The sequence below is a fragment of the Flavobacterium sp. genome (genome assembly GCF_965657075.1).
Lineage (GTDB): Bacteria > Bacteroidota > Bacteroidia > Flavobacteriales > Flavobacteriaceae > Flavobacterium.
The window spans coordinates 1-115,343 of the sequence record NZ_CBFHMV010000006.1 but is presented as its reverse complement, the minus strand read 5'-3'; the positions used below and the strand labels follow the sequence as shown (position 1 = coordinate 115,343).

Below are 115,343 nucleotides of genomic sequence, written 5' to 3'. Positions count from 1 at the left end.
GAAGAAATGAAGTTGAAAAAGGATTAAGTATAATAAAAAATCATTTTCCAAATGTACAAACGTTTAGAAATTGCAATGCTGAAATGATTCATACTTTAGAAAGTGAATTAGGAGAAATAATCTACAAAAGATGTCTATTTGTAGTAAATGAAATCAATCGCGTAAAAGAAGCTGTGAAAGCCATCGAAAACGAAAAATTCACTAAATTAGGAAAATTAATGGCCGAAACACATCACGGATTATCCAAAAACTATGAAGTAAGTTGCGAAGAAATTGACTTTTTGGTAGAAACTGCATTAGAAAACAAAGCCGTTTTAGGGGCAAGAATGATGGGTGGTGGTTTTGGAGGTTGCTCCATCAATTTAATTGAAAAAGGAAAAGAAGACGAAGTTATAGCAACAGTTTCTAAAGCTTATAAAGAACAATTTGGTATTGACTTAAAACCTTACAAAATAAAAATTTCAAAAGGAACTTCTGAATATAAAAAGACTTATGCAAACCTTTAACACCAACGAACATCCGCATAGAAGATATAATCCTTTGTTAGACGAATGGATTTTAGTTTCACCTCATAGAGCTAAAAGACCTTGGCAAGGACAAAAGGAAACCATTGCAGAAGATAACAGACCTGAACATGATGAAAATTGCTATTTGTGTGCTGGAAATATGCGTTCCAATGGTGTCAAAAACGATAATTACACGGATTGTTTTGTTTTTGAGAATGATTTTTCAGCTTTATTGCAAGAAGAAGTTTCTTTTCAAAAAAACGATAATACTTTATTTCAATTAAAACCCGAAAGAGGCATCAATAAAGTAGTTTGTTTTTCTCCAAAACACAATCTAACATTAGCTGAAATGGAACAAGAGGCTATTGAAAAAGTAATTCAAGTTTGGAAAGAACAATATATTGAATTAGGTTCCAAAGATTTCATCAATTATGTCCAAATATTTGAAAACAAAGGAAGTGTTATGGGTTGCAGCAATCCGCATCCTCATGGGCAAATTTGGGCACAATCCTCTTTGCCAACACAAGTAGAAAAAACACAAAAAAATCTAGAAAATTATTATAAAAAAAACAATACTAGCTTACTCAAAGAGTATTTGGATTACGAATTAAAAGCACAAGAGAGAATTGTTTTTGAGAACGAATATTTTGCAGTAGTTGTTCCTTTTTGGGCGACTTGGCCTTATGAAACTATGATTATCAGTAAGAGGCATTTTGGAAATATTATTGCCATGACTAATGATGAAACGAAAGCTTTCGCTGAAACCTTGAAAATCATTACGACAAAATACGATAATCTTTTTGAAACTTCATTTCCATATTCATCGGGAATTCATCAAGCACCTACTGATAGGGTTGCTCATCCTGAATGGCATTTTCACATGCATTTTTATCCACCATTGTTACGTTCTGCAACTGTAAAAAAATTCATGGTAGGTTATGAAATGTTGGGTGAAGCCCAAAGAGACATAGCACCAGAACAAAGTGCCTCAACTTTGAGAAATTTATCTATATTGCATTATAAAACTAACCAAAAATAACCCAAAATATGAATACAGGATTTGTAACCCTTGACTATGTAGTTTTCTTTGCCTATGCTTTGTTGATTTTAGGTGTTGGACTTTGGATGTCTAGAGACAAAAAAGGACATCAAAAAAATGCTGAAGATTATTTCTTGGCCAGTAAATCATTGCCTTGGTGGGCTATTGGAACTTCATTAATTGCAGCAAATATTTCTGCTGAACAATTTATTGGAATGTCTGGTTCTGGATATGCAGTCGGTTTAGCCATTGCTTCTTACGAATGGATGGCAGCCATAACTTTAATTATTGTTGGAAAATACTTTCTTCCTATTTTTATTGAAAAAGGACTTTACACCATTCCAGAATTTGTGGAAAAACGATTTTCTACGAATTTAAAAACAATTTTAGCTGTCTTTTGGGTAGCTTTATATGTTTTTGTAAACATTACTTCAGTTCTTTATTTAGGTGCTTTAGCGATGAATACTATCATGGGAGTTGATATGTTTTATGCTATTTTAGGTTTGTCACTATTTGCTGCTGCATATTCACTTTATGGTGGTTTAGCGTCTATTGCTTGGACCGATTCTATTCAAGTTGTGTTTTTAATTATTGGTGGTTTAGCTACAACTTATTTGGCATTAGACACCGTTTCTGGTGGACAAGGAATGCTGGAAGGTTTTGGAATTATATACAACAAAGCACCTCAAAAATTTTCAATGATTTTAGACAAATCCAATCCTGAGTATATTAATTTACCTGGAATTGGAGTTTTAATTGGTGGACTTTGGGTTGCTAATTTATATTATTGGGGATTCAATCAATATATTATTCAACGTGCTTTGGCTGCAAAATCTTTAAAAGAAGCTCAAAAAGGAATTGTACTAGCTGCTTTTTTGAAATTAATCATTCCATTTATAGTTGTAATTCCTGGTATTGCTGCTTTTGTAATTGTAAATGACCCAGAAATGTTAGCTCTATTAGGAGTAGAAGGTTTAATGAATATTCCAAGTGATGGTGCTGCAGATAAAGCTTATCCGTGGTTGATTCAGTTTTTACCAGCTGGTTTAAAAGGATTGGCTTTTGTGGCTTTAACTGCTGCTATTGTTTCTTCTTTAGCTTCGATGTTGAATTCTACTTCAACTATATTTACGATGGATATTTACAAACAATACATTAACAAGAATTCTGATGATAAAAATACCGTTAAGATTGGTAGAATTACATCTGCGGTTGCTTTAACTATTGGAGCAATTGTAGCACCCCTTTTAGGTGGAATTAACCAAGCTTTTCAATTTATTCAAGAGTATACTGGAGTAGTTAGTCCTGGAATTTTAGCTATTTTTATCTTAGGTTTGTTTTGGAAAAAAACGACCAATCAAGCTGCTATTTGGGGGGCTTTAGTTTCAATTCCAGTAGCGATGTTTTTTAAAGTTGGACCAAAAGGTTGGGCTGAAGGAACAGCAATAGAAGGTATATTTCCGAATATTCCATTCTTAGATCAAATGGGATATACTACATTAATCACAATGGCAATTATTATGGTAATCAGTTGGCTACAAAACAAAGGAACAGATAGTCCAAAAGGATTTACGCTTAGCAAAGAAACGTTTAAAACAAGTGCTTCATTTAACATTAGTGCCTTTGCAATTCTATTAATTTTAGTGTTTTTATACGCAAAGTTTTGGTAGTAATATTTAACTATATATACTAACAATATTAGTAAAGTATGAAAACCCTATTAACATTTCTATTCCTGTTCACCATAAACGCAAACATTTTTTATGCTGATGTTTATATTTGTGATTCAAAAGGTGCTAAAAAATATCATCTTACTAAAGATTGCAGAGGTTTGTCAAATTGCAAAAATGAAATTATTAAAAAAAGTAAAGCTGATGCTCAAAAACTTGGACTCACACTTTGCGGTTGGGAAGATTGACAGTATTTTAGCATTATGAAACAACTATTAATTCTATACCTATTTCTTGTTTATAACCTTGCCTTTGCACAACTAAAAGTCGTATCGTGGAATATAGAAAATTTAGGGAAATCAAAATCAGATTCCACAATAACCTACATTGCTAATACTTTAAAAGACTATGATGTTGTGGCTTTACAAGAAGTTGTGGCAGGTTATGGAGGCACACAAGCCGTTGCCAAATTAGCAGAAGAACTCAATATAAAAGGCTCTAAATGGGATTATGCAGTAAGTGAACCCACTACAGGAAGCAGTTACAAAACCGAACGATACGCTTTTTTATGGAAAACTTCTAAAGTCAAAAAAATAGGTAAAGCTTGGCTAGAAAAAAAATACAGCTTAGAAATTGACAGAGAACCTTTTTATTGCACCTTTAACTATAATGAAAAGGCAGTAACCTTAGTGAACTTTCATGCCATTACCAAAAGTAAACAACCCGAAACTGAGATCAAATACTTTAAGTTTTTACCTTTAGAATATCCTTTACTAAATCTACTATTTATAGGTGATTTTAATTGTCCACAATCGCATACTGTATTTAATCCTTTAAAAAAAATGGGATTTGCTTCCGCTTTTAAAAACCAAAAAACAACATTAAAAAAAGAATGTAAAAAAAAGGAATGTTTGGCATCAGAATTTGATAACATTTGGTATAATACGAATAAAATAAAAATCTCAAAAAAGGAGGCAATTCATTTTTATGAAGATTTTAAATCTCAAGAAAAAGCTCGAGAAGTTTCCGATCATATTCCTATTTGGGTGGAAATTAGTTTGAATTAAATAAGAATACTAATCAAATTGAGAGCATTCTTATTTAATTCAGGATGTATTCTATTTCTCTAATAATGTCAAAATTATAATTCCAACTCTAGCTATTAAGAAAGTAAACATCCCAAAAACAAGTGGTAAAAAAGATATTTTTAATCCCCCAGCAAGAACTTCCGAACTAATATTTCCTATTGATTCAATAGCATCAAAAGCTCCAATTAAACCTATGGCTTGGCCTAAAAAACCCCACACCAAAACAAACAAACTAATTGATGAAATTAATTTTACTGTTTTTGAATTCGTTTCTTTCTTAACAACTCCTTTAATAAACAAAAGAATTACAAGAAGCAATATCACTAATATTGGCACCATAAAAAAAGGCCCACCTTCATAAATTCTGTCTAAAATCATATCTTATATTTTTAAATTAATAATAGTCCGAAAGTAGTTTTTAAACTAATATCAATTTTTTAATTGCGATGAATAGATGAATATGCTCAGCTTATAACCAATTTGGTACTAGAAAAAGTAAAATTTAATCCATTAGAAACCAAAACCCTTCTTAAAAAGGTTATCCATCGAAAATTCATTTTTCTTTTTATAATTTTATTTATCTTGCTTAAATGTTTAACAATATAGCAAATTTGGCAAAACATTTAATACTTCACTTAACTTTTTGGATTGGAGTTTGGTTTTTCTTTGTTTATTTTTTTAGCTATAATTCAAATGACACGTATTACATTACATGGTTTTCAAGTTTATTGTTACCCATTGCTATAAGCACAACTTACATTACTATTTATTTTTTAATTCCAAAGTATTTGTTGTCCAAACGATATTTTAAATTAGCACTTTATAGCTTCTATACTTTAGTCTTATCTGTTTATTTAACTATACTTGCTATTTATGGAAGTTTTATTTTTATTACAAAATTAGACATAACTAAAGTTCCTCCAATGGGAAAAAACTTTGTCTTTATTTTGATTCTGATTTATTTGATTGTAGGAGTAGTGAGTTTTATCTATTTATTGAAACACAACTTCAATGCTCAATCAAAATACAAAGCTCTAGAAAATAAAATTTTAGAAGCAAACCTTCAAATTAAAGAACAGGAGTTATATTATTTAAAAAAACAGATTCATCCTCATTTTTTATTTAATACATTAAACACAATTTATGGTTTTGCTCTAAAAAAATCAGAACATACTGCAGATATTATTTTAAAACTTTCAAATTTATTGGATTATATTTTATATCAAGTTCAGAAATCAAGAGTGCAATTAAAAGATGAAATAGAACATATAAATGAATATATCGATTTAGAAAAAATAAGATTTGAAGACCGCTTAAAAGTTAATTTCAATTATTCAAAAAACATTGAAAATATTGAAATTGCTCCTATGTTATTAATCCCTTTTATTGAAAATGCGTTTAAACATGGAAGTATAATAAATGGTTTTTTGGCTATTGAAATAAATCTGAATTTAACAGAAAACAACAAGCTAATATTCACTATTAAAAACAGTTTTTTAAACAACAACGAGTCTGAAACAACTGGAATTGGCTTAGATAATATTAGAAAAAGATTAATATTATTGTTCCCAAATAAATATAATTTGAATACTGAAATAAAAGAAAATCAATTCATAGTTTCTTTAATCATAAATGAAATTAAATCTAATGGAGAAAACATATAATTGCATACTAGTTGATGACGAAATAACGGCAAGAGAAATTTTAGAATCTCATTTGCAAAAAGTAAGCACCATAAACGTTTTAGCCAGTTGCAAAAATGCCATTGAAGCATTTGCGGTTATAAATACTAAAAAAGTAGACTTAATCTTTTTAGATATCAATATGCCTGAAATTAATGGTTTATCTTTTGCAAAATCAATCAACAAAGACATCAAAGTAATTTTCACCACAGCCTACAGAGAATATGCTGCAGATGGTTTTGATTTACAAGCCGTTGATTATTTGTTAAAACCTATTTCATTTAAACGATTTTCGCAAGCTATCACCAAATTTACAGGAGAAAAAATTATTGAAAACAAAGAAACTTCTTATGAGATTCAATTATCAAAAAATGATTTTATATTCGTTAGATCAGATAGAAAAATGATAAAAATAGATTTTCAAGATATTTTCTATATTGAAAGTTTAAGTGATTATATAAAAATTCATACTACAGAAAAGACCATAGTAACTAGGGAAACTATTTCAAATATCGAAGCCAAGTTACCTAATAAAGATTTTATACGTGTGCATCGTTCTTATTTGATTGCATTGACTAAAATTGAGTCATTTACCAATGAATATATTGAAATTAATAAAATTTCAATTCCGATAAGTAGAAGTTATAAAAAAGGAGTTTTGGAAATTTTGGAAGGATATTAAAAAATCCAACCAAACATTACATTTGATTGGATTTGCTTTTAGTGAGCGGTATTGAATTATCTTCAAACCAAATATTAGAATTTCTTGAAAATTTTAATAAAGAAAAAGAATAAAAAACCTCTAAATCTCTCTAGAGGTTTTTGGTTCTATTTTGTGACCTCGGCAGGATTCGAACCTGCAACCCTCAGAGCCGAAATCTGATATTCTATCCAGTTGAACTACGAGGCCAAAAAAAGTACGAAATTAAAAGTAAGAAGTTTGAAGTTGAATTCTTTGTACTTTTAATTTCGCACTATAAATTACATTAATAATTTCTTAACAACCGTCGAAATCGTTTTCCCGTCTGAGTTTCCTCCTAATTGTTTTGAGGCAATTCCCATTACTTGTCCCATGGATGCCATTCCTGAGAAACCACCTTCAGCAATTATTTTTGCTACTGCTGCTTCTACTTCAGCTTCTGTCATTTGTGCTGGTAAGAATTTTTCAATTACAGCAACTTGAGCTAATTCAGGTTCTGCTAAATCGTTTCTTCCTTGTTCTGCAAAAATATTGGCACTATCTTTTCGTTGTTTTACTAATTTTTGTAAAATTTTGATTTCGTCTTCTTCCGAAAGTCCTTCCGCTGCACCAGAAGTTTGTGCTAATAATATTTCTGATTTTACTGCTCTTAATGCTTCTAAAGCTACTGTGTCTTTTGCTTTCATGGCTTCTTTTAAACTGTCCATGATTTTTGCTGATAAACTCATTTTTATATGTTTATTGTTACTAGTTGATTATTGTTTTTTTGTATCTGAAAATATACATTAACATGAAACAACTTCTAAAAAACCTTAGCAAAGGTAATTAAAAAACCCGTAAGGTTAAAAATAACTATACGGGTTTATTTGAGGTTAAGTTTATGGTTTTAGTCTACATTATCATGAAGAAAAGAGTTGTTAGAACGAAGTTGAGGATCATCGTTGCTATCTGTTCCTAATGACATGCGAGACTTATTATTGTTTAATTCTGGACTATCTAAATCGATACCCATTCTTTTGTAAGCAGGTTGTCTTTCTATTTCGTCTATTTTTGAAGAGTGAATGTTGAATTTATAATTGAATTCTTTCATTTTGCGTTTGCGTTCTTCAGCTCTTAATTTTAAAGTTTCTTCGATAGTTAAATCGGTCGCTTCTCTATTTTGAAGATCAGAAAATGCCACATCTTCCTCTGAAGTTACTTTAACTTTAATATCCATTTCTGGATTAATTGTTTCCTTAGCAACTACAGGTTTTGCAGCAATCAATTCGTTTTCTTTATCTAAGTATTCCTCTAAAGAATATTTAACAACACCCGATTCATTTAATTCTGTTACTGGAATAAATTCAACAGGTTCTACTACTTCAATATCTTTAACTTCTTCTGAAAGATTAAAAACGATTGGAGTTTCTTCTTTTTTATTTTCGAATGCGTCTAATGAAAACAACAAATCGTTTTCTTTAGCAACTACAAATTCAGGTTCTTTGACTTCAATTTCTCTTAAAGGCGATGTGATTTCAAAAACAGGCTCTTGTTTTGCACTTTGAGCAGCAATGATTTCGAAAGTTACATTAATGTTTTTAATTGCATCTGTAGTAGCAATCAATTCATTTTCATTGGCAACTATTGCGTTGAATTCTTCTGTAGCTTCTTCTAAAGAAAAAATTACTTTTTCAGCAGGTTCAGCGACTTCAAAAACTGGTGTTGCTTCTTTAACTGGAATTGATTTAACTTCCGTAGCTTCTACATCTAAATTTAAAACCACTTTGTCCATTAAATTTTGGACAATTTTTTGCTCATCTTCCAAAGAATGGATGATTTTATTTGGCTCAGTGTTAATGATGTCTTGTTGTTGTTCTACATTAAATCCTGTTGCAATAATTGTAACAGAAATAGCATCTTCTAAAGATTCATCTTCACCGACACCCATTATAATGTTAGCGTTATAACCAGCTTCTAACTGAATATAATCGTTAATTTCTCCTATTTCATCAATAGTAATTTCATTAGTACCAGAAACGATAAGCAACAATACGTTTTTAGCACCTGTAATTTTATTATCATTCAACAAAGGAGAATCTAATGCATTGACAATAGCATCTTTTGCTCGATCTAATCCAGACGCCACAGCAGAACCCATAATAGCTGTTCCACTATTTGAAAGTACTGTTTTAGCATCTTTAAGGTCAATATTTTGCGTATAGTGATGTGTAATAACTTCAGCAATACCTCTTGAGGCAGTAGCTAAAACTTCATCTGCTTTAGAAAATCCTGCTTTGAATCCTAAGTTACCGTAAACCTCTCTTAGTTTATTGTTGTTGATTACAATTAGAGAATCTACTTGCTTGCGTAATCTTTCTACACCCAAGATAGCTTGTTCTTGACGCACTTTTCCTTCAAACTGAAAAGGGATGGTTACAATACCAACCGTAAGAATATCTCTTTCTTTAGCTAATTGAGCAATTACTGGAGCAGCACCTGTTCCGGTTCCACCACCCATTCCTGCGGTAATAAAGACCATTTTAGTGTTGCTGTCTAGCATTTTTTCAATTTCGGAAACACTTTCAATAGCCGATTGTTGTCCGACTTCTGGATTAGCACCAGCACCAAGACCTTCGGTTAAGTTGATTCCTAGTTGTATTTTGTTTGCTACAGGGCTATTTTCTAGTGCTTGCGAGTCTGTATTACAAACCACAAAATCTACACCGTTAATACCTTGTCTAAACATGTGATTGATAGCGTTGCTTCCACCGCCACCAACACCAATTACTTTGATTACGTTTGATTGATTTTTAGGTAAATCAAATGAAATGCTTCCAAATTCTGAGTTGCTTGTCATATTTTGGTTTTTTTAATTATTCTGCGTTGTCTAAAAATTCTTTTATTTTCTCGATATATTTATCAAAAAAAGATCTTTTAACATTGTCTTGTGTATTTTTTGATTTTGTTTCCATTGGATTTGTCATCTCATGGTCTACAATTTCATTCTCTATTTTTTCTTCTAATTCATGACTAACCTGTTTTACAACTTTAGGCTCTTCAATTTTCATTTCCACGAAAGGAGTTGCACTTTTGGTATTGTTTCTAATGCCATTCATCACTAATCCGACAGCTGTTGCGTATAAAGGTGAAGAAATTTCTTCATCAGAATCACCCGCTAAATGTTCGTTGGGATATCCAATTCGAGTATCCATACCCGTAATGTATTCTACCAACTGTTTGATGTGCTTTAATTGTGATCCACCACCAGTTAAAACAATCCCTGCAATTAATTTTTTCTTTGGTTCTTCGTGACCGTATTCTTTAATCTCTGTGTAAACTTGTTCAATTATTTCAACAACTCTAGCGTGAATAATTTTTGATAAGTTTTTCAAAGAAATTTCTTTTGGCTCTCTACCTCTTAATCCGGGAATAGAAACAATTTCGTTATCTTTATTTTCACCTGGCCAAGCAGAACCAAATTTAACTTTTAACAATTCAGCTTGTTTTTCGATAATAGAACAACCTTCTTTAATATCTTCAGTAATTACATTTCCACCGAAAGGAATGACAGCAGTATGACGAATAATTCCGTCTTTAAAAATGGCTAAATCAGTTGTTCCGCCACCTATATCTATAAGAGCAACACCTGCTTCTTTTTCTTCAAAACTTAAAACTGCATCTGCAGAAGCTAATGGTTCTAAAGTGATGCCAGACAAATCAATTCCGGCACTTTTAACACATCTTCCTACATTTCTGATAGAAGCTGCTTGACCTACTACCACATGAAAAGAAGATTCGAGTCTTCCACCATACATTCCGATTGGTTCTGTAATTTCAGATTGGCCATCGATTCTGTATTCTTGTGGTAATACGTGAATTATTTCTTCACCAGGCAACATAGAAAGTTTATGCACTTGTCCGATTAACTCATCAATATCAGCATCATTTATCACTTCTTCAGCGTTTGGTCTGCTAATGTAATCACTGTGTTGGATGCTGCGAATGTGTTGACCAGCAATACCTACAACAACATCATTTATCTTATAATCTGAGTTTGACTCTGCTTCTTGAACTGCTTGCTGGATGGATTGAATAGTTTGGGTAATATTATTAACCACACCACGGTGAACTCCAAGACTTTTAGATTTTCCAATTCCTAAAATCTCGAGTTTCCCGTATTCATTTTTGCGACCAATCATTACAACAATTTTAGTTGTTCCGATGTCTAATCCTACTGCTATATTTTGTGTTCCCATAAGCAATTATTTTGAGCAAACTACTTGCTGTGTAAAAATCAAATTCACTATTTTATACTTCTCTAACAAAGTATCTTTTGTTGCGTATTGCAGAAAAGCTTTGTAATTCTTCAACTTTTTTTCTACATCTGTTAAATTCCCTAACAATACTTTATAATCATAATCTCTAACAGAAAAAACGAAGTTTCCTCTTTTGGTTTTAGAGATGTCGATAATGTTTTGTTTTAACATTTCATCTTCCGCTATCATTGAAAAAAGAGCCACTAATTTCTTCTTATCTTTTTCTTGCACTGCTCCATAAAAAAAAGGAACCCTTGGTGTGAAGTTTTCAGACAAAGGAATCGCATTACCATTATCATCTAAATAATAGGTTTCATTTTCATTTGCAACTCTAATTACTGGTTTTTTTTGAATAACATTTGCTGCTAAGACACCATCAATTGAGCAAAAAACTTCCGCTTTTTCAACGTATTTATTGGCATTCAACAAAAATTCCAACTTCTTCAAATCTACCCTTTCTTTTGCTATATCTGAAGTACCAACTAAATTTTGTATTAACAAGTTATTAACCATTGTTTCGTTTAAAAAGGCTTCATCTTCAGGTAAAATCTCAATTTTATTTTTTTGTACTATTCGTTGTTTATTTTTAATTCCAGAAAAAGAATACAAGAAAATCATCACAGCAATTATGACAACTAAACGAATGTTATTCCAATTCAATTTTTTCATTTTTAATATTGTTTTCCTGTTTGTTTGGGATTATTTAAATCAATCCAAAAGACATGAATTTCTTCATTTTTATCAATCATTCCGTTGTTATTTGCATCTAATTTTGCATAAACTAGCATAAAATCATTGGCCGAGTCATAATCTGAACCTGTAACCGAATAATTATCTGGAATCAATAGCCGATTTTCATTCAATTCTATATCAAAATAATAGAATCGTCTCAAGTCTTTCATGTTGATTTTTCCATCCTTATTAGAATCTTCATCGTAACATGAAATCATAAAATAATTCCTTTTTACTGGCTTAAAGTTCAGAGTATCTGTTAAAAAAGAAGGATAATAAAGTGTTTTTACCAATACCGGTTTATTAAAAAACTTTTTTTGTGTTTGAGAACTATAATTGAAATGAGAAACATTCACCATATTGTAACCGCAAAGAGCCGAAAACCCCGGTACTATATTAGAATTCCAATTGTTGCCGTATTTTTTTATATCATCTTCCACTTGATAATGTGTTCTAAATTCATTTGAACCCACAAATGAGACCTCTCTTTTTTTATTGTAATTGACTTTAAATTCGGTGATTAATCGAACCTCTTTAGTTCCCGTTAAGACAACTTTACTTGGTCGCGTTTTAAACTTAACAGAATCTTTATCCATGCCAGTATCTTCAGTACTACTTTCTATATTTGTTTCTGAAACATCAAAGCCTTTTTCTTTTTCATAACTTTCAGAACAACTACAAATCAAAACCATTAAAACCAAAAAACTTATTATTTTTTTCATGATAGTTTTTGATTTAAATTATGCTTAATTTCACCGACCATTTCACCTAAATCACCAGCTCCAATGGTTATAAAAACAGTAGCATTTGATTTGTGCAGCTCTTGAATTATTTCATTCTTTTGAACCACTTTTTTAGATGTATTGTTTATTTTTTGCAACAACCAATCAGAGGTAATTCCCTCCAAAGGTAACTCACGAGCTGGATAAATTTCCATCAATAAAAGTTCATCAAACTGGGATAAACTTTTGGCAAAATCGTCAGCAAAATCTTTAGTTCTACTGAACAAATGCGGTTGAAAAACAGCGCATATTTTTTGAGTCGGAAATAATTCACGAACCGCTTGATGCACTGCGTTAATTTCAGTTGGATGATGTGCATAATCATCAATATAAGTTAATTTTTCTTCTCTGATTTGAAAAGAAAAACGCCTTCTAATGCCTTTGAATGTTGCCAATGCATCTTTAATTTTGTCATCTGCTACACCATAGGTTTTTGCCATTGCCAAAGCCATTAGAGCATTTGATAAATTGTGATGGCCTGGTAATCCAAATTGGATATTTTTGATTAATTCGTTGCCAAATTTAACATCAAAAACATAATATCCTTTTTCAATTTTTATGTTTTGGGCTATAATTGTAGCCGTATCATTTATTCCAACAGAAACACCTTCTAATGTTAAACCATTGGCATAAAATAATTTGGTTTTATCATCAACTTTTGCTGCAAATTCTCTAAAACTTTCTTCAATTGCACTGGCATCACCATAAATATCTAAATGATCTGCATCCATAGATGTAATGCAAGCAATATTAGGATGAAGATGAAGAAACGAACGATCAAACTCATCTGCTTCAACCACAGTAATGGTTTTTCCGTTACCTACTAAATTTGAATTGTAATTTTCGACAATTCCACCCAAAAAGGAAGTCACATCTAATCCGCTTTGGAATAAGATATGCGCCAAAATACTTGACGTTGTAGTTTTTCCATGAGTTCCAGCAACAGCAAAACAAAATGTGTCTTTGGTGATTAAACCTAAAACTTCGGCTCGTTTTTTTACATTATAATTTCTTTCGTTAAAATAATTCCATTCCGAATGCAAAATTGGCACTGCTGGTGTTATAACGACTAAAGTGTTTTCTACATAAAAATCTTTTGGAATTAGATTGATGTTATCTTCAAAATGAACTTCAATTCCTTCTTGTTGTAATTCTTTTGTTAATTGTGTTTCTGTTTTATCATAACCCCTTACATTTTTACCTATATTTTTAAAATATCGAGCTAAGGCACTCATTCCGATGCCGCCGATTCCTATGAAATAGATGTTATGTATTTGGTTTAAATTCATTTTCTGTTTTTATCTTGTTTGTTGTCTTTTGTCTAAAAATCTGTAATCTATAACAACTTTGTTATCTCATCAACTATATCTTTTGTAGCGTTTGGTAAGGCTAATTTTTTTATATTTTGACTCAACGTATTTTGCTTTTCCTCGTTTGAAATTAAATCTTTGAAAACGGTTTGAAATTCGTTGTCAAGTTCTGATTCTTTGATTAAAATGGCTCCCTTTTTATCACAAATAGCTTTTGCATTTTTGGTTTGATGATCTTCTGCCACGTTTGGAGAAGGAATAAAAATTGTTGGTTTTGCCACGATGCACAATTCAGAAACTGATGAGGCACCTGAACGAGAAATTATAAAATCGGCAGCTGCATAAACCAAATCCATTCGGTCAACAAAAGAAACAACTTGAATATTTTTTGTTGAATTAATATTTTGTTTTTCAAATTTTTTATATTCATCGAAATACAACTGTCCACATTGCCAAATGATTTGAATATTGTTATCCAATATAAAATTTAATTCCTTTTCGATCAATTGATTGATTCTTCTTGCGCCTAGACTTCCTCCTAAAATCAATAGCGTTTTTTTGTTTGCATCTAAATTAAAATAGTTTAGAGCTTCTTCTTTTTTGTTTTCATCCGTAATTAAATCTTGACGAACTGGATTTCCTGTTAGTTTAATTTTATCTTTCGGAAAAAATCGTTCTAAATTTTCATAAGCGACACAAATTACACTTGCCTTTTTAGCCAATAATTTATTGGTAATTCCAGGAAAAGAATTTTGTTCTTGTACAACTGTTGGAATGTTTAAAACATTAGCCATTTTAAGCACTGCACCTGAAGCAAAACCTCCTGTACCAATCACAACATTTGGCTTAAATTTTCTTAAAATTAGATAAGAGCTCCATAAACTAGAAGAAAGTTTAAAAGGAAACATGGCATTTCTTAAAGTGAGTTTTCTTTGTAAGCCAGCAATCCAAAGACCTTTAATTTTGTACCCTGCTTGGGGCACTTTTTGCATTTCCATTTTGTCTTTTGCACCTACAAAAAGGAACTCAGCATCTGGAAATTTATTTTTCAATTCATTTGCAATAGCAATTGCAGGATAGATATGTCCTCCTGTTCCACCACCACTGATTATGAATTTTTTTGTACTCATTTTATTTGTTTAAGATAGGTTCTAGTGGATTGTTAGAATCAACTTCAATTTTATGTTCTTCTTCCGATTCAATTTCTCTATCAATAATTCGTTTTAGAGCATCATTTCTTTTTTCTGACTCTAATAAATCGGCTGCAACCTCTTCCTCTTTTTTGGTAACACTTAAAATAATTCCAATAGCACCACAAGTCATCCAAATAGATGTACCACCAGCACTAATTAATGGCAATGTTTGTCCTGTTGTAGGTAATAACTCAACGGCAACTCCCATATTTAAAAGTGCTTGAAAAATTATTGGAAAACCTAAACCGATGATTAAAAGCTTTCCAAAAAAAGTGGGCGCTTTGTGAGCTGTTACAATAAATCTAAAAAAAAGTAACAGGTATAATACTAAAATTCCGATTCCTCCAATTAACCCTGATTCTTCTACAATTATTGCAAAAATAAAGTCGGATGATGATTGAGGTAAAAAGTTTTTTTGTACACTTTTTCCAAAACCTAAGCCATGAATTCCTCCAGAAGCAATTGCGATTTTAGAATTTTCTACTTGATATTTGTCTTCATTTTCATCTTCTGAAAAGAAACGTTCCATTCGGCTTTCCCATGTTTTAACACGATTGGGCATTGCATTTGGAAATGCTTTAGCTAAAGCAATAAACATGATTAAGCTTGATATTCCAATAACAGCAATAAGCGATAAGTATTTAATGGGATAATTTCCAACAAAAACCAACATACAAACCATTAAAAACATTAAAGCTGCCGTTGAAAAATTGGCAGGCAAAACCAATGCTATTACAAGAAAAACAGGCACCCATAATTCAATAAAAGAGGCTTGAAAAGTATATTCTTTATGTTCTACTTTTGAAAGATATCTTGCAACATAAATCATCAATACAATGAAAGCTAAAGATGATGTTTGAAAACCGATTCCAATAAATGGTATTTGTATCCATCTACTTGCATTTGCTCCACCAATTGTTGTTCCTTGAAAAAGAGTATATACCAACAATACTACAACAAGGGGCATGAGAAATTTTGAAAAAAACTTACAATAATGATAAGGAATTTTATGTACAAAATAAAGGATACAAAAACCTAAAAACACATGAACAAAATGTTTTGTAAGATGACCCAAAGTAGAACCGTTACCTATTACATAAACAAGATTTGTACTTGCGCTGTAAACAGGTAAAAAAGAAACTAGAGCTAATAGTATAACAAATGCCCATATTCCTTTATCTCCTTTAAGATGATCTAAGAAGTTCATGTTTTATAAATTTCTAATTGCGTTTTTAAATTGGTTTCCTCTATCTTCATAGCTTTCAAATAAATCAAAACTTGCACAAGCGGGCGACAATAAAACCGTATCCCCTTTTTCGGCAATTTTTTGAGCTATTTTTACAGCTTCATCAACAGAAGTGGTTTCGATAATTACATCAACCATACCACTAAAAGCTTCCATGATTTTTTTATTATCCACACCAAGGCAAACAATACCTTTTACCTTTTCGTTAACTAAAGAAAAAAGTTCCGAATAATCGTTTCCTTTATCTACTCCACCCACAATCCAAACGGTTGGCGTTTCCATACTTTCTAAAGCAAAATAAGTAGCGTTGACGTTAGTGGCTTTTGAATCATTAATGTACTGTACATTTTGAATTTTTAGAACTTTTTCTAAACGATGTTCTACTCCTTGGAAATTGGACAAACTCTCTCTGATTGTTTGTTTTCTAATGTTCATAAGCTGAGCTGCAGTTGTTGCAGCCATGGCATTTTTTACATTGTGCATTCCGTCTAATGATAAATTTGATGTTGGCATATTGATTTGTTTGTTGTTTGTTATGTTGTATATTATTTTGTCTTCTAAAAAGCTTCCTTGTTCTACTTTATGTTGTAATGAAAATGGTAATTTCTTAGCTTTAATTTTATTTTTATTGAACCAGTTTGAAATGGCTTCATCATCGTCATCATAAATCAAATAATCCTCTTCTGTTTGGTTCATTGTGATTCTGAACTTTGAAGCTATGTAAAGATTATAATCATAATTATATCGATCTAAATGATCTGGACTTATGTTTGTAATAACAGCAATATGTGGTTTATAATTTAGTATTCCATCGAGCTGAAAACTACTTAATTCTAAAACATAAACATCCACTTTATCTTCCGCCACTTGCCAAGCAAAACTTTTACCAATATTGCCAGCTAAACCGACATTTAATCCACCTTGCTTTAGTATATGATACGTTAACAAAGTAGTAGTTGTTTTTCCATTACTACCAGTAATTCCGATGGTAATTGCATTGGTATATTGTGATGCAAATTCGATTTCAGAAATAATAGGTATATTTTTCTCTACAAGTTTTTTTACTATTGGAGATTTTTCTGGAATTCCTGGACTTTTCATGACTATATCTGCATTCAGAATTAAGGATTCTGTATGCATTTCATCTTCAAAATCAATTTTATTTATGGTAAGAACTTCTTTATAATTTTCTTTTATTTTTCCGAAATCAGACAAAAAAACATCGTATCCCTTTTTCTTTCCAAGAATAGCTGTTCCTACTCCACTTTCACCACCACCAAGTATTACTAATCGCTTCATATTATCTTAGTTTTAAAGTAACGATAGCTAAAATGGAAAGCATGATGGCTACAATCCAAAAACGAGTCACAATTTTACTTTCATGATACCCTTTTTTCTGATAGTGATGATGCAAAGGCGACATAAGAAAAACTCTCCTTCCTTCACCAAACCGCTTTTTGGTATATTTGAAATAGCTCACTTGAATAATTACAGATAAATTTTCGGCAAAGAAAATCGCACATAAAACAGGTAATAACATTTCTTTTCTAACCGAAATTGCTAAAACTGCTATAATTCCTCCGATAGTCAAACTTCCTGTATCTCCCATAAAAACAGAAGCTGGATAAGAATTATACCATAAAAAACCAATTAAAGCACCAATAAAAGCTGCAATATAAATGGTCATTTCACCAGAATTTGGAATGTACATTATATTTAAATAATCTGACAATATGATGTTACCAGAAACGAAAGTGAAAATTCCAAGTGCTAAAACCGAAATTGCCGAAGTTCCTGCCGCTAAACCATCAATTCCATCAGTTAAATTAGCTCCATTTGAAACTGCTGTGATGATGAAAATAACCACCGGAATAAATATTAACCAAGCCCAATTTTCATATCCATCACCCATGAAGCTCAATAATTCAGCATAATCAAATTCGTTATTTTTGAAAAAAGGAATAGTCGTAGCTGTTGATTTTTCCTCAAGCATTGATTTGACCACTTCGGTATTTGCTTTAATTCTGACATCAGTAGTATCTTTTCTAACCGTTACATTTTGATTAAAATAAAGTACACTTCCTACAATTAAACCTAAACCTACTTGACCAATAACTTTAAAAACACCTTTTAGACCTTGTTTGTCTTTTTTGAAGATTTTTATATAATCGTCAATAAAACCAATAGTTCCCATCCAAAGTGTTGTAACTATTAATAAAACAATATAAATGTTGTCTAATTTTGCCAATAATAAAACAGGAATAAGTGTTGCAACTATGATAATGATTCCACCCATTGTTGGAGTTCCTGCTTTTTCTTTTTGGCCTTCTAAACCTAATTCTCTAACTGTTTCACCAACTTGTTGATTTCTTAAAAAATTGATGATTCTTTTTCCAAAGACAGTTGAAATAAGCAATGACAAAATGATAGCCAAAGCCGAACGAAAGGTTATATATTGAAATAAACCAGCTCCAGGAAAGTTGAAGTTTTCTTCTAAATATTGAAATAAATAATACAACATACTATTACTTGTTTAGTTGGTTTAAAATTTCTTTAACTATTTGCAAGTCATCAAAATCGTGTTTAACACCTTTAATTTCTTGATAATTCTCATGCCCTTTTCCTGCAATTAGGATAATATCATTTTCATTTGCCATTATACAAGCCGTTTTAATGGCTTGTTTTCTATCAACAATAGAAACTGTTTTTTTATAATTTTGAGGTTCAACCCCTTTTTCCATATCTTCAATAATCACTTCTGGCACTTCAGATCTTGGATTATCAGAAGTAAAAATGGTTTTATCACTTAAATTAGAGGCCACATGTGCCATTACCGGACGTTTTGTTTTATCTCTATCACCTCCACAACCAACAACCGTTATTAGTTGTTCATTTTTAGTTCTTATTTCTGAAATTGTTTGTAAGACATTTTCAAGAGCATCTGGTGTGTGAGCATAATCAACAATGGCCGTGATTTTTGATTTTGAAATGATAAACTGGAATCTTCCAGCAACACTTTCCAATTCACTTAATAACCTTAATGCTTCTATTTTATCAATTCCCAATTCGATAGCTACTCCATAAATAGCCAACATGTTATATGCGTTGAAGTTTCCGATAAGCTTTACCCAAACTTCATTATCATTTATTTTTAACAACAAACCGGTTAATTGACTTTCCAAAATTTGCGCTTTATAATCAGCATACGATTTTAAAGCATAAGTCAATTTTCTAGCTTTTGTGTTTTGAAACATTACGTTTCCATTTTTATCATCCACATTGGTTAATGCAAAAGCATCTTTAGGTAAATCATCAAAAAAAGCTTTTTTAACATCTCTATATTCCGCAAATGAATTGTGATAATCCAAATGATCGTGTGATAAATTGGTAAAAACACCACCTTTAAAATGCAGTCCTTCTGTACGTTTTTGATGAATTCCGTGCGAACTGACTTCCATAAAACAAAACTCACATCCTTCATTAATCATTTCATTTAAATAATGGTTGATGGTTAAGGAATCTGGAGTTGTATGCGTTGCTTTATATTCATAGTCATCTACAAGAATTTTTACTGTAGAAAGCAAACCTACTTTGTAACCTGCTTTTTTAAACAATTGATAGAGCAATGAAGCTACTGTTGTTTTTCCATTAGTTCCTGTTATACCAACTAGTTTTATTTTAGATGAAGGATTATCATAAAAATTAGAAGCCATAAAAGCCAATGCTTGATTGGTGTTTTTAACTTTAATGTAAGTAACTCCATTGATTATTTTTTCTGGAAATTCTTCACAAATAATTGCAATTGCTCCTTGATTTATTGCTTTTTCGATAAAATCATGACCATCAGAAAGAGTTCCTCTAATAGCAACAAACACATCATTCATAGAAACTTTTCTTGAATCAAAGTCAATTGAATTAATAGCAACATCAGTTGAACCTTTTACAGCTTCAATGGCTACTTTGTATAATATGTCTTTTAGTACTTTCAAGATAATTCTAAAGTTATGATTTGATTTTTTTTAATTGCAGTTCCTTTTTCTAAAGATTGTTTTATCACTTTCCCTTTTCCAATAAGCTTCACTTTTAATCCTAAATTTTCCAATATTGTAACAGCATCCATGGCTGGCATTCCTTTTAAATTTGGAATGGTAACAGCTGTGCTTTGGACATCATACATTTTGTTATAAGAATTATCCTGCTTATCAATCTTAGATTCTAATTTTTTAATGGCATTAGTAGAAGGAACATCAGTGTAAATTTTTTGCGCTATTCGTTTAAAAACTGGCCCTGCAACATCAGCGCCATAATAACCAGCTTCAACATTAGGTTTATGAACTACCACTATACACGAATATTTTGGTTGATTTGCCGGAAAATAGCCTACAAAAGAAGAAGCATAATAAAGTTTCGATTTGTCTTTATAATTCATTTGTACCGTACCCGTTTTTCCTGCCATTGAAAAATTAGGCGAATACAATTTGGAACCTGTCCCTTTTTTTACAACATTTTCTAGTATGGCCTTAACTTTGTTTAAAGTTTCATCAGAACAAATTTTTTCATTTATAGTTTCTGTTTCAAACTTTTTGATTGTTTTGTTCCATTCTTTTATTTCTTTTACAAAAAAAGGTTTGATCATTTTTCCGTCATTAGCAACTGCGTTATACAAAGCCAAAGTTTGAAGTGGTGTAACCGAAACTCCATATCCATAAGCCATCCAAGGCAAAGCGATTCCTGACCAATCGGATGTTCCTGGTTGTGGAATTTTTGGTTTTCCTTCACCAAGAAATTGTAATCCTAAAGGTTTATTTAGTCCGTAGCTATCAATTCTATTTACAAACTGACTTGGATTATCCTTATAATTTTCTTGAACAGCCTGAACCATTACTGTATTGGAAGAAAGTTCAAAACCTCTTGCCAATGAAATTTTTCCGTAACCACCTTTATGTGAATCTCTAACTGATTTTCCATAGTATTTTACTACGCCACCATTAGTATCATACACTTTACTTGAATCTACTTTTTTATCATCCAATAATGCTATTAAATCTAACAGTTTAAAAGTTGAACCCGGTTCATGAGATTCAGTTACAGCATAATTTTGAGTTTCAAAGTAAGTACCATCTTCAGCTCTTCCTAAATTAGATATAGCTTTTACTTCACCCGTTTTTGTTTCCATAACCACAACACAACCATGATCTGCCTGATAATACTCCAATTGTTTCAATAAAGCATGATGTGCAATATCCTGAATATAAACATCAATTGTGGATATGATATCGTAACCATCTTGAGGTTCAATTTGAGAAATATCGCTTATTGGTTTCCATTGGTTTTTAGCAATTTTTTGCATTAATTGCTTGCCATTTTTACCATTTAAATATTTTTTAAAAGCATACTCAATTCCTTTTCCGTTGGCAGAACCATCGGCATTTAATCGTTCATAACCAATTGTTCTTTCGGCAATTAATCCTATTGGATGTTGTCTAACAATTTTTTGTTCCGCAATAAATCCACCTTTATTAGAACCTTTATTGAATAATGGAAATGATTTGATTTTCATATATTCAGTATAGCTCAATTTTCTAGCAATTAGTAAGTATCTGTTTTTAGTAGCTCTTGCTTTTCTGAATTCTGCTAAAATATCTTCTGAAGGTCTTTGTAATAAAATCGACAATGAATCTGACAAGGCTCTAACATTGTCATTAAATAATTCAGACTTTGGAGCCACTGCATCAAATCGGATGGTATATTCAGGAATTGAAGTAGCCAATAAGCTTCCGTCAGAAGAATAAATATTGCCTTTATTGGAAGGAATGTCAAAATTTTTAACCGTTCTTTCTTTAGCCAAACTGCGATAATAAGCACCGTCAACCCATTGAATATTGGTCAACTTAATAACAACAGCAACAGCTACCATGAATATGATACCTGCAACTAAATACATTCTTAAAGAATTATTTTTTTCTGTTATTGCCATATTTTTTTGAAAAAACTTTTTTCTTCCTCTTTTAAAATTTTTATTTTTCTTGGTGGAATTTCAGAAGGTTTGATGTTTCTTAGTTCCATTTTTTTTGTGATTGTAGATTCCATTTTCAACTTCATAAGAATAGATCTTGTATCTACAAACTTGGATCTCATTTCTTTTACTTCACTAGTTAAAGCCGTGATTCTATAATTTTTTGCATCATAACTATGATTATTTGCAATCATTAACAATCCTAACACAATTAGAAATACAATAAATTGCCAATTTCTTAATGAATTATCGCTCACTAAAAATTTTGCTTTCAACAAACTGTAAACTCCTTTTTTCATGCTATTTTTTTGCTGCAACTCTCAATTTAGCACTTCTAGCTCTATTGTTAATTGCGATTTCTTCATTAGAAGGAACTATTAATTTTTCAATAGTTTTGAAAGGCACTTCAAAATTTCCGAAGAAATCTTTTTCTGGTTCTCCTTCAAACATTCCGTTTTTCACAAATCGTTTTACCAATCTATCTTCTAACGAGTGATATGATATTACACTTAATCTTCCATCAGGTTTCAGAATTTCTAAGGATTGCGTTAAAAATTCTTTTAAAGCTTCCATTTCTTGATTGACTTCAATTCGGATGGCCTGATAAATTTGTGCTAATATTTTATTGCTTTTATGACCAGGCAAAAATCTACTCAAAATTTGTTTTAATTGTTCCGAATTTATAATTGGATTTTCTTTCCTTGCATTTACAATTACATTAGCCATTGCTCCAGCATTTTTAAGCTCACCAAATTCTAACAAAACATTTTTTAATGCAACTTCATCATAATCATTAATCACATGATAAGCTGACAATTCTCCTTTTTGATTCATTCTCATATCCAACTCAGCTTCAAAACGAGTTGAAAATCCTCTTTCTGCCACATCAAATTGATGAGATGAAACCCCTAAATCAGCTAAAATTCCATCTACTTGTTTAACACCATAAAAGCGTAAGAACCTTTTTATATGTCTGAAATTTTCATTAATTAATGTAAATCTCTCATCATCAATTGCATTTTTCAAAGCGTCTAAATCTTGATCAAAAGCAAACAACTTTCCTTTTTCACCCAAACGAGACAATATCTCTCTAGAATGACCTCCACCACCAAAAGTGACATCAACATAAACACCATCAGGATAAATATTTAAGCCATCAACAGTATCTTTTAAAAGAACAGGATTATGATATTCCATCTTCATTGTCATTTAAGTTACCCATTACTTCTTCCGCTAAATCGGCAAAATCATCTGTTGCATTTTCAATAGCGTTTTCATATAAATTTTTATCCCAAATTTCAATAATGTTAATTGCGGAAGACAATACTAAATCTTTGTCAATTTGACCAAAAGCAATTAAATCTTTAGGAATTAACAATCGTCCAGTTGCATCAATTTCAACCACTTTTACACCAGCCGTGAATCTTCTGATGAAATCATTATTCTTTTTTACAAAACGATTTAACTTATTGATTTTAGCCATCATACTATTCCACTCTGCCATTGGAAACAACTCCAAGCAAGGCTGAAAAACAGAACGCTTTAAAACAAAACCATCCTCCAAAGAGGCAAACTGCTTCTTTAGTGGCGCTGGTATCATTAGCCTTCCTTTGGCATCAACCTTACATTCGTATGTTCCAATTAGTGTACTCAAAATAGGAATTTGACTTTAATATGGACAAAAATATAAATTTTTTACCACTATTTACCACAATCTACCACTTTGTTGATAAGTTTTTGGACTTTAGAATCAAAAAATGGGCCATCAAAAATGAATCTTAAACCAATAAAAATTAAAAAAACTAACAAACACTTGGCTTTGCAATTCCATTTTACAAATCACAAGCAATCAAATATTTAGTTATTAACTTCTGTTTGAAGTTGTTAATAATCAAAAAAACAGGTTTTAAGTTTCAAAATTTGTAAGATTTTTTAAAGATTTTGAAATAGTTAGGATTTTACTTTTAGCTATTTCTAAAAGTCTTATATTTGTCACTATTTCTAATTGGAAAATTTCATATGTTAAAGAAAGAAAGAAAATATACTTACTATGAAGTTGGTGAAGGAACACCAATAATAATACTTCATGGTTTGATGGGCGGATTGAGTAATTTTGATGGTGTTACCAATTTTTTACCTTCAAAAGGTTATAAAGTTTTTATTCCTTTACTTCCGATTTACACTCAAAGTATTTTAAAAACAAATGTTAAAGCTTTTTCAAAATTTGTGCACGATTTTATTGTACACAAAAAATTAGACAAAGTTATTTTATTAGGAAATTCACTTGGAGGACATATTGCATTGTATCATGCAAAAATGTACCCCGAATTAATGAAAGGTTTAGTAATTACAGGAAGCTCGGGCTTGTACGAAAGCAGCATGGGTGACAGTTATCCTAAACGTGGAGATTATGAATACATTAAAAAGAAAAGTGAAGATGTGTTTTTTGACCCAAAAATAGCAACTAAAGAAATTGTTGATGAAGTGTTTGCAACAGTTAATGACAGAATTAAATTAATCAAAACATTAACTATAGCAAAAAGTGCCATTCGACATAATATGGCTGCCGATTTACCAAAAATGGAAACACCAACTTGTATCATTTGGGGAAAAAACGACAAAGTTACACCTCCAAATGTTGCCGAAGAATTTGATAAATTACTACCAAATTCAGAATTATTTTGGATAGATAAATGTGGACATGCAGCAATGATGGAACATCCAGATGAATTCAATCAAATTTTACACCATTGGTTAGAAAAAAATAATATGTAATACAGTTCCCCTTTTGGGGAATTTTATTTTAAAAAAATGAAAATAAACACCGCAGAATTTATTATAAGTAATTCAGAAGTTAGTAAATGTCCTAATGAACCTTTACCAGAATATGCTTTTATTGGTCGTTCCAATGTTGGAAAATCATCGTTGATTAATATGTTAACCGATCATAAAAAACTAGCAAAAACATCTGCAAGACCAGGAAAAACACAATTAATTAATCACTTTAAAATTAATAGTAATTGGTATTTAGTAGATTTACCAGGTTATGGTTATGCCAAAGTTTCTAAAAAAACCAAAGCTGTTTTTCAACAATTTATTACTGATTATTTTGAAACAAGACAACAATTGGTTTGTGCATTTGTTTTGATTGATATACGTTTAGAAGCTCAAAAAATCGATTTAGAATTTATGACGTACTTGGGTGAAAGTGAAGTGCCTTTTTGTATTATTTTTACTAAAGCTGATAAAATTGGAAAAACTAAAGTAGATTCACATATAGCTGCATACAAAAAGAAAATATTAGCCAATAATTGGGCCGAAGTCCCTCAATACTTTGTAACTTCATCAACAGAAGGAACAGGAAAAGAAGCATTATTGACATTTATAGATGAAATTAATCAACAAATGTTTAAAGAAGGATTGTAAAATCAAAAAACCGACAAATTTGTCGGTTTTTTTTACATGCTTATTTATCTAATAATTCGAGTTTTTCGGCAAAATAATCGCAAAAATCCTTCATGGTAGCTGTCATTTTTTCATCCGCAGTTGCTCTACTGTAAGTATCAGCCATAGCCACTAAAGTTTGATGAAAAAACAATTTCATTTCATCAACGGGCATATCTTTAGTCCATAAATCAATTCTCAAAGATTCTTTTGCCTTGTTATCCCAAACAGATAACATTATGGCTTTCGTTTCTTCTAGTTCAATGCCACCATCTTGTGCAGTCCAATGCAATTTTTCTGGTACTTTATTTTCGTCTAATTCAACTAAGAATTTTATTTCAGAAGTTTTCATTATTTTTTAGGTTTATATTTTGAGTTTTCAAATAATTCTTTGGCATCCATTTGCAACAATTCTTGGATTGTAGTTTTGGGATTATTTTCCATATAGCTTCTCACAATTTGCCATCCAACCCATTGCCCTATTCTACCTGGAGTTTCACTATCGATTTCTCTATAAAACTTAGAGAACGGTGCGGGTTTCATAAAGCGTTGTTCTAATATAGGATTAGAATCAAATAAATATTTTTCTTCTATAAAAACACTCCAAATTTGTGCTTCATTTTCAATACAAAACTGATTTTGTATTTCAGAATAAGCAATTTTTACATGATCAGATACTTCAGGTAGTAAAATATCTTTCAAATACAATTCTTTACCTTTATATATCATGAAAGATAAAAGGTTTTTATTATTTGGTGGTGCAATTCTTCCGTAAGAAAAACTGGATAAAATATCTGGTAAAATTTGATTAGGTTCTCTTTCTAAAAGTGTATAATCGTATAAAGATTCATAAATCTTATTGTCTTTTCCTAAATAACAATCTAAAGAAATAAACAAATACTCAGGTGTATAAATTGCTTTAGATTCCAAATCAAAATCGCTAATCATTGTAAAAACTCTTGGTGTATTAGATTCAGGAAAATAATGTTTAATGTATTTTAAAAGTTGTTCAATGTCTGTAACTAAAGTCCCTAATGTTTTATATTTTAATTGCACTTCATCGTAAACTTCTCTTAAAACAGGATCATTCAATTTGTTTATAAATACTGAATCTTCAAATTGCTCAGGAAATAAAAAAGGATACTGTTTTCTAATTTTTGGAAAATCTTCAGGTTTTGATTCATAAAAAACTTGATCAAAACGTTCCACTTCAAACTGAACTGAAATGTTAGAAACATCTACTTTAGGTTTTACTTCATCCTTACAAGAGTGTAGCAAAACAACTGCTATTATTAACAAAAAAAGCTTCTTCATTGAAAAAAAAATTATATTTTTATGAAATATTATTCGAATGCAAATATACATTATTATAAGCTAAATTATTCTTAAAAATGGTTGATTCAAGTACATTTAGAGCAGAAGAAATTAACAATCACATTGTAAATTGGTTATCCGATTACGCTAATAACGCAAAAGTAAAGGGATTTGTTGTTGGAATTTCAGGTGGAATTGACAGCGCACTAACCTCAACATTATGTGCACAAACAGGATTGCCGGTACTTTGTGTTGAAATGCCAATACACCAAGCTGAAAGTCATGTTAGTAGAGCCAATGAACACATCCATCAATTAAAACAACGGTTTTCTAATGTAATTAATGAGAGAGTTGATTTAACTCCAGTTTTTGAGACTTTTAAAAAACAGGTGCCTACTTGCGAAAATGAAAGTGTTTATAATTTATCATTAGCCAATACTAGAGCTAGACTGAGAATGACAACTTTATATTATTTAGCTGGAATTCATGGTTTTTTAGTGGCAGGAACAGGAAATAAAGTAGAAGATTTTGGGGTTGGATTTTATACCAAATATGGTGACGGTGGTGTTGATTTGAGTCCAATTGCCGATTTATTGAAAAGTGAAGTAAGAAAGTTAGCAAAATATGTTGCTGTGCCTGAAAGTATTTTATCGGCAAAACCTACAGATGGTTTATTTGGAGATGACAGAAGTGATGAGGATCAACTAGGAGCCAGTTATGACGAATTGGAATGGGCTATGCAACAAATTGAAATGGGCAAAACGCAAGAAGACTTTTCAGGAAGAGAAGCGTTAGTTTTTTCCATCTATAAAAGACTAAATTTTATCAACCAACATAAAATGAATCCTATTCCTGTATGTAAAATCCCACAAGATTTGAAATAATATCTACTTAACATACAGACTATTGCATAATTTTATATCTTTACTATTAAGATAATATATAGAAACCGTTAAGTATAATAATAAAGACATGATAAAAGTATGTGTAGCAGACAATAATCCAATGATTCATCAGGGTATTAAAACTTTCCTTAAAGATTCTGTGGACTTTGATGTTGTAGATTATGTTAGTTCACTTGAAGATTTGCATGAATTATTAGAAAAAAAAGTAATTCATTTAGTGATATTTGATGTTGAACTAGAAGGTTTAAATAGTATTAGAGATGTAAAAATCTTGATTAAAGATTTTCCTAACTCCAAATTTTTCGTTTACAGCAATGTATCGGAATCGCTCTATGCCAACAATGCCATAAAAGTTGGCGTTAGAGGTTATTTGGAAAAAAACAAAACATTAAGAGAATTTGGAACCGCTTTAAAATCAGTTTCACTTGGTAATGTCTATATGAGTGATGAAGCAAAAAAATACGAAAGAAATTTAGGAAAAAACACCACACGATTGCATAAAAAACTTTCTGCCAGAGAAATTGAAGTTTTAAAATATTTGGCTGACGGAAAGAAAAATAAAGAAATAGCTACTACTTTAGGATTGGATGAAAAAACAATCAGTACCTACAAACTAAGACTTTTGCATAAATTGCAAGTGACCAATTTAATTGACCTAATAAATAAAGCAAAAACTTTTGAATTGGTTTAATGACGAGACATTACTCTACCTAATTTTTTTGAAAACATGCTAGTCAACCCCAAATAATCAACCACTAAAGAAAGTGTTTCATTATTGTTTTCTGTTTCTTCGGTTTTGTTGACAATATTTTGTTTTAATTCATCAATAATTTTATTGACTAAAAACCATCTTAAAGTTAAGATTGTTTCTGATGTAAATTGAGCAATAGTTTGATTTTTTTGCTTAACTACAATTTGTTTCACTTCCCAATTGTGCAAAACTTCTCTTTCTTCATTCATAACAATGGATGTAACTTCATTAGCTATTTCTTCAGGAACTTGTTGTAAATAATGCTCAATATTTACATTTTCATTTTGATTGTAATAGTCAATTAAATCTGTGTAAATTGCTTTAAAAACTGGATTAGCCAACTCAACCTCATCTTCTTGAAGACTTAAAAAAATTCGTTGATGTATTTTGTATTTGTTGATTTCTTTATGTTCGTAAACTTCACCTTCATCATTGGTTTTGTATACTACATCTTCAAAATCTTCCTCTACATTTCCGTACAATAATAAAATTTGAATAATGGTATGTTCCAATTCATATTGAATATCAACTTTTGAAGTTGGAGTAGTACTATCATTTTTAACAACATCAAAGGCTTTTTGTTCTTCTTTATATTGTTTATTGGCTTCCGTTAAATCTTTTTTAACTAATTGAGCTAAAGTATTGAACAAAACATCTTCCGAAATATCCATTATTCGAGCACATTCTTGAATGTAGATTTCTCGTTTAATTCTGTCAGGAATTTTAGAAATGCTCACTACCATATCTCGAATCAAATCGGCTTTTTTGATAGGATCATTTTTCGCATCCAACATCAATAAAGAGGCTTTGAATTGAATAAAATCTTTGGCATTTTCTTCCAAATAAATTACTAAATCTTCATAAGACGTTTTTTTGGCAAAACTATCTGGATCATCACCATCAGGAAAGGTACAAACTCTCACGTTCATTCCAGCTTCCAAAATCAAATCTATACCACGAACAGAAGCTCTTAAACCCGCTGCATCACCATCAAAAAGCACCGTTATATTTGGCGTTAAACGATTGATTAATCGAATTTGATCTGGAGTTAATGCTGTTCCAGAAGACGAAACCACATTTTCAATTCCGGCTTGATTGAATTGAATCACATCGGTATAACCTTCCACCAAATAACAATTGTTTTGTTTGGCAATGGCTTGTTTGGCATGATAAATTCCGTAAAGCACTTTACTTTTATGATAAATTTCACTTTCAGGTGAATTTAGATATTTGGCTGCTTTTTTATCATTCGTTAAAATTCGACCACCAAAACCCAAAACCCTTCCACTCATGCTTTGAATTGGAAACATCACACGACCTTTAAAGCGATCAAATTGTTTATCTTCTTTTACTATAGAAAGACCCGTTTTTTCAAGAAATTCTAACTTGTATCCTTTTCCTAAAGCCTCTTTGGTAAAAGCATCCCAACTTTCAGGAGAATATCCTAAATTGAATTTTTTTATCGTATCTGAAGTAAATCCTCTTTCTTTGAAATAAGATAAACCAATTGCTTTTCCTTCATCATTATTGAGCAAAATATCCTGAAAATATTTACTGGCAAATTCGGAAACCAAATACATACTTTCCTTTTCATTGGCAACGGCTAAATCTTCATCGGTTTGAACGGTTTCTTCTAATTCGATATTGTATTTTTTAGCTAAATAACGAATGGCTTCTGGATAGGTAAAATGTTCGTGTTCCATTAAAAATGAAACCACATTTCCACCTTTTCCACTAGAAAAATCTTTCCAAATTTGTTTTACTGGAGAAACCATAAACGAAGGCGACTTTTCATCTACAAAAGGACTCAAGCCTTTTAAATTACTTCCTGCACGTTTTAAATTAACAAAATCACCTATTACTTCCTCAACACGAGCAGTTTCAAAAACGGTTTCTATGGATGATTTTGAGATCAATTATTAAAGTTGCTAAGTTATAAGGTTGCTAAGTTACAAAGTTTAAAAATAAAAAACCTATAAGAATATAAAACTCTTATAGGTTTGAACTCCAACTACTCAAAAAATTAAAAAAGAGTTTCTGTTTTTACATCCAATTTAGTACCTGTTTTCTTAATTCTAACATATACTTTTTTGGTTTTATTGTTGTTTTCTATTTCGTAAATTAGACCATAAACTTCTTTTAAAGTATCGCTACTTTTACCAATATATAAAGCAGCACTTTCTACAGAAATTAGATTGTAATTTGTGATTTCTTTGTTGTATTTTAGGTTTTGAAAATAATCTCCACCCACTTTTACAGCTTGTAATTTATCTGTTGCAGAATTAGAGCTTATGTACTGAAAAGCACAACTGGTAACACATAAAAACACAACTATTCCTGTAATTTTCTTCATTTTATTTATGGTTTAATTGAAATCGAATCGAATGCCTAAAGATACGTTATTTTGGTCAATAGTGTTGTTTTTAAATAAAGGATTTATGTCATACTTTACATATAAACTGGTTTCATTAAAACCAATATAAGCACTCAAACCATAAATAAAATCTGAAACATTATAATCCCCTTTTTGTTTGTCCTTAATATTGTCTCCATCTAATTCATATTTTAATAATTGTTTTGATTTTACACGAACCCCTGCATAACCACCTAAACCTATACGTATGGATTGGTGTGTTCTAAAATATATTTTATTGTTTTCTTTTGATACTTTTCTAGATGTAAAATCAAACTCTAAATGAGCTGGAAATGTTAAATAAACATTCCTAAATCTTGAATCTTTTAAACGTTCTGTAAACATTTGTAAATTGGTTTGATTTCCATCCTTTTCAAAATATCTATTCTCTGTTGGACGAAGATTATTATACATAACCGAAAAACCATATTTTGCATGTAAAAAATTATTGTTTTTGAAAATTCTGGTATTATAAGTAAAACCTAATTCATAAAAATGGGAACCCCAAACTCTAAAATCTGAATTTTCTATATCTTCTCCTTTAGTAATTAGATTATTAAGTCCAACTGCAAAAACAAATTGAGAAGTTGTTCTATTTTCTCTAAAGAATATTTTTTTTGAGCTAACAATATCTTTTTTAGTTTTTATTCCATTATTTATATTGTTGGCTCCTATTTGAATAGTATCTGTATTTTTTACTTTTCCATCAACTTTATCTTGAATTAATTGATTTAATTTTTCTTCTTCAACAGCTATTCTTGTTTCAATATTTGCAGCTTTTTCTTCTGCAATTTTTAATTTTAATTCTTCTCCTTTTTCTTTTGTGATTTTTGCTTTATTTACTTGTTCATCTATTGCGTCAATCGCTTTTTTTAACTCATTTTTCTCTTCTGTAGTTATTGCTTGTATTTTATCTGCTATTTCTTTGGCTCGTTCTTCAAAAGTTTTTTCTTGTGCTATAGCTTTCCCTAAAAATGAAATAAACAGGACAACAGTGTAAAAAATAATTTTGTTCATGATTTTCGTTTTTTGATTAATGATTGATTTTTATTCTTCGTAATTTCTATTAGCAATTGCTGTTGCTAATTCTTGATAATTTTTATTTAACTTTTTTATTACATTCGCTCTAAATGTTTGATTCAATTCATTTTCTGCATTAGACAACAACACATTGGCATCTACTTTAATTTTAGAATTGGATTTAGTAACAACTGGTTGATTTGGTGTGTAAGTATTTTCAACTTGAGCTAATAATTCTTTGGGTGAAATGTAACGATATTTGACTGTTGCTTGATGATTGATGATTTCAGAATTTGTATTATTAGAATTTTCTTGTGATGGATTGATGTTTGAAACTCCTTGATTTACGATTGTTGATTGTTGATTGTTGATTGTTGATTGATTTTGAGATTTTTTAATTAAATTATTGTTTTCAACTAAAACATCTTGTTTCTTGTTTCTTGTTTCTTGTTTCTCTTCTAAAACATACATGTTCTTTTGATTATTTTCTGAATTCTGAATTCTGAATTCTGAATTTTCGTCAACAATTATTGATTCATCATGAGTTGGCTGTATAGTTAAATTTTGATTATAAAAATAATATCCTATTGAAGCCAATATGATGAATGATGCTGCAGTGTTTAACCAAAAGAATCCTTTCTCTTTTTTTGGTTTTTCCTCTATACTCAACATTGCGTCTAATCTATCCCAAGAATTAACACTGGGCTTAATCTCACGATTGCTTAGTTTTTGTTGGACTTGTTTTTCAAAATTATTTAGTGCCATTTTGACTATTTTTAAGTTTATTAATTTGCTCTTGCAACAATTTTCGTGCGTGAGCTAACTGTGATTTTGATGTTCCTTCATTAATATTCAACATCTTGGCTATTTCGTTGTGTTTATATCCTTCAATTACATAAAGATTGAAAACCATTTTACATCCTTCGGGTAAATTATCAATCAGCAACTGAATATCATCTGTTGAAAAATCTTGCTCTTCTGAAAAATCATTTGGCAAAACTGTTTCTTCTATATTCTGATGATTGAAATTGTTTTTCTTGACTCGAATATAATCGATACATTCATTTACCATAATTCTTCTAATCCAACCTTCAAAACTTCCTTTGTGTTCAAAATTTTTGATATTTGTAAACACTTTCATAAAAGCTGTTATCATAACATCTTCAGCATGATGCACATCTTTAATATATTGTCGGCAAACGCTTAACATCTTTGGAGAAAAATTAGCATACAATTGATGTTGTGCTTGTCGGTTATTTTCGACAGCCAATTGGATGAGTTCTTTTTCTTGTTGATGTAATTGTATTACCCTCATGGAAAGTGATCAGTGATCAGTTTTTAGTGTTCAGTAAAATAGTCTTCTATTAACATAGACGAGAATGATTTTGAAATGGTTGTATTGGAAGTATTCAGTAGTCAGTTTTTTTTAGTGGTCAGTTAATAAGTTTGTGCTAAAATAAAAATGAAACACCTTTAAAACACAATAATAAGAACTGCAACTGAATACTATTTACTGAACACTGAACACTATTTCTTTCTTTCAATAACGTAGTTCACCATTAAAACTAATGAGGATTTATATACTGAATCTGGGAAATCTTGTAGGAGTTGAAGTGCTTCTAGTTGAAATTGCACCATTTTTTGTTCTGCGTAAACTAATCCGTTTTTGTCTTTTACGAATTGGATTACTTCTTTAACTCTTTTTTTATCTTTATTGTGATTTTTTACCGAATTGATTACCCAACTTTTTTCTTTTGAAGAACAATTATTCAAAGCGTAAATTAAGGGTAAAGTCATTTTTTGTTCTTTGATGTCGATTCCTGTTGGTTTTCCAATAGCATCATCAGTATAATCAAATAAATCATCTTTAATTTGAAAAGCCATTCCGATTAGTTCACCAAATTTTCGCATTTTTTCAACAACTTCAGTGTTTTCTGGAGCTACAGAACAAGCTCCAAGCGAACAACAAGCAGCAATAAGAGTAGCTGTTTTTTGTCGTATGATTTCATAATAAATATCTTCTGTGATATCCAATCTTCGTGCCTTTTCGATTTGAAGTAATTCACCTTCACTCATTTCGCGAACAGCAACCGAAATTATTCTTAGTAAATCAAAATCGTTATTATCTATTGAAAGTAATAATCCTTTTGAAAGCAAATAGTCACCCACTAAAACGGCAATTTTATTTTTCCAAAGCGCATTTATGGAGAAAAAACCTCTTCGTTTGTTGCTATCATCAACCACATCATCGTGAACCAAAGTTGCCGTGTGTATTAGTTCTATAACAGAAGCACCACGATAGGTTCGCTCGTTTACAGTTCCTTTAGAAATCATTTTGGCTGTTAAGAAAACAAACATGGGTCGCATTTGTTTTCCTTTTCGATTGACAATATAATAAGTGATGCGATTTAATAAAGCCACTTTTGAAGACATGGATTGGTGAAACTTTTTTTCGAAAAGTTCCATTTCCTTGGCAATTGGTAGTTTTATTTGTTCGACTATTTTCATATTAAGAACAAAAATAGTCTATTTGTTTGAAGCTAAAAAGGAAAATAATATTCTTCACTAATATAATCCTAAAATTTTTTGAATAATAAGCGCAATTAAAAAGAAAAAAAGCGCTCCAATCCATCTATTATTAAATTGATGTCCGAAAACATCATAGTGATCATTTGAGTTTTTTGGTCCATATAAATATTCTTTAAAAGTAAATTCTGTTCTATTTTTATTAAAATTTAATATTTTGCCAAAAAACCATCTTACTGAAGCTCCTATATAGTTTAATAAATAACCTGCAAAGTTCCTAAAGAAATACATTCTAAAAAATTTTATGACTTATTAGCCAATTGTCCGCAAGCAGCATCGATGTCTTTTCCACGACTTCTTCTTACTTTAACTATAATTTTATTTTTTTCTAAAGCCGAAATATAATCGTTTGTAGCTTGTTCCGAAGCTTGTTGAAATTCGCCATCATCAATTGGATTATATTCAATCAAATTGACTTTACAAGGCACGTATTTGCAGAATTTAACCAATGCATCTATGGAAGCTTGATCGTCATTAATTCCTTTCCAAACAACATATTCATAAGTTATAGCACTTTTTGTTTTTTTATACCAATATTCTAATGCTTCACGTAATTCAGGTAACGGAAAACTTTTGGTAAAAGGCATAATTTTATTTCGAGTTTCTTCGATAGCTGAATGCAGCGAAACAGCTAATTTGAATTTTACTTCATCATCAGCCATTTTTTTAATCATTTTAGAAACTCCAGAAGTGGAAACTGTAATTCGTTTGGGCGACATTCCTAAACCTTCTTTAGAGGTAATCATTTCGATAGATTTCATAACGTTTGGATAGTTCATCAAAGGTTCACCCATTCCCATGAAAACGATGTTTGATAAAGGTCTATCAAAATACAAACGACTTTCATTATCGATCGCAGCTACTTGATCATAGATTTCTCCAGGTTCCAAATTTCTCATACGTTTCAAACGAGCAGTTGCGCAAAAATTACAATCCAAACTACAACCTACTTGACTAGAAACGCAGGCTGTTGTTCTAGTTTTAGTAGGAATAAGAACACTTTCAACAATTAAATCATCATGCAAACGAACAGCATTTTTAACTGTTCCATCTTCGCTACGTTGCATCGTATCAACTTTAATGTGATTTATGACAAAATTGGCTTCTAACATACTACGTGTTTCTTTAGATACATTAGTCATATCTTCAAATGAATGAGCACGTTTGCTCCATAACCATTCATAAACTTGATTACCACGGAAAGCTTTGTCTCCGTTTTTCTCGAAAAATTCGCGAAGTTGTTCTTTTGTTAAAGCTCTTATGTCTTTTTTTGTCGTTTGCATGGTGTAAAAGTAAAGAAAATAGAGAATAGAAAATAGAGAATAGAAGAAAGAAGTGCTGGAATTTGTATTTTTGTATTTCAATTATACCATTTTATGCACTTTATATCAGAAGAATTAGAAAATTATGTTGCCCACCACAGTCAAAAAGAACCTCAACTTTTAAAAGAATTAGACATTGAAACGCATCAAAAAATTATGCAACCTCGTATGTTGAGTGGTCATTTTCAAGGGAGAGTTTTGAGTATGTTGTCAAAAATCATCAATCCAAAACATATTTTAGAAATAGGCACTTATACTGGTTATGCTGCTTTGTGTTTGGTTGAAGGATTACAAAAAGAGGGCACTTTAGATACGATTGATATTAATGAAGAATTGGTTGAAATTCAGGAAAAATATTTTAATTTATCGGAATATAAGAATCAAATTACATCGCATTTAGGTGATGCCATGCAGATTATCCCAACATTAAAAAAAACATTTGATTTGGTTTTTATTGATGCTGATAAAGAAAATTACATCAATTATTACAACTTGATTGTGCCTATGATGCATAAAGGTGGTATTATTTTATCAGATAATGTTTTATGGAGTGGAAAAGTTTTGGAAGAATTGAATCCGAAAGACACAAGTACCAAAATTTTATTAGAATATAATAAATTAATCAATGAAGATTCGAGAGTGGAAACGGTTTTGTTGCCTATTCGAGATGGATTGACAGTTACTAGGGTTTTGTAGTTGGTTGTTGGTTGTTGGTTGTTGGTTGTTGGTTGTTGGAAAATTATTAGAAATTATAACATCTTTAATTACTTTGGTATTTAATTATGAACAAACTATACAATTTATAAAAAATTATTCCATTGATTATTCCAAAAACGTAACCTGAAAGAATATCTAAAGGATAGTGTAATCCAAGATAAATTCTGCTGTAAGCAAATATTAGAGGAAATAAGAATAACAAATAAGTGTGATTATAATACTTCCTAATAATCAAGAAAATAAATATAGTTGAAGCCATAGAATTAGCTGCATGACCAGAAAAATAACTAAAAGAATTCCTACTAATTACAATTCGAATTATATCTTTGATTTCCGGATTATTACATGGTCTTAAACGCTGAATTCCGTTTTTGACTAGGTTAGTGATTTGATCTGTAAAAGTGATTAAAAGTGCTAAAAAAACAATTGTAATTCCTGCATTTTTCCAACCTACTTTCTTTTGTATTAAATAAAAAATACCAATAAACAATGGTGTCCAATAAATTTGCTTGGTAATAATACTCCAAAAATCATCATACGGAACACTTCCTAAACCGTTTAAAAAAACAAATAGATCTTTGTCAAATTTTAATAGCTCTTCCAAAATTATAATTGTCTTTTAATAGGTCCAGATAAATTTTCGATGTCTTCTTTTACTTTTTCAATAGGATTTGTAATATCTGAAGTAATATTTTCGACTGGATTTACAGCTTTTGAAATGCCTTCTTTTGCTTTTTTAATTTCTTCTGAAATTCCACCAGTTATCGAATTCATATCTACTCCGTTATCGGAAGCACTTTTCTGAATTTCGTTTTTAATTTCGTTGGAAGCATTTTTTAATTGCGCCATAGTTTTACCCAAAAATCTTGCGATATCCGGAATTCCCTTAGAACCAAAAATCATAATGGCTATTAAAATAATAAAGAAAAGTTCGCCTCCACCTATTCCAAACATGGTAGTATTTTTTAATTTTAAAAAGCAAAGTTACAAAGAAAAAAATAACCTTTGCCAAAGTTTGAAATTTTGACAAAGGTTTAACTTGTTGTATTGAATTATAATTACTTCTTTTCTAATTCGTCAAACTTAGTTTTTACTGCTTCTTTAGGCCACATATTGTTTTCAACATCAATATCTGCAGTTTCTAATTTTGGGTCTAATTGTATTTTTACAATTTTTTTCTCTGTTGCAAAAACTCTTTTAGCAGTATCATTACTCATTCGCCAAATTTGAGCAGGAAATTTTTGAGTTTCAGAAGTGCCGTCTTCAAATTGTAATTCAACAATTATTGGCATAATCATTCCTCCTGGTTTTTCAAATTCTACTTCATAAAAATATTTTGGTGCTTTTAAATCACGTTTTTCTTCTGCTGTATAGTGTTCATTAACATAGTCAGAAAGCAATTTCACATCTTTAACTTCAAAAGCTTTTTTTGTTTTCTTATTAAATTCTTTATGATTAGAGTCAACTAAATAAATGAATGGCCCTTCGTTGTAAGTAAAACGACCTGTTCTCATTTTATAGTCTTTCAATTCAGAAGTTGGTTCAGTAGAAACATAATATTCTTTTACATCTTTAATTCCTAAATCCACGTAATCTGTAGAATAGAACCATCCTCTCCAAAACCAATCTAAGTCGACTGCAGAAGCATCCTCCATTGTTCTAAAGAAATCTTCTGGAGTTGGGTGTTTAAATTTCCAACGTTGTGCATACGTTTTAAAGGCATGATCAAATAATTCTCTTCCCATAATAGTTTCACGTAGAATATTTAAACCTGTTGCTGGTTTTCCGTAGGCATTTGAACCAAATTGAAAAATATTTTCAGAATTGGACATAATTGGAGCAATAAATTTTTGATTTCCTTTCATGTAAGGAACAATTTTCGCAGCTGGTCCTCTATCTGTAGGGAAATTTGCATCAAATTCTAATTCGGTTAAATATTCTAAAAATGTATTTAAACCTTCATCCATCCATGTCCATTGTCTTTCATCAGAATTGACAATCATTGGGAAAAAGTTATGTCCAACTTCATGAATAATAACTCCTAACATTCCGTATTTGGTTCTATCTGTAAATTTTCCTTCTTTATCTGGACGACCAAAATTCCAGCAAATCATTGGATATTCCATTCCTTGATCTTCTGCAGAAACAGAAACTGCTTTAGGATAAGGATAATCAAATGTATGTTTTGAATAGGTTTTTAAAGTTTGAGCAACTGCTCTTGTAGAATAATCACCCCATAGTGGATTAGCTTCTTTTGGATAGATTGAAATTGCCATTGGTTTAGCCGTTTCCAACTGAACTGCCATAGCATCTAACATGAATTTACGAGAAGTTGAAAAGCCAAAATCACGAACATTTTGGGCTTTAAAGTGCCAAGATTTCTTTTCATCAGAAAAACCTTTTGAAGCATTTACTGATTCTTCTTCCGTTACAATTAGTACAGGTTTATCAAAAGTATTTTGAGCTTTCTCCCATCGCTTTACTTGCTCTGCAGTAAAAACCTCTTTTCTGTTTTGCAGTTCGCCTGTAGCTTCCATAATATGATCAGCAGGTACAGTAATAGTTACATCATAATCTCCAAAAGTTAAAGCGAACTCGCCTCTTCCCCAAAATTGCATGTTTTGCCAACCTTCAACATCACTGTAAACAGCCATTCTTGGAAAAAATTGAGCCATTACATACAAACGATTTCCGTCTTCAAATTGTTCATAACCCGAACGACCACCATCTACTCTGTAATTATTAATTTTGTACCACCATTTGATTGAAAAAGTTAGTTTTTCATTGGTTTTTAACGGTTTGTCTAAATCAATACGCATCATTGTATGATTGATGGTATATTTCATTGGTTTTCCATTAGCATCATTTACATATTCAAGATTGAAACCTCCATCAAAACCTTTTTCCATGAATTGTTTTGCAAATCTATCTTCTGTTAAAGCTGGACTAACTCTTTCATTACCTACCAAAGGAGTTTGTGAAGTACGAGAGCGCATATTTTGATCCAATTGCACCCATAAATACTCTAATGCCTCTGGTGAATTATTAGTGTAAACAATTGTTTCTGTACCGTATAATTTTGTATTTTTATCATCTAACTCAACATTGATTTTATAATCTGCTTGTTGTTGATAATAAGCTGGACCAGGTGCTCCAGAAGCTGCTCTAAACATATTAGGAGTAGCTAGTAAATCATACATCTGACGAAACTTATTTTCGTTATAATGTCCTGATTCTTTTGTTTTTTCTTCCTTTTTTTCTTGAGCAATTATTTGTCCAAAAACAAAAAACAAGCTGCAAAAAAGTAACACTTTAGATTTCATATATTTGATTTAGTTAGTTTTAAAATTTAATTTTTTCTTTAATATTGGTATTAGTAAACAAAAAGCTTTGTTTGTTACTATTTATGTTGGTATGTAATAAATTTTGTTGTTCAGAAAACTGTTCGGTAAGAATTGTATTTGTAATACCAGCCGATTTTATTTTACCAGAATAAGAGATTTTATGATAACAAACCATTACATCATCATCATATTCTTTGGTGACAAAAATAAGTTCTTGCTCTTTATTATTTACAGATATTTTTAATTTTTCTTTGAAATATTGAGCAATTAATTCATTTGACTCTTTGATTTCTTGCTTAGTATCAAAATTGATTTTCTTTTTATATTTAGTTTCAAAAGCTTTTTCAATATCATCAATAAAAACTCTTGAAGTAATTTGAAATTCTTTTTTTTCTGATTTATAATCTACTTGAAAAACACCTATATAAAATTTATGAACTGTAAAGGAAGAAGCAATAGCAAATAGTAAAACAAGAAAGAGTGTAATTCTAATCTTTTTCATTGAGCAAATATAAAACATTATTCTTCTTTTTCTAAATTTTTAAATTCTTCTGCCTTTTTGCTTAAATAGTTCATCAATTCAAGTTTATTTTCAGACTTTAAATAAGAAACCAATTCTTTGGGTTTAAGTTCAGCAAAAGATAAAAATAAAGGGATTTGTTCTTCTGTTAAACCTAAGTCATCTGTATAATAATTCTCAGAAAAAATTTCCAGCATGTGATCATAAAATGTTTTTTCTTTTACTTGTTCCACTCTTTTTTTATTGTAAATTTCCTGCCTAATTTCCTCTCTTCTGTCTTTACTAATAAACATTCTAGCAACAGCTTCAAAATTAACTCCAGTTAGAGGACTCATGTTATTTGGTATTGCAGAATTGACCACTCTAGTGGTACGAATGTCATCATAATTTTGCTTGGCAAAATCAATATTTCTTAAATCTGGTGTATAGGTTTTAATGTTTTTGGTATCCACTTCTAAAACTCCAGAAAGCGTATTGGGTGTTACAACAATTTCGTTTAATTCATTGACCTTTGTTCTCAAATAGATATCTACAAATTCCCTGTCCATATCCACTCTTGTTAAAATATACTTTTTGGATTGAAAACTAATAGATTCAAAAACCAAGGTGTCTTTTTCTCTCGCATAAATGCTAAAATTTCCTTTGGTATCAGAAACATTTCCTAAATTAGAAGAAGCATTATAAACCGTTACGTTTACCACCTCCAGTGAATCAGAATGAATTTTTCCCTTAAGCAATTGCCTTAAGTTTTTTTGAGCAAAAGAACTTAAAGAAAATAAAAAAAGTACGGTAATAAAAACTTTATTTTTCATTGGTATTTTCTTTTGGCTTTTCAACTTCTTGTATTGGACTGATCTCAATTTCATTTAAAAGCAAGAATTGAGTAGATAAATCGGTCAATAAAAAAGAGGCTAAAGTGTTATTTTTATTTTTAATTGCCTCCGAAAAAGCTGCATCTTCCACAATGTAATACAAAAAACCGTCTATATAAATTTCTGGAATATGTAAATTGTTTAAAAAATAATCTCTTTCATACATATCCATGATTTTATTTCTGAGAATGTCTTTCTTCTCCAGAATCACATTTTTCTTTAGTGCAGATTTTCTTCCTGAAATATCATTCAACAAACCATCAACACTCATACCTCCTAAAGGAATTAACAAAGGGCTATACCACTTAAAATCATCTCCAGCAGCATTTAAAGCCCTTTCAGCTGGTGTGTATCGTTTAATATTTGGAGAAACAATTCCTAAAGCTACTGCATTAATATTAGGATATTCGGTTAAAACAATTTCGTCTAAATTTTGAAAAGCTGGATTTAATTTCACAAAAACACCTTCTTTAAAATCTGTTTTTTTTATGACTATTTTCTTTCCTTCTAAGTTAATTGCACTAAACATTAAAGTATCATTAACACTAGATTTAATAGAAAAACTACCATTAACATCAGTAACTGTTCCTGTATTTTTATTAATGTTAATTACATTAATACCTTGTAACTCATTGGTAACAACTGCAATTTTTCCTTTAATGATAGAGTCATTTTGAGAAAAAACTACAAAAGGAAATAAAATGAAAAGTATTTTTTTAATCATTGGCTAAAAATAGAAGCGTAAATATATCGGTTAGTAATCTTAAGTAAATGTAAAAAGATTATAAACTTTTGTTAATTCAAAAAAAGAATAACTTTGTATAAAAGTAATAAAACATTTTGAAATGAGAAAAATCATCATCGCAAGCACTTCAACACTATATAATGGAGCTTATTTGGACTATTTACTTCCCACATTAAAAAAGCATTTTGAAAATGTAAAAACCCTTCTTTTTATTCCCTACGCAAGACCTAGCGGAATTTCGCATGAAGCATATACCAACAAAGTTAAGGCTGCTTTCAGTAATTTAAATATTGAAGTAAAAGGAATTCATGAATTTGAAAATCCGATTGAAGCCGTACAACATGCTGAAGCTATATTTACAGGAGGTGGAAATACTTTTGTTTTGGTAAACGAATTATTTAAAAACAAAATATTGGATACTATTGAAAAAGTGGTAAAAAATGGAACTCCTTATTTAGGAACAAGTGCAGGAAGTAATATTTGTGGTTTAACCATTGGCACTACTAATGATATGCCAATTGTATATCCACCTAGTTTTAGAACGTTAGGATTTATGTCTTTTAATATAAATCCGCATTATTTAGATCCGGTTGAGAATTCTGAACACATGGGAGAAACAAGAGAAACAAGAATTAATGAATTTCATCAATTTAATCCACAACCTGTTCTTGGACTTAGAGAAGGAAGTTGGTTAGAAGTAAAAGGCACATCAATTATTTTAAAAGGAAACCTTACCGCAAGATTATTTAAACGAAATGAAAACCCAATTGAAGTTGAACCTGAAACCGAGCTGAATTATTTAAAATAAAAAAGCCTCAAATAAAAATTTGAGGCTTTAGAGCGGAAGACGAGGCTCGAACTCGCGACAACCAGCTTGGAAGGCTGGAGCTCTACCAACTGAGCTACTTCCGCATTATTGAAGTGCAAATATACTATAAAAGTTTTTCTATTTGCAAATTTTTTTGAAAAAAATAAGTAATATTTTTTTGTAAATTTACATGTGATTTGCTTTAAAAAATATAAACTGCTTAAATACAAAATATTATAACCCAATGTTACAAATAAAAATTTGCAATTCAAATGAAATTTATGCTGTAAGACATCAAGTTTTAAGAAAAAATAAACCTTTTGAGACTGCTTTTTTTGATGGTGACGACTTAAAAACAACATTCCATTTTGGATTATTTTGGGAAAATGAAATTATTGGAGTGGTTTCTGGCTTCAAAAAAAGTAATAATTTATTTGAAAGCGAAAACCAATGTCAAGTTAGAGGCATGGCTATTTTGGATCTTCATCAAAAAAAAGGATACGGAAATGAACTATTAAAATATGTTGAAAACTACTATAAAAATCAAAATTATAATCTCATTTGGTTTAATGCTAGGAAAAGTGCTGTGCCTTTTTATCAAAAAATGGGATACAAACCCATCGGTACGCTTTTTGATATAATAGATATAGGTCCACATTACATTATGTATAAGGACATAAAATAAAGGTCACTTTATGAAAAAATTATGCTATTTATTGATTCCGTGTCTTTTTGTCGTAAGCTGTAAAAAAGACAAAGTTGTAATAGAACAGGTTGAACAAATTACCATCAATAAAGATTCAATCAACAATGTAATTAATGATTCTATTGTACTGAAATTGCCTGAGAAAATTCAAAATTTATATAAAAAATTCGACAATAAAATCATTTGGAGCAGTTCTAAAAACAGAAAAGATTTATTGGAAAGCATAAGCAAATGCTCAGAAGACGGATTATTTGTTGAAAATTATGAGTTAGAAAAATTAAAATCTTTTGAAAAAAACAGAAATCAACTGAACTACTTCGATTTTGAAAAGTATGATATCTTTTTGAGTAAGGCTTTTAATAATTTGTCCAATCATTTAAAACGCGGAATAATAAACCCTAAGGAAATGTATTCCGATTGGGATGTTCCATTTAGAAACGCAATTGAGATTAACCAATTAGCCAACGCAATTGATAATGAAAAAATAAAATCTTTCTTAAAAGATCATACAGCCCAAAATAATTCATACATAATCTTAAAAGAAAATTTAAAAAAATACAAAGAATTTCCTAATGAAGCTTTTTCCTTAATTCCAAAAGCTTCTAAAATTGTTCTAAATGAAACTCACACTTCAATACCTTTAATAAAAAGGAAATTAAAATATTTTGGCTTTATAACAGAAAATGACGAATCTACATTATATGATAATTCAACATTTAATGCCGTCAAAAAATTTCAAGAAAGCCAAGGACTTTCCGCTGATGGAGTAATTGGAAACAGCACATTCAATGCTTTAAACATTTCTAAAGAAAGTCTTCTCAAAAAAATAAGAATTGCCATGGAACGAGCCAAATGGTATCCTGACAACATAAGCAACACTTGCCTCTTTGTGAACATACCCGATTTTAAGGTACACTTTATTTTTGAAGGAGATACCATAGACACCAAAAGAACTGTTGTTGGAACTGTAAAACGAAAAACACCAGTTTTAAGTTCAAGAATTTCTGATTTAATTTTCAATCCTACTTGGACACTGCCGCCTACGATTGTAAAAGAAGACATGACACCAAAAGCTAAAAAAAATAGAGGCTACTTTGCTGCATCTAGAATCACAATAAAAGACAACAAAGGAAATATTGTAGATCCTAAAGATTGGAATCCTGAAAATTACAATGCTTATCGATACGTTCAATCGTCAGGAATTGATAACGCTTTGGGATTAGTAAAGTTTAATTTTGCCAATAAATATTCCGTATTTCTTCATGACACCAATCACAGGGATTACTTTGACAGAAGCAATAGAGCTCTAAGTTCTGGCTGTGTAAGAATTGAAGATCCATTAGCATTTTCAAAGTCAGTTTTAATGAAAGAAAACGAAGAAAAATGGAAAGATTTTGAAATTGATTCTATCATCAAAAGGGCCGAAAAGAGAACAATTAGCTTAACTAAAACTATTAAAATCTATCAGTTTTACACTACCTTTTGGATACAAAATAATGTATTTCATACCAGAAAAGATGTCTATAATTATGATGATGCATTGTATCAAAAATTAAGAAGTCAATCTATTTTTAATTGATTTATTTCTTAAAGGGTGATAAATAAAAATCAATGATTTATTTTTTATTTTTTCGATAATTTCGCCATTCAATTCTACTGGCAAAGCAGGGCAACCTAAACTTCTTCCCAATCGTCCGTTATTGTTTATAAAGTTTTGACTTACATAATCAGCACCATGAATCACAATAGCTCTATTTCTTGCATTGTCGTTAATTCCTTCTTCAATACCGTCTAATTTTAAAGATTTTCCATGTTTTCCTTCATAAAGTTCTCCGGTTAAATAAAAACCTAAACTACTTTTATAGGATTCTTGTTTGTTAGAAAATTCTGTAGCAAATTCTTCACCCGAATTTTTACCATGTGCTACTAAAGTATGATATAAAACGGTATTCTTAGCCAAATCTATAACCCAAAGTCTTTTTTTATTTGATGAAAAACTAAAATCAATTATAGTTAATAATGTATTTTCTATTTCTTTTTTATTCTTTAATTTGTTGAACCCTTTTAAAGCTGAATCAAAACATTCAAAAGAAGGTAAATTATTGGTATCCGAAAAAATAGTATGAAACTGTTGTTCTACTTTACTTGACACAACATGAATAGCTACATCTTTATTTTTCAAAATAATATTTTCCTGTTTGTTTTCAAAATTTTTATTCTCTGTAGCAATTAAAAAAGTTAGAAAAACGAGGGTGAAAAATTTATAAAACATTGATTTTAATATATTTATGGATTGCAAAAGTAAATTTAATTTTAAGACCACAAAAAAATAGTAACATAAAATCAAAAAAATACGGTTTTACCGTAATTATCAGACTGTTTAAACGTAAATTTTTTTATATTATTGCATATTACAAAAAACAGAAATAGTATTGCACAAAAATCAGCAGCTTATGAAGCAATTATCTTTAATTTTCACTTTCATCTTATTGTTAATTAATACAAACAATATCAATGCACAATCCTCTAAAAAAACTACTCGAGCTAAAAAAATAAGCAGCTCAGTAAATTTAGATGGAATCTTAGACGAGAATGAATGGAAAGATGCTCCAATTGCTAATGATTTATTATGTTTTATCCAAACAATGGCGAAGCAGAAAACCCTAACAAAAAAACAGAAGTAAAAATTCTATACAATGATGAAGCTGTTTATGTTGGTGCTACAATGTATGATGACCCCAATAATGTTTTAAAAGAAATTAAACTTAGAGATGAATTTGGAGCTTCTGATCATTTTGGCGTTTTTTTTAATGGATTTAATGACAACCAATTAGAGCACCGTTTTTTTATTAGTGCGGCTGGCGTTCAATTGGATGCTATTACTACTTCTGAAGGAGAAGATTATTCTTGGGATGCTATTTGGGAATGTAAAGTAAATATCACATCATACGGATGGGTTGCCGAATTTAAAATTCCTTATGCCGCTTTACGTTTTTCTGATAAAGAAGTCCAAACTTGGGGTTTAAACATGTTTAGAGATATCAATAAAGATAATACCAGTTATTGTTGGAATTTCATCAACAGCAACATAACCAACGAGGTAGTTCAAGCTGGAATTTTGGAAGGAATTGAAAAAATTGAACCACCAACACGATTGTTTTTTATTCCTTACACATCCTATTACCATACCAATAACGATTCAGGAAATGAAAATCAATTCAAAGCTGGTATGGATATTAAATATGGTATCAACGATTCCTTTACTTTAGATGCTATTTTGGTACCCGATTTTGGTCAAGTCACTTTTGATAACGTTCGACTTGTTCTTGGTCCATTTGAACAACAATTTATTGATTACAGACCATTTTTTACCGAAGGAACAGATTTGTTTAATAAAGGTAATATGTTTTATTCAAGAAGAATTGGTGGTGAACCTGCACTAAGTTTTGATGAACTTTATTATTCACTTCCAGACAATGAAGATATTAATAAATTTCCAAGTGCCGTTAATTTGATTAATGCCACCAAAATATCTGGAAGAACCAAAAAAGGCTTGGGAATTGGATTTTTAAATGCGGTTACCGAGAAAACATCTGCTGAAATTATAAACATTGACAACGACAATTTAAGAGACCAAGTAGTTGAACCTTTGGCTAATTATAATGTTTTTGTACTAGATCAAAGATTTAGAGGCAACTCATCCGTTTCGTTTATTAATACCAATGTACTTAGAAATGGTTTTGGTAGAGATGCAAACGTTTCGGGATTAGTTTATGATTTAAATACAAAGTCGAACAGTTACAAACTTTTTGGCGATTTTAAATTCAGCTATGTAAATGCTTATGGAGAAATCAAAAGAGGCACAAATTCTACTATAAATTTTGCCGATACCAAAGGTAAATTTCAATATGGTTTTGGAACAGGTTATATTTCCAAAGATTACGATCACAACGATTTAGGTATAATTTTTACAAATAACTATTATACTTTTAAAAGTGATGCGAGTTTTAGAACCTTAAAATCTACCAAAAATTTTAATTCAATAGTAATACAATCTTCTTTATTAACTGAATTTCAAAACACAACAGGAAAACTTCAAACGGGTGAATTTGATTTAGACACCAACTTTTATAACTTGAAAAATGATGCTTTAAATATAGGTGTAACTGTAAATCCGTTCGAAACTTTTGATTTTTATTTTCCTGGTATTGATGGAAGGTTTAATTACAATCCAAAATCATATCGCGTTGATGGTGTTATAGTTTCCAATAATAATCGAAAATACAGTTTTAGTCTGGGCTCAAATTTTACAAAATATGATCAAGACAAAAGAAACACTATAGGTTTAGATTTCATTCAACAATACCGATTCAACAACAAACTTTATTTTCAATTAGGATTTAGAGGTGCAAAAAGGTTAAATGATATTGGCTTAGTAGATTATGTTGATGATGCTATTATTTATGCCAAAAGAGATGTAAAAATTATTAAAAACACGGTCAACGCTAAATATTCCATTTCGGATGTAATGAATATCAACCTAAAAGTAAGATATTATTGGGCGCATGTTTTAAATAATGATTTTTTAACTTTACGAAATGATGGTTATTTTGATTCAAATTCAAATTACAATTTAAACAAAAATCTCAATAGAAAAATCTGGAATTTTGATTTGTCTTATTCTTGGTGGTTTGCTCCAGGAAGTTTAGTTTCCGTATTATATCGTAATAATTCCTTAACCAACGAAAGAGTTTTCAATACTAAATTTGTTGAAAATTTTAAAAATGCACTCTCTAATGACCCTAACAATACCATTTCAATAAGTGTTAGATATTATTTAGATTATAACAAGGCAGCCGGTTGGTTTAACAAATAATAGAAATCATAATTTTGGGTTAATATTTTCTTAAAAACTTACACGAAAAAAATATTAAATTAATTTTGTTGCTTCATTAATTAGGAATTAAGCAAAAAAACTGCTTGTTTTTCAATTCATTCTATTTTTCCTCATGAAGTATTTTAAGGTAATTTTTTGTGTTTTCATTTTTCAAAATGCATGGTCTCAAGACGAAAAAGCAGTCATTGAAAAAAAGATTTTAAATGCAAAAAAAACAAACTCTTCTATTAAAATTGATGGTATTTTAGATGAAGATAGTTGGAAAAACGCTGATATAGCAAAAGATTTTATCTCATTTGAACCTAAAAACGGAACTCCAATTCCAAACGAATTACGTTCAGAAGTCAAAATAATTTATGATAATGAAGCTATTTATATAGGTGCTTCGCTTTATGATAGTGAACCTGACAAAATTTTAAAAGAAATTACCGAAAGAGATGATTTTGGAACCAGTGATTTGTTTGGTGTTTTTATAAATGGTTACAATGACGGTCAACAAGATTTTCAATTTTATGTTTCAGCTGCCAATGGGCAAGCGGATTGTAATTTTACTTCTCAATATGGAGAAGATTATTCTTGGAATGCGATTTGGGAAAGTAATGTCAAAATAACTAATTTTGGTTGGAATTTAGAAATCAAAATACCTTATGCCGCTTTAAGATTTCCTAACAAAGACATTCAAACTTGGGGATTAAATTTCTTCAGAGAAGTCCGAAGAAACAGACAAAAATATACTTGGAATCCTATTGATAATCAAATTGGTGCGTTTTCACAACAAGCAGGAATTTTGAACGGAATTGAAAAAATAACTACTCCTACTCGATTATTTTTTATTCCTTACGCTTCTGGATATCTAAATGCGAATAAAGAAGAAACTACACTCACTTTAAAAGGCGGCTTAGATGTTAAATATGGAATAAATGATGCCTTTACTTTAGATGCTATTTTAGTTCCAGATTTTGGACAAACAAAGTTTGATAATGTGGTTCTTAACCTTGGTCCTTTTGAACAACAATTTAATGAAAATAGACCGTTTTTTACAGAAGGAACCGATTTGTTCAGCAAAGGTGATTTGTTGTATTCTAGAAGAATTGGTGGTGCTCCTGAATTTTATCCAGAATTAGCTGAAAACGAGACCATAGATGACTTTCCAACTAGCGTGAATTTATTAAATGCAGTAAAAATTTCGGGTAGAAACAATAATGGATTAGGAATTGGCTTCTTAAATGCAATAACCAAAGAAACTTTAGTCACCATTAAAAAAAAATTCACCAACAGTGCCAACGAAGTAGTGATTGAAGAACGAAAAGAAATTGTTTCGCCTTTAACCAATTATAATGTAACTGTTTTGGATCAAAGATTTAATCAAAATTCATCGGTGACTTTAATCAATACAAATGTTTCCAGAAATGGACATTTTAGAGATGCCAATGTTACGGGATTACTTTTCGATTTAAATACAAAAGCCAACACTTACAATTTGGCAGGAAAAGTAACCATGAGTAATGTTTATGATGTTAATAATTCAACTGGATTTAATTCTTCAATATATTTTGCAGAAACTTCGGGTAAATTTAGATATAATTTAGGAGCTGATTATGTTTCTGATACCTATGACAATAACGATTTAGGAATTAATTTTCAAACCAATTATTACGATTTTTTTAGTTCATTGAGTTATCGAATTTTAAAACCAACCAAAGTTTTCAATTCATTTAGAGTTAATTTTAGTAATTATTTTGAATTTAACAATACATCCAATTACATTCAGAGCAATAATTTTAATGTTAACATAAATACTACAGATAAAAAAAATCATTATTTTGGAGCAGGTTTTAATATTAGGGCTTTTGAAAATTATGATTATTACGAACCTAGAATTAAAAATCAATATTTAATTGTTCCAGAATACAAAAGTGCTTACATTAATCTTTCAACAAATTATAATTATAAATTTGCCTTAGATTTTTATACTGAATTTGGAAAATTCAATCAAATTGGAAGAACTAATTTAGATTTTTCCATAAGTCCAAGATATCGATTTAACGATAAATTTTCACTTATTTATGCCATAAATCCTTCTATACAAAAAAATAATATTGGATGGATTGATTATTTACCAGCCACCAACGAAACTATAATCGCCCAAAGAAATAGAAATACCATCAACAACCGATTGACAGGAAAATTTTCAATCAACAGCCAAATGAATTTCAATTTATCGGTAAGACATTATTGGTCAATTGCTGAAAACAATTCTATTTTTAACTTATTAGAAAATGGAAGATTGGTTGAAAACACATCTTACAACGAAAACAAAAACTCCAATTTTAATACATGGAATTTAGATTTGTCTTATTCATGGTGGTTCGCTCCAGGAAGTCAAGCAACCGTTTTATATCGCAACAATGCAGCCGATTTTAACAGAAACATCACAAAAAATTATGGCACAAATTTCAATAATGTATTTTCAGATAATTTAAACCACACCCTTTCCATAAGTATTCGCTATTTCATCGATTATAATCAAGCAAAAAATTGGATTTAATGTAAACTTATTTCATCTGAAAGACTAAAACGATTTCGTATTAAAATCTATAATTTAAAATCTTAAAGCAGACTATTTCTTATATTTGTGAAAACAATTTATAATGAATAAGAAAGTAATTTTAATGATTTTAGACGGTTGGGGAAAATCACCTGATCCAAAAGTTTCTGCAATAGACAATGCCCAAACTCCATTTATAGATGGTCTATATACCCAATATCCAAGTGCTCAATTAAGAACTGACGGTTTAAATGTTGGCTTACCTGAAGGTCAAATGGGAAATTCAGAAGTTGGCCATATGAATCTTGGTGCAGGAAGAATTGTATATCAAGATTTAGCAAAAATTAATTTAGCAGTAGCCAACACAACTATGAATCAAGAAAAACCATTAATGGATGCTTTTGATTATGCTAAAAAGAACAACAAAGCGGTACACTTTTTAGGGTTAGTTTCTGATGGTGGCGTACATTCTCATACCTCACATTTACGAGGTTTAATTGATGTAGCACAAGCTGATGGTGTTCAAAATATGTTTGTTCATGCATTTACTGATGGTCGTGATGTTGATCCAAAATCGGGTGCCAATTATATTGCAGATTTAGAAAATTACCTTCAAAATACCCATGCAAAATTAGCTTCTGTAATTGGAAGATATTATGCTATGGATAGAGATAAACGTTGGGAAAGAGTCAAACTAGCCTACGATTTACTGGTTAATGCAACAGGTACTAAAACTCAAAACGCAGTCCAAAGTATAAAAGAAAGTTATGCCAACGATGTAACTGACGAATTCATTCAACCTTTAGTGATTACTGATGCAGATCACAATCCACTTTCGGTAATTAAATCGGATGATGTTGTGATTTTCTTCAATTTTAGAACGGATAGAGGTCGTGAGTTAACGGAAGCTTTATCACAAAAAGATTTTCATGAGCAAAACATGCACAAATTGAATTTGTACTATGTTACGATGACCAATTATGATGAAACTTACTCAAATGTTCATGTAATTTATAACAAAGATAACATCACTGAAACTTTAGGAGAAGTATTAGAAAAAGCTCACAAAAAACAAATTAGAATAGCAGAAACAGAGAAATATCCACACGTAACCTTTTTCTTTTCTGGCGGACGTGAAGAACCTTTTGCAGGTGAAAGCAGAATTCTTAAAAACTCACCAAAAGTGGCAACTTATGATTTACAACCCGAAATGAGTGCGTTTGAATTAAAAGATGCTTTAATTCCAGAATTACAAAAAGGTGCTGTTGATTTTGTATGTTTAAATTTTGCTAATGGCGACATGGTGGGTCATACTGGTGTTATGGAAGCAGCAATAAAAGCCTGTGAAGCTGTTGATATTTGTGTAAAAGAAGTAGTAGAAACTGCTTTAGAAAACAATTATACCACAATCATTATTGCAGATCACGGAAATTGCGAAACTATGATTAATCCTGATGGAAGTCCTAACACAGCTCACACAACAAATCCAGTACCAATTATCTTAGTAGATAAAGAACTAAAAAACATAAATAATGGCGTTTTGGGTGATATTGCACCAACTATTTTAGAATTGATGGGTATTGAAAAACCTGAAGCTATGACTTGTAAATCATTACTATAATGAAAAATTATTTTTCACTAATAAAATGCGCTAATATTAAAACGAAACAGAAAAAACATTAGTAAAAAATAAATTTACAGCAATAACTTCTGGCTAAAAAAGTATAAATCCAATATTTGGAATAAAAAGAAACTTAACAACAAAAAGGCTTTTCATTGTTTGAAAAGCCTTTTTTAATAAAAATATGTTAAAAACCATTTATTTGATAGTATTACTATTATATTTGTATTGAAAACTATTGCGTTTGTTAGTTTCTTAAATTTAAAAAAAATTAGTAACCTTTAAAAAAATTAAGATGAAAAATTACATAAGTTATTTTGCGTTTACTTTGCTTCTTATAATGACTACTAATTCTTTTTCTCAAATAAAAATTAGTACTGATTCTATAACAGAAGTAAATATTGAAAAAGCCATTTTAAATCCAAATGATGTAATAAGGTTAGATTTGAGTAACCAAAAAATAAATTTCGAAAATATAGATTTATCTCAATTTAAAAATCTTGAATTTTTAAGTTTAGAAAACGAACATTTGAAAGAACTTCCAAAAGGTTTAGGTTCTCTAAAAAAGCTAAAAACATTAAATTTAAGCGGAAATGATTTTAAGAATTTACCGTCAGATTTTGAAGAGCTAACATCTTTAGAGGAATTATTTTTAAACAATGAAACCAATTTTAAATTTAATGATAATATAAAGACACTTTCCAAGCTTCCTAATCTTAGAACCTTACATTTAGAAAATGATAATTTAAAAAAAATACCCTCTGAAATAAGTCTTTTACAAAATTTAAAATCACTTTATCTCAACAACAATAAGCTCAAAAAATTCCCTTTGGATGTTCAAGGATTAAATAATTTACAATATCTTGATTTGAAAGACAATCAAATAAAAATTGAAGACGTAGATTTACTTAATATAAATTTTGGATTTCAAATCAATTTATAATCAACAAACCATCAATTTCAATCAAAAATGCAAAATTTATTCACTAATTTCAAAATAACAATAAACGATAAATTATATGTAAAAGATCCTGAAACTTCTGATTTAGGAAAAAAAATACTTCAAAACAGTATCATTTTAATTGATGAAATTGGTTTTGAAGCTTTTACGTTTAAAAAGTTAGGCGAAAAAATTCAATCCAATGAAAGTTCCATTTATCGCTATTTTGAAAACAAACACAAACTTTTAATTTATCTATCTACTTGGTATTGGTCTTGGGTAGAATATAATTTGGTATTTGCTACAAATAACATTGCAGATCCTTTAGAAAAACTAACTGTTGGTATTAAATTAATTTCTCAAAAAATTGAAGATGATCATAACACACCTCACATTGACGAATCTATTTTAAATAAAATTATCATTTCAGAATTCACAAAAACGCTTTTAACCAAAGAAGTAGATGAAGAAAACAAAGAAGGCTTTTTTATGGTTTACAAAAGTGTCATTCATCGCATCATTAAAATGATTGAAGATGTAAATCCAAATTACCCTTTTGCCAAAAGCCTAGCTTCATCAATAATTGAAGGAACCTTACATCAAAACTATTTAAAAGCACATTTCAAAACAATTACTAGTTTGTCTGATAAAGATTGTTTATCCGATTTTTATATTCATATGGTTAAAAAAGTTATATCATGAGTCCAATACAAAGATTTAAAAATTTAATTACTGTTGATAAAACAGATGTGTATCAATTATTAATTTATGCTGTATTAGCTGGATTAATAAGTTTATCGATTCCGTTAGGTATACAATCTATAATTAATTTCATTCAAGCCGGACAAGTTAGTACTTCTTGGATCGTTTTAGTATTTATTGTAGTGCTAGGTGTTGCTTTTGTAGGAATATTAAAAATTATGCAATTCAGAATTACAGAAAATTTACAACAAAAAATATTTGTACGTTCTTCTTTTGAATTTGCCTATAGATTTCCACGCATCAAATTTGATCAACTGTATAATTTTTCACCACCAGAATTAGCCAATAGATTCTTTGACACCATTTCAGTTCAAAAAGGATTTTCAAAATTAATTTTAGAGGTTTCTACTGCTGCATTGCAAATAATTTTTGGAATATTATTACTTTCCTTATACCATCCATTTTTCATCTTTTTTGGTATAATATTATTAGCATTATTATATATTATTTTTAAAATAAATTTTAATGATGGTTTAGAAACTAGTTTAAAAGAATCCAAATATAAATATAAAGTAGCACATTGGCTTCAAGAAATAGCAAGAAATCACTTAAGTTTTAAAAACGATAAATTAACCGAGTTTTCTTTACATAAAAACGATAAACTAGTTTCAGAATACTTAACTCACAGAGAAAGTCATTTTAATGTATTAAAAAAACAATTCATTCAATTAACCGGATTTAAAGTACTTATTACAGCTGGTTTGTTAATTATTGGAGGTATTTTAGTACTAAACCAACAAATGAACATTGGACAGTTTGTGGCTGCAGAAATTATCATCATTACTATAATAACTGCAGTTGAAAAACTATTTTACGGATTAGAATTGTTTTATGATGTAACTACTTCTTTAGAAAAACTTGGAACAGTAGTCGATTTGGAACTCGAAAAAGACAATTCTCATGACGATGCAAAATATTTTATAGAAAATGATGAGGTTTGTGTTGAAGCTAAAAATATATTTTTTCAATTTCCCGATAGCGAAATGCCTGTACTAAACGGAATAAATTTAACGATTAACAAGCAAGATAGAATATTAATTCAGGGAGAAAATGGCTCTGGAAAAACAACATTTTTAAGAGTACTTTCAAGATTACTAGAACCATCAGTAGGTACCATTTTTTTTAACAACACCAACTATAAAAAATATTGTATAGAAAATTTTAGATCTAATATCGGAGTCATTACCCTTGATGATAGTCCTTTTGAAGGTACAATTTTAGAAAATATTACTTGCAACAATCCAGAAGTAACCAAAAATGATGTAAAGGAAATTTTAGATAAGTTAAAACTGACAGACTTAATAAAATCGCTACCTTTAGGTTTAGATACACCTATGCATTCTGAAGGTAAAAGAATCAATTCTGCAACCATTCAAAAAATACTATTAGCTAGATGTATTATCACTAAACCAAAACTACTATTTTTAGAAGAGCCTGTTGAGAAATTAGACAAATATGCTGCTGGAGAAATTATAGATTGGCTTACTGATCCTGCACAACCATGGACATTAGTTGTAATTGCAAAAGGAAACTATTGGAAAGAAAAAGCTACTAGAATCGTAACATTAGATAACGGTCAAATTAAATCCATAAAATAATCATGTTAAATATCACAGAAAATAGAGTTGACAAATGGATTGATATGAGTAAATACAAATCATCCAAAATATTTAAAGACAACAAAGGATATCGAATGGTTAAAAAAACCATTTGGGTATTGAGTATCTTATTAGTGCTGTTTTTATTTTTACCATGGACTCAAAACGTTTCTGGTAAAGGTTCAGTTACTACTCTAAAACCCAATCAAAGACCACAAACCATACAATCTGCCATTGCAGGTAGAATAGAAAAATGGTATGTTAATGAAGGTGATTATGTTAAAAAAGGAGATACCATTTTATTCATATCTGAGATTAAAGAAGATTATTTAGATCCAAATTTAGTTGAAAACACGGGAAAACAAGTAGATGCCAAACAAAGCTCTGTTACTTCTTATGCTTCAAAAGTACAAGCTTTAGAAAATCAAATTGGAGCTATAGACAATGAAAGAGGTTTAAAATTTAAACAATCTCAAAATAAACTTATACAAGCCAATTTAAAAGTTCAAAGTGACAGTATCGAATATGAAGCTATTAAAACACAGTTAACCATTGCAAAAACACAATTCAATCGTGCAGTTAATTTAAATAAAGAAGGTTTAAAACCACTAACTGATGTGGAAGAAAAAAGGGTAAAACTTCAAGACACTGAAGCAAAAATCATTTCACAACAAAACAAATACATAACTGCACAAAATGAAGTGTTAAATGCTAAAATGGAATTAAACAGAATCTTAGCCGAATACTCAGAAAAAACAGCCAAAGCGCAAAGCGACAAGCAAACCGCTTTGAGTTCACAATATGACACTGAAGCACAGGTAAACAAACTAAGAAACCAATATAGAAATTACCAAATTAGAAACGGAATGTACTACATTGTGGCACCACAAAATGGCTATATAAACAGAGCTATTCAATCAGGACTTGGTGAAACTATTAAAGAAGGAACGTCTATAGTTAGCATAATGCCTGCTCAATTTGATATAGCTGTAGAAACTTACATAAGTCCAGTTGATTTCCCTTTAATTCACAAAGGAGAAAAAGTTAGAGTTTGGTTTGACGGTTGGCCTTCAATTGTATTCAGCGGTTGGCCTGGAGCATCTTTTGGAACATTTGGAGGAGAAATTGTAGCCATGGAAAATTTCATCAGCGAAAACGGAAAATACAGAGTCTTAATCGCTCCTGATAAAAACGATAAAATTTGGCCCAAAGAATTAAGTATTGGAGCAGGAACACAAACCATAGCTTTATTGGAAGATGTTCCAATTTGGTTTGAAATTTGGAGAACTTTAAACGGATTTCCACCCAATTACTATCAACCTCAAACGGCTAAAAACGATAAAGCTAAAAAATAGAAACAGCAGGCTTGGGCTTTATCTAGCTATGCAATTCCTGCTTTACGCACTACAAGGTAGTTGCTGCAATCAGGGTTAGAAAAAAAAGGGATTGATTATTTATAAAGGTTTAGATTTTCAGACAAAAGACAAAAGATTTTCAGAAAAATGAAAAAAATAATTTATATAGCATTCTTATTAGTAACTTCAGTTCTATTAGCGCAACAAAAAAACTTGAAAGAATTTACTTTTAATGAATATTTGGGGTATGTTAAAAAATATCATCCATTGGTAAAACAAGCTAATTTAAAATTAAATGAAGCTCAAGCCATACTCATGCAAGCTCGTGGTGCTTTTGACCCAAAATTGGAAGCAGAATACACCGAAAAACAATACAAAGATCAAAACTATTTTACCATTTTTAACGGAAGTTTTAAAATACCAACTTGGTACGGAATTGAAGTAAAAGCTGCTTTTGACAATAACGAAGGAATTTATATAAATCCCGACATGACGTTACCAAATAGTGGTTTAACTTCTTTGGGAATCACGGTTCCAATTGGTCAAGGATTATTCATTAATCAACGAATGGCCGACATAAGAAACGCAAAGTTACAACAACAACTTAACGAAGCGGAACGAAATTTAGAAGCAATTGAAATATTACACAAAGCTTCAATAGCCTATTTTGAATGGAAAAAAAACTTTAACGAAGTAGTCTTATACCAAGATTATCTTAAAAATGCCAATATTCGATATGAGGGCGTTTTAAAACTTATAGAACAAGGCGACAAACCAGCAATTGATAGCACTGAGGCCGGAATTACAGTAAATTTAAGACGTTTAAATTTAGAAAACTCTACCTTAAAACTACAAAAATCAAGACTAGAATTGTCCAATTATTTATGGTTAGAAAACAACATCCCAATTGAATTAGACGAAGCCCTTTTTCCAGAAGTTGATCTTCAAAACACTATAAAAACTACTCTAGAAACAAATAATTTATTAGATTTTGACATAAATAATCATCCTAAAATAAATGCATTAAACACAAAAATTGACATGCTAAAAACCGAGCAGCAGTTAAGTGCAAACATGCTTTTACCCAAGATAGATTTAAGTTACAACTACTTATCTGAACCCAGTGCGTTTGATAATTATCGTTTTCAAGATTATAAAGTGGGAGTGAATTTTGCATTTCCAATTTTCTTAAGAAAGGAACGAGCTAAATTAAAATTAGCCAAACTAAAAGTTCAAGACACCGAATTTGATTTAGCATCAGAAAGAGTCAACCTGAAAAACAAAATTGAAGCGCAACAAGTAGAAATTGCCTCTTTAGAAAAGCAAATCAATATTAACAACCAATTGGTAGAAAACTACAACACCATGCTTTCTGGTGAAGAGCGGTTGTTTAATTTAGGAGAAAGCTCCTTGTTTTTAATCAATTCTCGCGAAAACAGTTTGGTAACATCGCAAATTAACGCTTTGAAATTAGAAAACGAATTTTATAATGCAACTGTAAATCTGTACAGAACTATTGCAAATCCTAATTTATAAAAATAAATTTATGTTACTGTTTGAATCTAATCCTTTTAAATTGCAAGAGAAAGACTATTGTTTTTTGGGATTATACAAAATGATGATTTGAATAATTACAGCTAAAAAAATTAATATGTAAATTTCAATTTGAGTAAATAACTCAACAACATCTATAGCTTTTTTGCTGATTGATAATTGATTTTTACCTTCTTCGAGTTGAATTTTTGATAAACTATACAAATCTTCCTTAACTATTAAAATTTGATCTTGTACAGAGCTTATATCTACAAAATTAGATTGAATCATATTGGATTCATTTTTGACCAATAAATCTAAATTATTTTTTAAATTATTAAAAAGATTATTTTCTTCTGTTATAAGCTTGGTTTGTTCAAATCGAGCAACTAAATTTTTTATTTGTTCGTTCCTTTTTTTATTGTCTCTAATAAAATTATTGGTCTTAGTGTCTCCTAGTGCAACTTCTTTTTCATGAATAATATTCGTCATTTCAAATAATATGTCATATGCAACAAGACGGTCTTCATATAATGTTTCAACGGATTGTTTTATTTGTAAAAAATTATTTCTATCAATCAAGTTAGTTGCCATGATTAACACAAAAACAATCAAAATTCCTAAAATCCATTTTACTTTGTTATAGAAAGCCATAATTATATTTTTTAGTGAAACAATACTAACAAATTTACGAAAAATGCCCAAAAACAAAGCAGAATTTAACACTTCATTGATAGTCTTTTCGTCTATAATACCATTCTAATAGAAAGTAGTAAACAAAAAAAAATCCCGAATTACTTCGGGATTTTCTTAGTTTTTAAAGAAATATTAAAAACGACCTCCACCTCTATTGTTGTCTCTGTCGTTATAACCACCTCTTCCACCACCACCGTTTCCACCGCGGTTATTGTTAAAGCTTCTTCTTTCTCCTTCTGGTTTTGGCTCAGATTTGTTAACTACGATAGTTCTTCCATCAATTGAACCTCCATTTAACTCATCAATTGCTTTTTGAGCTTCTTCATCACTTGGCATCTCTACGAAACCAAATCCTTTACTTCTTCCGGTAAATTTATCAGAAATAATTTTTACTGAATCAACAGCACCATACTCTTCAAAATAACCTCTTAAATCTGCTTCCTCAATACTGAATGGAAGACTTCCTACGAAAATGTTCATCTAAAATATTTTTTATTGAGTCAAAGGTAGTCATTTATAGCATACAAAATTTTTTTATTGCATTTATTTTCAAATATTTAGACAAATTAAAAAAATAACCTCACAACAAATTGAATTACAATCTATTTAGGAATACGCAATATTCAATTTAATTGGGTTTAACTACGCAATTGAAAAAGTTTCAAAAAGATACAAAAATACGATCTGAAACGGTAAGTCAATTAGTTTGAAAAGTGTTAGCCCAGATAGCAACGGCATCCTTTTTTGGTTAGTTGTTAAAACTAACCAAAAAAGATATAGTGAATAGCTGGAGATAGCTCCTAAAAAAGAAAATTATTAGATAAAAACTGTGTAAATAAAATTGATATTGTCATTAATATTGCAATTGTTAAGAAAATTGTACTTTTGCTTTTCTGAAAATTGGAATATGATTATTATTAAAACCTTAGAGGAAATTGAATTAATGCGTGAAAGTGCTTTAATTGTTTCAAAAACTCTTGGAATGATTGCTAAAGAAATCAAACCAGGCGTTACGACTTTATATTTAGACAAACTGGCTGAAGAATTTATAAGAGACCATGGCGCTGAACCTGCATTTTTAGGAATGTATGGATTTCCAAATTCGTTATGTATGAGTCCAAACACACAAGTAGTTCATGGGATTCCGAATGAAACTCCGTTAGTTGAAGGTGATATTATTTCGGTAGATTGTGGTGCTTTGAAAAATGGTTTTTATGGCGATCACGCTTACACATTTGAGGTTGGCGAAGTGGATGAAGCTACAAAAAAGCTTTTAAAAATCACTAAGGAATCATTGTACGAAGGGATTCGTGCAACAAAAGTAGGCAATCGTGTGGAAGATATAGGAAATGCCATTCAGGTATATTGTGAAAGTCATGGTTATGGTGTAGTTCGAGAATTATGTGGACATGGATTAGGAAGAAAAATGCATGAAGACCCAGAAGTCCCAAATTACGGAAAACGTGGTCGTGGAAAGAAATTAGTTAACGGAATGGTTGTAGCCATTGAACCTATGATTAATATGGGAACAAAAAACATCAAACAACATAAAGACGGTTGGACGATTACCACTGCTGACAACAAACCGAGTGCTCATTTTGAACATGATGTGGCTATAGTTGACGGAAAACCTGAATTACTATCAACTTTTGCTTACATTTATGAAGCTTTAGGAATTGTGAGTAATGAAGAAGATGGGTTGAGACAAAAGGCTTTGGTACTTTAGTTTAATACGAATTTCACGAATTTACACTAATTATGAGTGAATTAATATGTAAGGAAGAAGCTTTTAAAATAATTGGATAATGTATGGAAGTACATAAAATATTAGGAAAAGGTCACAATGAGAAAGTTTATGGTGATGCTTTAGAAATAGAATTCAAGATAAACAACATTCCATATATTCGCGAACATAAATATACTATTGAATACAAAGGTGTTTTGTTACCAAGTTATTATTTTTCTGATTATACACTTTTTGATTCAATAATTTTAGAAATAAAAGCAATTCAAGAATTGACTTCAAGTGAAACAAAACAAGTATTAAATTATTTAGCCGCTTCAAAATGTAAATTAGGTTTATTAGTGAATTTTGGAGAAGATAGTCTTAAATATAAGAGATTAATATTATAAAAAAATTAGTGATAATTTGTGTAATTCGTGTTCAAAATGAAGAAATTTTTCAAATTTATACTTAATACCATTCCAAGACCTATCTTAATTCGTTTGAGTTATGTTGCTCGTCCAGTTTTGGCTTTAATTTTAAGAGGAAATAAATTTACTGATCCCATTGATGGGAAAAGTTTTAGGATGTTTTTGCCTTATGGTTATGGAACGCAACGAAACAATGTTTTATCTCCTAGTACACTTTCTTTAGAAAGACATCGATTGTTGTGGTTGTATTTACAAAATGAAACTACTTTTTTCACAGCTGAAACTAAATTAAAAGTTTTGCATTTTGCACCTGAACAAGCGTTTTATAAGCGTTTTAGAAATCAAAAAAACTTGAATTATACCACTACTGATTTATTTTCACCGTTGGCTGATGTAAAAGCAGACATTTGTAATTTACCATTTGAAGACAATCAGTACGATATAATCTTATGCAATCATGTTTTAGAACACATTCCTGATGATACTAAAGCCATGCAAGAATTATATCGTATTTTAAAAACAGGTGGAATGGGAATTTTTCAGATACCACAAGATTTGTCTAGAGAAGCAACATTTTCTGATGATTCTATTGTTAATGAAAAGGAAAGAGCTAAAATATTTGGTCAATATGACCACGTAAGAGTCTACGGAAGAGATTATTTTAACAAATTAAGAAGTATTGGTTTTAAAGTTGAAGAAGTAGATTACACTTCAAAAACAAGTCCTGAATTAGTGCAGAAATATTGTTTAGCAAAAGGAGAAATTATTCCGGTTTGTTATAAATAAATCTACTGAAGAACTCTTTTAAAATTTTCATTTTTGTATTGTTGAACTTTTCCCTTCTCGTCAGTATAAATGAAAAACACTCCTAGTTGATTGTTTTTATTTGCAAACTCAATACTTTCTTTAATATCCATTACCATAAATGCAGTTGCGTATCCATCAGCTAAGATACAGGTTGGGGCTACAACCGTTGCACTTAAAATTTTACCCTTTTGAGGTTTTCCAGTCTTTGGATTAATGGTGTGCACAAACTTTTCACCCGTTAAAGAATCCACAACTACTTTTCTGTAATTTCCTGAAGTTGCCATTCCAGCGTTTTCTAGCTTAATTTTAGCAATTAATGTTCTTTCTGAAGCGTTTTGCAAAGGGTCATCAATCCCAATCACCCAACTTTTATTATCCAATTTATTTTTGCCAAAACCTAAAATTTCTCCACCAATTTCTACGATTCCGTTTTCAATTCCTTTTGATTTTAGAAAATCAGCAACCACATCAACCGAATATCCTTGGGCAATTGAATTGAAATCAAAATAAGTTTCTTTGTGAAGTTTAGAAACTGTTTTATTTGCATTTAATTTTACTTTATCAAAACCAACGTAATTTAAAAGGCTATCTAGTTGATTTTGATTTAAATTCTTTCTCTGATGACTCGGTCCAAATCCATAAGCATTTACTAAAACACCAATTGTTGGATCAAAAAGCCCGTTAGTTTCTTTATAAATTTGATGGGATGTTTTAAATGTTTCTATAAAAAAATCATCTACCAAAAGAGTAGAATCGCCATTATTAACTTTAGAAATTTTAGAATCCTTTCTGTAGGTAGAAAGAGACAGGTCAAATACAAGCAATAAAGAATCAACTTGAGTTTTAGAAACTAATTCCTTGTCTGATATATATTTAATACTGTATGTACTTCCTTGTGCTTCACCTTGAATAACATAAAATTGAGATTTCTTGTTATTGCAAGAAATAAAAACCAAAAAAAAGAGTATGTAACTAAGAAATTTCTTTATATCCATTATAATTTATGATGTAATCGGTTGATGTATATACTGGTTTTTCAAAATCATCAGCATTAGCTATACCAACACCAGCAAATAAAACTTTAGCATTTTTTTTTCTGGCATGATTTAAAAATGTTTCTATAAACAAAACATTAGGTTCCTCAGGATTTATAGGATAAGGAACGGCTTGAACCATTACAAAATGAAGTGTGTTTTGTGTATCCACACAAACAAATTGTGGATGCTTTTTGAGTTGACTATTAATTGCTATGAATTCAAAACCTTTTTTTTCAAGGTCTTTACCTACATGATTCATGGCAATTTGATGTAATTCTTGTTCCGATAATTCTTCCATAAGGCAAAGATAATAAATTAGAAAATGTAAAATTTAGAACAAATCATAAAATAAAAAAACCGACTCATTTCTGAATCGGTTACTGTATTAATTAGATTATCCACCAAAGTCATCAAATCTAATATTATCTGGATCTAAACCAAAATCTTCCCCCATTTTTTGAACAGCTTGGTTCATCATTGGTGGTCCACAGAAATACAATTCAATATCCTCTGGTTCTTCATGTTTAGATAAATAATTATCAATTACTACATTATGAATAAAACCAACAAATCCGTCTCCTTCACCATTAATATCCTCTTTAATTTTCCAGTTATCTTCTGGTTGTGGTTCAGAAAGTGCTAAATAGAATTTAAAGTTAGGAAAATCTTTCTCTAAGGCTCTAAAGTGATCTGTATAAAACAATTCTCTTTTTGAACGTCCACCGTACCAATAAGTTACTTTTCTTCCTGTTTTTACTGTACGGAAAAGGTGGTATAAATGAGAACGCATTGGAGCCATACCTGCACCTCCACCTACGTATAACATTTCAGCTTCAGATTCATTGATAAAAAATTCACCGTAAGGACCTGAAACTACAACTGGATCACCTGATTTTCTTGAGAAAATATAAGAAGATGCAATTCCTGGATTTACCTTAGCCCAACCGTTAATATTTCTATCCCATGGTGGAGTAGCTACACGAACATTAAGCATAATTTTTCTACCTTCAGCTGGATAAGAAGCCATTGAGTAAGCTCTTTCCACTAATGAATCATTTTTCATAACTAATGGCCACAAATTGAATTTATCCCATTCCGCTTTGAATTTTTCTGGTTCTCCTGGATGTTCTTCAGGATGTGCAGTGATATCAATATCTGCATAATTAATTTCACATTCAGGAATTTCAATTTGAATATAACCACCTGCTTCGTAATGCATATCCTCTGGTAATTCAACAATGAATTCTTTGATGAATGAAGCAACGTTATAATTAGAATATACTTTAGCTTCGAATTTTTTAATTCCAAAAACTTCTTCTGGAACTTCGATAACCATATCATTTTTTACTTTCACTTGACAACCAAGTCTCCATCCTTCAGCCAATTCTTTTCTTGAAAAGTGAGGAACTTCTGTTGGCAGAGCTTCACCTCCACCTTCAGTAACGATACATTTACATTGGATACAAGTTCCACCACCACCACAAGCTGAAGGTAAGAAAATTTTGTTATTTCCTAATGTAGATAATAAAGTACTTCCTGAACTTACTTCAATTGAATTTTCTCCATTTATTTTGATTGATACTGGACCAGAAGGAACTAATTTAGATTTTGCAAACAAAATTACTCCTACTAATACCAATAATAATACTAAAAATGCTATTACTGTTGTACTGATTAATCCACCAGTTGTTACTTCTAGAGCTACCATAATTATTCTTGAACTGTTTGAGTTAATGAATCTTTTACTGTTTCTAGAGTTGTTGAATCAGTTGTGATGCTTTCCGTATTAACTTCAGCAGGAACTACATTTTCTACAACTTCTTTTTTTACAGGCTCATCACCACCAGTTAACATACCTCCAAAAGACATGAAACCAATTGCCATTAATCCTGTTAATATAAATGTCATTCCTAAACCTCTGAAAGTTTCAGGCACATTTGAATATCTAATTTTTTCTCTAATTGCACCAATTGCAACAATAGCCAAGAACCAACCAATACCTGAACCTACACCATAAACAGTAGCTTCTGTAATGTTATTAAATTCTTTTTGTTGCATAAATAATGAACCTCCTAAAATAGCACAGTTAACTGCGATAAGTGGTAAAAAAATACCTAAAGAGTTGTATAAAGCAGGTGCAAATTTTTCAACAATCATTTCTACTAATTGAACCATTGTAGCAATAGTAGCAATAAATAAAATGAACGTTAAAAAACTTAAATCAAAATCTGCATATTCTTCTCCCAACCAAACTAAAGCACCTGGCCTAAGGATGTATTGGTCTAATAAGTAATTCAATGGAACTGTAACAAACATAACGAAAATTACTGCTGCTCCAAGTCCAACCGCTGTGGATACTTTTTTAGAAACTGCTAAGTACGAACACATTCCTAGGAATGTTGCGAATACCATATTATCAATAAAAATTGACTTTAAAAATAATTGTAATAATTCCATTTCTTAGTTTGTTTCTATTAGACTTCTATTTCTTGAACGTTGGAAACCAATAATTAAACCTAGAGTAATTAAGGCCATTGGTGCTAACAACATAAAACCATTATTTTCGTAACCTGTTGCGTATAATCCTGTTTTTTCAACTGGATCACCAAAAACTGGAAAACCGAATAATTTACCAGAACCAAGTAATTCTCTAAAGAATCCTACTACAAGAAGAATTAACGCATATCCAGAAGCATTTCCAACACCATCTAAAAAGGATTTCCAAGGTGTATTAGCTAAAGCAAAAGCTTCAAAACGACCCATGATAATACAGTTTGTAATAATTAAACCAACGAATACCGATAATTTCTTGGCCAAATCAGGAACGTATGCTTTTAATGTTAAATCAACAATAATTACTAAAGCAGCAACTACAACAAGTTGAGCAATAATACGAATTGCAGAAGGAATTATATTTCTCATTAATGAGATGACCACGTTACCAGCTCCTAAAACAAATATTACGGAAAGACCCATAATTAAAGATGCTTTTAACTCAGCCGTAATTGCCAATGCAGAACAAATTCCTAATACTTGAACAGTAACTGGATTGTTATCTGTTAAAGGATCCTTTAATAGAGCCATGTTTTTCTTTGAAAACAATGGTTCACTTTGTGTTTTATTTTCTGCCATTTTTATTTTTTTAATGTTGAAAAGTAAGGTAAATAAGAACGGATTCCAGAATTTATCATTGCTCCTACTCCATTACCTGTAATTGTTGCCCCTGATATTGCATCCACTTGATTATCTGATTTATCCATATTGTTTGGATCACCATTTGATTTAGAAATTTCAATACCTTTAAAATTTCCTGAACCGTCATAAAGACTTTCGCCTTTAAAATCGTCCGTAAAGAATTTTTCAGTAATATTTGCTCCTAAACCAGGAGTTTCACCTTTATGGTCAAAATAGACACCATTAACGCTTTTTAAATCATCATTAACGGCAATATAACCCCAAATAGCATCCCACAAACCATTACCCCTAACAGGCATAATATACAAGGACTTTCCTTCTTTTTCGGCAATAAATAAAGGTAATTTTTGAGTTAATCCATTTTTAGCATTATCTAATTCTTTTTTAACATCAATTAAATAAGCTTTGTCATCATCAGAAACCTTGTCACCTTCGATAACTTTTTGTTCTTTGATGTATTTTGTAAACATTTCTGTAGCATTAGATCTGTCAGCCTCAACACCAATAGCATTTAATATATCTATTTGCGCTTTTACTTGGTCATTTTTAACTCTATCTGCTTTTGTAAAATTAGCAAAAAACGCTAATAAAGCTCCTACCACTATTACCATCACAACTGAGAAAATAATAGTATATCCGTTTGAATCTGTACGTTTTGACATAATTATGCAGTTTTAACTTTTAAACGTTTCATTCTTCTATTTATGTTAGCTTGAACTACATAATGATCAATAGTTGGTGCAAAAACATTCATTAATAGAATGGCCATCATTACACCTTCTGGATAAGCTGGGTTGAAAACACGAATTAATATACTGAAAAATCCAATTAAAAATCCGTAGATAATTTTTCCCATAGCGGTTTGTGATGCAGATACTGGATCTGTTGCCATGAAAACAATACCAAAAGCAATACCTCCAACAAATAAATGGTTCCAAAATGGGAAACTCATTAATCCGTAGAATTTACTTCCTTCTAAAATCACACCAGAATCAACTAATCCGTTAAAAATAAGTCCCATCACTAAAGCACCTACTACAGAAGAAATCATAATTCTTGCACTTCCAATTCCTGAAAAGATTAAGAAAGCAGCTCCAAGTAGTATCATTAATGTTGAAGTTTCACCAACAGAACCTGGAATAAATCCTAGAAACATATCTTGAGCAGAATATGCCAAAGGTTTATTTGCTGCAAGAGCACCTAAAATAGTTTCTCCAGAAATAGCATCAGTACCAGCAGCATTCATCATACCTTCTTTAGCACCATGAACCCATACTTTATCACCAGACATCCAAGCTGCCCAGTTGAAGAATAAAAAAGCACGAATGGTTAACGCAGGATTTAATACATTCATACCCGTTCCTCCAAATAATTCTTTACCAATGATAACACCAAAGATAACAGCTACTGCTAACATCCAAAGAGGTAAATCGACTGGCATAATTAGAGGCACAAGCATACCAGTAACCAAGTATCCTTCTTCTACTTCATGTTTTTTTACTGTTGCAAAAATAAACTCAACTCCTAAACCAACTCCATAAGAAACAATAAGCATTGGAAGAATCTTAGTTGCTCCAATTAATAAATTATCTAAGTTCCAAAAATTAGTTGACAAGAAAGAAATACCATCTTGAGGAAATCCGTTTATCTGACCAAAATGCTGATATCCAGCATTGAACATACCAAAAATCAACGCAGGAATCAATGACATGATTACTGTATTCATTACACGCTTTAAATCGGCAGCATCTCTAACGTGAGCACCTGAGTGAGTTGTAATGTTTGGTGTATATAAAAAAGTATGCAAAGCATTGAACGATTGTTCCATCTTTGTTCCTTTATACTTTTCTTTTAAATTATGTAAATTTTGTTTTAATCCCATTTTTCTTTTTTTTAATTTTGAAATTAACCCACTTCATTAATCATCATATCTAAACCTGCACGGATTATTTTTTGATGATCTTGTTTAGACACGTCTACATATTCTGTTAAAGCAAAATCTTCTGGAGCCACTTCATAAATTCCTAATGCTTCCATTTGATCAATATCTCTAACTAAAATTGATTTTAACAATTCCATTGGATAAATATCTAAAGGAAATACTTTTTCATATTTTCCAGTCAATACAAATCCTCTGTGTTCTCCGTTCGTATTAGTATTTAAATCGTATTTTTTGTTAGGCGTTAAGAACGAAAACATTCCAGCTCTATAAATACTAAATTTGTTAGGTCTTGGTAAATTCCATCCAAAGAAATCATAATCATCACCTTCTGGAATAACAGTAACTTGAGTATGATAAAAACCTAAAGCATTTTCTTTTGATTTTTTATCTCCAGTTAAAACATTCCCACTAATGATTCTGAAATTACCTTCTTTCATGTTTGATGCTACAACATCACCCATTTGAGCACCAGCAATTACAACTACATAAGAGGGTTTTTCAAAACCTGTTCCAGTTAAAGCAACTCTTCTTTCAAGATTTATTTTTCCAGAAAGAAACAATTCACCAATAACAGCAACATCCTCTATTTGAACAGTCCAAACTTTTTCACCTTTATTGATTGGATCAATAGCAGCAATTTGAGTTGAAACTAATCCAACAGGATGAACACCTTCTCCTTTATGAAGCACAAAAGCATCTGTTTCAGGTAAAAAAGTAGCATTTGACTTTGTAGTAACATGAACTTTCCCTGAAGTTAATTTTGCTAAAGCTTCAAAACCAGCTTTTAAAAATTCTTTTTTACCTTCTAAAGTAAAATTTAAATCCGCAGCCAATGGTGCCGAATTAATTCCTGAAACAAAAATTGCTTTAGGAGTATCAGCAGAATTAGCAATCACGTCGTAAGGACGTTGATTGATAAATGGCCAACAACCCGAAGCTAACAAATGTTCTTTTACTTCTTGAGACGATAAATCATTAAGATTTTTTTTGCTATGCTCTACGTGAACATCTTGAGAATCTGCAGCGATAAGAATTTGTAAAATAACTCTTTTTTCACCACGAACAATCTCTTGAATAGTTCCACTTACAGGAGAAACAAATTTTACTGACTCATCATTTTTTGAGTAGAAAATAACTTCACCTGCTTTAACTTTTGCACCTTCTTTAACAACCATTTTTGGGGTTATTCCGTGAAAATCAGAAGGATTAATAGCATAGACTTTCGAGCGGGAAACAACAGAAATTGTATTTTCTGCTTCACCCTTCAATTTAAGGTCTAAACCTTTTTTAATTCGAATGTCTTTTGACATGTTTATTGAAGATATGGTTAGTACTATTTTATAAAACGTGCAAATTTAATCATTTACAATTTTGCTTACCAAATAAATACAGATTGATTTCATTATTTAAATCAATTCTAAATAAAAGACTTTTCTAATAAAAGCATAATTATTGTATTCTTAAATTAACTTTTACTAATTTTACGTTTTAGATCTAAAAAAAATGAAGAAAATTTTATCTTTTTTACAAATTTCCTTAATTAGTTTTTCAAGTCTTGGACAAGAAAAAGTTGCCGACGAAGTAGCACCACCTTACAACATAAAAACAATCAGTTTTTTTCAAAACAATATTGTCAGTTACCCGTTTTTCAAGCTTGGTGATGCTTTTGAAATTCAGTTTGACGATTTGTACGGTAACGAAGCCGATTACTACTATACCATAACCCAATACGATTTTGATTGGACACCAACGGGACTAGCAAAAGTAGAATATCTTGAGGGAATGGACAACCAAAGAATTATTACTTATGAAAACTCGTTCAACACCTTACAATTATATTCGCATTACAAACAAACTTTCCCTAACAGATTCAACAGAATTACCAAAAGCGGAAATTACATTATTACAATTTTAAACGATGATAGAGAGGTAGTTTTTTCTAAAAAATTTATTATTTACGAAAACATAGCCAATGTAAGTACACTTGTTAGAAAATCTAGAGACATTGAAACCATTAATCAAATTCATAATTTAGATTTTTCTATCAATTTGGGCGACAATACCTTGCAAAATCCAAAACAAAACATTAAAGTCAGTTTGTTTCAAAATGCAAGATGGGATACAGCAAAACACGGCATTGCGCCTCAATACACCATAGGTAACGAACTCATTTACAGATACAATAAAGAAACGCAATTTTGGGCTGGAAATGAATTTTTAAATTTTGACAACAGCACCATTAGAGCAGGAAACAATACAGTAATGCAATTTACAGCTGGTGACATTTACAACACCATTTTATACACCAATCAAGAAAGAAAGGATAAATTGTATACTTTTTTTCCAGATTTAAATGGAAGTTTTTTTGTAAACAACAGAGATGTTGAAAACCCAACACTTCAAGCCGATTATACTTGGGTATACTTTTCACTTGATGCTTCATCTTACAATGCTAATGATGCTATTTACATCAATGGACTATTTAATGGTTATGCTAAAAACGACGAATATAAAATGGAATTCAGCAAAGAAAAAGGATATTTTGAAAAAGCAGTTTTAATCAAACAAGGATTTGTGAATTTTGAATACACTTTAACGGATAAAAAAGGAAATGTAGATAGCGAAAATGCTATTGATGGTAATTTTTATCAAACAGAAAACATGTATAATGTTTTAGTTTATTATAGAGGAAATAATGATCGTTATGATCGAGTTATTGGAAATGGATCTACAGATTCCACTACGATTAAAAATTAATGGATTCAAGAAAAAAATTCAAATACAGAGGCAATACTTGTTTAAACTGCTCCACTTCATTAGACAAAAGTGAGCGTTATTGTCATTTTTGTGGCCAATTGAATTCTACAAAAAAACTAACTATTAAAGATTTTCTTGAAGAATTTTTATCCAATTTTTATGCTTATGATTCTCGTTTACGAAATTCAATAGTTTCTATTTTTACAAAACCAGGAGTTTTAGCACGCGAATTCAATGAAGGAAAACGTCAAAAATACGCCAATCCATTTCGTTTGTTTTTAAGTGTTTCTATCGTTTTGTTTATAACTTTTAGTTTTAATTCTTCTAACCAAAATAACCTAACAGATGACACATCAGATAAAATAGAAGAAAATCAAATTATTGAAGGAAAGAAACAAGACAGTTTAGTTTTAAATACTCTAAAATCAGAAAATGATTCAATAAAAAATATTGTTGATACTTATATAAAACAAACAAAATTCAGTAAAGATTCTATTTACACTAAAGCCTTTATAGATAACAACATCAATAAAAATACTGAACCATTAACTTTTACAATAACTTCTTACAGAAATTTTCACATAAAATACCCTGAAAAATCAGAAGAACAAACATTAAAAGAACTTGGATACGAAAAAAATCTTTTAAACAGTATCATGTATAGAAAATCTATACAATTTAAATCCAACAACATTAACGAGGAACTTTTAGATTATTTCTACCAAAAAATGCCTTTCATTTTATTTCTATCATTACCCATTATAACCTTAATTTTTTGGTTGGTTTACATAAGAAAAAACATGAATTATACAGAACATTTGGTATTCTCTTACTCCTTTTTTACTTTCATGTTTGTCTGTATAATTATTTTCAATTTAATTGATCTAATCAGTTCAAACTTGAAACAAATATTGACTTCCATTTGCTTTACCTTTGTATTTCCCATCTATTTTTACAAATCTTTAAGAAATTTTTATCAGCAAAGTCGTTGGAAAACAATTTTAAAATTTATAATTTTGAATCCATTATTCGGTATTTTTCTATTTATTTCATTCATTTTAATGACTATTTTAGGAATAATCTTATTTTAAGGTATGGTTACACAGATAACACAAGGTATTAAAATCTCAGTTAAAACTAGTTTTGAAGGCACTTACTTCAAAAACTACAAGATTCATTTTGCCTTTACTTATCAGATTACCATAGAAAATCAAAGTAAAGATTCTGTTCAATTAAAATCACGTCATTGGGAAATTTTTGATTCATTAAATGATCAGGAAATTGTTGATGGCGATGGAGTTGTAGGAAAAAAACCTGTTTTAAAACCTGGTGAAAGATATACTTATTCTTCTGGTTGCCTATTAGCATCTCCAATTGGTGCCATGAAAGGATATTTCAATATGATTAACTTTACTTCTACCAAAAGCTTTAAAGTACAAGTACCTTCATTTAAATTAAGTGCACCCTTCGCATTAAATTAGGACAAACCGTCAATACTCTTAATTTGTAACTTTTCTGACCTACTTTTTAAAAAATCATTCGTATTTTTGCAATTAATTACTAATTATAAAGAAATTAGGATTGTAAAATTTGTTTTTCTCAATTCTGAATTCTAAATTTTAAATTTTAAATATCATGCCAAAAGGATTCTTTCATGTCCCAAAAGCGGTTAACGAACCGGTAAAATCTTACGCTCCAAATTCACCTGAAAAAGCAGCAGTTTTAGCCGCTTATAAAAAAATGTGGAACGAAACTATAGATGTCCCAATGTATATTGGTTCTGAAGAAGTTCGAACTAATAATACAAAAACAATGTCAGCTCCTCACGATCACCAACATATCGTAGGAACTTATCATTTGGCTGAAAAATCTCATGTAGATAAAGCTATTGCATCAGCATTAGAAGCTAGAAAAGAATGGTCGCAAATGCCTTGGGAACACAGAGCTGCTATCTTTTTAAAAGCTGCTGAATTAATTGCTGGCCCATACAGAGCTAGAATCAATGCTGCAACAATGATTGCTCAATCTAAGAATATTTTTCAAGCAGAAATTGATGCTTCCTGTGAATTGATTGACTTTTTGCGTTACAACGTAGAATTCATGACGCAAATTTATAACGATCAGCCCAACTCAAATTCTGATGTTTGGAATAAAGTAGAATATCGTCCTTTAGAAGGATTTATTTATGCCATTACGCCTTTCAACTTTACAGCAATTGCCGCAAATTTACCAGCAAGTGCTGCTTTAATGGGAAATACAGTGGTTTGGAAACCAAGTGATAGCCAAGTTTTTTCTGCAAAAATCATTATCGATATTTTCAAAGAAGCTGGTGTTCCTGATGGAGTTATCAACGTAGTTTTTGGTGATCCTGTTATGATTTCTGATACTATTTTTGATCATCCAGATTTTGCTGGTGTTCATTATACTGGTTCAACGTATGTTTTTAAAGAAATTTTCAAGAAAATTGGAAACAACATTCATACTTACAAAACATACCCAAGAATTGTTGGTGAAACTGGTGGAAAAGATTTCATAGTAGCACATCCATCTGCAAATGTTAGACAAGTAGTTACAGGAATTACAAGAGGTGCTTTTGAGTTTCAAGGACAAAAATGTAGTGCAGCTTCAAGAGCTTATATTCCTCAAAGTTTATGGCCAGCAATGAAAGATCAATTAGTAACCGACGTAAAATCTATGAAAATGGGTTCTCCAGAAGATTTTGGTAATTTCATCACAGCAGTTATTCATGAAGGTTCATTTGACAAATTAGCCAGTTATATTGACCAAGCGAAAAAAGACAGTGATGCTGAAATTTTAGTAGGTGGAAATTACGATAAATCAAAAGGGTATTTTATTGAACCAACAGTTATTGTAACAACAAATCCAAAATACACTACAATGGAAACTGAACTTTTTGGACCAGTAATTACAATTTATGTATATGAAGATGCAAAATGGGCTGAAACTTTAAAATTAGTGGACGAAACTTCAGAATATGCTTTAACAGGAGCCATTTTCAGTCAAGATAGATATGCGATTGTAGAAGCTACAAAAGCCTTAGATAATGCAGCTGGAAATTTCTACATCAATGACAAACCAACAGGAGCCGTTGTAGGAATGCAACCGTTTGGTGGAGCAAGAGCTTCAGGAACGAATGACAAAGCGGGTTCTATGCAAAATTTATTGCGTTGGGTTTCTCCAAGAACAATCAAAGAAACTTTCGTTACACCAGAAGATTACAGATATCCGTTTTTGGGAGAATAGTTTTTTGAGGTACGAGATTTGAAGTACGAAATAAGAAGTAAAAAAAGGGTTGAGAATTATTTTCTTGACCCTTTTTTTATTTTGAATACATCTCTTTAGTCTAATTGTTTTTCATCAAAACTATTTAACGTCATCAAAAGTTGAAAATAATAATTGAGTTATTATTTCAACTACATTATTCTATGCTTTAAACTTTAAAGGCAAATGCACTACTTTTTTAGTTTCAAAAAAATCTTCTTTAAAATACTCAGATAAATTGTATTCTGTGGCTTTTGGAAAATCTTTTAATTCTTCGGTTAAATCACCACCTTTTAAATATAAAATTCCGTTTTTAAGTTCGTGTTTGTTTTGTTTTTTGATTTTATCTTTAATCCAATTTACAAAATCTGGCATATTGGTTACAGCTCTACTTACGATAAAATCAAAATCTCCTTTTACATTTTCCGCTCGCATTTGTTCGGCTTTCACGTTTTGTAATCCTATAGCTTTTGCCACTTCATTAACGACTTTTATTTTTTTAGCAATTACATCAATTAAATAAAAACGCGTTTCTGGAAATAATATCGCTAAAGGAATTCCAGGAAAGCCTCCACCAGTACCCACATCCAAAACAAAAGTTCCTTGTTCAAAAGGTTGCACTTTTGCTATACCAAGCGAATGTAAAACATGTCTTGTATATAATTCATCAATATCTTTTCTAGAGATAACATTTATTTTGGCATTCCAATCTTCATATAGAGTTTTTAATTGTTCAAATTGCTCTATTTGAGTTGTGGTTAAGTTTGGAAATTGACTTAATATTTCTTGCATTTTAAAAATTTTCAACAAAAATACCTATTTTAGTGAACAAAATAACATCTGTTTAGTAAACTATCCTAAATTTAATATTTATCTTTGACTTTTAATTATATAATTATGAATTCAAATTCACCTACTTTCTCTAACAACGACTCTATGAAGTTCTTTCGAACTCTAAACAAGAGAGTTAACGAATATTTCAAAGAAAACAAAATACAAAAAACAGGAAACTGGAAATTACATTTAAAAACTGTAGTGATGTTTGCTATATTTTTAACACCTTATTTTTTCCTTTTGGCTATGAAAATGCCTTTTTGGACATACTTGCTTCTTAATGTTGTTATTGGCATAGGAATGGCTGGCGTAGGAATGAATGTAATGCACGATGGAAATCACGGTTCGTACTCTTCTAAAGGTTGGTTAAACAAAATTATGGGTGGAAGTATCTATATTTTAGCTGGAAATGTTTACAATTGGCAAGTGCAACACAATGTATTACATCATACTTACACTAACATTCATGGCCATGATGAAGATTTAGATGCAGGAAGAGTAATGCGTTTTACCAAACAAGCAGATTGGAAATACTTTCATAAATTTCAACATATTTATTCTGTATTTTTATATGGATTATTAACCTTCAATTGGGCAATTACAACTGATTTCCTTCAGATGAAACGTTACTTAAAAAGAAAGTTATCTTATGGAGAATGGAAAAAACCTTCTGTAAGATGGACAACTTTGGTAATAACTAAAGTAATTTATTTTTCAATTTGGTTAGTGATTCCTATGGTTATTGGAATTACTTGGTGGAAAGTTTTATTAGGTTTCGTAGTTATGCATTATACAGCTGGTGTTATTTTAAGTGTAGTTTTTCAACTAGCACACGTTGTGGAAGACACGGTTACTCCTTCTCCAAATGAAGATATGACTATGGAAAACACTTGGGCTATCCATCAATTGTTTACAACAGCTAACTTTGCTCCTAAAAATTGGTTAGTTAATTATTATACTGGTGGTTTAAATCATCAAATTGAACATCATATTTTTCCGCATATTAGTCATATACACTATAATAAAATTGCTAAAATTGTAAAAGAAACAGCTCAAGAATTCAATTTGCCTTACTATGAGTTTAAAACCATGAGAAGCGCTTTATATTCTCACTTCAAACATTTAAAAGAACTTGGACAAAAACCGCAATTAGCGTAAGATTTTAGATTGAAGTGTAACTATTTTCAATTTAAGTACTTACTTAAAAACTTACAAAATTATATGAACCATTAAGACATTAAGTTTCATTAAGATCAACCTTAATATTCTTAACATCTTAATGGTTTACCATTTAAAAAAAGATTTTTATACACAACAACACAATGAATCACTTACTATCAGACAGAATTAATCAATTATCAACTTCTCAAACTTTAGCTATGGCAGCTTTGGCAAGAGAATTAAAAGCTCAAGGAAAGGATATTATCAGCCTAAGTTTAGGTGAACCTGACTTTAACACACCCGATTTTATCAAAGAAGCTGCTAAAAAAGCTATTGATGAAAATTATTCAACTTATTCTCCAGTTGATGGATATGTGGATTTAAAAGATGCCATCTGTAGAAAATTTAAAAGAGATAATGACTTAGACTATAAACCAGCTAACATTGTAGTTTCTACAGGAGCTAAACAATCTTTATATAACATAGCTCAAGTAATGCTTAATGATGGTGACGAAGTGATTTTACCAGCACCTTACTGGGTTTCTTATTACGAAATTGTAAAAATGGCTGGAGGTATTCCAGTTGAAGTTCCAACAACTATTGAAAGTGATTTTAAAATTACACCAGAACAATTAGAAAAAGCTATTACTCCAAAAACAAAAATGGTTTGGTATAGTTCACCATGTAATCCAAGTGGTTCAGTTTACAATCGTGAAGAATTAACTGAATTAGCAAAAGTATTAGAGAAGCATCCAAATATATTTGTAGTGTCAGATGAAATCTACGAACACATCAATTTTTCAGGAACATTTTGCAGTATAGCTTCAATTCCAGGTATGTTTGAAAGAACTATTACAGTTAATGGTGTTGCAAAAGCATTTGCTATGACAGGTTGGAGAATTGGATATATTGGTGCACCAGAATTTATTGCAAAAGCTTGTACAAAAATGCAAGGTCAAGTTACTTCTGGAGCCAATTCTATTGCCCAAAGAGCTACATTTGCAGCTGTTGATGCAGATCCAAAAGTATTGAATGAAATGGTTGGAGCTTTTAAAAGCAGAAGAGATTTAGTAGTTGGATTAATTCAAGAAATTCCAGGATTAAAAATCAATTCACCAGAAGGAGCATTCTACGTTTTCCCAGATGTATCTTACTATTTCGGAAAAACATTAAAAGGAACTGAAATTAAAGATGCAAACGATTTTGCCATGTATTTACTTTCTGAAGCTAATGTTGCAACAGTTACAGGTGAAGCATTTGGTAATCCAAACTGCATTCGTTTTTCTTATGCTACAAGTGAAGCACAATTAACGGAAGCATTACGAAGAATTAAAGAAGCTTTAGCTTAATACAATTTTTAATAAATTAAACCATTAAGGTATTAAGAAAATTTAAGCATAAAACTTAATGAATCTTAATACCTTAATGGTTTTTAAAATATAAAGATGAACAAAAAAATATTATTATTAGGTTCTGGTGAACTAGGAAAAGAATTTGTAATTGCAGCTCAACGAATTGGTCAAACCGTTATTGCAGTTGATAGTTATGAAAATGCTCCAGCCATGCAGGTTGCACATGGTTTTGAAGTCATAAATATGTTAGACGGTTCTGAATTGGACAGAATTGTAGCCAAACACCAACCTGATTTTATTGTTCCAGAAATAGAAGCCATTCGTACAGAACGTTTTTACGATTATGAAAAGCAAGGAATAACAGTTGTTCCTTCTGCTAAAGCGGCAAATTTCACCATGAATAGAAAAGCAATTCGCGATTTAGCTGCTAAAGATTTAGGCTTAAGAACTGCTGATTATCGATATGCAACAACTGCCGAAGAGTTAGAAAAAGCGGTTAAAGAGGTTGGAATGCCTTGTGTTGTAAAACCATTAATGAGTTCGTCTGGAAAAGGACAATCTACCATTAAAACTAACGAAGACATCGCAAAAGCATGGAATTATGCTGTGAATGGTTCTCGTGGTGATGTTGTGGAAGTTATTGTTGAAGCATTTGTGAATTTTCATTCTGAAATAACTTTATTGACTGTCACTCAGAACAACAACCCTACTCTTTTTTGTGCACCTATTGGTCACAGACAAGAACGTGGTGATTATCAAGAAAGTTGGCAGCCTGCAAGAATCTCAGATAAAGACTTATTTGAAGCACAAGACATGGCTGAAAAAGTTACAGAAGCTCTTGGTGGCGCTGGCCTTTTTGGAGTAGAATTTTTCTTGACTGATGAAGGTGTATATTTTTCAGAATTATCACCAAGACCACATGACACTGGAATGGTAACTTTAGCTAATACTCAAAATTTTAATGAATTTGAATTACATCTTCGTGCGATTTTAAGTTTACCGATTGCAGAAATTACTTTAGAAAGAAATGGAGCAAGTACAGTGATTTTAGCTTCAGAAAATTCAAATAATCCCACATTTACTGGTGTTGAAAATGTAGCTTGTTTACCAAAAACCGATTTTAGATTATTTGGAAAACCAACTTCTAGACCTTACAGAAGAATGGGTGTTGTTTTGTCTTATGACACTTTAGAAACTCCAATTGAAGAAATTGTAGAGAGAGCAAAATCAACGGCTTCGTTGGTAAAAGTAAATGCATAATTGGCTTTAATCATTCAAAATATAGAAAAAATTATTTCACTCACTGATGAGCAGAAAGAATTGATTTTATCCAAAATTGAATTAAATCATTACAAAGCAAAAACCGTTTTATTAAATGCTGGTGAAGTTGCTAAATATTCTTATTTTGTAAAATCAGGTATTTTAAGAAGTTTTACAATAAACGATAATATAGTAGAACACGTTTTGCAATTTGCTTGTGAAGATTGGTGGATTGGAGACATGTATAGCTTAATTTCTCAAAAACCAGGTAATTTATTTATTGAAGTGAATGAAGATGCCGAAGTTGCTTTACTCTCTAAAGAAAACCAAGAAGAATTATACCATAAAATTCCTAAGCTAGAACGCTTTTTCAGAATTCTTACCGAAAACTCATTAGTAGCACATCAAGAACGATTAATGGATAATTTGAGTTTAACCGCTGAAGAACGTTTTGAAAAGTTTTGTTCCAAATACCCATCATTAATTCAAAAAGTACCTCAAAAACAAATTGCTTCTTATATTGGAGTTACTCCTGAATTTTTTAGTAAAATGAAAGCTAAAATGTTACGGAAATAATTTCTTAATCTAGATTAAGCACTACAAACATTAAATCGCTGTAAATTTACATCCTAATTTCAACTAAATTTACACGATATGAAAAATACAGTTTTACACAAATCCAATACAAGAGGTCACGCCAATCACGGTTGGTTGAATGCTTATCACAGTTTTAGTTTTGCCAATTGGTATAATCCAGAGCGAGTTCAATTTGGAGTATTAAGAGTTTTGAATGACGATACCGTTGCTGCTGGAATGGGATTTGGAACACATCCACATGACAATATGGAGATTATTACTATTCCACTTGAAGGTGATTTGGCTCACAAAGATAGTATGGGAAATACTGCAACCATCAAAACGGGTGATGTGCAAGTGATGAGTGCAGGAACTGGAATTCAACATAGTGAATTTAACCCAAATCATGACCAACACACCAAATTATTCCAAATTTGGTTATTTCCAAAAACAAGAAATGTTGAACCTCGTTACCAACAAATTACTTTAGACCAATCGTTACAAAAAAATGATTTTGCACAAATTTTATCTCCAAATGCAGATGATGCTGGAGTTTGGATTCATCAAGATGCTTGGTTTTATATGAGCGATTTTGATGCTGATTTTTCTAAAAAACTTTACCTTAAAAAAGAAGGAAACGGATTTTACATCATGACTATTGAAGGTGAAATTGAAGTAAATGGTGAAACATTAGAAAAAAGAGATGCCATCGGAATTTGGGACACAGCAGAACTAGAAATAAAAGCAAATACAGCTTCAAAATTTTTAGTTATGGAAGTTCCGATGGAACACTAATTAGTGTTCAGTATTCCGTTATTTAGTGTTCAGTATAAAAAATAAAGTATGAAAAAAATAATTGCCTTTGGAGCCTCCTCAAGTAAAAACTCCATTAATAAAAAATTAGCTACCTACACTGCGTCCTTATTTGAAAATGCAGGAGTAACTGTTTTAGACTTGAATGATTTTGAAATGCCTTTGTATTCTGTAGATAAAGAAAGTAGCGGGTTTCCAAAAGAAGCGCAAACCTTTTTAGATGCGTTAATGGAAGCTGATGTACTAATCGTTTCTTTAGCAGAACACAATGGTGCCTACACAGCTGCTTTTAAAAATATTTTAGATTGGGCATCTCGAATCAATAGTAAAGTTTTCCAAGGTAAAAAGATGCTTTTAATGGCTACTTCTCCTGGTGAACGTGGTGGTACTTCAGTACTAGAAATTGCAAAAGATAGATTTCCAAGACATGATGCTGATCTGGTAGGCACGTTTTCACTTCCTAGTTTTTATGAAAATTTTGATGAAGCTGATGGCATAATAAATCTAGATTTAAAGAATAAATTATTAGCAATCCTAAAATCAATAGATTTATAATTTCTTAATCTAGGTTAAGTGATAAGCTAAACAACTGGTTGTAAATTTGTAATGTAATAATAAATTAATTTAAAAACATATATTATGGCAACTACAAAATGGACAATTGATCCAACGCATTCAGAAATTGGTTTTAAAGTTAAACACATGATGTTTACAAATGTTTCTGGTAAATTTGACAAATACGAAGGAACCGTAGAAACAGAAGAAAACGATTTTACAACCGCTAAAATTTCATTTGACGCTGATATTAATTCAATTGACACAAGAAATTCTGACAGAGACAATCACTTAAAAAGTGGTGATTTTTTTGATGCTGAAAATCATCCAAAACTAACTTTTGAAGGAAAATCATTTAACAAAATAAGCGAAAATCAATACGAATTAATTGGTGATCTGGCTATGAAAGGAACTTCAAAAGAAGTTAAACTTCCTGTAGAATTTAGTGGCTTGATGCAAGATCCTTGGGGAAACACTAAAGTAGGTTTAAACATTGAGGGTAAAATTAACCGTAAAGATTGGGGTTTAAATTGGAATTCAGCTTTAGAAACTGGTGGCGTTTTAGTAGGTGAAGATGTTAAATTGGTTATTGATTTACAATTAGTTAAAGCTTAATTTTACCATTCAATACTATACAACCTTACAGATTTTGGTATTTGTAAGGTTTTTTTATGTCAAAAAAGTTTAATTTTGCATTTCAATTTAACCGTTCAGCATTGATGAGATGCTGAAATATTGAAATTAATTCAACACAAGTAAATTCAGCATAAAATGAAAGCATACGTATTTCCAGGTCAAGGAGCTCAATTCACAGGAATGGGTAAAGACTTATATGAAAATTCGGCATTAGCCAAAGAACTATTTGAAAAAGCCAACGAAATTTTAGGATTCCGAATAACAGACATCATGTTTGAAGGAACTGCTGAAGAATTGAAAGAAACCAAAGTAACCCAACCAGCGGTTTTTTTACATTCAGTAATCTTAGCCAAAACATTGGGTGAGGATTTTAAACCAGAAATGGTTGCAGGCCATTCATTAGGAGAATTTTCAGCTTTAGTTGCTAATGGAGCTTTATCTTTTGAAGACGGTTTAAAATTAGTTTCACAAAGAGCCTTAGCCATGCAAAAAGCTTGTGAAATTAAACCCTCAACAATGGCAGCCGTTTTAAATTTAGACGATAAAATTGTGGAAGACATTTGTGCTTCTATTGATGGAATTGTTGTGGCAGCCAATTATAATTGTCCGGGTCAATTGGTTATTTCTGGAGAATATAAAGCTGTAGAAGAAGCTTGTGAAAAAATGAAAGAAGCTGGAGCCAAAAGAGCTTTAATTTTACCTGTTGGTGGAGCATTTCATTCCCCAATGATGGAACCAGCAAGAGAAGAATTAGCAGCAGCCATTGAAGCAACTACTTTCTCTACTCCTATTTGTCCAGTGTATCAAAACGTGACAGCAAGTGCTGTTTCTGATGCTGAAGAAATCAAGAAAAACTTAATTATTCAATTAACTGCACCTGTAAAATGGACGCAATCGGTAAATCAAATGATTGCTGATGGGGCTACAAGTTTTACAGAAGTTGGTCCTGGAAAAGTGTTGGTAGGATTAGTTGGAAAAATTAATCGTGATGTGGAGACTCTTTCTGCATAAATTAATCACACTAAATAAAAGCCTTGTATTAAAAATTACGAGGCTTTCTCTTTTTTAAAATATTGGTTTTTCTTTATTTCCAAATACATCAATAGCATCTGAGCAATTTAAATAAATATTGCAATTTGGCATTCTTTCTTTTAAGATAAATCCTTTCTCTTCAATATTTTCTTCATTCTCTTCAGAGTCTAGAAACACTTCTTTTAAACTTTGATTGTTTAAAAGTTCACATAAATCCGTTAAAGTTATTTTGGTTCTGGTTATGTTTAAACTTTCCAAATTTTTCATTTGATTAAAAAACGGGATACTTTCTTTAGTTATGTTATCATGTTTTCTTAAAAAAAGTATTTCAAGATCTTTAAATTCAAGCATATATTCCACTGCTTTATCTGTAATTAAAGTGTCTTTTAGATGCACTTCTGTAATTGATTTTACACGTAATGAAAAAAAATAAAAAAAGTCATCATCATCATTTCCATCAACAGACCATATTTGATGCCAATCCTTATAAATTTGTGATGGCTTATCGAAATGATAATGCGTTTGCCAGAATTTTTTTTCTTCTTTAGTGAATTTCATGTTTATCAGAATTTTTTTTCTTACTTGATAGATAAAAGTAGTGTATATTTTTATATTTCAAAACTATTTTAATAACCCCATTCAAAATAGGAATTCGTTATCTTTGTAAAAAGAATACTTCATTTATGAATTTAGATTTACGAACCGTAAACGTTACAAGATATATAACTCCATTACGAGAAGGTGGTTCTTTACCAGCCTTAGCGGAAGCAGATGATGACTTTAAATACGTTTTGAAATTTAGAGGAGCTGGTCATGGTGTAAAAGCTCTAATTGCCGAATTTTTAGGTGGACAAATTGCTAAATATTTAGGTTTACCTGTTCCTGAATTGGTTTTTGCGAATTTAGATGAAGCTTTTGGAAGAACAGAAGCCGATGAAGAAATTCAAGATTTATTGAAATTTAGTCAAGGTTTAAATTTGGGGTTACACTTTTTATCAGGAGCTTTGACTTATGATGCAGCAGCCAATGATTGTGATGCTTTACTAGCTTCAAAAATCGTTTGGTTGGATGCTTTTATCACTAATGTAGATAGAACTTTCAAAAACACCAATTTATTGATTTGGAGAAAAGAACTTTGGTTGATTGATCATGGTTCTTCCTTTTATTTTCATCATTCATGGACGAATTGGGAAGCAACTGCATTAACTCCTTTTGCGTTAATTAAAGATCATGTTTTATTGCCAAAAGCCAGTAAATTAGTTGAAGCTCATCAAGAATTTACATCCAAATTAAATGATACCATTCTGAAAGAAATAGTCAATCAAATTCCTGAAAATTGGTTGCAATGGGAAGAACAAAATATTTCTCCTTCAGAAATTAAGGAAGTTTATTTTCAATTTCTTTCCATCCGATTACAAAACGCTGAACTATTTTTAAAACAAGCTCAAGATGCACGATAGACACTTATATGAATATGCTGTAATTCGTGTAGTACCCAAAGTAGAACGCGAAGAATTTATAAACGTTGGTTTGATGTTGTATAGCAAGCGACAAAAATATTTACGCATCCAATATCACATTCCTGTTGAAAAAATCAACACTTTTTGTGCTGAATTTGATTTGGATTTGCTTAAAATTAACCTTGATGCATTAGTAAATATTTGCGAAGGTAAAAAAAATGCTGGACCAATAGCCCAATTTGAAAAAGACGAACGCTTTAGATGGATAAGTGCCATAAAAAGTTCAAGCATTCAAACCTCACGACCACATTCTGGTTTTAGTGATGATTTAGACCAAACTTTTGAAAAATTATATAGTGAATTAGTAGCATAAAAACATGTACAAAAACTTAGAACACTTACTTCAAGAACAAAAAAACGTAAAAGTCATTGAATCCTCAATTGAATATACGGATTATGTTTCTTTAGATTTATCTTCATCACAGACAGATAAATTAGATTTAAATTTAACTGATGCTGCAATTTTTGAAGAATTCATAGAAAATCATCTTTCTAAAAATAATGCCAAAGTTGCATTTGGTGGCTATATGGAACCAAGAAACTTATACCGAAGAAGTACTGTTTTTAAAAACGAAATCACAGACGAACGCAACATTCATATAGGTTTGGATTTGTGGATAAAAGCTGGAACAGCTGTTTTGGCTGCTTTAGATGGAACAATGCACAGTTTTCAAAACAATACTGCTTTAGGGGATTATGGTCCTACAATAATTTTGGAACATTCCATTGAAAATGTTACTTTCTACACACTATATGGTCATTTAAGTTTAGAAAGTATATCCAATAAAGAAGTCGGTATGTCTGTTAAAAAAGGCGAAATTATTGCAAAACTAGGCTCAGCTCCAATTAATGGTGACTATGCACCGCATTTGCATTTTCAAATTATTAAAGATATTCAAGATAAAATTGGAGATTATCCGGGAGTTTGCAGTAAGAATGAAGTGCCTTTTTACTTGGAAAATTGTCCTGATCCAAATTTTCTATTAAAAATTCAATAGTTTTTTATATATTTGATTTTCAAACTATTATTAACTAAAACATTTAATTATGAAAAAAGTAATTTTAACCTTAGCATTTGTTGCTACACTTTCATTTGTTTCTTGCAAAGAAGCGACAGAAGACAAAGTTGAAGATGCTACAGAAGCTGTAGGAACTGAAATGGAAAATAAAGCGGAAGAAGTTATGGATGCTGTAGATTCTACTACTTCTGAAGTCACTAAAGAAGTAGAAGAAGGAGCTGAAAAAATGGGTGAAAAAGTTGAAGAAACTGTAAAATAATCATCTACAATCCAAAAGCAAAAGACCCAAATAACAACTATTTGGGTCTTTTTTATATTTATTTAGTTCTGACTTTCTGTTCCCACTTCCATGCACTGGCTAAAGCTTCCTCTAAAGTAGATTGTGCTTTCCAACCCAATACATTATTTGCTTTATCTGTGTTAGCAAAAGCTTCAGTAATATCTCCTTCTCTCCTGCCTACAATTTGATAATTCAATTTTTCTCCTGAAACATTTTCAAAAGCATTAATTACTTCCAAAACTGAACTTCCTGTACCAGTTCCCAAGTTAAAAGTTTCTACTTTTTCAATATTTTTATTGTCCAACAAACGTTTCAAAGCCACAACATGTGCTTTGGCTAAATCCACAACATGGATGTAATCACGAACAGCCGTACCATCCGAGGTTGGATAATCATCACCAAAAACAGATAATTTTTCACGTAAACCCATAGCTGTTTGTGTAATAAAAGGCACTAAATTTTGAGGAACACCAAGTGGCAATTCACCAATTTCAGCAGTTGGATGTGAACCAATTGGATTAAAATAGCGTAACAAAATTGAATTTAAATTGGTTACTTTTGACGTATCTATAATTATTTCTTCTCCAATTTGTTTTGTGTTTCCATACGGAGACATTGCGGATTGAACAGGTGCATTTTCTGTAATTGGCATTTTTTCGGCTTGACCGTAAACCGTACATGAAGAACTAAAAATAAAATTAGCTTTATTTAATTTTGTTAATTCTTGCAAAACATAAACCAAAGCATTAATATTATTTTCATAATACAACAATGGATTTTCAACACTTTCACCAACAGCTTTTGACGCTGCAAAGTGAATTACACCCAAAACATCATTGTGTTTTTTAAAAAATTCTTGAACTACTGATTTTTCTCGTAAATCTAACTTTTCAAAAATGGGTTTTTTACCTGTAATATTAAAAATCCCTTCCAAAACACTTTCTGAAGAGTTGGATAAATTATCAATGGCTACTACTTCAAAACCTTCGTTTTGTAATTCCACTACTGTATGTGACCCAATAAAACCTAATCCTCCTGTTACTACTATTTTCATTTATATTAGTTGTTGGTTAATGGTTGATAGTTGTTGGTTGGAAATCCAAAAACCAACAATTATCAAATAATAACTATTTTACAAATTCTAAAATCGAATCTGTTATGAATTTAATTTGCTCGTCATCCAATTCCGTGTGCATTGGCAAAGCTATAACTTCTTTACATAATTGATTTGTTACAGGAAAATCTTCTTCCTTGTAACGAGAATCTGCATAAGCTTTTTGACTGTGTAAAGGAATTGGATAATAAATAGCACATGGAATTTCTTTACTTTGTAAATGGGCTAATAAACCATCGCGTTTTCCATTTGTAATTCGGATCACATATTGATGAAATACATGACAATCACATGTATCACAAATCATTGGAACCACAATGTTTTTATTCACTCCTAGAGCCATTGAATATTTTCTAGCTGCATCTTGACGCGCATTATTGTAAGTGTCTAAATGAGGTAATTTTGCTTTCAAAACTCCAGCTTGAATACTGTCTAAACGTGAATTCACACCAACCACATCATGATGATATCTTTCATACATACCGTGATTTACAATTCCTCTTAAAGTATGAGCTAAAGCATCGTCATTGGTAAAAATAGCACCTCCATCACCGTAACATCCTAAGTTTTTTGATGGGAAGAATGAAGTTGCTCCAACATGACCAATAGTACCAACTTTAGTTTTCGAACCCTCTTTATTCGTGTAATCAGCACCAATGGCTTGAGCATTATCTTCAATTACATATAAATTGTGTTCTTTAGCAATTTCCATTATAGCATCCATATTTGCTGCACGTCCAAATAAGTGAACTGGGACAATCGCTTTTGTTTTTGGAGTTATAGCTTTTCTAATTCCATCAAGAGAAATGTTCATATTGTTCCTATCTACATCTACTAAAACTGGAGTAAGTTGTAACAAAGCAATTACTTCAACAGTTGCAGCAAAAGTGAAATCAGCCGTAATAACTTCATCTCCTGGTTTTAAATCCAATCCCATCATGGCAATTTGCAAAGCATCTGTTCCATTGGCACAGGGAATTACATGTTTAACTCCTAAATATTTTTCTAAATCCGCTTGAAATTGGTGAACCAAAGGTCCATTTATATAAGTGTTTGTATCTAAAACTTCTTGAATTGATGCATTGACTTCGTCCTTTATTTTTTCGTATTGACTTTTAAGGTCAACCATTTGTAGTTTTTTCATTAGAAATAAAATTAAGTGATACAAAAGTAAGAAATTCTGCCTTACAATTTTAAGTATCGTAAAAGAAACGTATTTTTAGCCCATTAAAAAAAAATCCATGTTTGTTGTTTATAATTTTATTGTTTTAATAGCTTCTCAAATCTTAAAAATTGTTGCTTTATTGAGTCCGAAAATGAAGCTTTTTGTAGATGGTAGAAAAACGATTTTCTCTACTTTACAAGGTAAAATTAGCCCAACAGATCAATCAATTTGGTTTCATGCAGCTTCGTTAGGAGAATATGAACAAGGATTACCCGTTATTGAAAAAATAAAAGAAAAATATCCCAACCATAAAATTGTAGTAACCTTTTTTTCACCTTCTGGCTATGAAGTTCGAAAAAACAATACTGTTGCAGATGTAACCGTTTACTTGCCTTTGGACACAAAATCAAATGCTAAACAATTTTTAGATTTAGTACATCCAGAACTAGTTTTCTTTATCAAATATGAATATTGGCCTAATTATTTGAATGAATTAAAAAAACGCAACATCAAAACCTACTTAATTTCAGGAATTTTACGAGAAAATCAAGCGTTTTTTAAATGGTATGGTGGATTTTATAGAAATGCTTTAAAAACATTTGACTACTTTTTTGTACAGAATGAAAGTTCTAAAAAGTTGTTACTAAGCATTGGATTTAATAATGTAAAAATTTCTGGTGACACTAGATTTGATAGAGTTGTTTCCATTTTAGAAAGAGATAATACTTTGGATTTTATTGAAGAATTTAAAGATAATAAAACCACTATTGTTATTGGAAGTTCGTGGCCAAAAGATGAAAATTTATGGGTTGAATACATCAATAATTCTTCTGAAAATGTAAAATTCATTATTGCTCCTCATAATATTAAGCAAGAACAAATTCAAGAATTGAAGAATTCTATTGCAAAAAAAACAATTTTATTTTCTGAACACAATGAAGTACGGACAAGTCGCGTCTTGTCCCTACGACAATTTGATGTTTTCATAATCGACACCATCGGCATTTTAACCAAAATCTATTCGTATGCAGATATTGCATATGTTGGTGGTGGTTTTGGAAATCCTGGAATACATAATATTTTAGAACCGGCAACTTTTGGAATTCCTATTGTTATTGGTCCTAATTATTCTCACTTTGCAGAAGCTATAGCTTTAGTAAATTTGGATGGTTGTCTTTCCATTCAAAATCAAACTCAACTTGATGAAGCTTTCAATTTGCTGCTTCAAAATGAAGATGAACGATTCGAAAAAGGGCATATTTGCAACACTTTTGTTCAAATGAATAAAGGAGCAACTGCAATAATTATGAATCATATTCTTAATGAAAACTTAAATTGATTTTGGTAAAAAACCAAATATCTTAACTTGCAAAACTTATAAAAACAATACTTATGAAATTTATTAAATTAATTGCACTCTTTTTTGTGGTTCATTTACAAGCACAACAAGGTGGTATGTGGGTACCTTCATTACTAACAGGAATGAATGAAGCCGAAATGAAGTCGTTGGGAATGAAAATTTCAGCAAAAGACATTTATGATGTAAACCATTCTAGTTTAAAAGATGCTGTTCCGCAATTTAATGGTGGATGTACCTCTGAAGTTATTTCTCCGCAAGGATTAATTTTAACCAATCATCACTGTGGTTATGGAGCGATTCAAAATCATTCGACTGTAGAACACGATTACCTTCAAGATGGATTTTGGGCTTATAAAATGGAAGACGAATTGCCTAATAAAGGAATGGTTGTAACATTTGTAGTTCGTATTGAAGATGTAACTTCGAAAATCATGGAAGGAGTTGAAACTTTAAATGATGAGGCTCAAAAACAAAAGAAAATCCAAGAAAACATTTCAAAATACAGCGAATCTTTACCCAAAGAAGCTTGGCAAGAAAACAAAATCAGGACTTTTTTTGATGGAAATCAGTACCTTTTGTTTGTAACAGAAACTTTTAAAGATGTTCGTTTGGTTGGAGCTCCACCAAGTTCTATTGGAAAATTTGGTTCAGATACTGATAACTGGGTTTGGCCAAGACATACAGGAGATTTTTCTTTATTCCGAATTTATGCTGATAAAAATAATCGCCCAGCTGAATATTCAAAAGACAATATCCCTTACAAACCAAAACACTTCCTACCAATTTCTACTAAAGGAATCAAAGAAAATGATTTTACTATGGTAATGGGTTATCCTGGAAGAACGCAAGAATATTTACCTTCATTTGCTGTGGAACAAATTATTAATGATTTAAATCCAGCTAAAATTGAAATTCGTGATGCTGCTCTAAAGGTGCAAGATGGTTTCATGCGAAAAGATCAAGCCATCAAAATTCAATATGCATCAAAATATGCTGGTGTTGCTAATTATTGGAAAAAATGGATTGGAGAAAGCAAAGGTTTAAAAAAATCAAATGCAGTTGCCATCAAACAAAAATTTGAAGTTGACTTTAACAACAGAGTTGCAAAAGCAGGAAAACAAGCTGAATTCGGAAATTTACTTTCTGAATTTGAAAAAAACTATACTGAAATTAAAGATTATGCAGTTGCAAGAGATTATTTTAGTGAAGTCGTTTTAAGAAATACAGAATTATTAAGTTTTGGATTTAAATTATACCAATTAGAACAAGTTTACACTTCAAAAGGGGAACAATCGTTTAATGACAGAAAAGACAATCTAATCGCGAGTTTTGAGAATTCCTATAAAGATTTTAACGCACAAGTGGATGAAAAGGTTTTTGAACAATTGATTCAATTGTATGCTACAAAATCACCTAAACAATTTTTACCAAGTTCATTAGAAAACATCAATGCAAGTGCTTTGGCTAAAGAAATTTATGCTACTTCAGGCCTAACGAGTTATGATAAGCTAAAAGAATTATTAAATGGTGATGCCAAAACTGTAGTTGAAAAAATAAATGCTGATAAAGGTTTTCAATTGGTTAAATCTTTAGCTGATGCTTATTTTACTGAAATTGCTCCAAAATATGACGAAATCAACTTAAGAAATACCGGATTGCAAAGAACTTATATGAAGGGAATCGTTGAATTATTTCCAAATGACAGAATTTTCCCAGATGCTAATAGCACTTTAAGAGTAACTTATGGAAAAGTGAATGGTTATAGTCCACAAGATGCTGTTTATTATGAACCAATAACCTATTTAGATGGTGTGATGGAGAAATATGTTCCTGGTGATTACGAATTTGATGTTCCTCAAAAATTAATTGACTTATACAACAAGAAAGATTATGGCGCTTATGCTCAAGATGGGAAGTTACCGGTTTGTTTTATAGCAACGAATCACACTACTGGAGGAAACTCTGGAAGTCCTGCAATAGACGCCAAAGGAAACCTGATTGGACTGAACTTTGATAGAGTTTGGGAAGGTACTATGAGTGATATTTACTATGATCCAGCTATATGCAGAAATATCATGGTTGACATCAGATATGTTTTATTTATAATTGACAAATATGCTGATGCTAAGAATATTATTAAAGAACTAAAAATCAATACCAAATAATACTAAAAATGTATTTTTTTGGCACGGAAATTGTAAATTTGTTATGCGGAATTCAAGGGTAAAAAATATTTTAAAAAAAATATGAAAAAATATTTTGTCATGTCAAAAATTTTATATCTTTGCTCCGAATTAATTATTAACCTTTTATAATAAAAAAGATGAAAAAAGTTGTATTAAGTTTAGCATTAGTTGCTATGATGTTCGTATCTTGTAAAGAAGCTGAAGGAAACACTGAAGAGGCTGCAACAACTGAAGAAGTTGCTCCAGTTGAAGAAGCTGCTCCAGTTGCTGATGATTCAGCTACTACTGAAGTTACTACAGATTCAGCTACTACTGAAGTTGCTCAATAATTAGCAATTAGCAAAAAAATTAGCCTCACATTGTGAGGCTTTTTTTTTGAAACTACTTTTTTTTAAGTATCACTAAATATAGAATCACTAGAAGAAAAATCTAAAATTTCTGCACCAAATAAACTTCTTAAAATTTCACTTTCTGCTTTTTGAAGCAGTAATTGCGTAGAATATTTCCTACTTGTTGCAATCTCTTTTTCGTTTAAAATAATTTTAAAATAAAATTTGCCTCTTGTAGATTTAAATTTCATAAAAAAAACAGCCTCTAAGTTCTCTTTTAAATATTCAATTTCGTTTTCGCATTCAAACCGCAATTCAAAGTTTACACTAGTAAAGATTGTTTTACCTTTTCTTGAAACAAATTCAAATTTATAGGAATCGTCTAAACGTTTGCTAATCACAAAAGTTGCCATAATTAATGTTGCTTATTTTAAAGAAGTAAGTTACTATAATTTAATAAACATTTAAAAAAATGCAAAGAAAATAATAACGATGTTATAAACAAAAAAAGCTCCAAACATTAGTTTGAAGCTTTTAGTACTCAAGGCGGGACTTGAACCCGCACGGGCATTACTACCCACTGGATTTTAAGTCCAGCGTGTCTACCAATTCCACCACTCGAGCATTAGGTTTTAAAAACCATTGGTATATTTTTGAGCGAAAAACGGGGTTCGAACCCGCGACCTCGACCTTGGCAAGGTCGCGCTCTACCAGCTGAGCTATTTTCGCGTTTATCATAAAACTCAAAAAAGACTAGATTAAGTAGAACAGAATCACACTCTAAATGAGCCTATTTTCACTTTATATTTTAAGAACTTTGCTATACTTCTTCTGTATTGCGAGTGCAAATATAGAACATATTTTTATTCTTACAAGCACTTTAACCAAAAAAAACAAAACTTTTTCATAACCTTTTGATAACTAAAACATTATTTTTAAATTATTTTTTAACTATCATTCGCTTTATTTCATTCAACTTCATTAAAGCCTCAACAGGTGTTAGTGTATTGATATCAATATTGATGATTTGGTCTTTTATTTCTTCTAATAATGGATCGTCTAAATTGAAAAAACTCAATTGTAATTCATCATTAGCTGCTTTTACATCCATCAATTCATTAGATGAATGTTTTTTCTCTAACTGTTTCAATAACTTTTGAGCTTTCTGAATCACAATTTGAGGCATACCTGCCATTTTTGCCACGTGAATTCCAAAACTATGCGCACTTCCACCTTTTACTAATTTACGAATGAATAAAACCGTATCTTTTAATTCCTTTACCGAAACATTAAAATTTTGAATTCTATCAAACGTGACTTCCATTTCATTTAATTCATGATAATGAGTGGCAAAAAGAGTTTTAGGTTTGTTTGGATGCTCATGTAAATATTCAGCAATCGCCCAAGCAATTGAAATTCCGTCATATGTAGATGTTCCTCTTCCTATTTCATCCAACAAAATCAAGCTTCTTTCAGACAAATTATTCAAAATGGAAGCGGTTTCATTCATTTCTACCATAAAAGTCGATTCTCCCATAGAAATATTATCACTTGCTCCTACTCTTGTGAAAATCTTATCTACAATTCCCATTCGAACAGCTTCAGCTGGCACAAAACTTCCCATTTGAGCTAACAACACAATCAAAGCCGTTTGTCGCAAAATTGCCGATTTACCTGACATATTTGGACCAGTTATCATGATGATTTGTTGTGTTTCTCTATCTAAAAAGACATTATTCGAAATATAAGGCACTCCAACAGGTAATTGTTTTTCAATCACAGGATGACGACCTTCAGTGATTTCTAAATCAAAAGTTTCATCAATTTGAGGTTGCACAAACTTTTGTTCGATAGCTATTTGGGTAAACGAATTTAAGCAATCCAGTTGAGCGATTAAATTAGCATTTAACTGAACAGGTTTTATATAAGTAGACATCCAAGTAATCAACTGCTCAAACAATTGATTTTCTATGAGTTGAATTTTCTCTTCTGCTCCAAGAATTTTGGCTTCGTATTCTTTTAATTCTTCCGTAATGTAACGTTCAGCACTAACCAAAGTTTGCTTACGAATCCAATCTTGAGGAACTTTATCTTTATGAGTATTTCTAACTTCTATATAATAGCCAAAAACATTATTGAAAGAAACTTTTAAAGAAGTAATTCCAGTTTTTTCACTTTCTCTAAGTTCTAAATCTTCTAAAAAACCTTTCCCTTTGGAAGAGATAGTTCTCAATTCATCTAATTCTTCATTTACTCCTGAAGCAATAGCATTTCCTTTGTTTATAGCAACTGGTGCTTCTTGGTTTAAAGTGGTTTTTATTTTTTCGCGAAGTAATTCACAAGCATGTAAACTATCTCCAATTACTTTCAAAGAATCGTTATTAGATGATAGCGCCAACTCTTTTATAGGAATAATGGCATCTAAAGAATCTTTTAAATAGATGACTTCTCTTGGCGAAATTTTTCCAGTAGCTACTTTTGAAATTAATCGTTCTAAATCAGAAATTTGCTTAATTTGAACTTGGATTTTCTTCAAGATTTCTTGATTTTCTTTGAAATAAGCAACAACTTCGTGACGGCTTTTTATCTTAACAGCATCTTTCAAAGGTAAAGCCAACCAACGCTTCAACAATCGCGAACCCATGGGCGACAAAGTTCTATCAATGACATCCAAAAGGGTTACAGCATTTTGATTGGTAGAATGATACAATTCTAAATTTCGAATGGTAAATCTATCCATCCAAACATAAGCATCTTCAGCAATTCGTTGAATGGAAGTAATATGTTGGATTCTGTTATGTTGAGTTTCTGATAAATAATACAAAATCGCACCAGATGAAATGATTCCTTCTTGTAATTCTTCAATACCAAAACCTTTTAATGAATTGGTTTGAAAATGATTGGTTAAACTTTCAAAAGCATAATCTTGTTTGAAAATCCAATCTTCCAAGAAAAAAGTATGATAATCTTCTCCAAAAACTTCTTTAAACTTTAACTTGAATTGCTTCGGAATTAAGACTTCACTAGGTTGAAAATTTTGCAATAATTTATCAATGTATTCTTCATTTCCTTGAGCGGTTAAAAATTCACCAGTAGAAACATCTAAAAACGAAATTCCAATAGAAATTTTTCCAAAATGTAAAGCAGCTAAAAAGTTGTTTGATTTGGATTGCAAGACCTCATCATTCATGGAAACTCCTGGTGTAATTAATTCGGTTACACCTCGTTTTACAATGGTTTTGGTCATTTTGGGATCTTCCAATTGATCGCAAATCGCAACACGAAGTCCAGCTTTAACTAACTTTGGTAAATAGGTATTGATGGAATGATGTGGAAAACCAGCTAAGGCTGTTTCGGTTTCAGAACCAGCACCACGTTTGGTTAACGTAATTCCTAAAATATTGGCAGCACGAACAGCATCTTCTCCAAAAGTTTCGTAAAAATCTCCAACTCTAAACAACAAACAAGCATCAGGATATTTTGCTTTTATTCCGTTGTATTGCTTCATTAAAGGAGTTTCTTTAACTTCTTTTGGTTTAGATTCTTTTGCTGATTTCTTAGCCACAATAATTTAGTTTAGGTAATGCTTGCGAAGTTACAAAAATCAATGACAATTTCAATTTCAATGGCAAAATTCAATTTTCAACCATTTAGATATTAAGATTCATAAAGAATTTCTTTTAACCTTATAATCTCATAACCTTTTAATATAATATTTTTTTAAACTTTTAAACTAAAAACTATCTTTGTCCTATGAAAAAACTAGCCAACGAAGAACTAAACAGAATAAGCAAAGAGGAATTTAAAGACGCTGATAAAACTCCAATTATCATTATTTTAGATGACATTAGAAGTTTACACAATATAGGTTCGGTATTTAGGACTTGTGATGCTTTTTTGATTGAAAAAATTTATTTGTGTGGCATTACAGCTATACCTCCTAATAAAGAAATTCACAAAACGGCTTTGGGTGCAACTGAAACGGTGAGTTGGGAATATGCAAAAGATGTTTTAGAAGTTGTTGAAAAATTAAAAGCTAAAAAAGTTGCAATTTATTCGATTGAACAAGTGGAAAATTCTATAATGTTGAATGACTTTCGACCTGAAACAAATAAAAAATATGCTCTAATTTTTGGGAATGAAGTAAAAGGTGTTCAACAAGAAGCTATCAACTTAAGTGATGGTGTGATTGAAATTCCTCAACTTGGAAGCAAACATTCTTTAAATATTTCCGTTAGTGCTGGAATTGTGATCTGGGATTTGTTTCAAAAGATGCAATAATAATTCGTAAATTTACAAAATGACAAGAAAGTATCTTTTATTGTTTTTGCTTTTTCTAGGCCTATTTTCCTTTTCTCAGAATGTTGCTCCTATTTTATCTGCAACAGGAAATCAAGCTTACTGCCCAACAACTTCTATCCCTATTGTCACTAGTATGTCTATTGTTGATCCTGACGATGTAGGCATTGATGCCATGTACATACAAATATCTTCAGGTTATGTTTTAGGTGAAGATGTTTTGAATTTAACTGGAACAAATCCTAACATAAATTCGAGTTGGAGTCCTATTGAAGGAAAATTAACTTTAACAGGAATTTCAAATCAACCCACTTACATTGAATTGATTAATGCTATTGAAAATGTAGTTTTTAGTAATAACAACCCAAATGCTAATGGTCAGAGAACTTTTTCTATTACAGTGGGTCAAGCCAATTATTTAGAAGCCACAGATCATTATTATCAATATGTACCCAACATTGGAATTACATGGCAAAATGCCAAAATAGCAGCAGAAAACTCAACCTATTACGGCTTACAAGGCTATTTAGCAACTATAACTTCCATGGCAGAAGTTCAAATTAGTGGTATTCAAGCAACAGGTGCTGGATGGATTGGTGGGTCTGACGACGAAACAGAAGGGGTTTGGAAATGGGTTACAGGTCCAGAAAGTGGCACTGTTTTATGGAACGGATTAGTTAATGGTACGAGTCCGAACTTTGCTTTTTGGAATACTAACGAACCTAATAATTTTGGAAACGCTAATGAAAATTTCGCTCATGTAACTGCTCCTGGTGTTGGCATACCTGGCTCTTGGAACGATTTACCTAACTCGGGTGATCCAAGTGGTGATTACCAACCGAAAGGCTACATTGTTGAATATGGTGGAATGCCCAATGATCCCACTTTACAAATTTCTACTACGACCTCTATTTTTATACCTAACATTATTAATTCTAGTGGAAATTTTAGTTGTGGTTCTGGCAGTTTAACTTTATTAGCAACAGCTGTTTCTGGCAGCGTAAATTGGTACTCAAATGCTGTAGGGGGAACACCAATATTTACTGGAAATGCTTTTAACACTCCTTTTTTGAACGCTACAACTACATATTACGTTGAAGATGCAGCTTCTATTTGTAATCCTTCCAATAGAATAGCTGTTACGGCAACTATAACTCCAATTCCGTCTATTAATATTACAAATCCAATTGCGATTTGCGAAGGAAACTCTGCAACATTAATAGCCTCGTCCGACTTTGGAACCATCAATTGGTATGATTCTGCAACAAGTAATTCTCCTATTTTTGTAGGGAACTCTTATCAAACCCCTTCCTTAAATCAGAGCACAACATTTTATATTCAAGCACGATTTAACAATTGTACATCTCCGAGAATTCCGATAACTGTTCCAGTAAATGGTAATCCATCAGTTACAGATGTTAGTACTTTTATATGTGAAAACAGCACTATAGTTTTAAATGCAGGCATTAATAATGCCACTTATTTATGGTCAACAGGTGCCACTACATCAAATATTACAATAAATAATTCTGGAAATTACAGTGTTATAATTACCAATACTTCTAATTGTAGTGCTACTAAAAATTTTACTATTTCTTTAATTGCCTCACCCGTTATTGAATCTGTGCTTGTGGCTTTAGACAATGTTACTATTTTGACAACCAATTCAGGAGACTTTGAGTATTCTATTGATGGTGTTACTTATTATGATTCTAATATTTTTTCCCTAAACAATGGTGGCTTGTATAATGCTTATGTTAGAGAAAAAAACGATTGTGGTTTTGACATTAAACCCTTTGTATTTCTATCCATCCCTAGATTTTTTAGCCCAAATGGTGACGGAACCAATGAGTATTGGAAAGTAAAAGGCATAGAAAATTATAACGATGCTAAAACTTATATTTTTGACCGATTTGGAAAATTAATAACGGAATTAAATTCACGTAATTTAGCTTGGGATGGAACGTTTAATGAAATGAAATTACCAGCAAGTGATTATTGGTATTTTATTGAAATTGAATCTCTTAATCAAACCTTTAAAGGTCATTTTTCGTTACTTAGATAAACTTTTATTGATTTCATCTAATAAAAAAACGTAATCACTCTGCTTTTTTATAAAATCTAAGTCCGAAATATCAATAACCAGAACATTTAAATCGGTTTGCGTTTTGATGTAATCCAAATAACCACGGTTTATTTTTTCCAAATAATCGGCCGGAATTTCTTGTTCGTAACTTCTACCTCTTTTTTTAATATTAGCTAAAAGTCGTTCCGTATTTTGGTATAAATACACATACAAATCAGGTTTAGGCATTTCTTTATGAATGATGTCAAACATGGTTTTATATAATCTAAACTCATCTTCATGTAAAGTAACTTTAGCGAAAATTAACGATTTAAAAATATGATAATCCGCTACAATAAAATCTTTAAACAAATCAAATTGAGCCAAATCATCTGTTAATTGTTGGTATCGATCAGCTAAAAATGACATTTCCAAAGGAAAAGCATATCGGTTTTGATCCTTATAAAATTTAGGTAAAAAAGGATTATCAGCAAAACGTTCTAAAACTAATTTAGCATTACAATCTTCTGATATTTTTGTTGCTAAAGTAGTTTTTCCAGCACCAATATTGCCTTCAATAGCAATATAATTGAATGCTCGAACATTTAATTTTTCGATAGGAGAAACTAATTTTTCAATCACAACACACTCACTTTCATCTTCACAATTAAGAAGCAACTCTGTAATAGATTTTTTAAAATTTGGATGCATCCAATTTAAATTTAAATCGTGCATTGGCAAAAGTACAAACTTGCGATTTTGCATTTCAAAATGCGGAATTTGTAAATTTTCTGTGGAAATAATTTCTTCGTTGAACGAAACGATATCTATATCAATAGTTCGTGCTTGATAGCCTTTTTCATTAGAACGGATTCTCCCAAGTTGTTTTTCTACTTTATGAATCTGTGTTAAAACTTTTTGGGCTGATTTGGTGGTATGAATTAAAACAGCAACATTATAAAAAGGAGCACTTTCAAAGCCCCAAGCTGGAGTTTCGTATAGTTTAGAAACTTTAACTACTGTCGCAATTTCATTATGAATCACATTGATAGAGGATTGAATGGCTTCCAATCGGTTTCCAACATTACTTCCTATCGATAAAACAACTTGATTTTGTGATTTCATATTGGGCAAAAATAACGAACTATTTTAGACTAATAATTTATGAAATGTTTTTTTTATGAACATGTAACTTTTTTGTTCATTTGCATACTTATAATAACAATAATTAATATTTTAAAAATGAGATTTTTAAGTAACGTTTTATCAACAATAGTCGGAATCTTTTTATTCGGTTTTATTTTTTTCTTTTTCATTTTAATCATTGGTGCTTTTGCAGGAAGTGGCGACGGAAAACCTAAATTAGAAAAAAACTCAGTAATCGAATTGGATTTATCTGAAATAACCCTAGATTATAATGGAACTTTTGAACCTAGTCCGTTTGAAGCACTGTTAGAAAGCAAACAAAAGGCGAGTGTAATTGAAGTGATTGATGCTATTGAAGCAGCCAAAACAGATGATGATATCAAAGGAATTTCTATACTAAAAAACAATTCTTTATTAGGATTGGCGCAAACAAAAGCAATCAGAAATAAATTAGATGAATTTAAAAAATCAGGCAAATTTGTATATGCATACTCCGATGTTTTGAGTCAAAAAGATTATTATTTGAATTCGGTAGCTGATCAAATTTATTTGAATCCTGTGGGTGAATTAGATTTTAAAGGCTTGGCTTCAGAGGTTATTTACATGAAAGATTTACAAGAAAAATCAGGTGTGAAATTTGAAGTGATTCGTCATGGAAAGTACAAAAGTGCTGTTGAACCCTATTTAGCACAAGAAATGAGTGCTGAAAACAGAGAACAATTGACTGTTTTATTACAATCTATTTGGGAAACTGTTGTTACTGATATTGCCGCAAGTAGAAAAATTGATGTAAGCGTTTTAAATTCTATTGCTGATAATTTAGGAGCTAGAACTCCAAATATGGCATTGGATGCAAAGTTAATAGACAAAATAGGTTATGAAGACGAATACCATGATTTAATTCATAAAAAACTAAAAGCAAAAAAAGATACAGAATATAACAAAATTTCAATTTCTGAATATGCTTCCATAGCGGATTCTCCTTCGACTAATTTCACGGCTGATAATACCATTGCTGTCATTTATGCACAAGGTGAAATCCAAGGTGGTGAAGGAAGTGTTAATATTATTGGTGAAGGTTCAATCAATCGTTCTTTAAAAGAAGCTCGCGAAGACAAAGATGTAAAAGCTGTTGTATTACGTGTCGATAGTCCTGGAGGAAGTGCTTTAACTTCTGAACTAATTTGGAGAGAAATTGAATTGACAAAAAAAGTTAAACCCGTTGTAGTTTCCATGGGAAATGTAGCAGCTTCTGGCGGTTATTATATTTCGTGTAATTCTGACTACATTTTTGCTGAACCAAGCACTATTACTGGTTCTATAGGTGTTTTTGGAATGTTACCCAATATGAGTGAACTAGGAAAAAACATTGGAATTAATGCCGAACAAGTTAAAACTCACAAAAATGCGAGTGGCTATAGTCTTTTTGAACCTCTTGATGAAGATTATAAAAATGTAGTTTTAGAAGGAATTGAAAATGTTTATAGTACTTTTTTACAAAGAGTTGCTGATGGAAGAAAAATGACAACTGATCAAGTAGATGCTATTGCGCAAGGACGAGTTTGGACTGGAACAGATGCTTTAAAAAATGGCTTAGTTGATCAATTAGGTAATTTGGACGATGCTATAAAACATGCTGCAAAATTAGCTAAGATTAAAGAATACAGAACAGAGAATTTCCCTGAATACAAAACAAACTTCAATGATTTATTGGCTAATTTGTCTGGGATTTCACTATTTCAATCAAAAGAAGCGTTACTAAAAGAGCAATTAGGAACAGAAGCCTATATGCTTTTAGAAAAAATTAAAAGAGCTCAAAATACCAAAGGAGTTCAAGCCATGATGCCATTTTCTTTAGAAATTAAATAATACATTAAATATTTAGTTAATCTATTTTCAGACTACAAAACCGCTAACCTAAAAAATTAGCGGTTTTTTAAAAAAAAATATGTACTTTAGCTTTGTTTATATTTAACAACATAAAATATCATTATGTCTAACAATAATAATTTAGAAGTTTTCGTCTCATTATTACCAATTGTATTTTATTTAATAACAATTTCATTTTGCTTTTATTTTGGAATCAAATTTTATAAAAAAGTAATGAAATGTATTGAAAAATTTTTAAATACATAAATAATAAATTTTGTTTAATTATATTTGTTTTAAATTAAACAAAATGACTGTTTCTGAAAAACTTTTAGCTCAAAAAATTTATTTTATACTTGGAAGTCTTTTTATTGCTTCGCTTGTGGTTTCAAATTTGATTTTTCAAAAGTTTTTTTACTGGCATCCGTTTGGAGATTTTACACTGTTTGGAGCCAAATTATTTGAAATTTCTGTCGGTATTATTCCTTATCCAATCACTTTTTTGGTGACTGATATCATCTCTGAGATTTATGGAAAAAAGAAAGCCAACCAAGTTGTTACCACTGGAATATTTGCTTCTCTATTTTCACTTTTAATTATTTTTATTGCCAACAAAGTTCCTGCCATTGAAACTTCTCCAGTAAATGACTATTTGTTTACACAAGTATTTGGTCAAACGGCATTGGCTGTTGTAGCCTCTATGAGCGCTTATCTTTTTGCACAATATATTGATATTCAAGTATATCATTTTTGGAAGAAAATAACAAAAGGTAAAATGCTTTGGGTTCGCAATAATTTTTCAACCATGACCTCTCAAGCTATTGATACTTTTTCTGTTTTAGTACTACTTTGTTTCTTTGAAATTCTTCCATGGAAACTTTTTTTACCTTTATTTATTAGTGGTTTTGCATTTAAAATTTTTATCGCATTATTGGATACGCCTTTAATGTATTTGGCCGTTTATTATTTCAGAAAAAGGTTTAATTTAAAAGAAAACGAAGAACTTTCTATTGATTAATTGAAATTCTGTAAAAAATTATTAGAATCTTAATACATTCTTTTTCAAATTGGTATTACTTTTGTTTAAGATAAAAGTCTAAAATTCACTATCATGTTAAAGAAAATATTAAAATTTACTGGAATTACTTTATTAATTCTAATTATCACATTGGCAGCAGCGCCTTTCATCTTTAAAGATAAGATTAAAGAAATTATTGCAAAAACATTAAACGAAAGTGTGGATGCAAAAGTAGCTTTTGAAGATGTAGATCTAAGTTTGTTTAAAAGTTTTCCTAAAGCAACAGTAACCATAGAAAAATTGAGCATTATTAATAAAGCTCCTTTTGTAGGTGATACTCTTTTTTATAGTGGTGAAACCAACTTAAAAATGAGCATTAGAGAACTTTTTAAAGATGCTGAAGAAACGATGAATTTGGAAAGTATTTCATCTGAAAATGCAATTGTAAATATAATTTTCAATAAAGAGGGTTTAGGCAATTATGACATTGCTTTAAAAGAAAATCAACCATCTGAAAATAGTGATAGCAAACCTTTTGCACTAAACATTCAAGACTATAAAATTGAAAATTTACGTTTTACATATTTAGATGAAGCTTCTGATATGAAAATGATTTTAGACAGCATCAATCATACAGGAACTGGAAATTTTGCAGCACAAAAATTAGATTTAGATACTAAAACTAATGCAAAACTATCCTTTGAAATGGAAAAAAATAAGTACATGAGCAATGTAGCCGTTACTCTAGATGCTGTTTTAGGCATTGATATGGATCAAATGAAATTTGAGTTTAAAGACAACAAAGCTTTAATAAATCAATTGCCTCTAAAATTTCATGGATATTTACAAATGCTGGATGATGGTCAATTATATGATTTAACATTCAATACACCAACTTCATCTTTTAAAAACTTTTTAGGATTGGTTCCTGCAGCTTATTCTGGTGATCTTAATACGGTAGAAACTTCAGGAGATTTTACTGTGAATGGAAAAGTAAATGGAAAATTAACGGAAACTACAATTCCTAAATTCAATATTGAAATCGCTTCAAAGAATGCCAGATTCAAATATCCAGATTTACCCAAAGCAGTCAATAATATTATAATTGATACTCATATTGTTAATGAAACAGGCCTAATGAATGATACTTACGTGAATTTAGACCAATTATCATTTTCAATAGATCAAGATGTTTTTAATGCAAAAGCGACGGTTAAAAATTTTGAAAACGCACTGGTGAATGCCGAATTGAAAGGAACTATAAATTTAGCCAACGTTTCAAAAGCTTATCCTATTCAGTTAGATCAACCTTTGTCTGGAATATTAAATGCTGATATTATTACCAAATTTGACATGAAATCGGTGGAAACTTCACAATATCAAAATATTCAAAATTCAGGTACTTTATCAATTACTGGCTTCAATTATACTGGACCAGAAATGGCAAAACCTTTCTTGATTAATAAGGCAGCGGTAGTTTTTAACACTAGTAAAATCCAGTTGAATCAATTTAATGCAAAAACAGGAAATTCTGATCTAAATGTTACTGGTGTTTTGGACAATTTTTATGGCTTTTTATTTAAAAATCAAGTCTTAAAAGGAAATTTCAATATGAATTCAGACCTGCTTTTGGTTGCTGATTTTATGGCGCCAACCACTACAACAAATGCTGAAGGAACTAAAGCTACAGAAGCCGTAAAAATTCCTTCCTTTTTAGATTGTACAGTAACTGCTAAAGCAAAAACAGTAGTTTATGATAATTTGAATTTAAAAGAAGTTTCTGGAACTATGATTGTAAGAGATGAAGCTATAGCTTTAAACAATTTAACCATGGGTATTTTTGGAGGAACTATTGGACTTACAGGAATGGTATCCACAAAAGGAACTACTCCAACTTTTGATATGAATTTAGGATTAAATCAAGTCAACATTGCAGAATCGTTCACAAAATTAGACATGTTGACTAAAATTGCACCAATTGCAGGTGTGATTAATGGAAAATTAAATTCAACCATAAAGCTTTCGGGTAATTTAACTAATGATATGACTCCAGATTTAAAAACACTTTCTGGTGATTTATTAGGGCAATTATTATCTACAACGATTACCGATAAAAATTCTAAATTGCTTTCCACATTAACATCTAACCTTAATTTTATTGATTTAGACAAATTAAATTTGAATGATGTTAAAGCTGCTTTAAGTTTTAAAGATGGAAAAGTGAACGTAAAACCTTTTGATTTAAAATACCAAGATATTGTGGTAAATGTTGGAGGAACTCACGGTTTTGATCAAAGCATGAATTACAATTTAAAGTTTGATGTTCCTGTAAAATATTTAGGAAAAGATGTTAATAACTTAATTGCAAAACTAAGTCCAGCAGATGCCAATAAATTAGAAAACATTCCAATAAATGGTGTTATGAATGGTAGTTTTGGAGCTCCAAAATTCACAACCGACTTAAAAATGGTTACTACAAATTTAGTTTCGCAGTTGGTAAAACAACAAAAAGATAAATTAATAGGTCAAGGCACTTCAGCATTAGGAAACTTAATTGATAAGACCAAAAAACCTGGCGATACAACTAAAACAAATATACCAACCACAAAAGAAGACGTAAAAGAACAAGTAACTACTAAAGCGGAAGAAGTAAAGACCAAGGTAAAAGAAGACCTAAAAACCAAAGGAAAAGATGCTTTAAATGGTTTTCTTAACGGAAAAAAGAAAAAAGATTAATAAATATAAATTAACCAAACTTATGAAGAATTTTTTGTTTTTATTATTTTTAGTTCATAGTGGAATTTTTTATTCTCAAGATTTAGATGGAAAATGGAAAGTTATATCTTATGAAGACGAAATTATTTATTATAATAAAGTTAAAGATTCTTTAAAATATAAAGATATTAACAGAAAAGAAGAGGCTGAAAATTTCAAGGAAATGGCTGATTTTTTAATATTTCCAATTAGTTATCAATTTAACAATAAAAAAATACTTATTATTTTACCAATGATGGATGAAATTTCGGGTGATTTTGAAAATGACAAATTAAACAAAAAAATAATTTTTACCGATAAAACAGGCAAGAAAGATGAAATTCCATACACATTTGAAAATGAAACTTTATTTATTGAGATGAAAATATCAACTGGGTTTATTAAATTAGGGCTTATTAAACAGTGAATTTTTACAAACTTATCTTCACCACATAGCCTTCATTACTTCTAACATTAAAAACAGTTCCATCTTCAAAAAGAAGGTATTGCCCTTTGATACCAGATACTTTTCCAGTAAAAGTTGGCGTTTTTTCTAGATTTAAACTGGATACTTTTTTAGGATATTCTAACACGGGATAGTGTAAATCTAATACTGTTGCTTCACGGGCAAAATATTGCTTCACTTCATCAGGAAGCCATTGCAACGTTTTTTGTCTTTCGGCTAATAAATCGACTGGTAAAACTTCATTTTTTAACATTTTTTGCCAAGCTGTTTTATCTGCAAAATGATTTTTTAAAGCAACTTCAGTAATTCCAGCTAAATAACGATTAGGAACCTCAACAATTGGAACGGCTTGCACAGCACCTTGATCAATCCATCGAGTAGGCATTTGAGTTTTTCTGGTAACTCCAACTTTTACTTCACTTGACAATGCTAAATATACTATATGAGGTTGTAATTGTACTTTTTTCTCATAAACCAAATCTCTATCTTCAATGTCTAAATGAGCGGTACTCAATTCAGGTTTCATGATCCAATCACCTACCGAAGCACTATTCATAAAGCAATCATAACAATAGCCTTGACGAAAAATTTTCTTTTGTTTGCCACAATTTAAACATTGATATCCTTGAAAAACCAGTTCCGTTTCTTTACCAATTAATTGATTTACATTTAAAAAACTATTTTCAAAAACTAAATAATATTGAATAGGATTTCCTGATTCTGTTTGCAATTTAGTAAGTACACCTTCGTAAGTCATTAGATTTTTTTTCAGATTGAAACAAATTATCACAAAAAATTGTTATTTTAGCGTAAATATAAGGCGTACAAATATTAAACCAAAGCAAGCATGAAAAAATACAGTAAAATAATATTGATTTTGCTAACGTTAATTTTTCTGTCCTTTAATTCTAATTCAGTTGAAGAAATTAATGTTGTTATAGATTCAGGTCATGGCGGTTCAGATTATGGAAATATCAGAAATGAATTTACAGAAAAAGCCATTATAGATTCTATCACTAAGAAATTAAAAAATTCAAAAATTAAACCAAATGTAAAGCTGCATTTTACAAGAATTGATGATGAAAATGTTGCTTATAAAAAAAGAGTTGAGTTCATCAACACGATTCAACCAGATTTAGTTATATCATTGCACGTAAATAGCTTATTGAATTCTGAAGCAAATGGTTTTGAAGTTTATGTTTCACCAGAAAGCAAAGCCATTGAAAAGTCTAAACAATATGCCGAAGAAATGGCAAAAAAATTAGAAGAAAAAATAACCTTAAAAAACAGAGGTGTTAAAAGTGCCTCCCTTTTTATATTAAAAAAATCAGAAGTTCCTGCCATTTGTTTGGAACTTGGATTTCTATCTAATGATAACGATAGAGATTATTTAATTAGTGATGTGGGTCAAAACCAAATATCTAATGCAATTATAGAGTTTATTTCCAATCTTAATAAGTAAGCACATAAAAAATGGCTTTTCCAATAATTAATTCTATTGCATCTTTCCTTTTAAAAAAACGAATTCATCAAATGGAATTGTTTTTAAAATATCCTAATGAAGTTCAGGAAGAGTTGTTATTTAGTTTATTAAAACAAGCCGAAAACACTTATATCGGAAAACAATACGGTTTTAATTCTATCACCAATTACAAAACTTTTTCAGAAAGAATTCCTGTTTCAACTTACGAAGAATTGGAACCTTTAATAGAAAAAACTCGCAAAGGCGAACAAAATATTTTTTGGAATACTCCTATAAAATGGTTTGCAAAATCTAGCGGAACTACCAATGCTAAAAGCAAATTTATTCCTGTTAGTGCAGAAGCTTTAGAAAACTGTCATTATAAAGCTAGTAAAGATTTATTGTGCTTGTATTTAAATAATAATGAAAATTCTCAGTTGTTTGTTGGAAAAAGTCTTCGCTTAGGTGGAAGCAAGCAATTGTATGAAGATAACAACACTTTTTTTGGTGATTTATCGGCTATTTTAATTGATAACATGCCTATTTGGGCAGAATTTAGTTCTACGCCTAGCAGTAGTATATCTCTAATGGGCGATTGGGAAAATAAAATGCCAGCAATCATTAATGAAACTATAAAAGAAAATGTTACAAGCTTAGCTGGTGTTCCGAGTTGGATGATGGTTTTGCTAAATAAAACTTTAGAAGAAACAGGCAAAAGTAATATGCATGAAATTTGGCCTAATGCCGAAGTTTATTTTCATGGTGGTGTCAATTTTGACCCTTACAGAGAACAATATAAAAAATTATTTCCTAAAGATAATTTTCAGTATTATGAAATTTATAATGCCTCGGAAGGATTTTTTGCTTTACAAGATTTAAACAATTCCAACGATTTACTTTTGATGTTAGACTACGGTATTTTTTATGAATTTATTCCTATGGATAATTTTGGAAAAGATAATCAAAAGGTAATTCGTTTAAATGAAGTGGCGTTAAATAAAAATTATGCTGTTGTAATTACCACAAATTCAGGTTTATGGCGTTATTTGATTGGCGATACGATTCGATTTACAAGTTTAAATCCTTACCGAATTAGAGTTACAGGACGAACCAAACATTATTTGAATGTATTTGGAGAAGAGTTAATGGTAGAAAACACCGAAATGGCTTTAACAGCTACTTGTAAAACATTACAATGTGAAATTATTGATTATACGGTTGCTCCAATTTTTATGAAAGATAAGCAAAAAGGAGCTCATGAATGGATGATTGAATTTAAAACCTTGCCTGAAAATTTGAGTCATTTTAGTGCAATTTTAGACCAAAACTTACAAAATTTAAATTCAGATTACGAAGCCAAACGTTATAATAATATGACACTAAATCCGTTGGTATTGAATGTAGCTCGACCAAAATTATTTTATGATTGGTTAAAAGAAAATGATAAATTGGGTGGTCAACATAAAATTCCTCGTCTTTCAAACGACCGAAATTACATGGAACAACTTTTGCGAATGCAATTAATAACGATTTAAATTAAACCTTCAGCATTACAAGATGCTGATATAAATTCAGCATAAAATGAAAAAATTAATTGCTTTATTCTTATTGACTCTATTTTTAGTTTCCTGTTCTAGTGTGCCAAGATATGGTTGTAACCCTAGACGATGCAGTGTAGCCTCTTTTTAAAAAAATTTTGTAACATTTTTGATTTTGATGAGTCTTATGAACAATCATCAATCAAATCAAAAAAACATGAGACTTTTAAAATTAAATGAATTATTAAAGGTAAAAAATGCTTTTAATTTTTCAAAAATGCTTTCTTTATTTGTGCTATTTGGCCTATTTTCTATCAGTTCGGTAGCACAAAACACCACAATTTCCATTAAAACATTTTCTGAAACTGATTGCAGCGAAGACCAAGTAGTTCGATATTATACCTTGGATAAATCAGAAAAAAATGTATCTACTTTTAACAAATATTATAATGGAACAGGTTGTAATTTTCAAATCACCGAAAATTTAGCACCTGGAACTTATGTATTAACCATTTTTACTTATGAATTCAATGAAGTGAAAGTGGAAATAACTATTTCATCCAATCAAAAAACAATAAATTTAGAGCCCATTCAACTGTCAGAAAAAGTAGGACAACTTGAAGAAATTGTTGTTTACGATAGAAAAAAATACATCAAAGTAGATTCAGACAAAACAACTATTAGTGTTAAAGATAATCCATTAATAAGTTCAGGAACTGCCTTAGATGCTATTAAAAAAATGCCCGGCGTTGTAGCTTCACCAACAGGAGGGTTTACTTTAAACGGAAAACAAATTTCAATTTATATTGATGATTCCCCTAACTCATTAAGCGGTCAAGATTTACAAAACTATCTTTCATCGTTACCTGCAAAAGCAATTGACAATATAGAATTAATTTATAATCCTGGAGCAGCCTTTGAAGCCAATTCAAGCGGTTCTATTATTAACTTACTTACAAGTACAGTTCGTTTAAAAGGAATTAATGCCAGTTTCAACATCAATTATAATTTTAATAAATATCAAAAACCAAGTCCGCAAATTCTTTTAAATGGAAAAGAGAAAAATTTAAGTTGGCAAACCATGATGGGCTATAATTATATTGAAGCTGAAGAAGTAACGAACAACGAGCAAACCTTTACCTCATTCAACCCCAATAAAAATATTCTTCAACAAAGAATGAGTCTTACAACCAATAGAAATTTATATACACGCATTGGAACCAACTACAAATTGACTTCAAAATCAAATATATTGCTCAATTACAATACTGTTTTTAATAATGACAGAAACGATTTTATTTCAAAAACAACAGGTTCAGATATTGATGAATATGCCAACAATGGAATAGGAAAAAACAAAGGAAATAATCACGAAATAAGTTTGCAATTCAGAACTAAATTAGACACTTTAGGAAGAAAATTAAACCTGACCGCTTACACTAATTTCATTAAAAATCATCCTATTAATAATTCGAATGCTATTGAAAATAGCACCACAAGTTTAATTTCAATTAGCAGTGATTTTGAATTAATGAATAATTATTTAAAATACGACTTTATTTTACCTTTTGATAAATTAGGTTTTTCCTTAAATACTGGTGGAAAATATAATAATTTAGAAGTTTCTAATTTGGGTAAATACACTATTGCTTCCCCAACAACAACACTTATTAATTTTGATTATAAAGAAACAAATTTAGCCTTTTATGCCGAAGCTCGTAAAAAAATTAAGAAGTTTAATTTCTCTTTAGGTTTACGATTAGAAGATTTTAACATCGATAGAAACGCAGTTGTAGAAGATGTAAACACAAAAGTTACTTTTAAAAACACCAATTTATTTCCCAATGTAAGTGCTTTGTACCAATTGAGTGATAACGTAAACATAAGCAGTTCTTATTCCAGAAAAATAAACCAACCCAATTACAATACCTTAGACCCAAATGGAGGCACTTTTGATCAATACAACACTTCTGGTGGAAATATTTTATTGAATCCTGTGTTTTTTGATAACTACGAATTTAAAATTTCGGCTCTAGATTTTATTCAAGTGGGAACAAATTATACTGTTGGAAAAGACCAAAACTTTTTTGTTTTTAATGCTGAGCCTAATGAATTGATAAGTTCTAATTCATTCAAACAATTTGATAAAGTAAAAACGTTTACTGCATATGCTAATTTTCCAATTCCGTTGGATTATATTTTTAAAGGAAAAACTGTTTTTGAAGAACGTTTAAATCAAATTGACAGAATGAATTACATTTATTTAAGCATTAATTATGTTAAAACAACTATTGAAGGTTTTGATTTTCCATTCCAACAAAAACCTATTGTAAATTATGGTGGTGAAGCTCAAATTTTGTTACCATGGAATGTAAAAAGCAATTTAAACTACTTTTTAGTTCCGAGAGGAAATTGGGAAATTTACAACATAACAAAACCAATTCAGCAATTTGATATTTCATTTAACAGAGAATTTCTAAATAAAAAACTAACTTTAGGTGTACATGTTTTAGATGTATTTAATGCCAATGAAGTTAATGCTGTAATTGCATCAAGTAATTTAAATACCCATTTTTATCAAAAAAGAGATTCAAGAACTTTCCGAATTTCGTTGAATTATAATTTTGGAAACTTAAAACTAGATAAAGAAAATACAACTATTGAAACCGAAAAAGTTCAAACTGGTGGTGGAATTTTGAAATAATAAAAAAATCCCGATTTTAAATTAAAATCGGGATTTTTGAATTTTAAGAAACAGCTTTCAATCGTTGCAATAAATTTCTATTTAAACTATTTTCTGCGTATTCTTTAGTTACTATCAAATTCTTTTCTTCAGAACTTGGAATATCAAACATCGCATCAGTTAAGATAGCTTCACATAACGAACGCAAACCTCTTGCTCCTAATTTGTATTCTAAAGCTTTTTCTACAATGAAAGCTAAAGCTTCTTCTTCAATTTCAAGAGTTACATCATCCATTTCAAACAATTTTTTATATTGTTTTACTAAGGCATTTTTGGGCTCTGTTAAAATACTACGCAAAGTGTCAGCATCTAACGGATCCATGTGAGTAAGCACTGGCAAACGACCTATAATTTCTGGAATTAATCCAAAATCTTTTACATCTTTCGGAATTAAATATTGCAATAAATTATCTTTATCGATTTGATCCGTATTTATAGAAGAACTGTACCCTACTGCTTGTCTGTTCAATCTTTTTGAAATAATTCTTTCAATACCGTCAAAAGCACCACCTGCAATAAATAAAATATTTTGCGTGTTGACTTCAACAAATTTTTGATCTGGATGTTTTCTTCCTCCTTTTGGTGGAACATTAACAACAGTTCCTTCTAACAGTTTCAATAAAGCTTGTTGCACGCCTTCTCCAGAAACATCTCTTGTAATGGAAGGATTGTCGCTTTTACGAGCAATTTTATCAATCTCATCAATAAAAACGATGCCTCTTTGAGCTTTTTCCACATCATAATCTGCCGCTTGTAATAATCGTGTTAAAATGCTTTCAACATCTTCTCCAACATAACCTGCTTCTGTAAGTACAGTTGCATCTACAATTGCTAAAGGAACGTTTAACATTCTTGCAATGGTTTTAGCTACTAAGGTTTTTCCTGTTCCTGTTTGCCCAACCATGATGATGTTACTTTTTTCAATTTCAATTTCATCTTCAGTTGTTTTTTGCATCAAACGTTTGTAATGATTATAAACTGCTACGCTCATTACTTTCTTAGTTTGATCTTGACCAATAACATAATCATCTAAAAAAGCTTTAATTTCTTTAGGTTTGTATAATGTTAAGTCTGTAAACAACTCTGAATTTCCCGATTGTTTTAATTCTTCAGATACTATTCCGTACGCTTGTTCTATACATCTATCACAAATATGTGCATTGATTCCTGCAATTAACAAATTAGTTTCTGGTTTTAATCTTCCACAAAACGAGCATTCTAATACTTCTTTTGCCATTTCTTTTGGTTATGGGTTGTTAGTTATTGTTTATGGGCAAACCTATTACTCATTAACATTACCTATCACCAGTTTTATTTTCTTTCTAATACTTCGTCAATCATACCATATTCTTTGGCTTCAGCTGCAATCATCCAATAATCTCTCTCAGAGTCTTTGTAAACTTTATCAAAATCTTGTTTTGAATGTTGTGCAATAATATGATATAATTCGTCTTTCAATTTCAACATTTCTCTTAAGTTGATTTCCATATCTGAAGCTACACCTTGCGCACCGCCGCTTGGTTGGTGAATCATCACACGAGAATGCGGCAAAGCACTTCTTTTTCCGTCAGCACCAGCACATAATAAAACAGCGCCCATTGAAGCAGCCATTCCTGTACAGATTGTTGCTACATCAGGTTTTATGAATTGCATGGTATCATAAATTCCTAATCCCGCATAAACACTACCTCCTGGAGAATTGATATAAATTTGAATATCTTTAGAAGCATCTGTACTTTCTAAAAACAACAATTGTGCTTGTACAATATTTGCAATTTGATCGTCAACACCTGTTCCTAAAAAGATAATTCTATCCATCATCAAACGTGAAAACACATCCAATTGAGAAACATTTAATTGACGTTCTTCCATAATGTATGGAGTCATACCTGTTGGTGTAATTTGTTTTACAATTTTATCATAATACAAATTATTTATGCCTTGGTGCTTAGTAGCAAATTTCCTAAATTCTTTTCCGTAATTCATAAATTAAGTTTAAAAGTTTATGTGTTTAAAAGTTTAAAGGGATTTAAACTTAAAACTATTATAATTTTTTTGCAAAGTTCGTGCCTAATACTTTTGATGACAAATTGTCTTGAAACAAAAAGCGCCAAAACTAGTTTGACGCTCAAAGATAATTATTTTTTATGAGAAATTATTCTCCATACATTTCTTTAATAAAGTCTTGGTAAGAAACTTCTTTAGTTTTTGCAGGAACTTTTTCTTTGTATAGATTCAGCATTTTTTCGCTCATTACTTGTTCTGACAAACGTTTTACCTCATCTTGATTAGACAAAACTCTTGCAACAATTCCTTCAACTTCTTCGTCGGTTGGATTTAATTGCCCAAATTGAGCCATTTGTTTTTTAATTAATTCAGAAGTAAATGCTTTTAATTCTTCAAATGTAGTTTGTAAATTGTTTTCTACAATTACTTTTCCTTCAATTAATTGATAGCGTAAACCTTTTTCTGATTTAAGATATTCTTCCTCAGCTTGCTCTGCTGTTAAAGGAGTTTCACCTGCATTTTGAATCCATTTTTTTAAGAATGTTGCTGGTAAATCAAATTTTGTATTATCAATTAAAGATTCTGTTACATCATTTAAGAATTTTTGATCTGCTTGTTGTGCAAACTGACCTTCAGCGTCTTCTTTAATTTTGGCTTTTAATTCTTCTAAAGATTTTACATTTCCTTCACCAAATAACTTATCAAATAATTCTTGATTTAATTCCGCTAATTCTGTTGCATTGATTTCATCAATTGTAAAGTTCACCTCAACATCTAAATCGTGAACATCATCGTGATCAACTTTTAAATAATCCATTAATTTATGGTCGTCATCAAAAAGTCCTTTAGTATTCAATACAACAACATCACCTACTTTTTTATCGATGAATAGTTTTGCTGTTTTTTTATCCTTGAATATATCTAAAGAAATAGTTGTTCTGTTTTCGATGCCTTTTTCTTCATTTGAAAATGTTCCTGAAACATCAAAACCTTCTTCCACTTTATCTTTTGGAATTAATTTACCGTATTGTTTTTGAATACGTTCAATTTGTTCGTTTAACATCGTTTCATCAGCAACAATTTTAAAACGAGTCACATTAGTTTTAGCCGATAAGTCTAAAGTAAATTCTGGCGCTAAACCCAATTCGAATTGAAAAGTATAATCATCAGAATCCCAATTGAAATTTTCAGTAACTTTTGGAAGTGGATTACCAAGAATGTCTAATTTTTCTTGAACTAAGTAATCATTTAATGATTTTTGAAGTACTTTGTTTACTTCTTCCAATAAAATCGCTTTTCCGTATTGTTTTTGAATCACACTCATAGGAACTTGCCCTTTTCTAAAACCTGGAATATTTGCTTTTTTTCTGTAATCAGTTAAAATGTGATTTACTTTATCTGAATAATCTTCTTTTGATACGGCAACAGTTACTATTGCGTTTAAAGCATCAACGTTTTGTCTTGTTATGTTCATTTTCTCTTTTTTATACCCTAAAATTGGGTTGCAAAATTAAAAAAATTTTACAACCCAAACAAGTTTTTAATTAATTGAATTTCAAACGTATAAAAATTACTTTTTATCTATAAAAATTTTGTTCAAAATTGAGGAACTGATGGATAATAATAAACTGAACAATAGTGCGTACCAAAATCCAGCCACTTGAAAACCATCAATCAATTTATCTGAAATTAGTATTATTGCAGCATTAATAACCAATAAAAACAAACCTAAAGTTACAATTGTGACAGGAATGGTTAACAATATTAACACCGGTTTTAAAAAAGTATTTAACAAAGCAAGTACAACTGCAACCATCAATGCTGTTGTCATGTTATCCACTACAATTCCGGTTAAAAATTTAGACAATAAGAAAACCAGTACAGTAGAAATAATAAGTTTGATAAGTAAATTCATGTTTTTGTTTTATTTAATT

At 30.5% G+C, this 115,343-nt stretch carries 110 protein-coding genes and 4 tRNA genes (1 of these 114 running past the window's edge); 55 read left to right on the top strand and 59 right to left on the bottom strand.

From position 1 onward, the window contains the following. The 5 genes in view from galK to ACTF56_RS06215 are tightly spaced (at most 38 nt apart) and all read left to right on the top strand, a layout consistent with a single transcriptional unit that may run on beyond the window. Positions 1-506: the 3' end of a galactokinase gene (galK, locus tag ACTF56_RS06235; RefSeq protein WP_438966046.1), read on the top strand. Its footprint begins 679 nt before the window's first position; 506 of the gene's 1,185 nt are visible here — the last part of the coding sequence; the start codon falls outside the window, past its left edge; the stop codon is at positions 504-506. Beyond that, the gene (locus tag ACTF56_RS06230; RefSeq protein ID WP_438966045.1) at positions 493-1,545 is read left to right on the top strand and encodes a UDP-glucose--hexose-1-phosphate uridylyltransferase; all 1,053 of its coding nucleotides are present in this window, start codon (positions 493-495) and stop codon (positions 1,543-1,545) included. The genes galK and ACTF56_RS06230 overlap by 14 nt, the downstream gene beginning before the upstream one ends. An 8-nt stretch (positions 1,546-1,553) precedes the next feature. Further along, complete coding sequence (locus tag ACTF56_RS06225) at positions 1,554-3,215, top strand: sodium/sugar symporter (RefSeq protein WP_438966044.1); 1,662 nt, start codon at positions 1,554-1,556, stop codon at positions 3,213-3,215. A 38-nt stretch (positions 3,216-3,253) separates the two neighbouring features. Beyond that, on the top strand, positions 3,254-3,463 hold the full coding sequence (locus ACTF56_RS06220) for a hypothetical protein (protein ID WP_438966043.1): 210 nt from the start codon (positions 3,254-3,256) through the stop codon (positions 3,461-3,463). A 15-nt stretch (positions 3,464-3,478) separates the two neighbouring features. Beyond that, a complete protein-coding gene (locus tag ACTF56_RS06215; RefSeq protein ID WP_438966042.1) occupies positions 3,479-4,282 on the top strand; it encodes an endonuclease/exonuclease/phosphatase family protein in 804 nt (267 codons plus the stop codon). A gap of 51 nt (positions 4,283-4,333) precedes the next feature. Here ACTF56_RS06215 and ACTF56_RS06210 read toward each other — a convergent pair whose 3' ends face one another. Beyond that, entirely contained in the window at positions 4,334-4,681 is a 348-nt protein-coding gene (locus tag ACTF56_RS06210) for a MotA/TolQ/ExbB proton channel family protein (protein ID WP_438966041.1), read from the bottom strand. Positions 4,682-4,914: 233 nt separating this feature from the next. Here ACTF56_RS06210 and ACTF56_RS06205 point away from each other — a divergent pair, with 233 nt between their 5' ends. Together ACTF56_RS06205 and ACTF56_RS06200 are read left to right on the top strand one after the other, a co-directional pair. After that, the gene (locus ACTF56_RS06205; RefSeq protein ID WP_438966040.1) at positions 4,915-5,967 is read left to right on the top strand and encodes a sensor histidine kinase; all 1,053 of its coding nucleotides are present in this window, start codon (positions 4,915-4,917) and stop codon (positions 5,965-5,967) included. Beyond that, on the top strand, positions 5,951-6,667 hold the full coding sequence (locus ACTF56_RS06200) for a LytR/AlgR family response regulator transcription factor (RefSeq protein ID WP_438966039.1): 717 nt from the start codon (positions 5,951-5,953) through the stop codon (positions 6,665-6,667). The genes ACTF56_RS06205 and ACTF56_RS06200 overlap by 17 nt, the downstream gene beginning before the upstream one ends. A 154-nt stretch (positions 6,668-6,821) precedes the next feature. Here the strand turns inward: ACTF56_RS06200 and ACTF56_RS06195 are convergent. The 16 genes from ACTF56_RS06195 to mraZ form a co-directional block, all read right to left on the bottom strand. After that, positions 6,822-6,895 (bottom strand) — tRNA-Arg (locus ACTF56_RS06195). A gap of 71 nt (positions 6,896-6,966) precedes the next feature. Continuing rightward, positions 6,967-7,413 carry a GatB/YqeY domain-containing protein gene (locus ACTF56_RS06190; RefSeq protein ID WP_438966038.1) on the bottom strand — a complete coding sequence of 149 codons (447 nt, stop codon included), beginning with the start codon at positions 7,411-7,413 and terminating at the stop codon, positions 6,967-6,969. A gap of 158 nt (positions 7,414-7,571) precedes the next feature. Beyond that, the gene (gene ftsZ / locus ACTF56_RS06185) at positions 7,572-9,521 is read right to left on the bottom strand and encodes a cell division protein FtsZ (RefSeq protein ID WP_438966037.1); all 1,950 of its coding nucleotides are present in this window, start codon (positions 9,519-9,521) and stop codon (positions 7,572-7,574) included. Positions 9,522-9,537: 16 nt separating this feature from the next. Beyond that, complete coding sequence (gene ftsA / locus ACTF56_RS06180; protein WP_438966036.1) at positions 9,538-10,920, bottom strand: cell division protein FtsA; 1,383 nt, start codon at positions 10,918-10,920, stop codon at positions 9,538-9,540. A 6-nt stretch (positions 10,921-10,926) separates the two neighbouring features. Beyond that, positions 10,927-11,649 carry a cell division protein FtsQ/DivIB gene (locus ACTF56_RS06175; protein ID WP_438966035.1) on the bottom strand — a complete coding sequence of 241 codons (723 nt, stop codon included), beginning with the start codon at positions 11,647-11,649 and terminating at the stop codon, positions 10,927-10,929. Positions 11,650-11,651: 2 nt separating this feature from the next. Then, on the bottom strand, positions 11,652-12,434 hold the full coding sequence (locus ACTF56_RS06170) for a hypothetical protein (RefSeq protein WP_438966034.1): 783 nt from the start codon (positions 12,432-12,434) through the stop codon (positions 11,652-11,654). Then, on the bottom strand, positions 12,431-13,783 hold the full coding sequence (murC, locus tag ACTF56_RS06165) for a UDP-N-acetylmuramate--L-alanine ligase (RefSeq protein ID WP_438966033.1): 1,353 nt from the start codon (positions 13,781-13,783) through the stop codon (positions 12,431-12,433). The genes ACTF56_RS06170 and murC overlap by 4 nt, the downstream gene beginning before the upstream one ends. Positions 13,784-13,830: 47 nt before the next feature. Then, positions 13,831-14,934, bottom strand: coding sequence for an undecaprenyldiphospho-muramoylpentapeptide beta-N-acetylglucosaminyltransferase (murG, locus tag ACTF56_RS06160; RefSeq protein ID WP_438966032.1), 1,104 nt, complete (start codon positions 14,932-14,934; stop codon positions 13,831-13,833). Between the two features lies 1 nt (position 14,935). Then, positions 14,936-16,204, bottom strand: coding sequence for an FtsW/RodA/SpoVE family cell cycle protein (locus ACTF56_RS06155; RefSeq protein ID WP_438966031.1), 1,269 nt, complete (start codon positions 16,202-16,204; stop codon positions 14,936-14,938). Between the two features lie 3 nt (positions 16,205-16,207). Beyond that, positions 16,208-17,542: a UDP-N-acetylmuramoyl-L-alanine--D-glutamate ligase gene (murD, locus tag ACTF56_RS06150; protein ID WP_438966030.1), complete on the bottom strand. Its 1,335-nt coding sequence runs from the start codon at positions 17,540-17,542 to the stop codon at positions 16,208-16,210. Position 17,543: 1 nt separating this feature from the next. Further along, positions 17,544-18,764, bottom strand: coding sequence for a phospho-N-acetylmuramoyl-pentapeptide-transferase (gene mraY, locus ACTF56_RS06145; protein ID WP_438966029.1), 1,221 nt, complete (start codon positions 18,762-18,764; stop codon positions 17,544-17,546). A 4-nt stretch (positions 18,765-18,768) separates the two neighbouring features. Continuing rightward, complete coding sequence (locus ACTF56_RS06140) at positions 18,769-20,232, bottom strand: UDP-N-acetylmuramoyl-L-alanyl-D-glutamate--2,6-diaminopimelate ligase (protein WP_438966028.1); 1,464 nt, start codon at positions 20,230-20,232, stop codon at positions 18,769-18,771. Further along, positions 20,229-22,220, bottom strand: a complete 1,992-nt coding sequence (locus tag ACTF56_RS06135; RefSeq protein ID WP_438966027.1) for a penicillin-binding protein — start codon at positions 22,218-22,220, stop codon at positions 20,229-20,231. Before ACTF56_RS06135 ends, ACTF56_RS06140 begins: the two co-directional genes overlap by 4 nt. After that, the gene (locus ACTF56_RS06130; RefSeq protein WP_438966026.1) at positions 22,211-22,558 is read right to left on the bottom strand and encodes an FtsL-like putative cell division protein; all 348 of its coding nucleotides are present in this window, start codon (positions 22,556-22,558) and stop codon (positions 22,211-22,213) included. The genes ACTF56_RS06135 and ACTF56_RS06130 overlap by 10 nt, the downstream gene beginning before the upstream one ends. A gap of 1 nt (position 22,559) precedes the next feature. Next, the gene (gene rsmH / locus ACTF56_RS06125) at positions 22,560-23,456 is read right to left on the bottom strand and encodes a 16S rRNA (cytosine(1402)-N(4))-methyltransferase RsmH (protein WP_438966025.1); all 897 of its coding nucleotides are present in this window, start codon (positions 23,454-23,456) and stop codon (positions 22,560-22,562) included. Beyond that, entirely contained in the window at positions 23,443-23,913 is a 471-nt protein-coding gene (gene mraZ, locus ACTF56_RS06120) for a division/cell wall cluster transcriptional repressor MraZ (RefSeq protein ID WP_438966024.1), read from the bottom strand. The genes rsmH and mraZ overlap by 14 nt, the downstream gene beginning before the upstream one ends. A 365-nt stretch (positions 23,914-24,278) precedes the next feature. Between mraZ and ACTF56_RS06115 the strand changes: the two genes are divergently transcribed. Together ACTF56_RS06115 and yihA are read left to right on the top strand one after the other, a co-directional pair. Beyond that, positions 24,279-25,034, top strand: a complete 756-nt coding sequence (locus ACTF56_RS06115) for an alpha/beta fold hydrolase (protein ID WP_438966050.1) — start codon at positions 24,279-24,281, stop codon at positions 25,032-25,034. Between the two features lie 36 nt (positions 25,035-25,070). Beyond that, a complete protein-coding gene (yihA, locus tag ACTF56_RS06110) occupies positions 25,071-25,685 on the top strand; it encodes a ribosome biogenesis GTP-binding protein YihA/YsxC (protein WP_438966023.1) in 615 nt (204 codons plus the stop codon). Between the two features lie 40 nt (positions 25,686-25,725). On the opposite strand, the gene gldC is transcribed toward yihA, so the two are convergent. Both gldC and gldB read right to left on the bottom strand, forming a co-directional pair. Beyond that, complete coding sequence (gldC, locus tag ACTF56_RS06105) at positions 25,726-26,055, bottom strand: gliding motility protein GldC (protein ID WP_438966022.1); 330 nt, start codon at positions 26,053-26,055, stop codon at positions 25,726-25,728. Next, positions 26,055-27,017 carry a gliding motility lipoprotein GldB gene (gldB, locus tag ACTF56_RS06100; protein WP_438966021.1) on the bottom strand — a complete coding sequence of 321 codons (963 nt, stop codon included), beginning with the start codon at positions 27,015-27,017 and terminating at the stop codon, positions 26,055-26,057. Before gldB ends, gldC begins: the two co-directional genes overlap by 1 nt. 77 nt (positions 27,018-27,094) lie before the next feature. Here gldB and nadE point away from each other — a divergent pair, with 77 nt between their 5' ends. Together nadE and ACTF56_RS06090 are read left to right on the top strand one after the other, a co-directional pair. Continuing rightward, complete coding sequence (gene nadE, locus ACTF56_RS06095) at positions 27,095-27,901, top strand: NAD(+) synthase (RefSeq protein ID WP_438966020.1); 807 nt, start codon at positions 27,095-27,097, stop codon at positions 27,899-27,901. Positions 27,902-27,989: 88 nt separating this feature from the next. After that, positions 27,990-28,613 carry a LuxR C-terminal-related transcriptional regulator gene (locus tag ACTF56_RS06090; RefSeq protein ID WP_438966019.1) on the top strand — a complete coding sequence of 208 codons (624 nt, stop codon included), beginning with the start codon at positions 27,990-27,992 and terminating at the stop codon, positions 28,611-28,613. Here ACTF56_RS06090 and dnaG read toward each other — a convergent pair. From dnaG to rlmN, 8 genes are all read right to left on the bottom strand, one after another. Then, positions 28,610-30,589 (bottom strand): DNA primase, encoded by a 1,980-nt coding sequence (dnaG, locus tag ACTF56_RS06085; RefSeq protein ID WP_438966018.1) that lies wholly within the window; start codon positions 30,587-30,589, stop codon positions 28,610-28,612. The two genes, ACTF56_RS06090 and dnaG, sit on opposite strands and share 4 nt — an antisense overlap. A gap of 107 nt (positions 30,590-30,696) precedes the next feature. Next, a complete protein-coding gene (locus tag ACTF56_RS06080) occupies positions 30,697-31,026 on the bottom strand; it encodes a hypothetical protein (protein WP_438966017.1) in 330 nt (109 codons plus the stop codon). Positions 31,027-31,038: 12 nt separating this feature from the next. After that, a complete protein-coding gene (locus tag ACTF56_RS06075) occupies positions 31,039-32,103 on the bottom strand; it encodes a hypothetical protein (protein ID WP_438966016.1) in 1,065 nt (354 codons plus the stop codon). Positions 32,104-32,133: 30 nt separating this feature from the next. Beyond that, entirely contained in the window at positions 32,134-32,871 is a 738-nt protein-coding gene (locus tag ACTF56_RS06070; protein ID WP_438966015.1) for a hypothetical protein, read from the bottom strand. Continuing rightward, positions 32,858-33,421, bottom strand: coding sequence for an RNA polymerase sigma factor (locus ACTF56_RS06065; protein ID WP_438966014.1), 564 nt, complete (start codon positions 33,419-33,421; stop codon positions 32,858-32,860). Before ACTF56_RS06065 ends, ACTF56_RS06070 begins: the two co-directional genes overlap by 14 nt. A gap of 212 nt (positions 33,422-33,633) precedes the next feature. Next, positions 33,634-34,614: a polyprenyl synthetase family protein gene (locus ACTF56_RS06060; protein WP_438966013.1), complete on the bottom strand. Its 981-nt coding sequence runs from the start codon at positions 34,612-34,614 to the stop codon at positions 33,634-33,636. Between the two features lie 57 nt (positions 34,615-34,671). Further along, a complete protein-coding gene (locus ACTF56_RS06055; RefSeq protein WP_438966012.1) occupies positions 34,672-34,923 on the bottom strand; it encodes a hypothetical protein in 252 nt (83 codons plus the stop codon). 11 nt (positions 34,924-34,934) lie between these two features. After that, positions 34,935-35,975 (bottom strand): 23S rRNA (adenine(2503)-C(2))-methyltransferase RlmN, encoded by a 1,041-nt coding sequence (rlmN, locus tag ACTF56_RS06050; protein ID WP_438966011.1) that lies wholly within the window; start codon positions 35,973-35,975, stop codon positions 34,935-34,937. Positions 35,976-36,068: 93 nt separating this feature from the next. Here rlmN and ACTF56_RS06045 point away from each other — a divergent pair, with 93 nt between their 5' ends. Beyond that, positions 36,069-36,710 carry an O-methyltransferase gene (locus ACTF56_RS06045; RefSeq protein WP_438966010.1) on the top strand — a complete coding sequence of 214 codons (642 nt, stop codon included), beginning with the start codon at positions 36,069-36,071 and terminating at the stop codon, positions 36,708-36,710. 64 nt (positions 36,711-36,774) lie between these two features. Here ACTF56_RS06045 and ACTF56_RS06040 read toward each other — a convergent pair whose 3' ends face one another. The 6 genes from ACTF56_RS06040 to ACTF56_RS06015 all read right to left on the bottom strand — a co-directional run bounded on the left by ACTF56_RS06040 (position 36,775) and on the right by ACTF56_RS06015 (position 42,191). After that, a complete protein-coding gene (locus ACTF56_RS06040) occupies positions 36,775-37,338 on the bottom strand; it encodes a phosphatase PAP2 family protein (protein ID WP_438966049.1) in 564 nt (187 codons plus the stop codon). Continuing rightward, complete coding sequence (locus ACTF56_RS06035; RefSeq protein WP_438966009.1) at positions 37,338-37,685, bottom strand: Sec-independent protein translocase subunit TatA/TatB; 348 nt, start codon at positions 37,683-37,685, stop codon at positions 37,338-37,340. The genes ACTF56_RS06040 and ACTF56_RS06035 overlap by 1 nt, the downstream gene beginning before the upstream one ends. Before the next feature lie 104 nt (positions 37,686-37,789). Next, a complete protein-coding gene (locus tag ACTF56_RS06030; RefSeq protein ID WP_438966008.1) occupies positions 37,790-40,054 on the bottom strand; it encodes a M1 family metallopeptidase in 2,265 nt (754 codons plus the stop codon). A gap of 19 nt (positions 40,055-40,073) precedes the next feature. Further along, entirely contained in the window at positions 40,074-40,577 is a 504-nt protein-coding gene (locus tag ACTF56_RS06025) for a DUF6702 family protein (protein WP_438966007.1), read from the bottom strand. A gap of 17 nt (positions 40,578-40,594) precedes the next feature. After that, a complete protein-coding gene (locus ACTF56_RS06020) occupies positions 40,595-41,407 on the bottom strand; it encodes a carboxypeptidase-like regulatory domain-containing protein (RefSeq protein ID WP_438966006.1) in 813 nt (270 codons plus the stop codon). Further along, complete coding sequence (locus tag ACTF56_RS06015; protein ID WP_438966005.1) at positions 41,397-42,191, bottom strand: carboxypeptidase-like regulatory domain-containing protein; 795 nt, start codon at positions 42,189-42,191, stop codon at positions 41,397-41,399. Before ACTF56_RS06015 ends, ACTF56_RS06020 begins: the two co-directional genes overlap by 11 nt. Positions 42,192-42,312: 121 nt before the next feature. On the opposite strand from ACTF56_RS06015, the gene pepE reads away from it, so the two are divergent. Next, positions 42,313-43,020, top strand: coding sequence for a dipeptidase PepE (pepE, locus tag ACTF56_RS06010; RefSeq protein WP_438966004.1), 708 nt, complete (start codon positions 42,313-42,315; stop codon positions 43,018-43,020). A 31-nt stretch (positions 43,021-43,051) separates the two neighbouring features. Here pepE and ACTF56_RS06005 read toward each other — a convergent pair. Continuing rightward, a tRNA-Gly gene (locus ACTF56_RS06005) sits at positions 43,052-43,124 on the bottom strand. Positions 43,125-43,264: 140 nt separating this feature from the next. On the opposite strand from ACTF56_RS06005, the gene ACTF56_RS06000 reads away from it, so the two are divergent. After that, positions 43,265-43,705 carry a GNAT family N-acetyltransferase gene (locus tag ACTF56_RS06000; RefSeq protein ID WP_438966003.1) on the top strand — a complete coding sequence of 147 codons (441 nt, stop codon included), beginning with the start codon at positions 43,265-43,267 and terminating at the stop codon, positions 43,703-43,705. 10 nt (positions 43,706-43,715) lie between these two features. Beyond that, positions 43,716-45,305, top strand: coding sequence for a L,D-transpeptidase family protein (locus tag ACTF56_RS05995; RefSeq protein ID WP_438966002.1), 1,590 nt, complete (start codon positions 43,716-43,718; stop codon positions 45,303-45,305). On the opposite strand, the gene ACTF56_RS05990 is transcribed toward ACTF56_RS05995, so the two are convergent. Further along, positions 45,279-45,908 (bottom strand): murein L,D-transpeptidase catalytic domain family protein, encoded by a 630-nt coding sequence (locus tag ACTF56_RS05990; RefSeq protein ID WP_438966001.1) that lies wholly within the window; start codon positions 45,906-45,908, stop codon positions 45,279-45,281. The two genes, ACTF56_RS05995 and ACTF56_RS05990, sit on opposite strands and share 27 nt — an antisense overlap. Positions 45,909-46,179: 271 nt before the next feature. Here ACTF56_RS05990 and ACTF56_RS05985 point away from each other — a divergent pair, with 271 nt between their 5' ends. The 9 genes from ACTF56_RS05985 (at position 46,180) to ACTF56_RS05945 (ending at position 58,983) form a co-directional block, all read left to right on the top strand. Then, positions 46,180-46,410 (top strand): hypothetical protein, encoded by a 231-nt coding sequence (locus ACTF56_RS05985; RefSeq protein ID WP_438966000.1) that lies wholly within the window; start codon positions 46,180-46,182, stop codon positions 46,408-46,410. Continuing rightward, positions 46,356-48,602 (top strand): DUF5916 domain-containing protein, encoded by a 2,247-nt coding sequence (locus ACTF56_RS05980; RefSeq protein WP_438965999.1) that lies wholly within the window; start codon positions 46,356-46,358, stop codon positions 48,600-48,602. The genes ACTF56_RS05985 and ACTF56_RS05980 overlap by 55 nt, the downstream gene beginning before the upstream one ends. A 133-nt stretch (positions 48,603-48,735) precedes the next feature. Beyond that, a complete protein-coding gene (locus tag ACTF56_RS05975; RefSeq protein ID WP_438965998.1) occupies positions 48,736-51,171 on the top strand; it encodes a DUF5916 domain-containing protein in 2,436 nt (811 codons plus the stop codon). A 103-nt stretch (positions 51,172-51,274) separates the two neighbouring features. Beyond that, on the top strand, positions 51,275-52,792 hold the full coding sequence (gpmI, locus tag ACTF56_RS05970; RefSeq protein WP_438965997.1) for a 2,3-bisphosphoglycerate-independent phosphoglycerate mutase: 1,518 nt from the start codon (positions 51,275-51,277) through the stop codon (positions 52,790-52,792). A gap of 295 nt (positions 52,793-53,087) precedes the next feature. Further along, a complete protein-coding gene (locus ACTF56_RS05965; protein WP_438965996.1) occupies positions 53,088-53,735 on the top strand; it encodes a leucine-rich repeat domain-containing protein in 648 nt (215 codons plus the stop codon). A gap of 27 nt (positions 53,736-53,762) precedes the next feature. Then, positions 53,763-54,434 (top strand): TetR/AcrR family transcriptional regulator, encoded by a 672-nt coding sequence (locus tag ACTF56_RS05960; RefSeq protein WP_438965995.1) that lies wholly within the window; start codon positions 53,763-53,765, stop codon positions 54,432-54,434. Beyond that, positions 54,431-56,092, top strand: a complete 1,662-nt coding sequence (locus ACTF56_RS05955; protein ID WP_438965994.1) for a peptidase domain-containing ABC transporter — start codon at positions 54,431-54,433, stop codon at positions 56,090-56,092. Before ACTF56_RS05960 ends, ACTF56_RS05955 begins: the two co-directional genes overlap by 4 nt. Positions 56,093-56,094: 2 nt before the next feature. Then, positions 56,095-57,447 carry an HlyD family secretion protein gene (locus ACTF56_RS05950; RefSeq protein WP_438965993.1) on the top strand — a complete coding sequence of 451 codons (1,353 nt, stop codon included), beginning with the start codon at positions 56,095-56,097 and terminating at the stop codon, positions 57,445-57,447. Between the two features lie 147 nt (positions 57,448-57,594). Continuing rightward, complete coding sequence (locus tag ACTF56_RS05945; protein ID WP_438965992.1) at positions 57,595-58,983, top strand: TolC family protein; 1,389 nt, start codon at positions 57,595-57,597, stop codon at positions 58,981-58,983. Positions 58,984-59,037: 54 nt separating this feature from the next. Here ACTF56_RS05945 and ACTF56_RS05940 read toward each other — a convergent pair whose 3' ends face one another. Further along, the gene (locus ACTF56_RS05940; protein WP_438965991.1) at positions 59,038-59,634 is read right to left on the bottom strand and encodes an MCP four helix bundle domain-containing protein; all 597 of its coding nucleotides are present in this window, start codon (positions 59,632-59,634) and stop codon (positions 59,038-59,040) included. A 174-nt stretch (positions 59,635-59,808) separates the two neighbouring features. Beyond that, positions 59,809-60,156 carry an RNA recognition motif domain-containing protein gene (locus tag ACTF56_RS05935; protein ID WP_438965990.1) on the bottom strand — a complete coding sequence of 116 codons (348 nt, stop codon included), beginning with the start codon at positions 60,154-60,156 and terminating at the stop codon, positions 59,809-59,811. Positions 60,157-60,583: 427 nt separating this feature from the next. Here ACTF56_RS05935 and map point away from each other — a divergent pair, with 427 nt between their 5' ends. The 3 genes from map (at position 60,584) to ACTF56_RS05920 (ending at position 62,616) form a co-directional block, all read left to right on the top strand. Next, complete coding sequence (gene map / locus ACTF56_RS05930; protein ID WP_438965989.1) at positions 60,584-61,402, top strand: type I methionyl aminopeptidase; 819 nt, start codon at positions 60,584-60,586, stop codon at positions 61,400-61,402. Between the two features lie 83 nt (positions 61,403-61,485). Beyond that, positions 61,486-61,809, top strand: coding sequence for a GxxExxY protein (locus ACTF56_RS05925; protein ID WP_438965988.1), 324 nt, complete (start codon positions 61,486-61,488; stop codon positions 61,807-61,809). A gap of 36 nt (positions 61,810-61,845) precedes the next feature. Further along, on the top strand, positions 61,846-62,616 hold the full coding sequence (locus tag ACTF56_RS05920) for a class I SAM-dependent methyltransferase (protein ID WP_438965987.1): 771 nt from the start codon (positions 61,846-61,848) through the stop codon (positions 62,614-62,616). Between the two features lie 2 nt (positions 62,617-62,618). On the opposite strand, the gene ACTF56_RS05915 is transcribed toward ACTF56_RS05920, so the two are convergent. The 8 genes from ACTF56_RS05915 to ACTF56_RS05880 all read right to left on the bottom strand — a co-directional run bounded on the left by ACTF56_RS05915 (position 62,619) and on the right by ACTF56_RS05880 (position 70,121). Further along, entirely contained in the window at positions 62,619-63,593 is a 975-nt protein-coding gene (locus ACTF56_RS05915; protein ID WP_438965986.1) for an FAD:protein FMN transferase, read from the bottom strand. Positions 63,594-63,609: 16 nt separating this feature from the next. Next, positions 63,610-63,972 carry a Na(+)-translocating NADH-quinone reductase subunit F gene (locus ACTF56_RS05910; protein WP_438965985.1) on the bottom strand — a complete coding sequence of 121 codons (363 nt, stop codon included), beginning with the start codon at positions 63,970-63,972 and terminating at the stop codon, positions 63,610-63,612. Between the two features lie 96 nt (positions 63,973-64,068). After that, positions 64,069-65,382, bottom strand: a complete 1,314-nt coding sequence (gene nqrF, locus ACTF56_RS05905) for an NADH:ubiquinone reductase (Na(+)-transporting) subunit F (RefSeq protein WP_438965984.1) — start codon at positions 65,380-65,382, stop codon at positions 64,069-64,071. 2 nt (positions 65,383-65,384) lie between these two features. Beyond that, the gene (nqrE, locus tag ACTF56_RS05900) at positions 65,385-66,131 is read right to left on the bottom strand and encodes an NADH:ubiquinone reductase (Na(+)-transporting) subunit E (RefSeq protein ID WP_438965983.1); all 747 of its coding nucleotides are present in this window, start codon (positions 66,129-66,131) and stop codon (positions 65,385-65,387) included. A gap of 3 nt (positions 66,132-66,134) precedes the next feature. Further along, entirely contained in the window at positions 66,135-66,806 is a 672-nt protein-coding gene (locus tag ACTF56_RS05895; RefSeq protein WP_438965982.1) for an NADH:ubiquinone reductase (Na(+)-transporting) subunit D, read from the bottom strand. 2 nt (positions 66,807-66,808) lie between these two features. After that, positions 66,809-67,531: an NADH:ubiquinone reductase (Na(+)-transporting) subunit C gene (gene nqrC / locus ACTF56_RS05890; protein WP_438965981.1), complete on the bottom strand. Its 723-nt coding sequence runs from the start codon at positions 67,529-67,531 to the stop codon at positions 66,809-66,811. A gap of 2 nt (positions 67,532-67,533) precedes the next feature. Next, positions 67,534-68,751 (bottom strand): NADH:ubiquinone reductase (Na(+)-transporting) subunit B, encoded by a 1,218-nt coding sequence (locus tag ACTF56_RS05885; protein ID WP_438965980.1) that lies wholly within the window; start codon positions 68,749-68,751, stop codon positions 67,534-67,536. 23 nt (positions 68,752-68,774) lie between these two features. Then, the gene (locus ACTF56_RS05880; protein ID WP_438965979.1) at positions 68,775-70,121 is read right to left on the bottom strand and encodes a Na(+)-translocating NADH-quinone reductase subunit A; all 1,347 of its coding nucleotides are present in this window, start codon (positions 70,119-70,121) and stop codon (positions 68,775-68,777) included. A gap of 193 nt (positions 70,122-70,314) precedes the next feature. Between ACTF56_RS05880 and ACTF56_RS05875 the strand changes: the two genes are divergently transcribed. The 4 genes from ACTF56_RS05875 (at position 70,315) to pruA (ending at position 74,832) form a co-directional block, all read left to right on the top strand. After that, positions 70,315-71,568: a DUF5103 domain-containing protein gene (locus tag ACTF56_RS05875; RefSeq protein ID WP_438965978.1), complete on the top strand. Its 1,254-nt coding sequence runs from the start codon at positions 70,315-70,317 to the stop codon at positions 71,566-71,568. Next, on the top strand, positions 71,568-72,659 hold the full coding sequence (locus tag ACTF56_RS05870) for a DUF3667 domain-containing protein (protein ID WP_438965977.1): 1,092 nt from the start codon (positions 71,568-71,570) through the stop codon (positions 72,657-72,659). The genes ACTF56_RS05875 and ACTF56_RS05870 overlap by 1 nt, the downstream gene beginning before the upstream one ends. Positions 72,660-72,662: 3 nt before the next feature. Continuing rightward, on the top strand, positions 72,663-73,049 hold the full coding sequence (gene apaG, locus ACTF56_RS05865) for a Co2+/Mg2+ efflux protein ApaG (RefSeq protein WP_438965976.1): 387 nt from the start codon (positions 72,663-72,665) through the stop codon (positions 73,047-73,049). A 154-nt stretch (positions 73,050-73,203) separates the two neighbouring features. Continuing rightward, positions 73,204-74,832, top strand: coding sequence for an L-glutamate gamma-semialdehyde dehydrogenase (pruA, locus tag ACTF56_RS05860; RefSeq protein ID WP_438965975.1), 1,629 nt, complete (start codon positions 73,204-73,206; stop codon positions 74,830-74,832). 180 nt (positions 74,833-75,012) lie between these two features. On the opposite strand, the gene rsmG is transcribed toward pruA, so the two are convergent. Further along, entirely contained in the window at positions 75,013-75,642 is a 630-nt protein-coding gene (gene rsmG / locus ACTF56_RS05855) for a 16S rRNA (guanine(527)-N(7))-methyltransferase RsmG (RefSeq protein WP_438965974.1), read from the bottom strand. Between the two features lie 105 nt (positions 75,643-75,747). Between rsmG and ACTF56_RS05850 the strand changes: the two genes are divergently transcribed. From ACTF56_RS05850 to fabD, 8 genes are all read left to right on the top strand, one after another. Beyond that, positions 75,748-76,842 carry a fatty acid desaturase family protein gene (locus ACTF56_RS05850; RefSeq protein WP_438965973.1) on the top strand — a complete coding sequence of 365 codons (1,095 nt, stop codon included), beginning with the start codon at positions 75,748-75,750 and terminating at the stop codon, positions 76,840-76,842. A 164-nt stretch (positions 76,843-77,006) separates the two neighbouring features. Beyond that, entirely contained in the window at positions 77,007-78,194 is a 1,188-nt protein-coding gene (locus tag ACTF56_RS05845) for a pyridoxal phosphate-dependent aminotransferase (protein ID WP_438965972.1), read from the top strand. A gap of 96 nt (positions 78,195-78,290) precedes the next feature. After that, positions 78,291-79,457, top strand: coding sequence for a formate-dependent phosphoribosylglycinamide formyltransferase (gene purT / locus ACTF56_RS05840; protein WP_438965971.1), 1,167 nt, complete (start codon positions 78,291-78,293; stop codon positions 79,455-79,457). Continuing rightward, positions 79,458-80,033, top strand: coding sequence for a Crp/Fnr family transcriptional regulator (locus tag ACTF56_RS05835; RefSeq protein ID WP_438965970.1), 576 nt, complete (start codon positions 79,458-79,460; stop codon positions 80,031-80,033). It begins immediately after the preceding gene. Positions 80,034-80,111: 78 nt separating this feature from the next. After that, positions 80,112-80,828, top strand: a complete 717-nt coding sequence (locus tag ACTF56_RS05830) for a pirin family protein (protein WP_438965969.1) — start codon at positions 80,112-80,114, stop codon at positions 80,826-80,828. A gap of 48 nt (positions 80,829-80,876) precedes the next feature. Next, positions 80,877-81,401 carry an NADPH-dependent FMN reductase gene (locus ACTF56_RS05825; protein WP_438965968.1) on the top strand — a complete coding sequence of 175 codons (525 nt, stop codon included), beginning with the start codon at positions 80,877-80,879 and terminating at the stop codon, positions 81,399-81,401. Positions 81,402-81,485: 84 nt separating this feature from the next. Continuing rightward, positions 81,486-82,016, top strand: coding sequence for a YceI family protein (locus ACTF56_RS05820; RefSeq protein ID WP_438965967.1), 531 nt, complete (start codon positions 81,486-81,488; stop codon positions 82,014-82,016). 156 nt (positions 82,017-82,172) lie between these two features. Continuing rightward, complete coding sequence (gene fabD / locus ACTF56_RS05815; RefSeq protein ID WP_438965966.1) at positions 82,173-83,048, top strand: ACP S-malonyltransferase; 876 nt, start codon at positions 82,173-82,175, stop codon at positions 83,046-83,048. 54 nt (positions 83,049-83,102) lie between these two features. Here fabD and ACTF56_RS05810 read toward each other — a convergent pair whose 3' ends face one another. Further along, positions 83,103-83,627 carry a hypothetical protein gene (locus tag ACTF56_RS05810; protein ID WP_438965965.1) on the bottom strand — a complete coding sequence of 175 codons (525 nt, stop codon included), beginning with the start codon at positions 83,625-83,627 and terminating at the stop codon, positions 83,103-83,105. A 125-nt stretch (positions 83,628-83,752) separates the two neighbouring features. On the opposite strand from ACTF56_RS05810, the gene ACTF56_RS05805 reads away from it, so the two are divergent. Genes ACTF56_RS05805 through ACTF56_RS05790 form a run of 4 tightly spaced genes read left to right on the top strand, consistent with a single transcriptional unit; the run spans position 83,753 to position 85,867 of the window. Then, the gene (locus ACTF56_RS05805; protein ID WP_438965964.1) at positions 83,753-84,529 is read left to right on the top strand and encodes a HipA family kinase; all 777 of its coding nucleotides are present in this window, start codon (positions 83,753-83,755) and stop codon (positions 84,527-84,529) included. Further along, entirely contained in the window at positions 84,519-84,902 is a 384-nt protein-coding gene (locus ACTF56_RS05800) for a DUF3037 domain-containing protein (RefSeq protein WP_438965963.1), read from the top strand. The genes ACTF56_RS05805 and ACTF56_RS05800 overlap by 11 nt, the downstream gene beginning before the upstream one ends. A gap of 4 nt (positions 84,903-84,906) precedes the next feature. Then, positions 84,907-85,587 carry a peptidoglycan DD-metalloendopeptidase family protein gene (locus ACTF56_RS05795; protein ID WP_438965962.1) on the top strand — a complete coding sequence of 227 codons (681 nt, stop codon included), beginning with the start codon at positions 84,907-84,909 and terminating at the stop codon, positions 85,585-85,587. 49 nt (positions 85,588-85,636) lie between these two features. Continuing rightward, positions 85,637-85,867 carry a hypothetical protein gene (locus ACTF56_RS05790; RefSeq protein WP_438965961.1) on the top strand — a complete coding sequence of 77 codons (231 nt, stop codon included), beginning with the start codon at positions 85,637-85,639 and terminating at the stop codon, positions 85,865-85,867. Positions 85,868-85,925: 58 nt separating this feature from the next. On the opposite strand, the gene galE is transcribed toward ACTF56_RS05790, so the two are convergent. Beyond that, positions 85,926-86,942 carry a UDP-glucose 4-epimerase GalE gene (galE, locus tag ACTF56_RS05785; RefSeq protein ID WP_438965960.1) on the bottom strand — a complete coding sequence of 339 codons (1,017 nt, stop codon included), beginning with the start codon at positions 86,940-86,942 and terminating at the stop codon, positions 85,926-85,928. A gap of 73 nt (positions 86,943-87,015) precedes the next feature. Continuing rightward, a complete protein-coding gene (locus ACTF56_RS05780) occupies positions 87,016-88,146 on the bottom strand; it encodes a DegT/DnrJ/EryC1/StrS family aminotransferase (protein WP_438965959.1) in 1,131 nt (376 codons plus the stop codon). Positions 88,147-88,243: 97 nt separating this feature from the next. On the opposite strand from ACTF56_RS05780, the gene ACTF56_RS05775 reads away from it, so the two are divergent. The 3 genes from ACTF56_RS05775 (at position 88,244) to ACTF56_RS05765 (ending at position 92,042) form a co-directional block, all read left to right on the top strand. Continuing rightward, a complete protein-coding gene (locus tag ACTF56_RS05775; RefSeq protein ID WP_438965958.1) occupies positions 88,244-89,506 on the top strand; it encodes a 3-deoxy-D-manno-octulosonic acid transferase in 1,263 nt (420 codons plus the stop codon). 53 nt (positions 89,507-89,559) lie between these two features. Next, positions 89,560-91,692, top strand: coding sequence for a S46 family peptidase (locus ACTF56_RS05770; protein ID WP_438965957.1), 2,133 nt, complete (start codon positions 89,560-89,562; stop codon positions 91,690-91,692). Between the two features lie 158 nt (positions 91,693-91,850). Then, positions 91,851-92,042 carry a hypothetical protein gene (locus ACTF56_RS05765; protein ID WP_438965956.1) on the top strand — a complete coding sequence of 64 codons (192 nt, stop codon included), beginning with the start codon at positions 91,851-91,853 and terminating at the stop codon, positions 92,040-92,042. Positions 92,043-92,104: 62 nt separating this feature from the next. Here the strand turns inward: ACTF56_RS05765 and ACTF56_RS05760 are convergent, their stop codons facing one another. The 4 genes from ACTF56_RS05760 to mutS form a co-directional block, all read right to left on the bottom strand. Beyond that, positions 92,105-92,455 (bottom strand): DUF1508 domain-containing protein, encoded by a 351-nt coding sequence (locus ACTF56_RS05760; protein ID WP_438965955.1) that lies wholly within the window; start codon positions 92,453-92,455, stop codon positions 92,105-92,107. A 125-nt stretch (positions 92,456-92,580) separates the two neighbouring features. Further along, positions 92,581-92,666, bottom strand: a tRNA-Leu gene (locus ACTF56_RS05755). A 32-nt stretch (positions 92,667-92,698) separates the two neighbouring features. Further along, positions 92,699-92,771 (bottom strand) — tRNA-Gly (locus ACTF56_RS05750). A gap of 211 nt (positions 92,772-92,982) precedes the next feature. Further along, a complete protein-coding gene (mutS, locus tag ACTF56_RS05745; RefSeq protein ID WP_438966048.1) occupies positions 92,983-95,550 on the bottom strand; it encodes a DNA mismatch repair protein MutS in 2,568 nt (855 codons plus the stop codon). A gap of 245 nt (positions 95,551-95,795) precedes the next feature. Here mutS and ACTF56_RS05740 point away from each other — a divergent pair, with 245 nt between their 5' ends. Next, a complete protein-coding gene (locus ACTF56_RS05740) occupies positions 95,796-96,323 on the top strand; it encodes an RNA methyltransferase (protein WP_438965954.1) in 528 nt (175 codons plus the stop codon). A gap of 19 nt (positions 96,324-96,342) precedes the next feature. Next, positions 96,343-98,406, top strand: coding sequence for a T9SS type B sorting domain-containing protein (locus ACTF56_RS05735; protein ID WP_438965953.1), 2,064 nt, complete (start codon positions 96,343-96,345; stop codon positions 98,404-98,406). Here ACTF56_RS05735 and folK read toward each other — a convergent pair. Next, positions 98,395-99,531, bottom strand: coding sequence for a 2-amino-4-hydroxy-6-hydroxymethyldihydropteridine diphosphokinase (gene folK / locus ACTF56_RS05730; protein WP_438965952.1), 1,137 nt, complete (start codon positions 99,529-99,531; stop codon positions 98,395-98,397). The two genes, ACTF56_RS05735 and folK, sit on opposite strands and share 12 nt — an antisense overlap. Before the next feature lie 117 nt (positions 99,532-99,648). On the opposite strand from folK, the gene sppA reads away from it, so the two are divergent. The 4 genes from sppA to ACTF56_RS05710 all read left to right on the top strand — a co-directional run bounded on the left by sppA (position 99,649) and on the right by ACTF56_RS05710 (position 105,620). Beyond that, positions 99,649-101,421: a signal peptide peptidase SppA gene (gene sppA / locus ACTF56_RS05725; RefSeq protein ID WP_438965951.1), complete on the top strand. Its 1,773-nt coding sequence runs from the start codon at positions 99,649-99,651 to the stop codon at positions 101,419-101,421. A 310-nt stretch (positions 101,422-101,731) separates the two neighbouring features. After that, entirely contained in the window at positions 101,732-102,439 is a 708-nt protein-coding gene (locus ACTF56_RS05720) for a queuosine precursor transporter (protein ID WP_438965950.1), read from the top strand. 93 nt (positions 102,440-102,532) lie between these two features. Continuing rightward, positions 102,533-105,175 (top strand): AsmA family protein, encoded by a 2,643-nt coding sequence (locus ACTF56_RS05715; protein ID WP_438965949.1) that lies wholly within the window; start codon positions 102,533-102,535, stop codon positions 105,173-105,175. A 22-nt stretch (positions 105,176-105,197) separates the two neighbouring features. Next, a complete protein-coding gene (locus tag ACTF56_RS05710; RefSeq protein ID WP_438965948.1) occupies positions 105,198-105,620 on the top strand; it encodes a hypothetical protein in 423 nt (140 codons plus the stop codon). A 4-nt stretch (positions 105,621-105,624) separates the two neighbouring features. On the opposite strand, the gene ACTF56_RS05705 is transcribed toward ACTF56_RS05710, so the two are convergent. Further along, complete coding sequence (locus tag ACTF56_RS05705) at positions 105,625-106,416, bottom strand: DUF2797 domain-containing protein (protein ID WP_438965947.1); 792 nt, start codon at positions 106,414-106,416, stop codon at positions 105,625-105,627. 90 nt (positions 106,417-106,506) lie between these two features. On the opposite strand from ACTF56_RS05705, the gene ACTF56_RS05700 reads away from it, so the two are divergent. The 3 genes from ACTF56_RS05700 (at position 106,507) to ACTF56_RS05690 (ending at position 111,363) form a co-directional block, all read left to right on the top strand. Next, positions 106,507-107,121 (top strand): N-acetylmuramoyl-L-alanine amidase family protein, encoded by a 615-nt coding sequence (locus ACTF56_RS05700; protein WP_438965946.1) that lies wholly within the window; start codon positions 106,507-106,509, stop codon positions 107,119-107,121. An 11-nt stretch (positions 107,122-107,132) separates the two neighbouring features. Beyond that, the gene (locus ACTF56_RS05695; protein ID WP_438965945.1) at positions 107,133-108,656 is read left to right on the top strand and encodes a GH3 auxin-responsive promoter family protein; all 1,524 of its coding nucleotides are present in this window, start codon (positions 107,133-107,135) and stop codon (positions 108,654-108,656) included. Positions 108,657-108,876: 220 nt separating this feature from the next. Then, positions 108,877-111,363 carry a TonB-dependent receptor domain-containing protein gene (locus ACTF56_RS05690; RefSeq protein WP_438965944.1) on the top strand — a complete coding sequence of 829 codons (2,487 nt, stop codon included), beginning with the start codon at positions 108,877-108,879 and terminating at the stop codon, positions 111,361-111,363. A gap of 43 nt (positions 111,364-111,406) precedes the next feature. Here ACTF56_RS05690 and clpX read toward each other — a convergent pair whose 3' ends face one another. The 4 genes from clpX to ACTF56_RS05670 all read right to left on the bottom strand — a co-directional run bounded on the left by clpX (position 111,407) and on the right by ACTF56_RS05670 (position 115,324). Further along, positions 111,407-112,639: an ATP-dependent Clp protease ATP-binding subunit ClpX gene (gene clpX, locus ACTF56_RS05685; RefSeq protein ID WP_438965943.1), complete on the bottom strand. Its 1,233-nt coding sequence runs from the start codon at positions 112,637-112,639 to the stop codon at positions 111,407-111,409. A 74-nt stretch (positions 112,640-112,713) separates the two neighbouring features. After that, a complete protein-coding gene (clpP, locus tag ACTF56_RS05680) occupies positions 112,714-113,388 on the bottom strand; it encodes an ATP-dependent Clp endopeptidase proteolytic subunit ClpP (RefSeq protein WP_438965942.1) in 675 nt (224 codons plus the stop codon). A 169-nt stretch (positions 113,389-113,557) separates the two neighbouring features. Further along, positions 113,558-114,883 (bottom strand): trigger factor, encoded by a 1,326-nt coding sequence (gene tig, locus ACTF56_RS05675; RefSeq protein ID WP_438965941.1) that lies wholly within the window; start codon positions 114,881-114,883, stop codon positions 113,558-113,560. A 96-nt stretch (positions 114,884-114,979) separates the two neighbouring features. Continuing rightward, on the bottom strand, positions 114,980-115,324 hold the full coding sequence (locus ACTF56_RS05670; RefSeq protein ID WP_438965940.1) for a phage holin family protein: 345 nt from the start codon (positions 115,322-115,324) through the stop codon (positions 114,980-114,982). Positions 115,325-115,343 lie beyond the last annotated feature (19 nt).

Coding starts and splice junctions, on each gene's coding strand:
- ACTF56_RS06230 (WP_438966045.1), top strand. CDS start 493: ATGCAAACCTTTAACACCAACGAACATCCGCATAGAAGATATAATCCT.
- ACTF56_RS06225 (WP_438966044.1), top strand. CDS start 1,554: ATGAATACAGGATTTGTAACCCTTGACTATGTAGTTTTCTTTGCCTAT.
- ACTF56_RS06220 (WP_438966043.1), top strand. CDS start 3,254: ATGAAAACCCTATTAACATTTCTATTCCTGTTCACCATAAACGCAAAC.
- ACTF56_RS06215 (WP_438966042.1), top strand. CDS start 3,479: ATGAAACAACTATTAATTCTATACCTATTTCTTGTTTATAACCTTGCC.
- ACTF56_RS06210 (WP_438966041.1), bottom strand. CDS start 4,681: ATGATTTTAGACAGAATTTATGAAGGTGGGCCTTTTTTTATGGTGCCA.
- ACTF56_RS06200 (WP_438966039.1), top strand. CDS start 5,951: ATGGAGAAAACATATAATTGCATACTAGTTGATGACGAAATAACGGCA.
- ACTF56_RS06190 (WP_438966038.1), bottom strand. CDS start 7,413: ATGAGTTTATCAGCAAAAATCATGGACAGTTTAAAAGAAGCCATGAAA.
- ftsZ (WP_438966037.1), bottom strand. CDS start 9,521: ATGACAAGCAACTCAGAATTTGGAAGCATTTCATTTGATTTACCTAAA.
- ftsA (WP_438966036.1), bottom strand. CDS start 10,920: ATGGGAACACAAAATATAGCAGTAGGATTAGACATCGGAACAACTAAA.
- ACTF56_RS06175 (WP_438966035.1), bottom strand. CDS start 11,649: ATGAAAAAATTGAATTGGAATAACATTCGTTTAGTTGTCATAATTGCT.
- ACTF56_RS06170 (WP_438966034.1), bottom strand. CDS start 12,434: ATGAAAAAAATAATAAGTTTTTTGGTTTTAATGGTTTTGATTTGTAGT.
- murC (WP_438966033.1), bottom strand. CDS start 13,783: ATGAATTTAAACCAAATACATAACATCTATTTCATAGGAATCGGCGGC.
- murG (WP_438966032.1), bottom strand. CDS start 14,934: ATGAGTACAAAAAAATTCATAATCAGTGGTGGTGGAACAGGAGGACAT.
- ACTF56_RS06155 (WP_438966031.1), bottom strand. CDS start 16,204: ATGAACTTCTTAGATCATCTTAAAGGAGATAAAGGAATATGGGCATTT.
- murD (WP_438966030.1), bottom strand. CDS start 17,542: ATGAAGCGATTAGTAATACTTGGTGGTGGTGAAAGTGGAGTAGGAACA.
- mraY (WP_438966029.1), bottom strand. CDS start 18,764: ATGTTGTATTATTTATTTCAATATTTAGAAGAAAACTTCAACTTTCCT.
- ACTF56_RS06135 (WP_438966027.1), bottom strand. CDS start 22,220: ATGGCAATAACAGAAAAAAATAATTCTTTAAGAATGTATTTAGTTGCA.
- ACTF56_RS06130 (WP_438966026.1), bottom strand. CDS start 22,558: ATGAAAAAAGGAGTTTACAGTTTGTTGAAAGCAAAATTTTTAGTGAGC.
- rsmH (WP_438966025.1), bottom strand. CDS start 23,456: ATGGAATATCATAATCCTGTTCTTTTAAAAGATACTGTTGATGGCTTA.
- ACTF56_RS06115 (WP_438966050.1), top strand. CDS start 24,279: ATGTTAAAGAAAGAAAGAAAATATACTTACTATGAAGTTGGTGAAGGA.
- yihA (WP_438966023.1), top strand. CDS start 25,071: ATGAAAATAAACACCGCAGAATTTATTATAAGTAATTCAGAAGTTAGT.
- gldC (WP_438966022.1), bottom strand. CDS start 26,055: ATGAAAACTTCTGAAATAAAATTCTTAGTTGAATTAGACGAAAATAAA.
- gldB (WP_438966021.1), bottom strand. CDS start 27,017: ATGAAGAAGCTTTTTTTGTTAATAATAGCAGTTGTTTTGCTACACTCT.
- nadE (WP_438966020.1), top strand. CDS start 27,095: ATGGTTGATTCAAGTACATTTAGAGCAGAAGAAATTAACAATCACATT.
- ACTF56_RS06090 (WP_438966019.1), top strand. CDS start 27,990: ATGATAAAAGTATGTGTAGCAGACAATAATCCAATGATTCATCAGGGT.
- ACTF56_RS06080 (WP_438966017.1), bottom strand. CDS start 31,026: ATGAAGAAAATTACAGGAATAGTTGTGTTTTTATGTGTTACCAGTTGT.
- ACTF56_RS06075 (WP_438966016.1), bottom strand. CDS start 32,103: ATGAACAAAATTATTTTTTACACTGTTGTCCTGTTTATTTCATTTTTA.
- ACTF56_RS06070 (WP_438966015.1), bottom strand. CDS start 32,871: ATGGCACTAAATAATTTTGAAAAACAAGTCCAACAAAAACTAAGCAAT.
- ACTF56_RS06065 (WP_438966014.1), bottom strand. CDS start 33,421: ATGAGGGTAATACAATTACATCAACAAGAAAAAGAACTCATCCAATTG.
- ACTF56_RS06060 (WP_438966013.1), bottom strand. CDS start 34,614: ATGAAAATAGTCGAACAAATAAAACTACCAATTGCCAAGGAAATGGAA.
- ACTF56_RS06055 (WP_438966012.1), bottom strand. CDS start 34,923: ATGTATTTCTTTAGGAACTTTGCAGGTTATTTATTAAACTATATAGGA.
- rlmN (WP_438966011.1), bottom strand. CDS start 35,975: ATGCAAACGACAAAAAAAGACATAAGAGCTTTAACAAAAGAACAACTT.
- ACTF56_RS06045 (WP_438966010.1), top strand. CDS start 36,069: ATGCACTTTATATCAGAAGAATTAGAAAATTATGTTGCCCACCACAGT.
- ACTF56_RS06035 (WP_438966009.1), bottom strand. CDS start 37,685: ATGTTTGGAATAGGTGGAGGCGAACTTTTCTTTATTATTTTAATAGCC.
- ACTF56_RS06030 (WP_438966008.1), bottom strand. CDS start 40,054: ATGAAATCTAAAGTGTTACTTTTTTGCAGCTTGTTTTTTGTTTTTGGA.
- ACTF56_RS06025 (WP_438966007.1), bottom strand. CDS start 40,577: ATGAAAAAGATTAGAATTACACTCTTTCTTGTTTTACTATTTGCTATT.
- ACTF56_RS06020 (WP_438966006.1), bottom strand. CDS start 41,407: ATGAAAAATAAAGTTTTTATTACCGTACTTTTTTTATTTTCTTTAAGT.
- ACTF56_RS06015 (WP_438966005.1), bottom strand. CDS start 42,191: ATGATTAAAAAAATACTTTTCATTTTATTTCCTTTTGTAGTTTTTTCT.
- pepE (WP_438966004.1), top strand. CDS start 42,313: ATGAGAAAAATCATCATCGCAAGCACTTCAACACTATATAATGGAGCT.
- ACTF56_RS06000 (WP_438966003.1), top strand. CDS start 43,265: ATGTTACAAATAAAAATTTGCAATTCAAATGAAATTTATGCTGTAAGA.
- ACTF56_RS05995 (WP_438966002.1), top strand. CDS start 43,716: ATGAAAAAATTATGCTATTTATTGATTCCGTGTCTTTTTGTCGTAAGC.
- ACTF56_RS05985 (WP_438966000.1), top strand. CDS start 46,180: ATGAAGCAATTATCTTTAATTTTCACTTTCATCTTATTGTTAATTAAT.
- ACTF56_RS05980 (WP_438965999.1), top strand. CDS start 46,356: ATGTTTTATCCAAACAATGGCGAAGCAGAAAACCCTAACAAAAAAACA.
- ACTF56_RS05975 (WP_438965998.1), top strand. CDS start 48,736: ATGAAGTATTTTAAGGTAATTTTTTGTGTTTTCATTTTTCAAAATGCA.
- gpmI (WP_438965997.1), top strand. CDS start 51,275: ATGAATAAGAAAGTAATTTTAATGATTTTAGACGGTTGGGGAAAATCA.
- ACTF56_RS05965 (WP_438965996.1), top strand. CDS start 53,088: ATGAAAAATTACATAAGTTATTTTGCGTTTACTTTGCTTCTTATAATG.
- ACTF56_RS05960 (WP_438965995.1), top strand. CDS start 53,763: ATGCAAAATTTATTCACTAATTTCAAAATAACAATAAACGATAAATTA.
- ACTF56_RS05955 (WP_438965994.1), top strand. CDS start 54,431: ATGAGTCCAATACAAAGATTTAAAAATTTAATTACTGTTGATAAAACA.
- ACTF56_RS05950 (WP_438965993.1), top strand. CDS start 56,095: ATGTTAAATATCACAGAAAATAGAGTTGACAAATGGATTGATATGAGT.
- ACTF56_RS05945 (WP_438965992.1), top strand. CDS start 57,595: ATGAAAAAAATAATTTATATAGCATTCTTATTAGTAACTTCAGTTCTA.
- ACTF56_RS05940 (WP_438965991.1), bottom strand. CDS start 59,634: ATGGCTTTCTATAACAAAGTAAAATGGATTTTAGGAATTTTGATTGTT.
- ACTF56_RS05935 (WP_438965990.1), bottom strand. CDS start 60,156: ATGAACATTTTCGTAGGAAGTCTTCCATTCAGTATTGAGGAAGCAGAT.
- map (WP_438965989.1), top strand. CDS start 60,584: ATGATTATTATTAAAACCTTAGAGGAAATTGAATTAATGCGTGAAAGT.
- ACTF56_RS05925 (WP_438965988.1), top strand. CDS start 61,486: ATGGAAGTACATAAAATATTAGGAAAAGGTCACAATGAGAAAGTTTAT.
- ACTF56_RS05920 (WP_438965987.1), top strand. CDS start 61,846: ATGAAGAAATTTTTCAAATTTATACTTAATACCATTCCAAGACCTATC.
- ACTF56_RS05910 (WP_438965985.1), bottom strand. CDS start 63,972: ATGGAAGAATTATCGGAACAAGAATTACATCAAATTGCCATGAATCAT.
- nqrF (WP_438965984.1), bottom strand. CDS start 65,382: ATGGTAGCTCTAGAAGTAACAACTGGTGGATTAATCAGTACAACAGTA.
- nqrE (WP_438965983.1), bottom strand. CDS start 66,131: ATGGAATTATTACAATTATTTTTAAAGTCAATTTTTATTGATAATATG.
- ACTF56_RS05895 (WP_438965982.1), bottom strand. CDS start 66,806: ATGGCAGAAAATAAAACACAAAGTGAACCATTGTTTTCAAAGAAAAAC.
- nqrC (WP_438965981.1), bottom strand. CDS start 67,531: ATGTCAAAACGTACAGATTCAAACGGATATACTATTATTTTCTCAGTT.
- ACTF56_RS05885 (WP_438965980.1), bottom strand. CDS start 68,751: ATGGGATTAAAACAAAATTTACATAATTTAAAAGAAAAGTATAAAGGA.
- ACTF56_RS05880 (WP_438965979.1), bottom strand. CDS start 70,121: ATGTCAAAAGACATTCGAATTAAAAAAGGTTTAGACCTTAAATTGAAG.
- ACTF56_RS05875 (WP_438965978.1), top strand. CDS start 70,315: ATGAAGAAAATTTTATCTTTTTTACAAATTTCCTTAATTAGTTTTTCA.
- ACTF56_RS05870 (WP_438965977.1), top strand. CDS start 71,568: ATGGATTCAAGAAAAAAATTCAAATACAGAGGCAATACTTGTTTAAAC.
- apaG (WP_438965976.1), top strand. CDS start 72,663: ATGGTTACACAGATAACACAAGGTATTAAAATCTCAGTTAAAACTAGT.
- pruA (WP_438965975.1), top strand. CDS start 73,204: ATGCCAAAAGGATTCTTTCATGTCCCAAAAGCGGTTAACGAACCGGTA.
- rsmG (WP_438965974.1), bottom strand. CDS start 75,642: ATGCAAGAAATATTAAGTCAATTTCCAAACTTAACCACAACTCAAATA.
- ACTF56_RS05850 (WP_438965973.1), top strand. CDS start 75,748: ATGAATTCAAATTCACCTACTTTCTCTAACAACGACTCTATGAAGTTC.
- ACTF56_RS05845 (WP_438965972.1), top strand. CDS start 77,007: ATGAATCACTTACTATCAGACAGAATTAATCAATTATCAACTTCTCAA.
- purT (WP_438965971.1), top strand. CDS start 78,291: ATGAACAAAAAAATATTATTATTAGGTTCTGGTGAACTAGGAAAAGAA.
- ACTF56_RS05830 (WP_438965969.1), top strand. CDS start 80,112: ATGAAAAATACAGTTTTACACAAATCCAATACAAGAGGTCACGCCAAT.
- ACTF56_RS05825 (WP_438965968.1), top strand. CDS start 80,877: ATGAAAAAAATAATTGCCTTTGGAGCCTCCTCAAGTAAAAACTCCATT.
- ACTF56_RS05820 (WP_438965967.1), top strand. CDS start 81,486: ATGGCAACTACAAAATGGACAATTGATCCAACGCATTCAGAAATTGGT.
- fabD (WP_438965966.1), top strand. CDS start 82,173: ATGAAAGCATACGTATTTCCAGGTCAAGGAGCTCAATTCACAGGAATG.
- ACTF56_RS05810 (WP_438965965.1), bottom strand. CDS start 83,627: ATGAAATTCACTAAAGAAGAAAAAAAATTCTGGCAAACGCATTATCAT.
- ACTF56_RS05805 (WP_438965964.1), top strand. CDS start 83,753: ATGAATTTAGATTTACGAACCGTAAACGTTACAAGATATATAACTCCA.
- ACTF56_RS05800 (WP_438965963.1), top strand. CDS start 84,519: ATGCACGATAGACACTTATATGAATATGCTGTAATTCGTGTAGTACCC.
- ACTF56_RS05795 (WP_438965962.1), top strand. CDS start 84,907: ATGTACAAAAACTTAGAACACTTACTTCAAGAACAAAAAAACGTAAAA.
- ACTF56_RS05790 (WP_438965961.1), top strand. CDS start 85,637: ATGAAAAAAGTAATTTTAACCTTAGCATTTGTTGCTACACTTTCATTT.
- galE (WP_438965960.1), bottom strand. CDS start 86,942: ATGAAAATAGTAGTAACAGGAGGATTAGGTTTTATTGGGTCACATACA.
- ACTF56_RS05780 (WP_438965959.1), bottom strand. CDS start 88,146: ATGAAAAAACTACAAATGGTTGACCTTAAAAGTCAATACGAAAAAATA.
- ACTF56_RS05775 (WP_438965958.1), top strand. CDS start 88,244: ATGTTTGTTGTTTATAATTTTATTGTTTTAATAGCTTCTCAAATCTTA.
- ACTF56_RS05770 (WP_438965957.1), top strand. CDS start 89,560: ATGAAATTTATTAAATTAATTGCACTCTTTTTTGTGGTTCATTTACAA.
- ACTF56_RS05765 (WP_438965956.1), top strand. CDS start 91,851: ATGAAAAAAGTTGTATTAAGTTTAGCATTAGTTGCTATGATGTTCGTA.
- ACTF56_RS05760 (WP_438965955.1), bottom strand. CDS start 92,455: ATGGCAACTTTTGTGATTAGCAAACGTTTAGACGATTCCTATAAATTT.
- mutS (WP_438966048.1), bottom strand. CDS start 95,550: ATGAAGCAATACAACGGAATAAAAGCAAAATATCCTGATGCTTGTTTG.
- ACTF56_RS05740 (WP_438965954.1), top strand. CDS start 95,796: ATGAAAAAACTAGCCAACGAAGAACTAAACAGAATAAGCAAAGAGGAA.
- ACTF56_RS05735 (WP_438965953.1), top strand. CDS start 96,343: ATGACAAGAAAGTATCTTTTATTGTTTTTGCTTTTTCTAGGCCTATTT.
- folK (WP_438965952.1), bottom strand. CDS start 99,531: ATGAAATCACAAAATCAAGTTGTTTTATCGATAGGAAGTAATGTTGGA.
- sppA (WP_438965951.1), top strand. CDS start 99,649: ATGAGATTTTTAAGTAACGTTTTATCAACAATAGTCGGAATCTTTTTA.
- ACTF56_RS05720 (WP_438965950.1), top strand. CDS start 101,732: ATGACTGTTTCTGAAAAACTTTTAGCTCAAAAAATTTATTTTATACTT.
- ACTF56_RS05715 (WP_438965949.1), top strand. CDS start 102,533: ATGTTAAAGAAAATATTAAAATTTACTGGAATTACTTTATTAATTCTA.
- ACTF56_RS05710 (WP_438965948.1), top strand. CDS start 105,198: ATGAAGAATTTTTTGTTTTTATTATTTTTAGTTCATAGTGGAATTTTT.
- ACTF56_RS05705 (WP_438965947.1), bottom strand. CDS start 106,416: ATGACTTACGAAGGTGTACTTACTAAATTGCAAACAGAATCAGGAAAT.
- ACTF56_RS05700 (WP_438965946.1), top strand. CDS start 106,507: ATGAAAAAATACAGTAAAATAATATTGATTTTGCTAACGTTAATTTTT.
- ACTF56_RS05695 (WP_438965945.1), top strand. CDS start 107,133: ATGGCTTTTCCAATAATTAATTCTATTGCATCTTTCCTTTTAAAAAAA.
- ACTF56_RS05690 (WP_438965944.1), top strand. CDS start 108,877: ATGAGACTTTTAAAATTAAATGAATTATTAAAGGTAAAAAATGCTTTT.
- clpX (WP_438965943.1), bottom strand. CDS start 112,639: ATGGCAAAAGAAGTATTAGAATGCTCGTTTTGTGGAAGATTAAAACCA.
- clpP (WP_438965942.1), bottom strand. CDS start 113,388: ATGAATTACGGAAAAGAATTTAGGAAATTTGCTACTAAGCACCAAGGC.
- tig (WP_438965941.1), bottom strand. CDS start 114,883: ATGAACATAACAAGACAAAACGTTGATGCTTTAAACGCAATAGTAACT.
- ACTF56_RS05670 (WP_438965940.1), bottom strand. CDS start 115,324: ATGAATTTACTTATCAAACTTATTATTTCTACTGTACTGGTTTTCTTA.